The organism is Mesorhizobium shangrilense, from assembly GCF_040537815.1.
GTDB lineage: Bacteria > Pseudomonadota > Alphaproteobacteria > Rhizobiales > Rhizobiaceae > Mesorhizobium > Mesorhizobium shangrilense.
The window spans coordinates 57,672-171,554 of sequence record NZ_JBEWSZ010000004.1 but is presented as its reverse complement, the minus strand read 5'-3'; the positions used below and the strand labels follow the sequence as shown (position 1 = coordinate 171,554).

Annotated in this window: 104 protein-coding genes and 2 pseudogenes (2 of these 106 running past the window's edge); 47 read left to right on the top strand and 59 right to left on the bottom strand. The window is 63.1% G+C overall.

What is annotated here, in order from left to right; all coding sequences use genetic code 11:
• The 3 genes from ABVQ20_RS31645 to ABVQ20_RS31635 form a co-directional block, all read right to left on the bottom strand.
• On the bottom strand, positions 1-2,946 hold the 5' portion of the coding sequence (locus ABVQ20_RS31645; protein ID WP_354463621.1) for an ATP-binding protein. It extends 1,023 nt beyond the left edge of the window; only the first 2,946 of its 3,969 coding nucleotides appear in the window; its start codon is at positions 2,944-2,946; its stop codon lies beyond the left edge, outside the window.
• A gap of 261 nt (positions 2,947-3,207) precedes the next feature.
• The gene (locus tag ABVQ20_RS31640; protein ID WP_354463620.1) at positions 3,208-3,885 is read right to left on the bottom strand and encodes an outer membrane protein; all 678 of its coding nucleotides are present in this window, start codon (positions 3,883-3,885) and stop codon (positions 3,208-3,210) included.
• Between the two features lie 177 nt (positions 3,886-4,062).
• A complete protein-coding gene (locus ABVQ20_RS31635; RefSeq protein WP_494337958.1) occupies positions 4,063-4,953 on the bottom strand; it encodes a helix-turn-helix transcriptional regulator in 891 nt (296 codons plus the stop codon).
• A gap of 603 nt (positions 4,954-5,556) precedes the next feature.
• On the opposite strand from ABVQ20_RS31635, the gene ABVQ20_RS31630 reads away from it, so the two are divergent.
• Positions 5,557-6,045, top strand: a complete 489-nt coding sequence (locus ABVQ20_RS31630; protein WP_354463619.1) for an NUDIX hydrolase — start codon at positions 5,557-5,559, stop codon at positions 6,043-6,045.
• Positions 6,046-6,096: 51 nt separating this feature from the next.
• Here ABVQ20_RS31630 and cydX read toward each other — a convergent pair whose 3' ends face one another.
• From cydX to ABVQ20_RS31615, 3 genes are read right to left on the bottom strand one after another with little or no spacing between them, the layout of a single operon-like run.
• Positions 6,097-6,228 carry a cytochrome bd-I oxidase subunit CydX gene (gene cydX, locus ABVQ20_RS31625; protein WP_354463618.1) on the bottom strand — a complete coding sequence of 44 codons (132 nt, stop codon included), beginning with the start codon at positions 6,226-6,228 and terminating at the stop codon, positions 6,097-6,099.
• Between the two features lie 23 nt (positions 6,229-6,251).
• A complete protein-coding gene (gene cydB, locus ABVQ20_RS31620) occupies positions 6,252-7,406 on the bottom strand; it encodes a cytochrome d ubiquinol oxidase subunit II (protein WP_354463617.1) in 1,155 nt (384 codons plus the stop codon).
• 24 nt (positions 7,407-7,430) lie between these two features.
• Positions 7,431-8,999, bottom strand: coding sequence for a cytochrome ubiquinol oxidase subunit I (locus ABVQ20_RS31615; RefSeq protein WP_354463616.1), 1,569 nt, complete (start codon positions 8,997-8,999; stop codon positions 7,431-7,433).
• A 103-nt stretch (positions 9,000-9,102) separates the two neighbouring features.
• Here ABVQ20_RS31615 and ABVQ20_RS31610 point away from each other — a divergent pair, with 103 nt between their 5' ends.
• The 5 genes and pseudogenes from ABVQ20_RS31610 to ABVQ20_RS31590 all read left to right on the top strand — a co-directional run bounded on the left by ABVQ20_RS31610 (position 9,103) and on the right by ABVQ20_RS31590 (position 13,725).
• Positions 9,103-10,767, top strand: coding sequence for an ABC transporter transmembrane domain-containing protein (locus ABVQ20_RS31610; RefSeq protein ID WP_354463615.1), 1,665 nt, complete (start codon positions 9,103-9,105; stop codon positions 10,765-10,767).
• Complete coding sequence (locus ABVQ20_RS31605) at positions 10,764-12,401, top strand: ATP-binding cassette domain-containing protein (protein ID WP_354463614.1); 1,638 nt, start codon at positions 10,764-10,766, stop codon at positions 12,399-12,401. Before ABVQ20_RS31610 ends, ABVQ20_RS31605 begins: the two co-directional genes overlap by 4 nt.
• A gap of 118 nt (positions 12,402-12,519) precedes the next feature.
• Complete coding sequence (locus ABVQ20_RS31600; protein WP_354463613.1) at positions 12,520-13,020, top strand: peptide deformylase; 501 nt, start codon at positions 12,520-12,522, stop codon at positions 13,018-13,020.
• A pseudogene (locus ABVQ20_RS31595) lies at positions 12,945-13,169 on the top strand (helix-turn-helix domain-containing protein); the annotation flags it as partial. The gene ABVQ20_RS31600 and the pseudogene ABVQ20_RS31595, both read left to right, overlap by 76 nt.
• A gap of 10 nt (positions 13,170-13,179) precedes the next feature.
• Positions 13,180-13,725 carry a LysR family transcriptional regulator substrate-binding protein gene (locus tag ABVQ20_RS31590; protein WP_354463730.1) on the top strand — a complete coding sequence of 182 codons (546 nt, stop codon included), beginning with the start codon at positions 13,180-13,182 and terminating at the stop codon, positions 13,723-13,725.
• A 58-nt stretch (positions 13,726-13,783) separates the two neighbouring features.
• Here the strand turns inward: ABVQ20_RS31590 and ABVQ20_RS31585 are convergent, their stop codons facing one another.
• The 11 genes from ABVQ20_RS31585 to ABVQ20_RS31535 all read right to left on the bottom strand — a co-directional run bounded on the left by ABVQ20_RS31585 (position 13,784) and on the right by ABVQ20_RS31535 (position 25,157).
• A complete protein-coding gene (locus ABVQ20_RS31585) occupies positions 13,784-14,587 on the bottom strand; it encodes a 3-methyl-2-oxobutanoate hydroxymethyltransferase (protein ID WP_354463612.1) in 804 nt (267 codons plus the stop codon).
• Between the two features lie 36 nt (positions 14,588-14,623).
• Complete coding sequence (locus ABVQ20_RS31580) at positions 14,624-14,938, bottom strand: MocE family 2Fe-2S type ferredoxin (protein WP_354463611.1); 315 nt, start codon at positions 14,936-14,938, stop codon at positions 14,624-14,626.
• 48 nt (positions 14,939-14,986) lie between these two features.
• The gene (locus ABVQ20_RS31575) at positions 14,987-16,063 is read right to left on the bottom strand and encodes a fatty acid desaturase family protein (RefSeq protein ID WP_354463729.1); all 1,077 of its coding nucleotides are present in this window, start codon (positions 16,061-16,063) and stop codon (positions 14,987-14,989) included.
• A gap of 97 nt (positions 16,064-16,160) precedes the next feature.
• A complete protein-coding gene (locus tag ABVQ20_RS31570) occupies positions 16,161-17,342 on the bottom strand; it encodes an aldose 1-epimerase family protein (protein ID WP_354463610.1) in 1,182 nt (393 codons plus the stop codon).
• A gap of 86 nt (positions 17,343-17,428) precedes the next feature.
• On the bottom strand, positions 17,429-18,343 hold the full coding sequence (locus ABVQ20_RS31565; protein ID WP_354463609.1) for a sugar phosphate isomerase/epimerase family protein: 915 nt from the start codon (positions 18,341-18,343) through the stop codon (positions 17,429-17,431).
• Between the two features lie 26 nt (positions 18,344-18,369).
• Positions 18,370-19,458, bottom strand: a complete 1,089-nt coding sequence (locus ABVQ20_RS31560; protein ID WP_354463608.1) for a Gfo/Idh/MocA family protein — start codon at positions 19,456-19,458, stop codon at positions 18,370-18,372.
• Positions 19,459-19,493: 35 nt separating this feature from the next.
• Positions 19,494-20,555, bottom strand: coding sequence for an ABC transporter ATP-binding protein (locus tag ABVQ20_RS31555; protein WP_354463607.1), 1,062 nt, complete (start codon positions 20,553-20,555; stop codon positions 19,494-19,496).
• Between the two features lie 4 nt (positions 20,556-20,559).
• Positions 20,560-21,648: an ABC transporter ATP-binding protein gene (locus ABVQ20_RS31550; RefSeq protein WP_354463606.1), complete on the bottom strand. Its 1,089-nt coding sequence runs from the start codon at positions 21,646-21,648 to the stop codon at positions 20,560-20,562.
• A complete protein-coding gene (locus ABVQ20_RS31545; RefSeq protein WP_354463605.1) occupies positions 21,645-22,604 on the bottom strand; it encodes a carbohydrate ABC transporter permease in 960 nt (319 codons plus the stop codon). The genes ABVQ20_RS31550 and ABVQ20_RS31545 overlap by 4 nt, the downstream gene beginning before the upstream one ends.
• Positions 22,601-23,461 carry a carbohydrate ABC transporter permease gene (locus tag ABVQ20_RS31540; RefSeq protein WP_354463604.1) on the bottom strand — a complete coding sequence of 287 codons (861 nt, stop codon included), beginning with the start codon at positions 23,459-23,461 and terminating at the stop codon, positions 22,601-22,603. The genes ABVQ20_RS31545 and ABVQ20_RS31540 overlap by 4 nt, the downstream gene beginning before the upstream one ends.
• A gap of 82 nt (positions 23,462-23,543) precedes the next feature.
• On the bottom strand, positions 23,544-25,157 hold the full coding sequence (locus ABVQ20_RS31535) for an extracellular solute-binding protein (RefSeq protein WP_354463603.1): 1,614 nt from the start codon (positions 25,155-25,157) through the stop codon (positions 23,544-23,546).
• A gap of 148 nt (positions 25,158-25,305) precedes the next feature.
• On the opposite strand from ABVQ20_RS31535, the gene ABVQ20_RS31530 reads away from it, so the two are divergent.
• Together ABVQ20_RS31530 and ABVQ20_RS31525 are read left to right on the top strand one after the other, a co-directional pair.
• Entirely contained in the window at positions 25,306-25,524 is a 219-nt protein-coding gene (locus ABVQ20_RS31530; protein ID WP_354463602.1) for a hypothetical protein, read from the top strand.
• Positions 25,525-25,530: 6 nt separating this feature from the next.
• Complete coding sequence (locus tag ABVQ20_RS31525) at positions 25,531-26,559, top strand: LacI family DNA-binding transcriptional regulator (protein WP_354463601.1); 1,029 nt, start codon at positions 25,531-25,533, stop codon at positions 26,557-26,559.
• Between the two features lie 203 nt (positions 26,560-26,762).
• Here ABVQ20_RS31525 and ABVQ20_RS31520 read toward each other — a convergent pair whose 3' ends face one another.
• From ABVQ20_RS31520 to ABVQ20_RS31505, 4 genes are all read right to left on the bottom strand, one after another.
• On the bottom strand, positions 26,763-27,587 hold the full coding sequence (locus ABVQ20_RS31520) for a M20/M25/M40 family metallo-hydrolase (RefSeq protein ID WP_354463600.1): 825 nt from the start codon (positions 27,585-27,587) through the stop codon (positions 26,763-26,765).
• Positions 27,588-27,806: 219 nt separating this feature from the next.
• Positions 27,807-28,250 (bottom strand): Ros/MucR family transcriptional regulator, encoded by a 444-nt coding sequence (locus ABVQ20_RS31515; protein WP_354463728.1) that lies wholly within the window; start codon positions 28,248-28,250, stop codon positions 27,807-27,809.
• A gap of 295 nt (positions 28,251-28,545) precedes the next feature.
• Complete coding sequence (locus ABVQ20_RS31510; RefSeq protein WP_354463599.1) at positions 28,546-29,643, bottom strand: isocitrate/isopropylmalate dehydrogenase family protein; 1,098 nt, start codon at positions 29,641-29,643, stop codon at positions 28,546-28,548.
• A 27-nt stretch (positions 29,644-29,670) separates the two neighbouring features.
• Complete coding sequence (locus tag ABVQ20_RS31505; protein ID WP_354463598.1) at positions 29,671-30,414, bottom strand: glucose 1-dehydrogenase; 744 nt, start codon at positions 30,412-30,414, stop codon at positions 29,671-29,673.
• 141 nt (positions 30,415-30,555) lie between these two features.
• Here ABVQ20_RS31505 and ABVQ20_RS31500 point away from each other — a divergent pair, with 141 nt between their 5' ends.
• Positions 30,556-32,052 (top strand): aldehyde dehydrogenase family protein, encoded by a 1,497-nt coding sequence (locus tag ABVQ20_RS31500; RefSeq protein WP_354463597.1) that lies wholly within the window; start codon positions 30,556-30,558, stop codon positions 32,050-32,052.
• Positions 32,053-32,196: 144 nt separating this feature from the next.
• Here ABVQ20_RS31500 and ABVQ20_RS31495 read toward each other — a convergent pair whose 3' ends face one another.
• The 7 genes from ABVQ20_RS31495 to htpG all read right to left on the bottom strand — a co-directional run bounded on the left by ABVQ20_RS31495 (position 32,197) and on the right by htpG (position 42,194).
• Entirely contained in the window at positions 32,197-33,096 is a 900-nt protein-coding gene (locus tag ABVQ20_RS31495; RefSeq protein WP_354463596.1) for a LysR family transcriptional regulator, read from the bottom strand.
• Between the two features lie 122 nt (positions 33,097-33,218).
• Positions 33,219-34,718 carry a sugar ABC transporter ATP-binding protein gene (locus tag ABVQ20_RS31490; RefSeq protein WP_354463595.1) on the bottom strand — a complete coding sequence of 500 codons (1,500 nt, stop codon included), beginning with the start codon at positions 34,716-34,718 and terminating at the stop codon, positions 33,219-33,221.
• 3 nt (positions 34,719-34,721) lie between these two features.
• Positions 34,722-35,816, bottom strand: a complete 1,095-nt coding sequence (locus tag ABVQ20_RS31485; protein WP_354463594.1) for a YncE family protein — start codon at positions 35,814-35,816, stop codon at positions 34,722-34,724.
• Entirely contained in the window at positions 35,813-37,930 is a 2,118-nt protein-coding gene (locus tag ABVQ20_RS31480; protein WP_354463593.1) for an ABC transporter permease, read from the bottom strand. Before ABVQ20_RS31480 ends, ABVQ20_RS31485 begins: the two co-directional genes overlap by 4 nt.
• A gap of 12 nt (positions 37,931-37,942) precedes the next feature.
• Complete coding sequence (locus ABVQ20_RS31475; protein WP_354463592.1) at positions 37,943-38,959, bottom strand: sugar ABC transporter substrate-binding protein; 1,017 nt, start codon at positions 38,957-38,959, stop codon at positions 37,943-37,945.
• 35 nt (positions 38,960-38,994) lie between these two features.
• Positions 38,995-39,999 carry an ABC transporter permease gene (locus ABVQ20_RS31470; protein ID WP_354463591.1) on the bottom strand — a complete coding sequence of 335 codons (1,005 nt, stop codon included), beginning with the start codon at positions 39,997-39,999 and terminating at the stop codon, positions 38,995-38,997.
• 299 nt (positions 40,000-40,298) lie between these two features.
• Positions 40,299-42,194 carry a molecular chaperone HtpG gene (gene htpG / locus ABVQ20_RS31465; protein WP_354463590.1) on the bottom strand — a complete coding sequence of 632 codons (1,896 nt, stop codon included), beginning with the start codon at positions 42,192-42,194 and terminating at the stop codon, positions 40,299-40,301.
• A gap of 430 nt (positions 42,195-42,624) precedes the next feature.
• On the opposite strand from htpG, the gene repA reads away from it, so the two are divergent.
• The 3 genes from repA to repC all read left to right on the top strand — a co-directional run bounded on the left by repA (position 42,625) and on the right by repC (position 46,377).
• Positions 42,625-43,827 carry a plasmid partitioning protein RepA gene (repA, locus tag ABVQ20_RS31460; protein ID WP_354463727.1) on the top strand — a complete coding sequence of 401 codons (1,203 nt, stop codon included), beginning with the start codon at positions 42,625-42,627 and terminating at the stop codon, positions 43,825-43,827.
• 77 nt (positions 43,828-43,904) lie between these two features.
• Complete coding sequence (gene repB, locus ABVQ20_RS31455; protein WP_354463589.1) at positions 43,905-44,870, top strand: plasmid partitioning protein RepB; 966 nt, start codon at positions 43,905-43,907, stop codon at positions 44,868-44,870.
• A gap of 154 nt (positions 44,871-45,024) precedes the next feature.
• Complete coding sequence (gene repC / locus ABVQ20_RS31450; RefSeq protein WP_354463588.1) at positions 45,025-46,377, top strand: plasmid replication protein RepC; 1,353 nt, start codon at positions 45,025-45,027, stop codon at positions 46,375-46,377.
• An 87-nt stretch (positions 46,378-46,464) separates the two neighbouring features.
• Here the strand turns inward: repC and ABVQ20_RS31445 are convergent, their stop codons facing one another.
• Positions 46,465-47,610 carry a site-specific integrase gene (locus ABVQ20_RS31445; RefSeq protein ID WP_354463587.1) on the bottom strand — a complete coding sequence of 382 codons (1,146 nt, stop codon included), beginning with the start codon at positions 47,608-47,610 and terminating at the stop codon, positions 46,465-46,467.
• The gene (locus ABVQ20_RS31440; RefSeq protein WP_354463586.1) at positions 47,607-48,023 is read right to left on the bottom strand and encodes a hypothetical protein; all 417 of its coding nucleotides are present in this window, start codon (positions 48,021-48,023) and stop codon (positions 47,607-47,609) included. The genes ABVQ20_RS31445 and ABVQ20_RS31440 overlap by 4 nt, the downstream gene beginning before the upstream one ends.
• A gap of 185 nt (positions 48,024-48,208) precedes the next feature.
• Between ABVQ20_RS31440 and ABVQ20_RS31435 the strand changes: the two genes are divergently transcribed.
• Positions 48,209-49,330 carry an RHE_PE00001 family protein gene (locus ABVQ20_RS31435; protein WP_354463585.1) on the top strand — a complete coding sequence of 374 codons (1,122 nt, stop codon included), beginning with the start codon at positions 48,209-48,211 and terminating at the stop codon, positions 49,328-49,330.
• A 204-nt stretch (positions 49,331-49,534) separates the two neighbouring features.
• Here ABVQ20_RS31435 and ABVQ20_RS31430 read toward each other — a convergent pair whose 3' ends face one another.
• The gene (locus ABVQ20_RS31430) at positions 49,535-51,604 is read right to left on the bottom strand and encodes an oxidoreductase (RefSeq protein ID WP_354463584.1); all 2,070 of its coding nucleotides are present in this window, start codon (positions 51,602-51,604) and stop codon (positions 49,535-49,537) included.
• Between the two features lie 270 nt (positions 51,605-51,874).
• Between ABVQ20_RS31430 and argE the strand changes: the two genes are divergently transcribed.
• On the top strand, positions 51,875-53,050 hold the full coding sequence (argE, locus tag ABVQ20_RS31425; protein WP_354463583.1) for an acetylornithine deacetylase: 1,176 nt from the start codon (positions 51,875-51,877) through the stop codon (positions 53,048-53,050).
• Here the strand turns inward: argE and ABVQ20_RS31420 are convergent.
• The 9 genes from ABVQ20_RS31420 to ABVQ20_RS31380 form a co-directional block, all read right to left on the bottom strand.
• The gene (locus ABVQ20_RS31420; RefSeq protein WP_354463582.1) at positions 53,047-53,982 is read right to left on the bottom strand and encodes a LysR family transcriptional regulator; all 936 of its coding nucleotides are present in this window, start codon (positions 53,980-53,982) and stop codon (positions 53,047-53,049) included. The genes argE and ABVQ20_RS31420 overlap by 4 nt on opposite strands.
• A gap of 49 nt (positions 53,983-54,031) precedes the next feature.
• Positions 54,032-55,522 carry an aldehyde dehydrogenase gene (locus tag ABVQ20_RS31415; RefSeq protein WP_354463581.1) on the bottom strand — a complete coding sequence of 497 codons (1,491 nt, stop codon included), beginning with the start codon at positions 55,520-55,522 and terminating at the stop codon, positions 54,032-54,034.
• 21 nt (positions 55,523-55,543) lie between these two features.
• Positions 55,544-56,218, bottom strand: a complete 675-nt coding sequence (locus tag ABVQ20_RS31410; RefSeq protein ID WP_354463580.1) for a DUF1028 domain-containing protein — start codon at positions 56,216-56,218, stop codon at positions 55,544-55,546.
• Positions 56,219-56,223: 5 nt separating this feature from the next.
• The gene (locus ABVQ20_RS31405) at positions 56,224-56,664 is read right to left on the bottom strand and encodes a RidA family protein (RefSeq protein ID WP_354463579.1); all 441 of its coding nucleotides are present in this window, start codon (positions 56,662-56,664) and stop codon (positions 56,224-56,226) included.
• Between the two features lie 56 nt (positions 56,665-56,720).
• Entirely contained in the window at positions 56,721-57,995 is a 1,275-nt protein-coding gene (locus ABVQ20_RS31400; RefSeq protein WP_354463578.1) for a flavin-containing monooxygenase, read from the bottom strand.
• Between the two features lie 211 nt (positions 57,996-58,206).
• Positions 58,207-58,908 (bottom strand): ABC transporter ATP-binding protein, encoded by a 702-nt coding sequence (locus ABVQ20_RS31395; RefSeq protein ID WP_354463577.1) that lies wholly within the window; start codon positions 58,906-58,908, stop codon positions 58,207-58,209.
• Positions 58,901-59,686, bottom strand: coding sequence for an ABC transporter ATP-binding protein (locus ABVQ20_RS31390; protein ID WP_354463576.1), 786 nt, complete (start codon positions 59,684-59,686; stop codon positions 58,901-58,903). The genes ABVQ20_RS31395 and ABVQ20_RS31390 overlap by 8 nt, the downstream gene beginning before the upstream one ends.
• Positions 59,683-60,858: a branched-chain amino acid ABC transporter permease gene (locus ABVQ20_RS31385; protein WP_354463575.1), complete on the bottom strand. Its 1,176-nt coding sequence runs from the start codon at positions 60,856-60,858 to the stop codon at positions 59,683-59,685. Before ABVQ20_RS31385 ends, ABVQ20_RS31390 begins: the two co-directional genes overlap by 4 nt.
• A 1-nt stretch (position 60,859) precedes the next feature.
• The gene (locus tag ABVQ20_RS31380) at positions 60,860-61,777 is read right to left on the bottom strand and encodes a branched-chain amino acid ABC transporter permease (protein ID WP_354463574.1); all 918 of its coding nucleotides are present in this window, start codon (positions 61,775-61,777) and stop codon (positions 60,860-60,862) included.
• Positions 61,778-62,025: 248 nt separating this feature from the next.
• Between ABVQ20_RS31380 and ABVQ20_RS31375 the strand changes: the two genes are divergently transcribed.
• The 7 genes from ABVQ20_RS31375 to ABVQ20_RS31345 all read left to right on the top strand — a co-directional run bounded on the left by ABVQ20_RS31375 (position 62,026) and on the right by ABVQ20_RS31345 (position 69,564).
• Positions 62,026-63,099, top strand: coding sequence for a branched-chain amino acid ABC transporter substrate-binding protein (locus ABVQ20_RS31375; protein WP_354463573.1), 1,074 nt, complete (start codon positions 62,026-62,028; stop codon positions 63,097-63,099).
• 96 nt (positions 63,100-63,195) lie between these two features.
• Positions 63,196-64,290, top strand: coding sequence for an ABC transporter ATP-binding protein (locus tag ABVQ20_RS31370; protein ID WP_354463572.1), 1,095 nt, complete (start codon positions 63,196-63,198; stop codon positions 64,288-64,290).
• Positions 64,287-65,186, top strand: coding sequence for an ABC transporter permease (locus ABVQ20_RS31365; RefSeq protein ID WP_354463571.1), 900 nt, complete (start codon positions 64,287-64,289; stop codon positions 65,184-65,186). Before ABVQ20_RS31370 ends, ABVQ20_RS31365 begins: the two co-directional genes overlap by 4 nt.
• Positions 65,183-65,971 carry an ABC transporter permease gene (locus ABVQ20_RS31360; protein WP_354463570.1) on the top strand — a complete coding sequence of 263 codons (789 nt, stop codon included), beginning with the start codon at positions 65,183-65,185 and terminating at the stop codon, positions 65,969-65,971. The genes ABVQ20_RS31365 and ABVQ20_RS31360 overlap by 4 nt, the downstream gene beginning before the upstream one ends.
• Before the next feature lie 266 nt (positions 65,972-66,237).
• A complete protein-coding gene (locus ABVQ20_RS31355; RefSeq protein ID WP_354463569.1) occupies positions 66,238-67,275 on the top strand; it encodes an extracellular solute-binding protein in 1,038 nt (345 codons plus the stop codon).
• Positions 67,276-67,328: 53 nt separating this feature from the next.
• The gene (locus ABVQ20_RS31350) at positions 67,329-68,939 is read left to right on the top strand and encodes a GMC family oxidoreductase (protein ID WP_354463568.1); all 1,611 of its coding nucleotides are present in this window, start codon (positions 67,329-67,331) and stop codon (positions 68,937-68,939) included.
• Positions 68,940-69,066: 127 nt separating this feature from the next.
• Complete coding sequence (locus ABVQ20_RS31345; protein ID WP_354463567.1) at positions 69,067-69,564, top strand: hypothetical protein; 498 nt, start codon at positions 69,067-69,069, stop codon at positions 69,562-69,564.
• Positions 69,565-69,767: 203 nt separating this feature from the next.
• Here ABVQ20_RS31345 and ABVQ20_RS31340 read toward each other — a convergent pair whose 3' ends face one another.
• Entirely contained in the window at positions 69,768-69,899 is a 132-nt protein-coding gene (locus ABVQ20_RS31340) for a hypothetical protein (RefSeq protein ID WP_354463566.1), read from the bottom strand.
• A 159-nt stretch (positions 69,900-70,058) separates the two neighbouring features.
• Here ABVQ20_RS31340 and ABVQ20_RS31335 point away from each other — a divergent pair, with 159 nt between their 5' ends.
• A complete protein-coding gene (locus ABVQ20_RS31335; RefSeq protein ID WP_354463565.1) occupies positions 70,059-70,256 on the top strand; it encodes a hypothetical protein in 198 nt (65 codons plus the stop codon).
• Between the two features lie 308 nt (positions 70,257-70,564).
• Entirely contained in the window at positions 70,565-72,466 is a 1,902-nt protein-coding gene (locus tag ABVQ20_RS31330; protein WP_354463564.1) for a potassium transporter Kup, read from the top strand.
• Positions 72,467-72,510: 44 nt separating this feature from the next.
• Here the strand turns inward: ABVQ20_RS31330 and ABVQ20_RS31325 are convergent, their stop codons facing one another.
• The 8 genes from ABVQ20_RS31325 to ABVQ20_RS31290 form a co-directional block, all read right to left on the bottom strand.
• Complete coding sequence (locus tag ABVQ20_RS31325) at positions 72,511-73,914, bottom strand: c-type cytochrome (protein WP_354463563.1); 1,404 nt, start codon at positions 73,912-73,914, stop codon at positions 72,511-72,513.
• Positions 73,911-75,545: a GMC family oxidoreductase gene (locus ABVQ20_RS31320; RefSeq protein ID WP_354463562.1), complete on the bottom strand. Its 1,635-nt coding sequence runs from the start codon at positions 75,543-75,545 to the stop codon at positions 73,911-73,913. Before ABVQ20_RS31320 ends, ABVQ20_RS31325 begins: the two co-directional genes overlap by 4 nt.
• Before the next feature lie 9 nt (positions 75,546-75,554).
• Positions 75,555-76,055 carry a sugar dehydrogenase complex small subunit gene (locus ABVQ20_RS31315; protein ID WP_354463561.1) on the bottom strand — a complete coding sequence of 167 codons (501 nt, stop codon included), beginning with the start codon at positions 76,053-76,055 and terminating at the stop codon, positions 75,555-75,557.
• 114 nt (positions 76,056-76,169) lie between these two features.
• On the bottom strand, positions 76,170-76,742 hold the full coding sequence (locus ABVQ20_RS31310) for an NADPH-dependent FMN reductase (RefSeq protein ID WP_354463560.1): 573 nt from the start codon (positions 76,740-76,742) through the stop codon (positions 76,170-76,172).
• Positions 76,743-76,932: 190 nt separating this feature from the next.
• The gene (locus ABVQ20_RS31305) at positions 76,933-78,135 is read right to left on the bottom strand and encodes a DUF930 domain-containing protein (protein ID WP_354463726.1); all 1,203 of its coding nucleotides are present in this window, start codon (positions 78,133-78,135) and stop codon (positions 76,933-76,935) included.
• A 48-nt stretch (positions 78,136-78,183) separates the two neighbouring features.
• Positions 78,184-78,342 (bottom strand): hypothetical protein, encoded by a 159-nt coding sequence (locus ABVQ20_RS31300; RefSeq protein WP_354463559.1) that lies wholly within the window; start codon positions 78,340-78,342, stop codon positions 78,184-78,186.
• A 5-nt stretch (positions 78,343-78,347) separates the two neighbouring features.
• The gene (locus ABVQ20_RS31295; RefSeq protein WP_354463725.1) at positions 78,348-78,845 is read right to left on the bottom strand and encodes an RES family NAD+ phosphorylase; all 498 of its coding nucleotides are present in this window, start codon (positions 78,843-78,845) and stop codon (positions 78,348-78,350) included.
• A 4-nt stretch (positions 78,846-78,849) separates the two neighbouring features.
• Positions 78,850-79,200 carry an MbcA/ParS/Xre antitoxin family protein gene (locus tag ABVQ20_RS31290; RefSeq protein WP_354463558.1) on the bottom strand — a complete coding sequence of 117 codons (351 nt, stop codon included), beginning with the start codon at positions 79,198-79,200 and terminating at the stop codon, positions 78,850-78,852.
• Positions 79,201-79,477: 277 nt separating this feature from the next.
• On the opposite strand from ABVQ20_RS31290, the gene ABVQ20_RS31285 reads away from it, so the two are divergent.
• Positions 79,478-81,094 carry a GMC family oxidoreductase gene (locus ABVQ20_RS31285; RefSeq protein ID WP_354463557.1) on the top strand — a complete coding sequence of 539 codons (1,617 nt, stop codon included), beginning with the start codon at positions 79,478-79,480 and terminating at the stop codon, positions 81,092-81,094.
• 23 nt (positions 81,095-81,117) lie between these two features.
• Here ABVQ20_RS31285 and pdxR read toward each other — a convergent pair whose 3' ends face one another.
• The gene (pdxR, locus tag ABVQ20_RS31280; RefSeq protein ID WP_354463556.1) at positions 81,118-82,614 is read right to left on the bottom strand and encodes a MocR-like pyridoxine biosynthesis transcription factor PdxR; all 1,497 of its coding nucleotides are present in this window, start codon (positions 82,612-82,614) and stop codon (positions 81,118-81,120) included.
• 141 nt (positions 82,615-82,755) lie between these two features.
• Here pdxR and ABVQ20_RS31275 point away from each other — a divergent pair, with 141 nt between their 5' ends.
• From ABVQ20_RS31275 to ABVQ20_RS31240, 8 genes are all read left to right on the top strand, one after another.
• The gene (locus tag ABVQ20_RS31275; RefSeq protein WP_354463555.1) at positions 82,756-83,859 is read left to right on the top strand and encodes a mandelate racemase/muconate lactonizing enzyme family protein; all 1,104 of its coding nucleotides are present in this window, start codon (positions 82,756-82,758) and stop codon (positions 83,857-83,859) included.
• Positions 83,859-85,337, top strand: coding sequence for an aldehyde dehydrogenase family protein (locus tag ABVQ20_RS31270; protein ID WP_435528462.1), 1,479 nt, complete (start codon positions 83,859-83,861; stop codon positions 85,335-85,337). The genes ABVQ20_RS31275 and ABVQ20_RS31270 overlap by 1 nt, the downstream gene beginning before the upstream one ends.
• A gap of 134 nt (positions 85,338-85,471) precedes the next feature.
• The gene (locus ABVQ20_RS31265) at positions 85,472-86,551 is read left to right on the top strand and encodes an extracellular solute-binding protein (protein ID WP_354463553.1); all 1,080 of its coding nucleotides are present in this window, start codon (positions 85,472-85,474) and stop codon (positions 86,549-86,551) included.
• 72 nt (positions 86,552-86,623) lie between these two features.
• Positions 86,624-87,691, top strand: a complete 1,068-nt coding sequence (locus ABVQ20_RS31260) for an ABC transporter ATP-binding protein (protein WP_354463552.1) — start codon at positions 86,624-86,626, stop codon at positions 87,689-87,691.
• 3 nt (positions 87,692-87,694) lie between these two features.
• Positions 87,695-88,564: an ABC transporter permease gene (locus tag ABVQ20_RS31255; protein WP_354463551.1), complete on the top strand. Its 870-nt coding sequence runs from the start codon at positions 87,695-87,697 to the stop codon at positions 88,562-88,564.
• A 2-nt stretch (positions 88,565-88,566) separates the two neighbouring features.
• On the top strand, positions 88,567-89,436 hold the full coding sequence (locus ABVQ20_RS31250) for an ABC transporter permease (protein ID WP_354463550.1): 870 nt from the start codon (positions 88,567-88,569) through the stop codon (positions 89,434-89,436).
• A 112-nt stretch (positions 89,437-89,548) separates the two neighbouring features.
• On the top strand, positions 89,549-89,794 hold the full coding sequence (locus ABVQ20_RS31245; RefSeq protein WP_354463549.1) for a type II toxin-antitoxin system Phd/YefM family antitoxin: 246 nt from the start codon (positions 89,549-89,551) through the stop codon (positions 89,792-89,794).
• On the top strand, positions 89,791-90,177 hold the full coding sequence (locus ABVQ20_RS31240; protein ID WP_354463548.1) for a type II toxin-antitoxin system VapC family toxin: 387 nt from the start codon (positions 89,791-89,793) through the stop codon (positions 90,175-90,177). Before ABVQ20_RS31245 ends, ABVQ20_RS31240 begins: the two co-directional genes overlap by 4 nt.
• A 36-nt stretch (positions 90,178-90,213) precedes the next feature.
• Here the strand turns inward: ABVQ20_RS31240 and ABVQ20_RS31235 are convergent, their stop codons facing one another.
• Entirely contained in the window at positions 90,214-91,245 is a 1,032-nt protein-coding gene (locus ABVQ20_RS31235; protein ID WP_354463724.1) for a bile acid:sodium symporter family protein, read from the bottom strand.
• Between the two features lie 93 nt (positions 91,246-91,338).
• Here ABVQ20_RS31235 and ABVQ20_RS31230 point away from each other — a divergent pair, with 93 nt between their 5' ends.
• Positions 91,339-92,181, top strand: coding sequence for a LysR substrate-binding domain-containing protein (locus tag ABVQ20_RS31230; RefSeq protein WP_354463547.1), 843 nt, complete (start codon positions 91,339-91,341; stop codon positions 92,179-92,181).
• A gap of 149 nt (positions 92,182-92,330) precedes the next feature.
• Here ABVQ20_RS31230 and ABVQ20_RS31225 read toward each other — a convergent pair whose 3' ends face one another.
• The 4 genes from ABVQ20_RS31225 to ABVQ20_RS31210 all read right to left on the bottom strand — a co-directional run bounded on the left by ABVQ20_RS31225 (position 92,331) and on the right by ABVQ20_RS31210 (position 97,275).
• Positions 92,331-93,047, bottom strand: a complete 717-nt coding sequence (locus tag ABVQ20_RS31225; protein ID WP_354463546.1) for a GntR family transcriptional regulator — start codon at positions 93,045-93,047, stop codon at positions 92,331-92,333.
• A gap of 156 nt (positions 93,048-93,203) precedes the next feature.
• A complete protein-coding gene (locus tag ABVQ20_RS31220) occupies positions 93,204-94,679 on the bottom strand; it encodes an amidohydrolase family protein (protein WP_354463545.1) in 1,476 nt (491 codons plus the stop codon).
• Positions 94,669-95,865 (bottom strand): amidohydrolase, encoded by a 1,197-nt coding sequence (locus ABVQ20_RS31215; RefSeq protein WP_354463544.1) that lies wholly within the window; start codon positions 95,863-95,865, stop codon positions 94,669-94,671. Before ABVQ20_RS31215 ends, ABVQ20_RS31220 begins: the two co-directional genes overlap by 11 nt.
• Before the next feature lie 39 nt (positions 95,866-95,904).
• Entirely contained in the window at positions 95,905-97,275 is a 1,371-nt protein-coding gene (locus ABVQ20_RS31210; RefSeq protein WP_435528467.1) for an amidohydrolase family protein, read from the bottom strand.
• A 156-nt stretch (positions 97,276-97,431) separates the two neighbouring features.
• On the opposite strand from ABVQ20_RS31210, the gene ABVQ20_RS31205 reads away from it, so the two are divergent.
• The 8 genes from ABVQ20_RS31205 to ABVQ20_RS31170 all read left to right on the top strand — a co-directional run bounded on the left by ABVQ20_RS31205 (position 97,432) and on the right by ABVQ20_RS31170 (position 106,945).
• Positions 97,432-99,003: an ABC transporter substrate-binding protein gene (locus ABVQ20_RS31205; protein WP_354463542.1), complete on the top strand. Its 1,572-nt coding sequence runs from the start codon at positions 97,432-97,434 to the stop codon at positions 99,001-99,003.
• 165 nt (positions 99,004-99,168) lie between these two features.
• Positions 99,169-100,134, top strand: coding sequence for an ABC transporter permease (locus tag ABVQ20_RS31200; RefSeq protein WP_354463541.1), 966 nt, complete (start codon positions 99,169-99,171; stop codon positions 100,132-100,134).
• The gene (locus ABVQ20_RS31195) at positions 100,134-101,033 is read left to right on the top strand and encodes an ABC transporter permease (protein WP_354463540.1); all 900 of its coding nucleotides are present in this window, start codon (positions 100,134-100,136) and stop codon (positions 101,031-101,033) included. The genes ABVQ20_RS31200 and ABVQ20_RS31195 overlap by 1 nt, the downstream gene beginning before the upstream one ends.
• A complete protein-coding gene (locus ABVQ20_RS31190) occupies positions 101,033-102,757 on the top strand; it encodes a dipeptide ABC transporter ATP-binding protein (RefSeq protein ID WP_354463539.1) in 1,725 nt (574 codons plus the stop codon). The genes ABVQ20_RS31195 and ABVQ20_RS31190 overlap by 1 nt, the downstream gene beginning before the upstream one ends.
• Positions 102,757-104,199: an amidohydrolase family protein gene (locus tag ABVQ20_RS31185; protein WP_354463538.1), complete on the top strand. Its 1,443-nt coding sequence runs from the start codon at positions 102,757-102,759 to the stop codon at positions 104,197-104,199. Before ABVQ20_RS31190 ends, ABVQ20_RS31185 begins: the two co-directional genes overlap by 1 nt.
• A gap of 84 nt (positions 104,200-104,283) precedes the next feature.
• Positions 104,284-105,039, top strand: a complete 756-nt coding sequence (locus tag ABVQ20_RS31180) for an aspartate/glutamate racemase family protein (protein ID WP_435528466.1) — start codon at positions 104,284-104,286, stop codon at positions 105,037-105,039.
• Positions 105,040-105,044: 5 nt separating this feature from the next.
• Positions 105,045-105,707 (top strand): ankyrin repeat domain-containing protein, encoded by a 663-nt coding sequence (locus tag ABVQ20_RS31175; protein WP_435528461.1) that lies wholly within the window; start codon positions 105,045-105,047, stop codon positions 105,705-105,707.
• Positions 105,704-106,945: a cyanate transporter gene (locus ABVQ20_RS31170; RefSeq protein WP_354463536.1), complete on the top strand. Its 1,242-nt coding sequence runs from the start codon at positions 105,704-105,706 to the stop codon at positions 106,943-106,945. Before ABVQ20_RS31175 ends, ABVQ20_RS31170 begins: the two co-directional genes overlap by 4 nt.
• 265 nt (positions 106,946-107,210) lie before the next feature.
• Here the strand turns inward: ABVQ20_RS31170 and ABVQ20_RS31165 are convergent, their stop codons facing one another.
• Complete coding sequence (locus tag ABVQ20_RS31165; RefSeq protein WP_354463735.1) at positions 107,211-107,543, bottom strand: hypothetical protein; 333 nt, start codon at positions 107,541-107,543, stop codon at positions 107,211-107,213.
• Here ABVQ20_RS31165 and ABVQ20_RS31160 point away from each other — a divergent pair.
• Positions 107,452-107,989: pseudogene (locus ABVQ20_RS31160) on the top strand (aldehyde dehydrogenase family protein). The gene ABVQ20_RS31165 and the pseudogene ABVQ20_RS31160 overlap by 92 nt on opposite strands.
• Positions 107,990-108,058: 69 nt before the next feature.
• Here ABVQ20_RS31160 and ABVQ20_RS31155 read toward each other — a convergent pair.
• From ABVQ20_RS31155 to ABVQ20_RS31145, 3 genes are all read right to left on the bottom strand, one after another.
• Complete coding sequence (locus tag ABVQ20_RS31155) at positions 108,059-108,541, bottom strand: hypothetical protein (RefSeq protein ID WP_354463535.1); 483 nt, start codon at positions 108,539-108,541, stop codon at positions 108,059-108,061.
• Positions 108,542-108,783: 242 nt separating this feature from the next.
• A complete protein-coding gene (locus tag ABVQ20_RS31150) occupies positions 108,784-109,209 on the bottom strand; it encodes a type II toxin-antitoxin system VapC family toxin (RefSeq protein ID WP_354463534.1) in 426 nt (141 codons plus the stop codon).
• Positions 109,209-109,451, bottom strand: a complete 243-nt coding sequence (locus ABVQ20_RS31145) for a type II toxin-antitoxin system Phd/YefM family antitoxin (protein WP_354463533.1) — start codon at positions 109,449-109,451, stop codon at positions 109,209-109,211. Before ABVQ20_RS31145 ends, ABVQ20_RS31150 begins: the two co-directional genes overlap by 1 nt.
• 118 nt (positions 109,452-109,569) lie before the next feature.
• Here ABVQ20_RS31145 and ABVQ20_RS31140 point away from each other — a divergent pair, with 118 nt between their 5' ends.
• The 5 genes from ABVQ20_RS31140 to ABVQ20_RS31120 form a co-directional block, all read left to right on the top strand.
• The gene (locus tag ABVQ20_RS31140) at positions 109,570-110,271 is read left to right on the top strand and encodes a class I SAM-dependent methyltransferase (RefSeq protein ID WP_354463532.1); all 702 of its coding nucleotides are present in this window, start codon (positions 109,570-109,572) and stop codon (positions 110,269-110,271) included.
• A gap of 189 nt (positions 110,272-110,460) precedes the next feature.
• A complete protein-coding gene (locus tag ABVQ20_RS31135) occupies positions 110,461-110,748 on the top strand; it encodes a YciI family protein (RefSeq protein WP_354463531.1) in 288 nt (95 codons plus the stop codon).
• 13 nt (positions 110,749-110,761) lie between these two features.
• Positions 110,762-111,823: a maleylacetate reductase gene (locus tag ABVQ20_RS31130; protein ID WP_354463530.1), complete on the top strand. Its 1,062-nt coding sequence runs from the start codon at positions 110,762-110,764 to the stop codon at positions 111,821-111,823.
• Positions 111,824-111,850: 27 nt separating this feature from the next.
• Positions 111,851-112,768, top strand: coding sequence for an intradiol ring-cleavage dioxygenase (locus tag ABVQ20_RS31125; protein WP_354463529.1), 918 nt, complete (start codon positions 111,851-111,853; stop codon positions 112,766-112,768).
• A gap of 112 nt (positions 112,769-112,880) precedes the next feature.
• Positions 112,881-113,883, top strand: partial view of an extracellular solute-binding protein gene (locus ABVQ20_RS31120; RefSeq protein WP_354463528.1) — the 5' portion only. 695 nt of this gene lie beyond the right edge of the window; 1,003 of the gene's 1,698 nt are visible here — the first part of the coding sequence; the start codon lies at positions 112,881-112,883; the stop codon falls past the right edge of the window.

Below are 113,883 nucleotides of genomic sequence, written 5' to 3'. Positions count from 1 at the left end.
GAGCCTTGCCGGATCGTCGAGCCGTCTGGCCAGGCCTTCGGCCTCGCGAAGGTAGCTGACGATACGCTGGAATTGGCCGAGCGGGAAAAGCGATGTCTTCAGGTCGAAGCGAAGATCGATGGCCTGCTCCAACGTCTCGCGGGTTTCGGGCAACGTCTCGAGGACATGCAGCGCACGTTCGAAGAATATGGCCGCCTCGCGGTTGGCCCAGCGTGCCTGCGCAAGGCGACCTGCCTTGACCCAATAGCCGATCGCCTCGCTGGCAAGCCCCGCCTCCGTGAAATGATGGGCAACGGTTTCGGGTTGGCTTTCGATCAACGCCGGGAACAGCGAGACCAGCGTTTTGGCGATGCCAGCATGCAATTGCCGCCGCCGGCTCTTGAGCATCGTGACGTAGGCGGCTTCCTGGACGAGCGCATGCTTGAAGGCGTAGCTCGCATCCGGAGGCGTTCCGCGACGCGAGATGAGGCCAGAAGCCGTCAGCCGCGCCAGCGCCGCGTCGAGGTCGATGGCCCCCAGGGCCGACACCGCGGCGATCAGTTCGTGGGAGAACTCCCGTCCGCTCGCGGCGCCGATCATCGCCACGTCCCTGGCCGAACCGAGCAGGTCGAGGCGAGCCACCAGCGAGGCCTGCAGCGTCGTCGGGATGGCGAGTGGCGGCAGTGGTCCGTCGAGGACGTAGCCGTCTGGTGTTTCACGCAACAGCCCATTCTCGAGCAGCACGTGCGTCAGTTCCTCGATGAACAGCGGCACGCCATCCGTTCGCGACAGGATCTGCTCGACGACGTCGTGGGGGAGCGGCTTGTTGCGCGTGATGCCGCCGATGATGCCGGCGCTGTCACGCTGGCCAAGGCGGCTCAAGGGCAACATCGTCACATGGGGTTGGCCAATCCAGTTCAGCTGGACCTCGGGACGGAGCGTAACCAGCAGCAGCAGCGGCAGGTTGGTGGCGCGGGTCACTATGCGCTCGATCAGGTCCAGGGAGGTCGGATCGATCCAGTGCGCGTCCTCGAACACGATCAGGATTGGCCCCTGCGAGGCCGCGCCACCGAGCCGGTCGAGAAGAGCGTTGAGGGTCATCTCCCGTTTCTGTTGCGGGTTGATCGTCAGCGCCGGGTAGCGCCCGTCCATCGGCACGCCCAACAGCTCGGCGATGACAGTCACATCGCGTGGCAGGTTTGTCGTTGTTGGCTTGAGCAGCGCCTCCAGCCTGTCCAGCCTTGCACCGGCGCTGCTGCCGGGCTCGAAGCCGGCATCCTGCTCTATCTGGGCAATGAAGGGGTAAAGCGCGCTGTGCGCATGGTGCGGAGAACAGAAATAGCGAAGGCGAGCATGGCGCTCGCCATCGAGCCTGGCCAGCAGGGTTTCGGCGATGCGCGACTTGCCGATACCGGGCTCGCCCGAGAGGACCACGACACGCCCCTCGCCGGCCCTGGCCTGGTCCCAACGGCGCTGCAGCAATTCGATCTCTTCCTGCCGCCCCACAAACGGCGACAGCGCGGCTCCGCGCCGGGCATCAAACCGGCTCACGCCGAGCGCCTCGCCATGCACCCGCCACGCCGCCATCAGTTGTGGCAGCCCCTTCATCTCGATATCCGGAAGCGCGCTGTGGTCGAACATTGGCCCGACCAGCCGCCGCGTGCTGGCCGCGATGACAACCTCGCCCGGCGCTGCCGTGGCCTGCAGCCGTAACGCCAGATCCGGCGTCTCGCCGATCGCGACCTGCCGCGGCGCATCACCAGTCCCTGGCTTTTCACCGACGACGACAAGCCCGGTAGCGATCCCGACGCTCGCCTGGATTCTCGCGCTGGGTGCCGCTTTCAGCTTTCCGATCGAGTCGAGGAGAGCAAGACCGGCGTGCACCGCTCTCTCGGTGTCATGCTCATGGGCAGCCGGATAGCCGAAATACACAGCAACGCCATTGCCCTGGTACTGGGCGACAAATCCGCCAAATCGCTCTGCTATATCGGCCACCATCTGGTGAAAGGTGGCGATCAGATCGTAGACGTCTTCGGGATCGTGGCTTGCCGAAAGGGCCGTGGAGCCGATCAAGCCACAAGCCATGATTGTCAGTTGGCGTTGCTCAAGAGCGCTTGAACGCATCGCAACCCTGGTTGAAGCGCCATCGTCTTGCGCCGAGCCGGTCTTGACCGCGGTCTCCCGCTCGAATGCCCCGCTTAAATCGAGATGGGGGTCGCCGATCGTCCGCGACATGCCCGGCGGCTTCGCGCCACGAATCTCAGCGACCAGCGACTGTGTCGCGGCATCTGGCTCCGTGTTCAGCTCCCGCCTCAGCAGCCCAACGAGATCCTGGTAGTGCTTGAGCGCCTCGGCCTTGCGCCCCGTGGCGGCCAGCGCCTCCACCATCAGCCGGTGGGCATCCTCACGCAAACCATTCACCGCGATTGCCCGGCCGGCGGTTTCGAGAGCGGTCTGCGGGTTTCCCGAATGCAGGGCGTGTTGGCCGTGGCTGATCATGACGTCGAGCGCCAGCCTTTCCAGGCGCTCCCGCGACGAGACGCGCCAATCCGACCATGCGTCTTCTTCGATATTCAGATCGGTCAGCAGCGAACCTCGATAGAGATCGGCGGCGGCATTGAGCGCGGCGCGGCTTCCCTCGCCGATCAGCGCCTCGAAGCGAACCACATCGCAATCGATGACACCGGGCGCGAGCGAGACGTCATCGTCGCTGCTGATCAAGGCATTCTGGCCCAGGATCCGGCGCAGTCGAAAAAGGGCGTGGCGCAGGTTCTGCCGGGCCTGGGTCTCGAAATGGGAGCCCCACAGCAAGTTCGCGAGCTTCTCGCGCGGTTGTGGCCGAGGCGCTGTACACGCCAGATAGCTCAACAGTCCCGCGAGCTTCCTGCTCCGCAAGTGGACAACGCCCTCCCGCGTCGTCAACTCGAAGCGTCCGAACAGCGACAGACCAAATCTTGTGAGCTGCACGCTGTCTTTCATTCCGCTCGCGACATTCTCACCACGATGATCTCTCTAAAAAAGACATCTCGCACGGCAGGAACGCGCAGGAAACAGAATTAACGATGGTCCAGCGCCGATCCAAGGCGACGGCTGGACCGAAGGCATGCAAGCACCTGTTCCCGCCAAGTTTTGCCGAACGGGAAATCTGTGGGGGAAATATTTCTGTTGTTCCGTTCGCGGGCGCCGGCCGCAATCGGCTACTGACCGTGGACGGTAGAGGCCGACGGGTCAGAACCTGTAAGCGGCGCCTACACGAATGTCGCTGGTCTTGAGTCCGATATGCAATGGCGGCGAGTCCTGTACCTCGAATGTCCTGGTTCCAAAGTCAGCATAGCGGTACTCGGCCCGGAGGATAAAGTTGTCGGTAAAGGCGTACTCGGTGCCGACGCCGAGCGTCCAGCCGGTATAGGTCGTGTTGAAATCGTCATCGGCTCCGACGAGCCTCTGATTGACGTCAGCAAACGCAACGCCACCGGCAATATAGGGCAGCCACCGGTCCATTGCGTATCCAAGGCGCGCCCGGACCGCACCAGTCCGGTTTATCCTTTGGACTACAGGGAAGTCGGCAGGCCAAGGTTCCCCCGCCGCGTTGTATACGAGGACACGATCGTCAGCCCCACTCCAGGCGATGTCGGCATCAACACCCAGGACGATCCTGTTGTCGAATTGGTAGTTCGCGCCGACATACAGGCCGCCGATGAGACCATCCGGCTTCGGGGTAGCATGGTCGCCATCCCCGGTGAAGCTGCCATCTCCCCCGGTATATCCTGCCTGGGCGCCGACATATCCGCCTGTCCAGTTGAAATCGACGGGTTTTTCTTCCATCGGCATGCCTGGAGAGGCCGCGTGGGCGGGCGCGGACGATGCCGCCAGGACGAGACCTACCGAGATTGCAAAAATACGCATGTGAAGTACCCCTCGCCCGACTGGCGCCATTCCAGATAGCGCTGCAACATCAATCCGATGAGCAGCCATGGCTGCTCTCGCACGGTCAGGTTTTTGCTGTCGCTGGCTTGACGTCACATTGGGACGTTCAGTCATGAAGACGGGACGTGCAGGCAAGGTGCGGCATCTCGTGCCAGTCTAGACGCCAGCGCCAGCGTGCACGGACGCCCGGGTGGATTGACGTCGCCGTCCTGCCTCTTCCTGATCCGTGGCCTGAGCGGATGCGAGCCAGGCTTCCACTGTCGATCCCTCATTCTTTTCTGCCCAGTTCAGATACATCGCGGTACCTTGCGAGCGCATGGTCACTGCCCGGGCCGAGCTTGGGCTCATCCCATACCGGTTCCGGAAAGCACGGCTGAAATGTGCCTCGCTGCGAAATCCGTGCTGGTGGGCGATGGCCGATATTTTCAATTTGCCCGCCGATTTTACAATCGCCTCCAGGCTGGCCGTCAGTCGTTCTCCCAGCAACCAGCGTTGCACGCCACCCTGGGCCTCGAACGAACGAAAGAGTTTTGATCGCGACACCCCCAGCGCGAATGCCAGATCATCGGGGCCGAAGTCGGGGTCGGACATTCTCCCTCTGGCCAGCCGGTGGGCGCGATTGAGGACCGGGGCGCCATTGCGTATCTTTCTCGGTATGGCGGCGGGAAGGGAGCTTGCGGCAAACCGCAAAATGCCGTCGACGGCGGCCTGAGCCTGGTCGACGCTGAGCCCATCGATATGATCCACGAGTGATCGGATCTGGGTCCCCAGGAGCTTGCCCGCGCTGCTGTCCGCGGTCAGTGTCATGCCATGGACATCGCCTTGCAGGCCGGGAGGCGTGCCGGCTCTATCGAATGTAAGCGTTATCCCCTCATATCCGGGCGTTTGGGATTCATAGGGCAGGGAATAGTCGACGGCGACGACATCGCCGGGACCATGGGTCCGCTTATGTCCGTCATAGTCGGTCACGACGCTGCCATTTGTAAGCAGATAGAGCGACATATGGGAGATCGGCCGGTCATCGATGACGCGTTGCGGTCGAGACATCGACATGGCCGATCCGCCATTGACCTGCACGAAGGCCTGGGGGAGTTGCCACGTGCGGCCATGAAAGTCGAACAAGGCCGGGTCCGCGTCGGCCGGTATTGCACAGTCGACCAATCGGGAGAGTGCTTCCTTCCAGGCGGCGAAGCATTCCGCTCCCGGGGGGAAAGGCCACGCAACACCATGCGCCGCGCTTGTCCTGGTGTCGGCTTCAAACATCAGCACCCCTGGCGTCTCCGCGCCAGGGCGCGCAAGCGCGCCGCCGCCATGTGCCCTGTCCCGCGCCAACGTCGGTGGGATGGCCCTCGACAAGCCCGGCGCAAGCACATTGCCGCAGCGGACCAGATTGCCGCGTATCCGATTGAACAGCCATGTCTTCCCCCAGACGTCCCTATTCACCAAGAATCGCCGGTGGGAATGGGGTCGCCTCACGTGCCTTTGGTCCGGCCGCGTGTTCACAAGCGTTGATCAGGCGTTAGACGATCGTTGATTCCGTTCGCGCGTTCTTGCCTGCGAGAGGCGAAATCTTGGATGTTCGGCGATGACGGATCTGGTGTAGAGGGTGGACCATCCCTGCAGTAGGTGCGGTCTTGCGCTGGAGAAAAGATGCCTCGACGCAGTGCCGGAATACTTCCCTATCGCCGAAACGACGCCGTGATCGAAGTGCTACTCGGTCACCCCGGCGGGCCCTTCTGGCGGGCGCGGGACCTCGGCGCCTGGTCCATCTTCAAGGGCGAGTATGACGAAAGCGAGAATGCCGAGGCCGCCGCCCTGCGGGAGTTCGGCGAGGAAACCGGCTGGAGCCTCGACGTCGCACTCGAGCCGCTTGGCGAGGTCACGCAGCGCGGCGGCAAGATCGTCACCGCCTATGCCGCGCGGGCTAATTTCGATGCCGCGACGCTGGTCAGCAACACGTTCGAACTCGAATGGCCGCCGCGTGGCGGCATCATTCAAAACTTCCCCGAGATCGACCGTGCACAATGGTTCAGTCTGACGGATGCCCGCGCCAGGATCATCCCGGGCCAGGCCGCGTTTCTCGATAGGCTCGCGGCGGGACCCGCAGGAGTTCCGCTCCAGCAGCCGTCCGGCGACTGAGGCGGTTCTCGGCGAAGCTCCGGACAACAGGTGCCGGAGCCCGGCTTCATGTCAGGGCGTGTCGAGAGGCTCCGTTTTTCCGGCGGGCTGTGCGCGGATCGCGCGCAGTTCGTACCAGAGGGCATTCAGGATGCCAACCGTGGTGGCCAGTCCGAGGCCTAGGATCCAGGCGAAGTACCACATCGTCGTAATCTCCAATGTCTGTTTCAGTAGGCCGACGACCCGGACCCGCGCACGGAGGCCTCGCTGACCTTGCCCCACAGGACGCTGTAGACCCAGCTCGTGTAGGCAAGGATGAGCGGCAGGAAGATGACCGTCGCGATCAGCATGTTGCGCAGCGTCACCCGGCTGGAGGAGGCGTCGAATACGGTAAGCGAATGCCCCGGATTGCTGCTCGACGGCAGGAGGATAGGGAACATCGCCAGGCCGACCGTCGCGACGATGCAGAGCACGCCAAGCTCCGAGGCGAGGAAGGTCAGGCCCTGGCGGCGCGCGCGGAAGCCGGCGGCGGCAATCAGCGGCGCCACGATGCCGAGCGCCGGCACCAGGCAAAGGGCCGGCGTGGCGTGGAAGTTGCGCAGCCATGCGGCGGAATCGGCGATCACCGTCTTGCCCAGCGGATTGGAGGGGCCATCCCAGACGATGGCGCTCGTCACTTGGTAGCCGCCGAGCAGTCCGAGCCAGACAAGCACGCCGCCACCGGCGAACAGGATGGCGGCGGCCACGGCGACCTTGCTGCCGATAGTCCTGGCGCGTTCGGCCACCGGCCCTTCCGCCTTGAACGCCAGCCAGGCCGCGCCGTGCATGACAAGCATCGAAAGCGAGACCAGGCCGCAATAGAGGGCCACTGGATTGAGCAGGCCGAACAGGCTGCCCTCGTAGAACGGCCGCAGGTCGGTCGAGAAATGGAACGGCACGCCTCTCAGCACATTGCCCACCGCCACGCCGAAGATGAGCGCCGGCACGGCGCCGCCGATGAACAGTGCCCAGTCCCAGTTCGCGCGCCAGCGCGGGTCTTCCCGCTTGGAGCGGTATTTGAAGGCGACCGGCCGCAGGATCATCGCCAACAGCACCAGGAACATGGCGAGGTAGAAGCCGGAGAAGCTCACTGCGTAGAGCGCCGGCCAGGCTGCGAAGATCGCGCCGCCGCCCAGGACGAACCAGACCTGGTTGCCTTCCCAGACCGGCCCGATGGTGTTGATGACGACACGCCGTTCGATGTCGGTTTTCGCGACGAAGGGCAGCAGTGCTCCGACGCCCATGTCGAAGCCGTCCGTCACGGCGAAGGCCATGAGCAGCACGCCAAGCAACCCCCACCATATGATCCGCAGTGTTTCGTAGCTGAAGAGAAAGTCGATCATCGTCGTTGTTCCCTAAGGGTCCGGTTAGTGGGCGGCCGCGAACTGGGCTTGCGTGCCTTCAGGCGCCAGACGATCCGTGCTGAGCACCGGGCCTTTCGCTATGGCCTGCAGCATCAGCCGCACCTCGATCACGGCGAGCACCCCATAGACGAGGGTAAAGCCGAGGATGGTGATCACGAGGTTGTAGATGCCAAGCTCGGACGTCGCCAGGAAGGTGGGCAGGGTGCCCTCGATGATCCATGGCTGTCGGCCGAACTCGGCGACGAACCAGCCGACCTCGGCGGCAATCCACGGCAACGGCATCGCCAGCAGCGCCATGCGGAACAGCCAGCGCGGCGCCGGCGTCTCGCGCATCGTGTGCCACAGCGAGATCGCGAAGACGGCAAGCAGCACGAAGGCGCACAACACCATGATGCGGAAGGTGAAGAAGATCGCCGGCACTTCCGGCACGGTCGACCACGCCGCCTGCTTGATCTGGTCTTCATTGGCAAGGCGCGGATCCTCGATGTAGCGCTTGAGCAGCAGCGCGTAGCCGAGATCCTTGCTCGTCGCGTCGAAGCTGGCGCGCGCAGCCTGGTCGCCGCGATTGACCTTGAGCTTTTCCAGCGCGTCGTAGGCGGTCAGTCCATCGCGGATGCGCCCCTCGGCCTTTTCAACGAGTTCGAAGATGCCAGGGATTTCCCTGTCGATCGAGCGGGTGCCGATAATGCCCATCACCCAGGGAACATGCACGGCGAAATGGGTCGTGCGATCGCTCATGGAGGGAATGCCGAACAGGGTGAAAGAGGCGGGAGCCGGCTCTGTCTCCCACATCGCCTCCATCGCAGCGAGCTTCATCTTCTGGTTGTCGGTGATGGCGTAGCCGCTCTCGTCACCGAGCACGATGACCGACAGCGACGCGGCCATGCCGAAGGCGGAGGCGATGACGAAGGAGCGCTTGGCGAGATCGACGTGCCGCCCACGCAGCATGTAGAAGGCCGAAACGCCGAGCACGAAGACGGCGCCGCAGACATAGCCGGCCGAAACGGTGTGGACGAACTTCGCCTGCGCCACCGGGTTGAAGATGACGGCCATGAAATCCTTCACCTCCATGCGCATCGTATCGGGATTGAAGGCCGCGCCGACGGGATTCTGCATCCAGCCATTGGCGATCAGGATCCACAGCGCCGAGAAATTGGTGCCCAGCGCGACAAGCCAGGTGACGGCGAGATGCGCGCGGGCCGACAGCTTCTCCCAGCCGAAGAAGAACAGTCCGACGAAGGTCGCCTCCAGGAAGAAGGCCATCAGGCCTTCGATCGCCAGGGGCGCGCCGAACACGTCGCCGACATAGTGCGAATAATAAGCCCAATTCATGCCGAACTGGAATTCCATGGTGATGCCGGTGGCGACGCCCAGCGCGAAGTTGATGCCGAACAGCACGCCCCAGAATTTCACCATGTCGCGCCAGATGGTGCGGCCGGTCATGACATAGACCGTCTCCATCATCGCCAGCATGATCGACAGGCCGAGCGTGAGCGGAACGAACAGGAAGTGATACATGGCCGTCAGCGCGAATTGCAGCCGCGACAATTCCACTAGCAAGGGGCTGGTCATGGAAAGGCTCCGTTGAAACGTCGCACCTCGTTAGCGTGTTCGGCGCCCGCTGCTTTTGATGTGCGTCAAATCGTGGATGGCCGTGGCGTGAGATTGAACGCCTATGTTCAAGACCGCCTTCAACCGCCGCGCCAAACATCTCCCGGCTGCAAAGCCGAAGGATGTCGGGACTTCAATTGCTGGAGCGCCTGCCCCCAGCAGCGCACTCAATATCGCGCGCGCCCTTGCCGCGCGCGGGACGCGTCGCGCCCTCGCGCTGCAGGCGATGCGAGTGGTCTCGCGGCTTGCCTTCACCGGACTGGCGGCGATGTTCGTCGGTCGCATGATATTCGGCGATGCCAACTGGCCGCTGCTCGGCGCCGCGCTTGCCAGCCTTGTCCTCGCCAGCGTCGTTGGCCTCATGGCTGACCGCGCGGTCGCCGATACGGAACTGGCGGTAGCCGACGGACTGCTGGAAGAACTGCGTCACACCCTCGCGGCGGCTGCCCCTCGCGATATCCAGGCGATGCCGCTGGGGGCTTTGATCGCCGGGCTGCAACGTTATCCGCAGGACGTGGCGGGTCTCGCGGTCGGGCATCGCCTCGCCTCGATCATGCTGGGGCTGGGGCCTCTGCTTGCCGCGATCGCGATCGTCGCCGTCTCCTGGCAAGCGGCGCTGGCGCTCGTCGTGCTGACCCCTGTGATGATCGTCTTCTTCGTCCTGATCGGCGGGGCCATCCGCAGCGGCGCCGAGGCACAGGAGAAGGCCTTTGGCCGCCTCGCCGCCCAGTTCGCCGATCGCATCCGCACGTTGCCGACCATCCTTGGAAACCATGCGCTTGCCGGGGAAAGTCGCAAGCTCGCGATGCGGCTGGACACCTATGCGTCGGGCACGATGAACGTTCTCAGGATCGCCTTCCTCAACGCCGGCATCATCGATTTCTTCTCGTCGCTGTCGATCGCGATCCTCGCCGTGTTTCTCGGCCTTGGGCATCTGAAGCTCATCAGCATCCCCGGCTTTGCCGATCTCCAGCTCTGGCAGAGCCTGTTCATCCTGATGATCGCACCGGAGTATTTCGCCCCGTTCCGCCGCTACGCCGAGCAGTATCACGCCAAGGCCGAAGGGCTCGCCGCCGCAGCCGCGCTCGACACTCTCGTCCTGACCGCGAGTCCCCGAGCCCCAGCCTTCGAGGCCGCCATCGTGGCCCGCGGCCTAGCCGGTGCTGCTCCGCTCCTGCCCCAGGCGGGACTGGTGGCCATCACCGGACCAAGCGGATCGGGCAAGTCGACCGTCTTGCGCCACCTTGCCGGGATCGGGGCCGCGCCTTGCGACCAGGTGGGTCTCAACGGCCGGCCGGACATCGCATGGTGTTCCACCGACATCTATGTGCCGGAAGGCACGCTTGGCGCCGCCATCGCCTGGGGCAACGACCCTTGCTGCCGCACCCGGCTGCTGCTGGCGGCGGGCAGTGTCGGCCTTCTCGACGATTTGCTCCTGCCGGGTGGGCTGGACGCGCTGATCAAGGCTGGCGGTGAGAACCTTTCTGGCGGGCAACGGGTGCGCATCGGACTGGCGCGCGCGCTGATCTCGGGCCGCGCCATTTTCGCCGATGAGCCGACCGCCAAGCTTGATCCGGCCAACGCCGCGATGGTGCGCCGCGCGCTTGCCGATGCCGCGCGTGGCCGGCTCGTGCTTGTGGCCACGCATGACAGGAGCCTGGCCATGCTGGCTCGCACAACGATCGACCTTGGCGCGGGCAATCGCCAAGTACGGGAGAAAGTCGCATGAACGGCACCCCAGCGTCGATCGCCGCCGGAACCCGGCTCGGGCCATCGGAAAAGCCGATCCGAAACAACGCGCCATGGCGCCTCGCCCTTGTTCTGGCGTTTGCCGCCCTGGCGGGCTCGGTGCTGCTGACCGGTGTGTCCATGTGGTTTCTCGGCGCGGTCGCGCTGGCGGGCCTGACACCCGCCGCGCTCACGTTCAACTTCCATGTTCCCGCGGCATTCATACGCCTGTTCGCACTGACACGGACGGCGGCAAAATATGGCGAGCGCGTCGTCGGCCACCGGGCAGCACTTGCCGACCAGGTCCGGCGTCGCTCGTCGTTGTTCGCCGCCATGGCGGCGGCGCCCTCCGTGCGCAAGGCCGGCTGGCAGCTTGGCAACCAGGACCGCCTTGCCGACTATCTCGACGACGTCGAGGACGTGGATTATGCGCGTCTGCGCGTTGGCCTGCCATCGGCGACGCTTGGCGTGGCCATTGCGCTGCTTGTCGCGGCGACCCTGTGGATGACGCCGCTGGCGATCGTCCCCATCCTGCTGCTCATTGCCGCAAACCTGGCCGGAGCGCGGTTCCTGGCGAGCCGCGTCGAGGCCGATCTGGCGCGCATTCGCGAAAGCAGGCAGCAGGCCTCGCGCCTGCTTGGCGCCGCGATACAGGCCGCGGTGCCGTTGCAAGGCGAACACCTCTGGGACCGTATGCTCAATCAGCCGTTCGACGGTTATGCCAGTGCCCAGGCGCGTGCGTTGGTGCTTCGGCACAGGCAGGCCTTGTTCGACATGCTGGCCAACTGGCTGGCGCCATCAGCCATGCTGAGCGTCGTGGTGTCCGCCTGGCTATCGGGTCTGCGTGGCGAGGCGTTGCTGCCACCCGCCCTGCTGGCCTTTGCCTGGCTCGCCATTGGCGAATCCGTGCTCGGCGCATCAAGGATCGTTGTCGCCTTCGCACGGGAGAAGGCCGCGCGCGCGGCCCTGGCCAAATGGCCGACCAATGCCGACGGCGTGTCGCAAGGGCATGTCCGGGAGCGGATCTCCTCGCTGACACTGGACCGATTGCCCCGCTACGCCCCCGATGGCCGGCTGATCGGGAGGCCGATCAGCGCAGCATTCAAGGCCGGCAGGCCAACGGTCCTGCATGGCGCCAGCGGCTGCGGCAAGACCTCCCTGCTTAAGCAGATCGCCGGCTGGATCGAGGCTGGTGACGGATGCGTCCGAGGCGACAGCGTCGGGCTCGGTTTGGATGCCCGCCGCGATATGAGTTGCTTCTGTCCGCACGACGCGACGGTTCTCGCCGACACGGTGCGCGAAAACCTGTTCGCGCCAAATGCAAGCGACGAGGAGTTGTGGGGCGCGTTGAACACCGTGGAGCTCGAGGAAAGGGTCGGAGCGGCAGGCGGCCTGGACGGCTGGATCACGCAGGATGTGCTGTCGCTCGGCGAGGCGCAAAGGCTGAACCTCGCCCGTGCATGGCTATCGGATCGGCCCGTCGTGCTTCTGGACGAACCGGCGGAACATCTCGATGCCGAGCAGGGCAAGCGCATTCTCGATGCGCTGCTGCACAGGTTGCGGCAACGCGTCGTCATCCTGTCGAGCCATGACGAGCTGGCGCCGAAGGGAACGGCGACGCTGCAATTGCAATGATGCCGAGAAGGCACCGACGTTCGGAGCGTCACGCGATGGTGGCGGACCTTGACAGTTCGCAGGCGATCGCCAACGGTTTGCTCAGACGGCAGTGATCGCCGACGCCATGGAGTGATGTGTGACGGTTCGGCCGATCGTGAAGTTTCCAGATCCTCGCCTTCGCGCTGTCGCCGAGCCTGTATCGGTCTTCGATGAAGATTTGCGCCACCTCGCCATCGATCTCGCCGAGACGATGCACGCGGCGCCCGGCATCGGTATCACCGCCCCGCATATCGGCACCCTGAGGCGCGTGGTTGTGCTCCATGTGCCACCGGCGGCGCAGCCTCGGGCCTATATCAACCCGTCAATCGTCTGGGCCTCGGACGAGAAGATCCGCCACGCCGAAGGCAGTGTCTCGATGCCGGGCGTCACCGAGGACGTCGAGCGCCATGCCCGCGTGCATGTCCGCTATCAGGACCTGGATGGCGTCGAACGGATCGAGGAGGCCGATGGCCTGCTCGCTGTCTGCCATCAGCACGAGATAGACCAGCTTGATGGAATTTTCTGGATCCAGAGGCTCTCGCGTCTGAAGCGGGACCGGCTTATCAAGCGATACGAGAAGCTCCTGCGGGTCGCGTAATCCCGGAACACCTCCAGGGCCATCTTCTAGAGCCTGTTCCATCCCGATGGAATCGGGATGGGGCTCTCCGCAGCTTCCTGGAGATTGCCAACGAGGGCAACGTCACCCGTGCGGCCAGCCGGCTGAACAGCACGCAATTCACCCTCAGCCGCGAAATCCATTTCCATCGGGATCGTGAACGACTGTTTCCGGCCGTCCATCAGTACGCTCAACGCCTTCAATCATGCCTTTCCAGAGGTCACGGTCGACTTCAGGACAGGATCCTCGGCGAAGCTCGCGCGGCAGGTGCGTGACGGCGAGGTGCAGATGGCGATCGTGCGGGACCTGTCGGCTTCTCCCGACGTCGATCATGTCCTCTGGTCCGAGCAGCTTCTGTGGGCCGGTGGGCCGGCCTACAAGCATGGAGACGGCCCGGTACCCCTGGTGTTTTTTCGGGCTCCTTGCGTCTACCGCCAATTCGCCCTGGATGCGCTTGAGACACAAAACGTGCCGCACAAGATTGTCGTCGAAAGCACGTCCTGGAGCCTGTTTGAACGGTCGCTGCGGGCCGGCGCCAGCATATCGCTGGTCACGTCCGACATTGCAAGGTCCGCGGCGTGGACATCGCCGACCCCCGCCTGCCCCCGGCGCCGATCTCCCATGCGCGCCTGGTCACCAGCAGCCTCGCCAAGGGCTCAGCCGCGCATGATCTTGCGCAGCGACTGAAGACCCTCGCCGATGGCTGATGTCATCCGTTCAGCCATGCCGTGGCTTGCCTGCGCCGTCAGGTTGCGCCGTCGAGCTTTTTCATGAACTGGCTGAGTTCGTCGGGCGCCATGTGCACGACGTGCCTGTCTTCCGGATAGGCGAGGCTGTTGACGTCGGCGACATATTCGGAAAACGCCGCGATGCGCTCCGCCTGCAGGCGGTCATACTCGGCGGCGAAGTTGCGATAGACCTTGGAGTGGCGGGGCATGTGGCCACGATTCTGGCCGAGTATGTCGTCGGCGAACAGATATTGCGCGTCGCAGCCGGTGCCGGCTCCCATCGACAGCATGATCAGCGATGTGCGCTCCGAGATCGCCTTCGCCACTTCGACCGGAACCACTTCGATCTCGGCGCCGATGGCGCCGGCGGCCTCGTATTGCTTGACCGCCTCGAAGATCTGCATGGCGGTGTCGGCGGTCTTGCCGACGGCCTTGAAGCCGCCGGTCCAGGTGGCGCGCGACGGAATGAGGCCGACATGGCCGATCACCGGGATATTGTCGTCAGCCATCCGCCTCACCGTCGCATAGCCGGCGCTGCAATAGACCGCGTCGGCGCCGGCCTTGTAGAGCCGGAACGCCCAGCGCAGGAAATCATCCGCCGTGCCGATCTCGTAGAAATTGTCGCCAGGCATGGTGAACAGGCTCGGCGCCGCATCGCGATATTGCGGGTTGAGCACCAGCTCCGGTGGAACCGAAACGATGTCGATGCCCGCCCTCTCGGCGGCCTGGGCCTCGTCCAGGGTCAGCACGCGCAGCATGGTCAGCTGGCGCTTGCCCTTCATGGCGCGCAAATCCGCGACTGTCGGTCTTTTTCGGCTCATGGAAAGGGTCTCCTTTATTGCGTAGTGCTGCGGCTGTCAGCCGATGTCTATCATCACCTTGCCGGCCTCGACCTTGACCGGATAGGTCTTCAGGTTGACGCAGACCGGAGCGCCCCGGGCCGCGCCCGTCTTGTAATTGAAGCGGCCATTGTGCTTGGGGCATTCGATGATGTCGTCCATTACCAGCCCGTCGGCCAGATGCACCTTCTCATGCGTGCATAATCCGTCCGTGGCGAAGAACGCATCGTCCGGCGACCGGTAGATCGCGAAGGTGCGCCCGCCATGGTCGAAGCGGATGACATCCTCTTCGTCCACATCGTCTTTGGCGCACGCCTCAACCCAATCAGCCATCTTTTTCTCCCGAAATATCTGGTTCGCGCGTCCGGCAGGCCAGAAAACCTATTCCGCCGCCGCCGACATGTTGAATGCGTGGAACTCGCCACGGTAGGGCCGCGCCGTTGGCGGCAGTTCGCGCTTGAGGAAATAATCCTCGTATTGGAGCTGCTTGATGAGCACCGGCCAGACCTCGCGATAGGCGTGCCACATGGACGGGTTGGGCTCGGGCAGATCGTGCTTGATCATCTCGTGCAGCCTTGGCAGCGCGTGATAGGGCACCATCGGGAACATGTGGTGCTCGACGTGATAGTTCATGTTCCAGTAGATGAAGCGGCTGATCGGGTTCATGTAGACGGTGCGCGTGTTCAGCCGGTGGTCGACGACATTGTCGGCCAGGCCGATATGCTGCAGCAGGCCGGTCAGCACCATGTGCCAGCTGCCATACAGGCGCGGCAGGCCGATCAGCATCAGCGGCAGGAACGACCACATGTAAAGGGCGAGAGCGATCGTCGCGGCGTAGATGGCGACATGCCAGCGGGCGGCCGTGACGACCTTGGGCTGCTCCATCTCGGGGATGAAGCTCCGCTCGTCGGGCGAGATGCTGCCGAAGGCGTTGCGCACCAGCGCCGGCAGCGAATAGCGGAAGTCGAGGATCCCGGTGAAGGCAAGTGCCGCGCGCAGCAGGTCGGGCGGGCGCATCACCGCGATCTCGGCGTCACGGCCAACGATAATGGTGTCGGTGTGGTGGCGGGCATGGCTCCAGCGCCAGGTCACCGGATTGCGCATCAGCATGAAGCTGGCGATCTGGTAGACGACATCGTTCATCCAGCGGGTGCGGAAGGCCGTGCCATGGCCGCATTCGTGCCAGCGCGAGTCGCTGGAAGAGCCATAAAGCACGCCATAGACGAAGAAGAACGGCACGCACCACCATGTGCCCCAGAACCAGATGCCGCCGGCGGCCGAGCCCAGCAGCGCGACGATCCAGATGATGGTGTCGCGGATCGCCGGCCCGTCCGAGCGCTGCATCAATTCCTTCATCGCCTTGCGCGGCACATCGGTGTGATACCACTCGGCCGAGGCCAGTCCCGTCTCGATCGCGATCCGGGTGCTTTCGCCAACCAGGCTGTAATCGCGCTTCATCTTGCCAGTCACCGTGCTCTCCAGATTCCCAACCGGGCAGGATGATCCACATCCTGCCGCGTCTTGCCATGCCCGCCGCTGTCAGATTCCATCACCATCATGACCTGCCCTTGAGCGGGACGAATTTGCCGGATGGCGTGGGATAGTCCCGGTCAGGCTGCCGGGCGATGGCGGCGATCCGCCGTTCCGCTGCAGTGGTCTCGCTGGCGCCGTCGAGAACGCGGAAAACCGCATCGTAGGATCGGCTTTCGCCATGCTCCAGCCAGATCATCTCGTCGCGTTCGCGTGCCGCGAGATTGCCAAGCACATGATGCGTCGACGGCTCGATGCCCAGCGCGTAATTGCCTGCCTGGAAATTCTGCCATTGATAGGCGCAAGGCAGCTGGTCCTTGCGGGTGACGACTTCGAGGCCAAGGCCAAGGCGGTCATTGACCACCGCCACCGGTACCTCGCCCGCCGCATCAGAAGCCATCTCATGCTGCCAGACCTGTTCGCTGAACCCGCATTGCGGCGCCGGCATCGTGCGGTAGCCCACCTTCTGCGCCTCGTAGCGATCGCCGGCATGTCCCGCCCAGACGACGTCGCGGATCGGCGCCACGTAGCGCGAGCCTTCGTCAAGCAGCGGATGGCTGACATTGATGTGGTAGAAATACATGTGCGGCGTGCGGCTGAAGCCATGATTGACGACGCGATCCGACAGCCTGATCTCGTTGCCGCCGACGTCGGCCTCGATGCGGCGCAAGAGATGCAGGTCCTCGCCGAACACGGTCGACTGCTGGATGATGCCTTCGGCCCACAGCACGCAGTCATCGCCGTCCCAGGTCTCGCCATAGCCGGTCAGGCGCGCGGGAGTGGTGCTGACGCGGCCATGCAGGGAATGGACGACGGTTTTCCTGCCCGGGTAATTGTAGGTGTCGGCGGGCACTTCATCGCGACCCAGAATGTGGTCAAGGCCGCAAGTGAGCAGCAGGCCCGAGAAGGATCGCGCCCAGGCAAGCCCCGCCTCGCCTTCATACTCGTGCAAGCCGGGATGGCGAAAGCCGCTGGGCGAATGCCAGCCGATCGCCTGACCCTTGTAGTCGCAGTCGGCGATGTCGAGCGCGCGGTCAACCAGCGCGGTGAAGCGAAGGCCGGAGCCGGTGCGAAACTCGAGCATGCGGATGCCGCGCTCGACGCCGTCGCCGAGCGTCATCAGCCGCACGCCGGCGAATTGCGACAGCATGCCCGAGCGTTCCGAGACCTGCCTGCGCGAGAGCGTCCTGCCGTAAAGTTCTACCATGTGACGGCTGCGCCCTTCACTGTACTACACAAACTGATGGCTCGAGCTGACCGCGCCGCCGGCAAGCGGCGGCGCGGTCTGGCCCGTCAGAGACCGTTGGCGCGGAACTTGCCGTCGAGGAATGTCTTGGCCCTCGGCACGTCGTCTTCCGAGAGGTGCTCGATGATCACCGGGATGTTCGGGTGCTTTTCGGACAACCGCTTGAGATAGAGATCGTAGTTCAGCGAACCGAGGCCGGGCGCTGGCAGCTCGATCTCGCCGACGCCACGGAACGTGTGGCTCTCCAGTGCGTCATCGTCGCCGATATCGGCATGCTTTTCGGTCTTGTCGCTGCCCGAGCGCTTGACGTCCTTGGCATGCGCGATCCTGATCTTGTCGGTCAGCGTGTCGAAGACCTGGTTGAGGATCTGGTCCATCTTGTCGATGTTGTGGGTCTCGAAGTAGTTGGTCGGGTCCATCAGCAGGCCAAGGCCGGGATGATCGACCTGCGCGAACATGCGCACCGTCTCCTCGACCGAGCCGACGACATTGTTGACGTAGGTTTCGAGCAGGAAGACCGCGCCGTGGTCATAGGCGGTCTGGGCAAGGTCGGCGACGACCTTGCGGCATTCCTCGAACCCTTCCTCGGTCTTGTTCTTGGGGTGATGCACCCAGTCGGATTCGGTGTTGTAGGTGCCGGTCTCGGAGATCACGTATGGCGAGCCGAAATGGCGGGCGTTGCGGATGATCTCCTTGAGGTAGCCGACCCGCCTGTCGCGCTCGGCCTTGTCGGGATGGATGATGTTGGTGTAGCCGGAGATGCAGCAGACCGGCAGGTGATGGTCGCGGAAGGTGTCGCGGACCGTCCTGGCCTTTTCCTTGGTGATCTGCCCGGCCGACAGGTCGACATCCTTGAAATGCAGGTCGAGCTGCACCGTGTTGAAATCGAGCGCGCGGATCTTCTGCGCCGTTTCCTTGAGACTGTACGGGAAATAGCCCGTGAAAATACCTGCCTGCATCATGGTGTGAATTCCTCCCTGCAAATGTTTCAGTTGTTCGAGATTTCGGAGAGCCGGACCGTGCGGCCCGTTTCGATCGAGCGATAACCCGCTTCGATCAGCGCCATGGTCTTGACGTTGTCGGCGACGCAGAGGGCCGGCGGCGTGCCGGTCTTCAGCGCGTGCTGGAGTTGTTCCATCACGCCGATGAAGGCATGCGGGAACCACATCGTCTCCCAGCTGGGTGTGACCCACTCGCCGCCTGTGGTCTCGGTCGAGGCATAGGTCAGCGTCGAGGCGGAGCCTGTCGGCCAGCCGATCGTGCCCTTGGCGACGCCCTTGGTGCCATCGACGCGCCAGTTGATGTGCTGGTCGTCCTTGTAGCCTTCCTGGCGCGGGCCGGACCAGACGTCCTCCAGAGAGACGGCGAGCGCGCCTGACGGGAACCTGAGCGTCGACACGGTGATGCCGTCGGAATGGTCGAATGTCGTGCGCGGATCCTTGCGGGTCAGCGTGGTAATCTCCTCGGGATCGCCGAAAAGGAAGCGCAGCACGTCGAGATGGTGCACGCTCATATTGGCGAGCGTCAGCCGATCATAGTCCTCGAGGAAGCCCTGCCAGTGCGGGATCGCATGCATGTCGATCTGCGCGAACACGATATCGCCCAGCGCGCCGCTGTCGATGATCTGTTTCAGCACGCGCATCGACTGGTCGTAGCGCATGTTCTGGTTGACCGAGAGGATCTTGCCGGCCCTGGCCGCCTCGTCGCGCAATTCGATCGCATCCTCGAGCGACAGCGCCAGCGGCTTCTGCGCCAGGATCGCCTTGATGTGCTTCTGTTTCAGCGCGTGTCGGATCAACGCCGGCTGCTGGTCCGGCGGGAAGGCAAGGTCGATGATCTCGACATTGGCATCCTCAATCAATTGCTCCGGCGTGTCATGCACGGTTGGAATGCTCCAACGCTGCGCGACCTTCTCGGCGCTGGCCTTGGTGCGCGAGGCGATCGCCACCACCGGAAAGCCGGCTTGCGCATAGGCGGCCAGATGGCACTCGGCCATGATCATGCCGGCACCGACGCAGCCGATCCTGTAGTCTTTCGCGCGGACCTTCACGTCCGGCTCGAAACCCTTGCTCGACATATGATCCTCCCAAATCTTGTTCCTGGTCGCCGCCGTCATCTCGCCAGCGCTCCCCCATCTTGACCAAAGTAATGCGCCTTGCCCGGCTCGCAGGAGATCGCCACCATCGCGTCCGGCCGGATGTCCGGCTGGCCGCGCAGCAGCGCCCTGAAGCGGGTCTGCCCGGCGGCGAGCGTCACCACGGTGTAGCCGCCCAGCGGCTCGACCTCGAACACCCTGGCCGGTCGGCCCGTTCCGCCGTCCGACCACGACCGCACCTTGATGTCCTCGGGCCTCAGCCCGATTTCGACAACCTCGCTGGGAGCCGCCGCATCGGCAATGCGGATCGTTCCCTCGGCCGCCTCGACCCCGCCCTCCGCGCGCACCGACGCCAATATGTTCATCATCGGCGAGCCGAGCAGCCGCGCCACATAGGTGCTGGCCGGGCGGTCATAGATTTCGGCCGGCGCGCCGATCTGCCGGATCCTGCCATTCTCCAGCATGGCGATGCGGTCGGCCACCGACATCGCCTCTTCCTGGTCATGCGTGACGTAGATCAGCGTCTTGCCGAGCTCGCGCTGGATCCGCTTCAGTTCGACGCGCGTCTCCTCGCGCAGCCGCGCGTCGAGCGCCGAGATCGGATCGTCCATCAGATAGGCGGCGGGGTCACGCACCAGGGCGCGGGCAATCGCCACGCGCTGCCGCTCGCCGCCCGACAGCTGCGCCGGCGGCTTGTGCAGGATATGGCCGATGTGCAGTTTGGCCGCGACCTCGGTGACACGCTTCTCGATCACGGCTTCAGCAATCCGGCGCTCGACCAGGGGAAAGCGGACATTGTCGCGCGCGCTCATATGCGGGAACAGCGCCAGGTTCTGGAACACCATGGCGACATTGCGCTCGGCCGGCGACACAGTGTTGACCGGCTTGCCGCCGATCAGGATTTCGCCGGCGTCAGGGGTCTCCAGTCCCAGCACCAGCCGCAATATCGTCGACTTGCCCGACAGCGGCGGCCCGAAGAAGCAGAAGAATTCGTTGTCGTTGACGGTGAACGAGGCGTCGTCGACGGCAAGCGTGCCGCCGTAGCGCTTGGTCACATTGCGAAAGACGATATCGGCCATGATCTCAATCCGCGTTCACGGCTACGCCGGTGGCCGCATCAAAAATGCGCACCGACGGCGCGGGTGGCGCGATGGTTGCCGCCTGCTCGATAGACACCCCGACATCATTGTCGAACACCGCCTTCACGGCATTTTCGCCCTGCCCGAGATGAACGATGGTGCGCGCGCCGATGCGTTCGACGAAGGTCACCGGCATCGAAATCCCGCCATTCTCGACCAGCATCGCCTGTTCCGGACGGAAACCATAGAGCACGTCGCCGCGCACGCCACGCAGGGCCGCCGCGAGTTCGTCAGGCAAGGGTGGCGTGACGCCCAGCGGCCCGAGATCGACGACCAGGCCACGGTCGCTCTCGGCCGGCCTGCCCTTGAGCAGGTTCATGCCGGGAGCGCCGATGAAGCGGGCGACGAAGACATTGGCCGGATTGTTGTAGACTTCGAGCGGCGTGCCGACCTGCTGCAGCACGCCATGGTCCATGACCGCGATGCGGTCGGCCATCGTCATGGCTTCGAGCTGGTCATGGGTGACATAGACCATGGTCTGGCGGAATTGCCGCTGCAATTGTTTCAGCTCGGTGCGCATCACCGCCCGGAACGCCGCGTCGACATTGGACAGCGGCTCGTCGAGCAGGAAGATAGCCGGCTCCATGATCGCCGAACGGCCGATCGCCACCCGCTGCAGGATGTTGACCGACAACCGGTCGGCCTTGCGGTCAAGCAATGGCGTCAACTGCAACATCTCGGCGATGGTGCCGACGCGCCGGTCGATCTCGGCCTTGGCAGCGCCGCGCATCCTTGGCCCGTAGGCCAGGTTCTGGCGTACCGTCATATGGGTGAAGATGGCATAGTTCTGGAAGACGAAGCCGACGCCGCGCCGGCCCATCGGCACGCCTGCCATGTCGCGGTCGCCAAACAGGATCTTGCCGCTGGTCGGCTGCTCCATGCCGGCGATCATGTTCATCGTCGTCGACTTGCCGCAGCCCGAGGGGCCAAGCAGCGCCATGAACTCACCGTCGGCGATGGCCAGGTCCATGGTCTTCAGCGCGTTGAAATCGCCGAATGTCTTGACGAGGTTTTGCAGGTGGATCGCGCTCATGCCACCAGTTCCCGGGTCCGGGCCATGCGCTTCATGGCGAAGACGGCGGCGATGGACAGCACGATGAGGATGGCCAGCGCGATCGCCGCGACATAGCCCCAGATCAAATCCTGCGTGGTCAGCTTGTAGATGTAGACGGAGATCGTCTCGGTGGCGACGCCGGGACCGCCGCCGGTCATGATGTAGAGCGTGTCGAAGATCTTGAAATTCTCGATCACCCGAATGGCCAGCGCGATGATGATGATCGTCTTCATCTTCGGCAGCACGATGGTGGCGAAGCGCTGCCATGGATTGGCGCCGAGCAGCGTCGCCGCCTTGATCTGGTCCTCCGGCACGCCGACGAGGCCGGCCAGCAGGATGAGGAACATCAGCGGCGTCCACTGCCAGATGTCGGCGACCATCACGGCGATCAGTGCCAAGGTGGGATCGGACAACCATGCGATGGTGACGGGGTGCCCGGTGAGCGAGGACAATATGTCGTTCACCGGGCCGCCTGACTGGAACAGCATGAAGAACATGTAGCCGGCTACAGCTGGCACCACCATCATCGGCATCAGCAGGATCGAGTAGAAGATCCGCTTGCCCGGAAACTCGTCGGCAAACAGGGTCGCCAACGCCAGCCCGAGCAGGAACTCGGCGGGCACACAGACCACCATGACGATGGCCGTGCGCTTCAGCGCGCTCCAGAAGCGCGTGTCGGCGGCAAGATCGGTGTAGTTGGCGAAACTGTTCCACATCGACCAGGCGTTCCACCAGCCGGTGCCCGACAGCGGCGACCAGTCGGTGACGCTGATGTAGAGCTGCATCAGCAGTGGAAAGGCCGAGATGAACAGCACCAGGATCTGCGCCGGCAGTGTCAGCCGGAAGCCCAGCCGCGCGCCTTCATTTCGCAGGGCCGGCTTTGCGCGGGCCGCGTCCATCTCACCCTCCGAAATCGTCGCCGTCACCGCGCTCATTGCTTGAGCGCCCCGAAGGTCAGCCCGCGCACCAGATGGCGCTGGATGGCAATGCCCATGATGACGGGAGGCACGGCGGCGATCAGGCCAAGTGCCGCCTTTGCGCCGTAGAGCTGCCCGGTCATCGATGAAGACAGCGAGGCCATGTAGACGGGGATCGTCACCCATTCGCGCGTCGTCAGGAGCAGAGCGATCAGATAGTCCGACCAGTTAAGGATGAAGACGAAGAGCGCCGCACTTGCCAGGGGCGCGCGCATCATCGGCAATGTGATGCGGGTGAAGACGCGCAGCCGCGAGCAACCCTCGACGAGCGCTGCCTCCTCGATCTCGCGCGGCACGTCGTCGAAGAAGGTCTTCATCAGCCAGAAGGCGAACGGCAAGGTGACGATGCCATAGACCAGCGACAGGCCCCACCAGCTGTCGGTGAAGTTGAGGAAGGCCCACATGATCATCACCGGGATCATCACCGCCATCGGTGGAAACAGCCTGAGCTGGATCAGCGCCAGCGGCAGGTTCTGTCCCGAACCGAAGCGCGACAGGCCGTAGGCGGCGGCGGTGCCCGCCGACATGGCGATCGCCGTTCCGAACACCGCTGACAACAGTGACGACAGGATTGGCTTCAGCGCGTTGCGGTCGAGCGCCACGATCAAATTGTTGGTGGATTCGCCGAACACGAACTGGAAATTGCTGAGCGTCGGGTCTTTCGGCCACCAGGTCAGGTCGGCACCCGTCGCAGACCATTCCGCGATCGGCTTGAAGGCCATAGACATCATCCACAGGATCGGGATCAACGTTACCGTCATGGCCACGAGGATCATCGCGTAGCGGAAGATCTCGAAAGGAATGGAACGCTTCATCTGGCTGCTTTGCTGGTGGCGTCATGGTTGGAGGGGAAGAGCGACGAGCCCCTCCCCTCCTCTGCGCAGTCCCCGGCAGGGATCAGGCGATCGGATCGAGAACGGTCGGCCAGGCCTCCTTGTTGGTCCTGATGGCCTCCAGGAGCTTGTCCTCGCCGATGCGGCGGGAAATCTTCTTCCATTCCCTCTCGGTGTCGGCCATCGCCTGCTCCGACGTCTTGGCCTTGGTCAGCGATGCCATGAGGTTCTCGTCGAGCGCGTTGTGGAAAGCCGTGGCGCCGGGATAGTTGATGGTCGGCACGGTGCGCGCAACCGTCTCGCGCACCACGTCCATGTGATAGGCGTGGTAGGTCTGGCGCACCAGCGGATCGGAGAAATCCGAAAGCCGGAACGGATCGAGATAGCCGCCGGGATTGGCGCTCATCCAGGCGTAGATGCGGGCCGAGCCCAGCCACTGCAGCAGGAGATAGGCGACCTCCTGGTTCTTCGACTGCGACGAGACCATGCCGGTCAGCGAGAACCAGAGCACCGAGCGGCTGATCAGCTTGCCGTCTATCTCGCGGCCGGGCGGCAGCATCGAGCCGATCTTGCCGGTGACCTTCGAATCCTTGTTGCCGGCGTTGTCGAGGAATTTCGGCAGGTTGGAAAAGGCGCAAGTCATGGCAGCACCCCCCTTGGCGAAATTGCCGTACTGCTCCGGCCAGCCCCATGAAATGGCATCCGGCGAATGATGCGACAGTGACGCGACATATTCGTTGGTCGCGGTAATGCCATGCTCGGAATTGATCAGCGGCTTGCCGTCGTCTCCGAACAGGAACTGGTTGGGCGAGGCCATCGAGACATAGCGCTGGTACCAGTTGGTATAGCCCCAGCCCTGGTTGCGCAGATCGGTGGAACCGAACAGCCCCTTGTCCGGGCGCTGGAAGAACGCGGCGATGTCGCCGTGCTGCTTCCAGGTCTTGGGCGGCGCCAGATCATAACCGTACTTGTCCTTGAAGGCCTTCTTCTCGGCCTCGTCGCCAAACAGGTCGGTGCGGTAGACCCAGGTCTGGAAGTCGCCGTCCAGCGACACGCCATAGTTAGCGCCGCGATATTTGTTGAGCAGGGAAACGCCCTTGGCACCATCGACATAGCCGGTCACCGGGTCGTCCCACTCCGGCTTGTACTGCGCGACGAAATCATCGAGCTTGGCAATGCCGCCGGTTTCGGCGAGATCGCCGAGGCGGTTCCACTCGGTCGAGTAGATATCATAGGCCCCACCCTTGGTGGAGATGTCCTGCATCGTCTTGGTGAATTCCTGGCCGTTCGGCAGACCGACGATCTCGATCGGGATGCCGGTTTCCTTTTCCCACAGCTCCTTGATCGACGGCGCGCCGGTCGGGAAAGGCTGCGTCAGCTGGCCGATCGAGCCATCCGACAGGCCCAGCACGATCTTTGAGGGTGCCTTGCCGGCGCCCTTCAGCGCCTTGACCGCCTCGATGGCGCGGCCTTCCGGCGTGTCGGCGCCATACTGGTAGCGCTCGGCGCCGTCAAAGCCCGTCGGGCCGCCGATCATGCCGGGCGCCAACGCGTCCGCCGCATAGGCGCGGCTGGGACGGATGAATTTCGGTGCGATACCTGCCGCCGCCATGATCACGGCGGCCTTGCCACCGGACGTCAACAGGCGCCGCCGCGAGACGCGGGTCAAATTCGACATTGGATTTCCTCCCTCATGACGGGCCTTGGTTCCTCCCAGCCTGTCATGAGGGATATTGACGGCAGTATGGTAAGGCTGTCAACATCATAATTAATCAAAATACATCACAGCATCGCAATTGGGAGCGAAAATGCCTTGTGTAGGGATCATGAAGTCGCATGTCTTGCTTGAATTTGATGGAGAATCGGCGCTTTCAACCGATTTTCGCTGCGGGCGAGCAAGTGGTTTAGCGCAACAGCTTGTGCATCAGTCCAGGCCGGCTACATCATTTCCCATCAGAATCACCGACGATGCTGAGCTGTCGCCCGATGTGTCCAACGGAACAATGCATGATTTTGATGCGCTCGGCGCACTGGGAATGAGGTAATCGACTGTGCGGTCCACGCTGACAGACATAGCCCGGGAAGCCGGCGTTTCCGCCGCCACGGTCGACCGTGTGCTCAACAACCGGCCGGGCGTGCGGGCCCGCACGCGTGAAATCGTGCTCGAAATGGCGCAGCGGCTCGGCTACATCGCCGAGAGTTCGAATGCGGCGCCACCACGAGCCCTGCCCGGCGAAATCATCCGGCTCGACTTCGCGCTGCCCGCCGGTACCAATTCCTTCATCAAGATGCTGCACCGGCAGATCGAGGCGCAGGCGCAACTGCGCCCTGATCTCGATGTCCACATCACCACGATCGAAGGCTTCAATCCCGACCGGCTCGCGCGTCTGCTGCAGGACCTGCGCGGTCGGACGCAAGGCGTGGGTGTCATCGCGCTCGATCATCCGACAGTGCGTGAGGCGATCCGCTCGCTTTCGGCTGACGATATCAAGGTGGTGACCATCGCCTCCGATATCCTGCATGTGCCCAGGGTCGCCTATATCGGCATCGACAACCGCGCCGCCGGCCGGCTTGCAGGCTATCTCCTCAACCGCTTCATCAGCGCCGATCGCCCTGGCAAGGTGGCGCTGCTCGCCGGCTCCCTGTCCTATCGCGGGCATGAGGAGCGCGAGATGGGATTCCGCCATGTACTGACGGAGGAAGCGCCCAATCTGCAGATCGTCGAGATGCGCGAAATGCTGGATGACCGCGAGAAGGCCTACTCCGAGGCGTCTGCCCTGCTGGAACGTCATCCGGACCTCGCCGCGATCTACAATGTCGGCGCCGGCAACACCGGCATTGCCCGTGCCCTGAAGGAACGCGGCCGCGCCCAGTCCACGATCTTCCTTGGCCATGAGGTGACCGACGGCACCAAGGACCTGCTGCTCGACGGCACGCTCGACGCCGTCATCGATCAGAACCCGCGCGTCGAAGCGCGCGAGGCGCTCAACATCCTCACGCACGCCGTCAGGGGCCTGCCCTACGAGTTGCACCAGCCCAGGCTGCAGGTGATCTTCAAGGAAAACATTCCGGAGATTTGAGGCGGTGTAGGATGCGATCCAACACTGCTGGCAGGCCGTCCCGCTGACGCCGAGATTCCTTCGGCCAAGGACCGTGCCATCGCGTGATCCCTGCGAATCCGTCTGCCGCGAAGGCAAGCAAGGCGCCTATCGCGCTCCTGCTTCTCGATCTGGCGGGTCGTCATGTTCCTTGTAACGCCGATGACCTGCGGGCGATCCAATCATCAGGCGCCGGCCGCCAGCTCCGCGATTACAGCGCACAGCACCTGGGCTCCTGCGGCGGCATGTTCCGGTTCTATCCACTCGCTCTCGTCATGGCTGATGCCGTCGCGACAAGGGATGAAGATCATTGCGCTGCGGCAAAGCCTTGCCATCTGGCGCGCGTCGTGACCCGCGTATGAGAGCACCGGCATGGCCGGGAAGCCATAGTGCTCGGCAGCCGCCGCGATCATGGCCCTCAGCCGTTCATCAAAATCGTTGGAGGACGCCGAAACCAGCGTGGTCACCTTGGCGCGGCAGGGTTTCGCCAAGTCTTCGCAGATCGAACGGATCAGGCGCCCGCCCCTCTCAAGCGCATCATTGTCGGGATGGCGAAGATCGACCCGGAAGCGCACGGCGTGAGGCACGACCGACGGAGCATTGGGATAGACCTCGACACGGCCGATCGTGAATTTGACGTCGGGATCATCGCCGCCGACCTTGTCGTGAAGCATTGCGGCGATACGGGCAAAGGCAGCGACCGCATCCCGGCGATCGCTCATCGCCAGCGTGCCGGCGTGCCCCTTCTCGCCAGAGATCTCGATCTCGAAGGTCTTCTTGCCCTGAATGCCGGTCACGATTCCAATCGTCTTGCCGGCTTCCTCGAGCAGCACATGCTGTTCGATATGCGGCTCGATATAGGCATGCACCGGAAAGCCCAGTGGCCGAAGCGGGATATCCGCAAAGGCAGCGTGCAGGCGGTCGATCTCGACACCGGCGGAGATGCCGCCGCTGTCGGCGACAGCGCGAATTTCCTCGATGCGCCGCACACCCGCGAACGCCTCCGACACTCCCGGTCTTCATGCGCAGGTGGCCGACGCCAAGGGAGCCTGAGGACGAAGCTTGGCGCAGGCCTGACGGATAAGGTCCGCCGCGGCGCCAACATCGGTGATTCTGCGGCACGGGGTTATGGCGTGATCGCGGAAGGCGTTACGCCATGCCCTGTACGGACGTCCTGCGCGGGCGTCAGGCTTATGCGATCGGGCAGGCCCGATCGCATGGCGCCGATATCATGCTTTTGCCTTGCGCCTCGATGGCACAGTCACCGGCGCTCTCTTCTTGCCAAGCCCCAGGGCTTTCGCAAGGGCGGATCGCCGGGCCGCGTAGCTTGGTGCAACCATCGGATAGTCAGCCGGCAGGTTCCACTTCTGCCTGTATTCGTCGGGCGTCATGCCGAGCAGACCGAGGTGGCGTTTCATGGACTTGAACTTGCGGCCATCCTCCAGCGACACGATGTAATCCGGGAACACCGATTTCTTCGGGTTTACAGCCGGCGTCCGCGCCGGCGTCTCTACAACCTGCGGCCGGCCGAGGTTCAAAAGCGACGAATGCGTTGCCGCAATCAAATCGGGCAGACCCGTCACGGGCACCGGATTGTTCTTGACGTAGGCCGCGACAATATCCGCGGTCAGCTCTATTATTTCAGCGGCGCGATTATCAATATCTTCAACCATAAATATCCTTTCAAAATCTAAGTCGGCAATCTTTTGATAATACATCACAGCCATCTGGGCAAGTTATGGCGTTAGCGGGATTTGACAGTCCGCCGAATCCATGGCGCCGGGACCTTTTGTGGAGTATCCATCGTTAGAAGCGGATCGATCGGCGGAAAGCTCCGCCAACCAGGCTGATCTTCAACCTGGTCGTATCAGCCTCATCCGACGATGGTCCGAGAGGCTACATGATTGGCCTTGGCTAAGCCGGCGCGAAACGTGTTCGGGCAACGGCCCGTGGCTGCGGCCCGGCGCCTCACGCCGCGGCCGCGAGCCGGTCGCAGACAGAATGGGTTATCTGGCGCGTGGACGAGGTTCCTCCAAGGTCGGCGCTGAGCAGACCTTTGGCCAGGCAGGCTTGCGTCACCCGACGGATTCGTTCGGCGGCCTGGCTGAGCTTTTCGTCGCTGTGCTTGAGCCCGAGCCAGTCGAGCATCGATGCCGCCGACAGGATCGTCCCAAAGGGATTGGCGATGCCCTTGCCGGCAATGTCTGGCGCGGAGCCGTGCGCGGCCTGGAAGAAGCCGTTCGCCGCGCCGATCTCGGCCGAGGGCGCCATGCCCATTCCGCCCACGGTCGCGGCGGCCAGGTCGGACAGGATGTCGCCGAACATGTTCTCGCTGACGATGACGTTGAAATGGCCGGGCTTCAGCACGAGATGCATCGCCATGGCGTCGACCAGCGCGTGCTCGGTCGCGACGTCGGGATAGTCCTTCGCCACGTCGTCGAAGACGGAGCGGAAAAAGGCATAGCTGCGCAGCACGTTGGCCTTGTCGCAGCAGGTGACCCGGCGCACGCCGTCTCGCGGCGCGCCGTTCGACTGGCGGGCCAGTTCGAAGGCCTTGCGCACGATGCGCTCGATGCCTACGCGGGTCTGCACGAGGGTGTCGACCGCGACTTCGCCGCGCAGCAGGGCGCCCGCGCCGCGCGCCGCGTAAAGCCCCTCGCTGTTCTCGCGCAGGATGATGTAGTCGATGTCGCCCGCCTTCACTCCGCTCAAGGGGCTTTGCACCCCTTCGAACAGCCTGACAGGGCGGATGTTGGCGTAGAGGTCGAGCTCGAAGCGCAGCCTGAGTGTGAAATCCAGACCCGCTTCGGTCCCGTCTGCATAGACGACGCCCGGCAGCCCGCCCGCGCCATGCAGGATGGCATCGGCGGCCCGGCACGCCTGGAAGGTCGGCTCGGGAAAGCTCTGGCCGGTCTTCAGGAAATGCTCCGCTCCGGCCGGATGTTCGGTGAAGCGCAGAGGGCTGCCGGACCCGAGCGCTGCCTTCACCACCTCGACCGCGGCGGCGCAGACTTCCGGGCCGATGCCGTCGCCATGCACCACCGCGATCTCGTAGACATGCTTCATCGCCAGTCCCCCGGATAGATCAAACGCTCAGATGCACTTGCCGCCATCGACGTTGAGGTCGACGCCGGTGATCATGCTGGCTTCGTCGGAGCACAGGAAGGCGGCGGCATTGCCCATGTCCGAAGGTGTGGACAGCCTGCCGATGGGAATGGTGGCGACGACGCGGGCGCGGTTCTCCTCGCCGGAGCCGATGAAGGTGGACAGAAGCGGCGTGTCGCCGGCGACCGGGTTGATCGCGTTGACGCGGATGCCGAAGGGCGCGAGTTCCACCGCCATGGCGCGGGTGGCGGCGATCGCCCAGCCCTTGGAGGCGTTGTACCAGGTGAGGTTGGGGCGCGGCGAGACGCCGCCGGTGGAGGCGACATTGAGGATCGCGCCCGATTTGATGGATTTGAAATGCGGAACGACAGCGCGCGCGCCGTTGTAGATCGAGCGCATGTTGACGTTGGCGATCCGGTCGAACAGGTCTTCGTCCATCGTCTCCAGCGGCAGCGGAGGCTGGCCGATGCCGGCATTGTTGACCAGTATATCGAGGCCGCCAAAGGCTGACCGGGCCATTTCGGCGGCGGCTTCGAAGCTGTCCAGTCTCGAGACGTCGCCGGTGATCGGCCGTACATTCCCGCCGGCCTCGCGAGCGACGCGGGAAGCCGCCTCTTCGTCGCGGTCCATAAGCACGACCAATGCGCCCTCGGCGACGAATTTCCTGACGATGCCTTCGCCAAATCCCGAACCGCCACCGGTAACGATGGCGACCTTGCCAGCAAGTCTCATATCTGTTCCTCCGTTGCCGGCAACATCGGGGAAGTCTCTGTGATTGCACAGTCCGATTATCTGAACGCCCTTTTAGCTTTCCTTGTTTGAGGTGCACGGCGTCAGGGGTAATAGTCGCGGCGGAATTGCAAGGAGGAGCAGATGACGCTGAATTTCGACCCGAGGGCGAAGGCCACGACGCTCTACCATGGCGAATTCCAGCCGATGTTCATTGGCGGCAAGTGGGTCGCGGCGCAATCCGGCCAGGAGATGCGGGCGCTGAACCCGGCGACGGGCGACGTGCTGGCGACGGTGCCGCGCGGTTCTGCCGCTGACATCGATGCGGCGGTGGCCGCCGCGCGTGCCGCCTTCGAAGGTCCGTGGTCCAAGTTTTCTCCCTACGAGCGGCAATGCGTGCTTTTGCGTATTGCCGACCTGTTCGAGACGCATTGGGAAGAACTCAGCGTCTCCGACACGCTCGACATGGGCCTGCCGATCACCCGCACGCTCGCCAACCGGCGCCGCGTCATCGGCATGCTGCGCTTCTACGCCGGCATGGCGACGGCGCTGCATGGCGAGGCCATCGACAATTCGATCCCGGGCGAGATCGTCACCTTCACCCGGCGCGAGCCGGTGGGCGTCGTCGGCGCGATCATCCCGTGGAATGCGCCGACCGCCGCGTCGATCTGGAAGATCGCGCCGGCGCTCGCCACCGGCTGCACCATCGTGCTGAAACCCTCGGAGGACGCCTCGCTGACGCCGCTGCTGATCGCGCGGCTGATGCAGGAAGCGGGCGTGCCCGACGGCGTCGTCAATATCGTCACCGGCACCGGAGCCGAAGCCGGCGCGCGGCTCGCCGAACATCCCGACGTGAACAAGATCGTCTTCACCGGCTCGACGCTGACCGGCCAGGCGATCGCACGGGCGGGGGTGACCAACCTCAAGCGCGTTTCGCTCGAACTCGGCGGCAAGTCGCCGGTCATCGTCTGCCGCGACGCCGACATCGACAAGGCTGTTCCGATCGCGGCCATGGCGGTGTTCGTGCATTCGGGCCAGATCTGCATTGCCGGCTCACGGCTGTTCGTGGCGCGCGAGATCCATGACGAATTCGTGCGCAGGCTCGCCGATTTTGCCGGCAAACTGCGCGTCGGCCACGGCATCGAGGCGGAAACGGAAATCGGGCCGCTCATCAATGCCAGGCAGGCCGACAAGGTAGCCGGCTATATCAGGGCCGGCAGCGATGAGGGCGCGCAACTGGTCGCCGGCGGATCGCGGCTGAAGGGCGACCTCTATGATGGAGGGAACTTCATCGCACCCACCGTCTTCGGCGCGGTGTCGGATCAGATGACCATCGCGCGGGAAGAAATCTTTGGCCCGGTCATTTCCGCGATGCCCTTCGACACGCTCGATGAAGCGGTCGCACGCGCCAATGCGACGCCCTATGGCCTTGCTGCCGGCATCTTCACCACGCATCTCGGCACGGCGCACAAGCTCGCCCGCCGCATCAAGGCCGGTTCGGTGTGGGTCAACATGTATCATGCCATCGACCCGGCCGTGCCGTTCGGCGGCATGAAGATGTCCGGCTACGGCCGCGAGGGCGGCACCGAGCATCTGCATGAATATCTGGAGACCAAGTCGATCTGGATCCAGACCGACTGATATTCAGATGAGGCCGGCCTGCGAACCGCAGCTTTCTGCGCTTCCGGTGCTCACGTACTTTAAGTACGCTCCGCTCCGGTTCTCGAAAGCTACCGTTCTCGACTCGGCCTGACCTGAATCTCGCGCCCGCAAAGTGTGGGTAGGTCAGCTTGCCAGCTCGCGCAGATTGGTGCGGATCAGGTTCATCAGCTGTTCGGAAAAGCTGTGGTGCACGTAGCCTCGCGCCGTGATGATGCCGACGGAGCGGTGGGCGTCGCGGTGGTCGATCGGCACGATGCGCATGCGCTCGTCGTTGCGCGAGGTGATGGCGATGCCGGGGACCACGCAGACGCCCAGTCCGGAGGACGCGAGCGCCACCGCGGTCTGCGCGCTCTCGACCTCATATTGCGGCTTGAGTTCAATGGCTTCCGCCGCGGTCAACCGGTTGACAAGGCCGCGCACGGCGGTCTTGCGGTTGAGCAGGATCAGCGGATAGCGCAAGAGGTCGGAGAGCAGGAGCTTCTTTTCGCCGCCGTACATTTCCGCGGGAATGCAGGCCATCAGGGGATCGTCGAGGATCGATTCGAACTGGAAGTCTGTCAGGTTCGGCAGTTCTGGGCCGATGTAGAATTCGACCTCCTGCTGCTGCAGCAGGCCAAGGGCCGCCTGTGGCGGGATCTCGATGACCTCGACGATGCTGCGCGGGTAACGCAGCTTGAAAGTAGCCAGGATGTCGCCCAGGCGGCTGGCCGCCAGCGTGGGCGCGCAGGCGATCTGGACCTTGCCCTTGCGCCTTGCCGCGATCTCGGTCAGCCGGTCGAGGCTGGTCTGCACCTGCGACATCGCGTTGGCGATCTCTTCGAACAGGACCTGGCCTTCGGGTGTCAGGCTGGCGCGCTGGGCGGTGCGGATGAACAGGCTGATGCCGATCTGCTCCTCGAGATCGCGAATCTGCATCGAAACGGCCGATGGCGAGCGGTTGCTCTCTTCGGCAGCGCGACGGAAGCTGCCGTTTTCGGCGGCAAGCAGGAACGTCTGCAGAAGTTTGAGGTTGATGCTGGACATGTCCGCTCAGGCAACAGATGAGGTCCTGACCTATTCAGACGCGCAAGCGATTGCAAGGCTATAGGCAGGGCGGGACATTGGTCCTGACCAGATTTGGCCGCCGCCTTTCACGCCGTCAGGCTTCAGTGGACCGCAGCGAACATGATGCGTTCCTCGGTAGCCTCGGACAGCATCATCTCCTCAACCACGCGTCCGCGCTTGACCACCAGGATGCGGTCAGAAACAGCAAGGATTTCAGGCAGATAGGAAGAGATGACGACGACGGCCATGCCTTGGTCGGCGAGATCGCTGATGAGCTGATGGATCTCGACGATGGCGCCGACGTCGACGCCGCGCGTCGGCTCGTCGAAGATCACCAGCCTCGGCTTCTGGATCAGCGACTTGGCGATCACGACCTTTTGCTGATTGCCGCCGGAGAGTTCGATCACCCTGGCGCCATCGCTGATCTGCTTCAGCATGAGGCGTTCGCCCCATTCCTGGGCAAGTTGCCTGGCGCGTGCCAGGGACACCATGGAAACCGGGTTGGCTCCCTCGGTCAGTTCGCCCATCTGCAGGTTCTCGCCCGCTGTCATGGTTTCGAAGAAACCGTCGACCTTGCGGTCCTCGGTGACATAGACGATGCCATCGCGCACCGCCGGCCTCGGCACACGGTAGCGCACGGATTTGCCGAGCAAGCGGATTTCGCCGCCATGGAAGATGTTTCGCTTCAGAAGGCCGGCCACGACCTTGGCCATTTCGGTTCGCCCGGCGCCGACGAGGCCGAACATGCCGGTGACCTGGCCCGAGAAGGCCGAGAAGGACGAGTTGCGCACGAGGCCGGCGCAGGAAAGGTTCTCGACCGAAAGCACCTTGTCGCCATAGGGCCGCGCCGTGCGCTTGACCTCGCCGTGCAGCGTTTCGGTCAGCGTGCGGCCGACCATCGCCTGCACGATCGTCGTGCGGGTGAAGCCCTTGGCATCGCCGGAAGCCACGATCTCGCCGTCCCGCATGACGGTGATGCGGTCGGCGACGGCGAGCGCCTCTTCCAGCGCGTGGGTGATGAAGATGATGGCGATGCCTTCCTTGACCAGTCGCTGGAGCAGGTTGAAGAAGTGGCGCTTCTCTTCCGGGGTCAATGTGGCGGTCGGCTCGTCGAAGATGATGACGCGGGCCTTGTGATGGACTGCGCGCGCGATTTCCACCATCTGCTTGTGCGCCGCGCCCAGCGTGCTGACCTGCGCTGTCGGGTCGACCTGGAAACCCATGCCAGCCAGGAATTGCCGCGCCTGGATGTAGAGGCCGCGCAACCGGTTGAACATCTTCTCCTCGCCGAGATAGAGGTTTTGCGCCACGGTCATGGCCGGCACGAGGTTGGTTTCCTGAAACACCATTGCAATGCCGGCGCGGCGCGCCTCGGCTGGCGTGGCGAAGGACACTTCCTTGCCGTCGAAGAACAGCTTGCCCTCGGTCAGCTTGAAGATCCCCGCCATGACCTTGGTCAGGGTCGACTTGCCGGCGCCGTTTTCGCCGAGCAGCGCATGGATCTCACCCTTGCGCAGGTCGAAATTGACGTTCTTGAACGCCGGGATGCGCGAGAAGGCCTTGGTCGCAGCCTTGAGCTCGATGATATTGGTGTGCGACATCGCCTACCCCTGCTGGCCGCTGGCCACCTTGGCCAGCCGCACGATCCTCGAACCACCGCGAGAGGCGACAAGCAGATCGTCGCCTGCCTCGCAGGCACTGACCGTGCCGTGCACCGTGCCGTCGGCGCGCGAATGGAAACTCGACAGCGGCTTCATGTTCTGGTCGCAATGCACCACCAGCCCGTATGACCTGGTGACCGCATAGGGCTTCAGCACATTCATCTGCTTCAGCTGGCTGCCTTGCATCGGCTCCCGGTAATCGCGCCATGAGCTCAGCGACGGCGCCATCCAGAATGGTTCGGGAACCTCCGTCAGCATGCGCTTGCGATAGGCTTCCTCGCGCAGGATGAATTCCACAAGCTGGTTGCGGACGGAATAGAAGGTCAGCCAATACCCGGCATTGAAGGCGGGGGCTATGCGGGCGGGGTAGGCCGGCAGATGTTCCAGCACCGCTGCCGTCGCCCTTGTACCAAGGTCCATCGCCAGCACGCGGTGGCGCCAGGCTTCCGAAACGTAGATGCGGTTGGAGCCGGTGGTGGCGATGCCGGCCGGCCAGGCCAGGCCATCGCGGATCAGGTCCAGCCGGCGGCTTTTCAAATCGAGGCGCCAGACCGAACCGGAAGCGTTCTTCTCCATCAGGTCGCGGCGCCAGCCGCCTGCGGACACCGAGGCCGAGCCATTGGCCACCAGCAAGGTGTTGCTGTCGAGGAATGTGAGGGCGGTGATGCACGAGAGCCGGCGGGCCTCGTCGCCCGTCGGCCCGCGCCCGTCATGAAGGCCGCCGCGGATAACGACCCCTTTGCCCTCGATCGCCAAGGCGGTCATGCCACGGGCGTGGGCAAGTGCTGTGATCTCGCCGGGAAACTCCTGAAGCACCTCGGCATGGCCGTCGGCACCGAAACGCATCAGCGAGGCCGCGCTGCTCGCCAGTATGCCCTTCTCCGTCCGCACGAGATTGTCGGCGTCCGCGAGGTTGGCGAAGGTCTCGGCGTCCTCGAGGCCCTGGTTGGGCAACAAGGGGCCGTCGAGCGTCGGCACGGTCACAGCCCAATCGCCACGGCCGAGAAAGCGGTCGAAAAGCTGGCTCACAGCGCTCATGCCCGTTTGCCCCAGTAAGAGTCCGAGCTGAACCAGTTGGGATCGACGCCCTTCAGGGGCAGGGTTCCCATCCGGTTGTTGAAGATGCCGCAGAGATAGAGCACGCCCTTGTGCTCGCGCATCGACGTGATCATCGGATGCTTCTCGCCGGCGCGGTCCCACAAGCTTTCGAGGATCTGGCCGTTCTCGTCGAAGCGCAGCACGCAGCCGGTGTTGAGGTTGGGCATCAGCCAGGCATCTTCCGAGACGCGTCGCGCCATGCGGCGGCGGAAGCCCGGCATTTCCAGCGACAGGTCGAGCGCCGGCGTGCGCATGCCCATCAGGGCGAGCCAGTAGGTTCCGTCCGAGGCGCGGTTGATGTTGTCGGGATAGCCGGGCAATCCCTCGATGACCCGCTCAACCCTCCCCTTCTTCGGGCCGCCGAAATAATACCGGCTGATGCGGCAGGCCCAGCTTTCGGCGAACAGCACGGACTGGCCGTCAAATGCCGTGCAGATGCCATTGGGGAAGACGAGGTTCGACAGAAGCGTGCGGGTCGAACCGGATCTGGGATCATGGACGATGATGCGCCCATTGCCGCGGCTTTCCAGGGCATCGGCGTACCAGTCATGCATCTCGAAACGCACGGTCGCTTCGGAAAAGACGATGCGCCCGTCTGGAAGGATGTCGCAGTCGTCGGCGAGCTTCATGGTCGAGTCGTCGACGACCGAGGTCAGTGACCGATTGGTCTCGGCGGTGAGGAGCTTCACGTCGCCGTTCGGCGCCACCCGGTAGAGGCCCATGCCGGCGACGCAGATGACCAGATTATCGTCGCGGTCAAAGGCCATGCCGAGCGGCGAGCCGCCAATATGGGCGAACACTTCACTCTGCGTATAATGCGGCGGCATGAAGCGCAGTATGTCGCCCTGTCGGGTGCCGGTGTAGAGGCGGTCCTGACGGTCGAAGATGACATCCTCCGCACCGTCGAGGACGCCAAAGCCGATGACGCCGACATCCTTCAGCCGGTCGTTCACGGCGATCGGCGTGCCCGGCGCGGTCGAGATCGGCTCACACATCTTGGCGAAGGTCGGTGAGATATAGACGCTGTGCAGGATCTTGTGGCGGTTCTTCACCCAGCGCACGTCGAGGAGGACCGATAAAAGCAGGACGAGGCCGAGGATCAGATAGTTGACCGGACCAGGCACAGCCAGGGCGAGCAGGCTGTTCGACAGGACGAGCACGAAGATCGTGCCCATCAGCGCCTTGGCCACCGAGCCGCGACCGCCGCCAAGCGAGATGCCGCCGAGCACGGTCGCGGTCAGGACCTGCAGTTCGAGTCCGGTGCCTATATCTGAAGCCGCGCTGCCGATACGGGCCGAGAAGAAGAAGCCGGAGAGCGCGACCAGCACCGAGCAAAGCACGTAGGCGCTGAACAGGGTGAAACGCACGTTGATGCCGGCATTGTACGCGGAGCGGCGCGCGCCACCGACCGCGAACAGCCGCCAGCCATAGCGAGCGCGCGACAGGACGAGATGGATTACCAGCGCGACCGCGGCGAAGACGACGAAGGAAGTCGGTACGCCCCAGACCGTGCCGAAGCCGAGAAAATCATAGGCCGGCGAATTGGGGCTGCTGGTGACGATCGGCGTCGAGACCTGCGGGAAGATGACGTCGAAGGTCGAACGGTAGATGATCAGGGTGACGAGCGTGGTCAGGAATGCCCGCATGCGCAGGAAGCCGACCAGGAAGCCGTTGATGCCGCCGCAGACAACGCCGAGCCCAAGGCACGCCAGCAGGCCGGTGCCGAAACTCCACTGCCCGACATTCATGCCATAGAGCGTCACCAGCACCGCCAGCGCGAAGGTCGAGCCGACGGACAGGTCGATGCCACCGGAGACCATGACGATGGTCATGCCGAGCACGACCAGGCCGAGCTCGGCGGTCTGGCCGCTGAGATTGGTCAGCGTCGTCACGCTGAAGAAGCCCGGCACGATCGAGCCGAAGATCGCGCACAGAATCACCAGCGCCGCGAACGGGATGACGCTGTCGATCCATTTCTTGGTCAGGATCTCCCCGACGACATGGTCGGGGAGCAGGCGGTAACGCCAGCGCACAAGGCTTTCAGCCATGCTCATCGAGACAGTCCGTTACTTGAGGTCGTCCAGCTTCCAGCAGTTCCTGCCGACCGCATTGGTCTTGTCGACGCGGGTGATCGGACCGAAGAAGATGGTCTTCTCGCTGCCCGCCTGCCGTTCGGGATGCTGTAGCAACTCGGAAATCTGCTGCGCGGCGATCTCGGCCTGGATGGGGGCGTTGAAGTTGAAGATCACATCGAGCAGCCCGTTCTTGATGCTCTCGCAGCCCGTGGCGCTACCGGCGCCGTTGGTAACGATGGTTACCTGATCTTGCTTGCCCGCCGCCGCCACGGCCGCACCCGCGCCGACTTCGGCGTTGTCCCAGATGCCCATGATGCCGCACAGATCCGGATGTTGCTGGAGCACTGTCTCGGTGATCTGGCGGGCCTTTTCGCTCATGTAGTCGGCCGGCTGGTCGGAGACGAGTTGCAGCTCAGGATTGGCCTTCAGGACCTCATCGATGCCGGTGCGCATATAGATGTTGGCCGCGCCCGTCTGGACGCCGGCAAGCCAGACCACCTTGTGCGAAACGGCATTCGGCCCGGTGCAGTGCTTGGCCAGTTCGCCCATTTCGAGACGACCCATCTCGATCCAGTCATTGCCGACATAGCTATCCGTCTGGGTCGCCGACTGCATGTTGACCTGCAGCACCTTGATGCCGGCGCTCTGCGCTTGCTTTAGCAATCGCGCATATGTCTGCACGTCCGGGTTCTGCACGATGATCAGGTCGGGCTTCTCCGCGATAGCGCCCTGCATGGCGCGAATGCCGGCATTGGTGTCGCCGTTGGGATCGCGCACCTCGAGGCTGAAGCCGTAACGGGCGGCGTGACGCTGCCACACCACCACCCAGGACTGGTTGAGGTCCATGCCCTGCGAGATCGGCACGAAGATCACCTTCTTGCCCTTGAGCGACTCGAGATAGGGCGCCCGCCCGACCTGGTCGGTCTCCTGCGCGGTGGTGACTTTCGCGGCGCCCAGCAGCGCGAGCGCCGTCAGGCCCGCGAACAGGCAGTTCTTGAGTAACTTCATGGTTTCCTCCCTGATTGATGTCTCGGGTTCTTGTTTCAGATGTCGCCGCTCTGCGAGGTCTGCTCGTCGCGCGGATTGATGATGGCGTCGATCGCCAGGGCGCAGAGCAAGATCACGCTCTTGATCAGGTTCTGGCTGGTGTAGCTGAAGTTCAGGATCGTCATGCCGTTGGTCAGAATGCCGACCAGGATGGTGCCGACGATGATGTTGCGCACGCCGCCCTGGCCGCCGGAGAGGCCGATGCCGCCGAGAACCACGACCAGCAGCACGTCGTAGATCAGGCTGGAGTTGTAGAGGCGCGTGTCGATGCCGGTGACAAGCCCAGTCATGATGATGCCGGCGGTAAACGCGATGAGCGCGCTGATGACATATTGCGTCACGATGATCGGGCGCGTCGGCAGGCCCGTGGTGCGGGCGGCGTTCGGATTGTCACCCGTCGCGTAGACCAGCCGGCCAAAGCGCGTCTTCCTCAGGAAGAAGCCCATCAGCGCCGCCACCGCCGCGAAGATGACCACGGACATCGGGATGCCGAGGATGGTGCCGCTGCCGACGAATTTCAGCCAGGCGATGTTGGGTGGGGCATAAAGCACGTCGGAGGCAAAGACGATGCGGCCCGAGCCGTAGACCGATGAGGCGATGGCAAGCGTGGCGAAGATCGGCGGAATTTCGGCCACCGCCACCATGATGCCGGTGAACAGGCCGATGCTCGCGGCTAGGATGGCGCCGCAGATCACGGCCAGCGTGAAGTCGACGCCCCAGGTGGAAATCCAGATGCTGAAGGCGACGCCGACCACCATCACGGCCACCATGGTCAGGTCGATGCCGCGGCCAACGACGATAAAGCCCATGCCGACCGCCAGCGTGCCGAGGATGGAGACGTTCTTGAGGATGGCGATGATGTTTCCCCTGCTCAGGAAATTGTTGAGCGTCGCCGAGAAAACAACGAAGAGAATGACCGAGATCGCAACGACGACGAGCTCTTGGGACAATTTCAAGCCGATGCGCCCGCCGTCGGATTTGCCCGAACCAGCCAATTCCATTCCTCCCCCGCCGCCAGCTTCAAAGCGGCAGCTTGCCCGAGCGGCTTTGCCGCTCCGGCGTTTCCTCCACAGCCACTAAGCCGGCTGCCTCCCCGAAGACCATTGCGGCTCAGGGCGGCAGGGGCAATTTCGATTTTCTGATGCGCTGTGCAGTTCGATGGCGTGGATAGGCACCCTCGTCCGAGCGTCATCCGCGCCAGGTTGCAATCCGCGTGAGCATCGCCGGGGGCTTTCGGCCCCTGGCTCTTTGTCGTCCTGGCGTGTGCGACGACCGGCAAAAAGGCCGGGTACTGCCCTGTCTAGGCGGGCTTCAGGGACAGTTCCATGAGGCGGGAGAGCCGACCGGCAAAGGCACGCGGATCGGCCGGCTTGTCGCCATCGAGCACCCGCGCCTGGTCGAGCAGAAGCAATGTCGCGTCTTCGCGTAGCGTCGCATCCGTGGTCTCGGCGGCGATTGCCTTGACTGTCGGATGGTCCGGATTGATCTCGAGGATGGGCTTGGCGGCGGATTGCAGCCGACCGGCGCCCTGCAGGATGCGCTCCATCTGCCGGTCGTAACCCTGTTCGGAGGCGACGAGGCACGCAGCGCTTTCGGTCAATCGGTCGGAACTGCGCACGTCGGAAACCTCACCAGCGAGTTTTTCCCTGGCAAAGGCAATGAAGTCCTGCACCTCGGCCGATGCGGTGCCTGTCGCCGCAGTGTCACCTTCGGACTTGGCGAACTTTGCCAGATCGGCGGCGCCCTGAGTGATCGACTTGAACGACTTGCCTTCGAATTCCGGGGCATTGGTCACCCAGAAGCTGTCGACCGGGTCGGTGAGGAGCAGCACCTCGATGCTTCGTGCGCGAAAGCCTTCGAGCTGTGGCGATGCCTTCAACTGCTCGAGATTGCCGCCGGCCAGGAAATAGATCGTGTCCTGGCCCTCCTTGGCGTCCCTGATGTAATCGGCGAGGGAACGCTGGCCCTCGCCCGAGGCTGTGGTGCGGAAGCGCGCCAGCGCCATCAACTGCGCCCGGCGCTCGAAATCCTCATAAATGCCTTCCTTGATGACGCTGCCGAAATTGTCCCACAGTTTGAGAAAGGCATCGGCATCGTTTTCGGCGAGCTTTTCCAGGTCCTTGACGATCCTGCCGGTGACACCCTTGCGGATCGCCGCCAGGGTCGGACTGTCCTGGATCATTTCGCGTGACAGGTTGAGCGGAAGGTCGGCGGTGTCGACCAGGCCCCTCACAAACCGCAGGTAGCGCGGCAGAAGCTCGGCATCGTCGGTGATGAAGACGCGCTTCACATAAAGCTTCATGCGGCCCTTGCGATCCGGATCGAACAGGTCGAACGGCTGTGAGCCCGGCACGAAGGCAAGTGCCGTGTATTCATGCCGGCCTTCGGCGCGAAAATGCACGGTCAGCGCCGGATCGTCATACTGGCCGGAGACGCTTCGGTAGAAGTCGGTGTATTGCTCAGGCGGGATGTCGCTCTTGGGCTTTGTCCACAGCGCCGTCCCATCAGTCAGTTCGGTCGGCTCCGCGCCGGCCTTCTCGATGATGGTGATCGGCACCGGCACATGGCCGGACTGTTCCTTGACGATGCGCTCCAGGGTCCAGCGCGATGTATAGGTCTTGGCATCCTCCATCAGGTGCAGGGCGATGCGGGTGCCGCGCGCCGGTGCCTCCGCCAGATCGGCAGATGCGATGCTGTAGCTGCCCTTGCCGTCCGACGACCAGAGCCAGGCCTGCTGCGATCCGGCGCGGCGCGAGACGACATCGACACGGTCGGCAACCATGAAGCTCGAATAGAAGCCGACGCCGAACTGGCCGATCAGCTGTGCCCCCTCCCCTGCCTTGTTCGCCTCGATGCGCTCCATGAAAGCGCGCGTGCCCGAGCGCGCTATGGTGCCGAGCGCCTCGATCATTTCGTCGTGGCTCATGCCGATGCCGTTGTCCTCGACGAGGAGCCGGCGATTGTCCTCGTCGAGCGACAGGACAATGCGGCTTGAAGGATCCTGCGCCAGCAGATCTGGCGCCGCGATCGCCTCGTAGCGCAATTTCTCGCAGGCATCGGCGGCGTTGGAGATCAGCTCGCGCAGGAACACGTCCTTGTCGGAATAGACCGAGTGGACCATCATGTGCAGCAGGCGGGCAACGTCGGCCTCGAAGACATGGCTCTCGGCCGGCGTGCCTGCGGTTGTCGTCGTCATCTGGATACCTCTTGCAAAGCGAAACTCGGCGACGAAGTGGCAAGACATGGGCAAGAATTCAAGATGTTTGATCGAGACTGGCACATCTTATCCTGGGATGGGCCAGGAGCGGACGGAGGAGTGCTTGGCTGAATGTCGAACCCCCTGCCCTCTCGACCGGACATTTACTGCTGTAAAAAGATCGGATTACAGCAAGGAAAATAGTAGGTTAGGCATATTCCTGGAGCGGAGTTCGGCGTCGGCGAATGGAAGGCCAAAGCGGATCGATGTCTGGGGCGATCATGTTCGGTAGCTTCGTCTCTTAGACGACGAAAGCAGCATTAACCTTTTGTTAACCCAAAACTTCTTGCCGGGCTTTCCGAATCGGAGCTTAATGGCGCTTGTTGAGTGGATTGCTCACAAAAAGCGCCAATTCAGGTTTCGACAAGAAATGAATATTGCCATGCGGCTGCCACGCTTCGAGTTCGATGACAAGATTCTCGAGCAGGGCGCAGAGATATCCCGGCGGCTTAACCAGCTTCGCATGGAGAAGTTCCCGCCCAATGCAACCAAGACCCTTCGGTCCTTCTCGATGGCGGAGGTCGCCCATTACCTCGGTGTATCGCAAAACAATCTGAAGCGTCTTCACCTTGAAGGCAAGGGACCGATGCCCGAGCAGATCCCCTCGGGACGCCGCTCCTACAGCGCCGAGCAGATGCTTGAACTGCGCCATTTCCTGGACCGGCACGGCAGGACCGAAGTGAAAAAGTACGTCCCGCACCGCAAGCCGGGTGACAAGCTCCAGGTGGTTGCCGTCGTCAACTTCAAAGGCGGCAGCGGCAAGACGACGACCGCTGCCCACCTCGCCCAGCACCTTGCGCTGACCGGCCACCGTGTCCTTGCCATCGATCTCGACCCGCAAGCTTCGCTCTCGGCCCTGCACGGCTTCCAGCCGGAACTCGATCGCAATCTCTCGCTGTACGAAGCGATCCGATATGATGACGAGCGCCGTCCGATCGCCGATGTGATCATGCCGACGAATTTTCCCGGCCTTGATATCATTCCGGCCAATCTTGAGCTGCAGGAATATGAGTACGACACGCCGCTCGCCATGCAGGACAAATCGTCCAATGCCGGCCGTCAGTTCTTCATCAGGATAGCAAAGGCGTTGGCCGAAGTGGACGACCGCTATGACGTCGTCGTTGTCGATTGCCCTCCGCAGCTTGGCTATCTGACGTTGACCGCCATGTCGGCGGCGACATCCGTTCTCATCACCGTGCATCCTCAGATGCTCGACCTGATGTCGATGAGCCAGTTCCTGCTGATGCTCGGCGGGATCCTGAAAACCATCAAGGCCGCCGGCGCTGAAATCGAGCTGGATTGGTTTCGCTATCTGATTACGCGCTACGAGCCGACGGACATTCCGCAGGCGCAGATGGTTGGTTTCATGCAATCGATGCTGGCTGGTCAGATCCTCGAGAACCCGATGCTGAAGTCAACGGCGATTTCGGATGCTGGCCTGACGAAGCAGACGCTGTACGAGGTGGAGAAGTCGTCCTTTACCCGTTCGACCTACGATCGCGCGCTCGAATCGCTGGATGCGGTGAACTCCGAGATCACGACGCTCATCCATCGCGCCTGGGGGAGGTCATGATGGCGCGTTTTACGGCAGTAAATAGTGGGCATTTTTCTCGTGAAATCAGTCGACTAACCGAGAATGGGAGCGATTGAATGGCGCGCAAGGATATATTCGGCAGTGTGATGGGCCCGGCAGCGTCTGTCGCTGACACCAGCGATGTCTCCGGATATGCCGTTCGCGGTGCATCCCGGTCGATCATGCAGTCATTCGAGGAGCTCTCGAAGAGCTCGGTCGTCGACCTCGATCCGACATTGGTCGACACGTCCTTTGTTTCGGACCGCCTGGACGATGACGATGAGGCGTTCCAGGAGCTGCTGGCGGCAATTCGCGAGCGAGGGCAGGACTCTCCGGTTCTGGTCCGGCCTCACCCGGAGATTTCCGGTCGTTTTCAGACGGTCTTCGGCCACAGGCGCGTCAAGGTCGCGCGTGCGCTGGGCAGGCCGGTCCGTGCCGTCGTCAAGAAGATGGGCGACGAGGATCATGTCATAGCCCAGGGGCAGGAGAATGCCGCCAGGGCGAACCTGTCCTTCATCGAAAGGACGCTTTTCGCGGACCGCATTCTCAAGCGGGGCCATTCGCCGGACACGGTGAAGTCGGCCCTGGCACTCGATGATACGACCTTCTCGAAGATGCGCTCGGTCACCAGCAATATTCCCGAGCAGGTCATTCTCGCCGTCGGTGCCGCCAAGACCATTGGCCGGGACCGGTGGTGGCAGCTTGCCAAATTCATGGAGCATCCGGGACTCGTCAGCAGGGCAGGGGACTGCGTGGCAAGCGCGGATTTCTCGCAGCTTGACAGCGACGGGCGCTTTGCCCGCCTCTTCGATTTTCTGAGCGCCGCGGCAAAGCGCCCGCGGGCGCCGTCGACGCTCCAGGAGAGGGCCTGGACGCCCCGGGACAAATCGGTCCGGGCCAAAATCACCGACACTGGAAAGGTGTTTACGCTTGCCCTGAAGTCCAAGGACGCATCCCCGTTCGGAGCGTTCATTGCCGACAGGCTCGACCAGCTTTTCGAGGCTTTCCGGGAATCGGAAATGGCGAAGAAAACAGGAGACTAAACCGCAAAAGAAAAAGGCCCCCGAACGTCACCGTCGCGGAAGCCCTTCTCGTGTTCTAGCAGACTGAGAATCGCACTTCCCCGAATCACTGTCAAGAGTCGTTGGCGTCGTTTCGACGAGCAGTTTTCTTTTGCCTGATTGAAAGGCGAGGGAAATGGAGAGGCACTATACGACGACGCCCTTCGGGCGGCGGCCGATGTCGCTTGGGATGATGGCAACCCAGGTGGCCGCGAAGGCCGTGGACAAGGATGCCACCGTGCATAAGTGGCATGTGTTCCAGCATGTCCGGGAGGCACGCGACGCGATCGGTGCAACCGATCGCGCTCTGGCTATCCTCAATGCGCTTTTGTCGTTTCATCCGGATACGGCATTCAATGGCGATAGCGACCTGGTCGTCTTTCCGTCGAACGAGCAGCTCATCAGCCGTGCCAACGGCATGTCGCCGGCGACGCTGCGACGGCATCTGGCCGTCCTGGTGCAATGCGGGCTGGTCATTCGCAGGGATAGCCCCAACGGCAAGCGGTTCGCTCGCAAAGGGCCGAGCGGAGAGATCGAACAGGCCTATGGCTTTGACCTCGCACCGATCGTGGCGCGCGCCGAAGAGTTCAAGGAACTCGCGGAAATTGTCGCGGCCGAGCGGCGGGCCCTCAAACTGGCCCGAGAGCGGATCACCCTGTGCCGGCGCGATATCGTCAAGATGATCGCCACAGGATTGGATGAAGCCATCCCGGCCGATTGGAGACGCTTCCAACGTGCTTACGAAGACATCGCCGGAAGGATTCCGCGCACAGCGGTGCGTCAGGTGCTGGACGCTCTGGCGGGGGAACTCGAAGCGCTATGGTTTGAAGTACAGAACACGCTGGAAACATTCGTCAATTCACAAAATAAGAACGCCAATGAGTCTCATTTTGAGCGCCACATACAGAATTCAAAACCAGACTCTAAAAATGAAATTGAAAGCCGCTTAGGAAAAGAGAAAGAAGCGAGCGGCAACGTTGCGGAAACCGACAACGTGCGGCACTTGCCAAAACGCGAACTGCCCTTGGGGATCGTGCTGGATGCCTGCCCGGAAATCCTGGCCCTGGCGAAGGGCGGCGAAATCCGGACATGGCGGGATCTGATGGCCGCGGCGGCAACGGGCAGGGCCTGTCTTGGGATCAGCCCGTCCGCCTACCAGGAGGCATGCGAGGTCATGGGCGAGGACCATGCCGCGGTTGCGATTGCCGCGATCCAGCAAAGGGTCGAGCACATCTCCAGCCCTGGCGGGTATCTGCGAAGCCTGACAACACGCGCCCGCGATGGAAAGTTCTCGGTCTGGCCGATGATCATGGCGCTGCTGCGCGCGAAGCTCGACACATCAAGGCTTTCCGGCCGCGGTGTGTCGAGTGCCTCAGCCGGCCTGGAAACGGCCGGCAAAGTGGTCCAGACAGAAAATGGGCTCGCAATCAGCGACGCATTACAGCGGAGCCTGGGCAAGACACACCGACAGCCACCGGGAAGGGGATAAGGATACGTGTCGTGGGAAATCCAAACAGGGCTGCCAAGGGTGGCGGTTCGGCACGCGGCCCCTTGGCAGCGATCGCCGACAGGGAAGCTAGACAATCACCCGTGCCGCTCGTCCCAGCTGGCGATCGACTTCATTGTAGTAGCGGGAGGCCTGGTTGACAGAGCGATGCTGCGATTGCTGCATCGCTTCGATGAGGGGAATGCCGCGGCGGGCGGTTTCGGTCAGGTAGCCGGAGCGCAGGCCATGGGCGGAAAACAACGTCGGATCGAGGCCGGCCTCGGCAATCCGGCGCTTCACGATCAAGTTGACGGCCTGTGGGGTCATTGCTCGACGTTCGAGATTGCCCCAGCGGTCGATGCTGCGGAACACGGCACCTTCGGTGATTTTCGCTTCCTCTAGCCATTCCCGCAGCGCGGTGACCGGCCGGCCCACCAGGAGCACCATAGCGTCTTCATCAGCTTCGGTGGTCTTCGTGCGGCCGAGCTGGATTTTTGTGCAGGGCAGTTTCGGCCCGTCCGGCTCTTTCGGATCGACCGGCACCGGGTCCTCGTCAATGAGCTGCTCGAACCGCAAGGACGAAACCTCGCTGCGGCGCCGGCCGCCAGAGGCGAAGGCGGTCAGCAAAAGGGCGCGGTCGCGGACGTCAACCAGGCGATCACCGGCGCACGTCCTTAGCAGTGAGGCCAGAATGTCGGCCGTCACAGCTTTCCTGCTCTTTCGCACGCGCGGCCGGGCGCTGGCGCGCACCGCAAGTTTGACGGCGCCGCGTAGACCCGGCGCATTGAATTTTCCTGTCAGCCCACGCCACCCGGTCAGTGTCGACCAGCTTGATAGCCGCCGTCGGACGGTGTTGGGCGCATGCGGTCCGTCGATGCGCAGCAGCCCGGCCGACTTTAGTGCCGTAGCCACCTCATCCGGCATACCATGAGAAGAATCGGCTTCGCGCTTGGCGGGATCCCACAGATGATGCGCCACGAATTTGATCAAGAGAGCTTCCGGCGCAGGCCAGGGCAGGGGGGAGCCGGTCGCGGCCTGGCACCATGCCTCGAGGTAGCCGAGGTCCGAGGCCAGTGCCCTTAGCGAATTCTCGCCAATGCCTTCCTTTGCCAGGTGGCGCAGCGTCTCGACGTCACTGTCTGTCAGCAAACCGGCCAGAAACTCGCGGCGATCGAATGGCAGCACCGAATCCAGCGCATCAAGCGCCTCGGCGCGCGCAGCAACCGAACTCGTCATCGCTGATCCCTCGCAAATGCGGCGGGGAGCCTCTTCAGACCGCGCTGCCCAGGAGCAGCTCGGCGAAATTCGGCCGCGTAGAAGTCTTCGATGCCTTCGAGCGGATCCTCACCCTTGTCGGCGCGACACGCCAGCTCTCGCAACACGGCCAAATCGACCTTTGGCTCGATACGGGTGACGTCGATGAGATCGTCGTCCGACAGCATGGTGTTCATGTGCAGGTGTTCCCCGACCCAAAGGTGGAGACCGCGATAAGGTGCCTCCCCGACGTGCTGGAAGACGTCTGCGGTGGCGCCGGCGACGACATCAGCCACCTGCAATGTCGGATGGTCGTCAAGCAGTTTTGGGCCGGCAAAGCCGGCCTCGTCGCAAGAGATGAGGGCAGGGGGCGGAATTGGCGTCGGACTGGCCATTCGAAGCGGGTTCCAGGGCCTTAGCGGCTGTGATTTGCATGGATTCTAGCGATTTTGCACCGCTAATCCATCACTATCGATAAGAGGTCATTATCGATAGTGAAAAAGCTGCCGGAGAAAATCCCCTTCAAGTCCACTTAATATCGAGATAGCTTGACTATGGTAAATCAGCTATTGTGAAAACAATGGCTTACGCGATTCGAGAATTGCCGCTGGAGACCCTGCTCGGGCCGGTTGCGCGTGCGACCGAGACTTTGGCCCGCCTTGACGAGCGGCTGGCTCGTTCGCCGGTCCGCGACGGCTTTGTCGAGCGCCAGCATTTTGTCGATGCGGCGGCGGCGGTCTGGCTCGAGGGCGAACTCGTCCATCTCGAGGACCTTGTCCTGCACGACGCCCACATGGACGTCCGCACACCGACCCACGAGCTCACCCGGGCGCACGCGGTGCTGCGAACCCGCCGGCGAATTTTGTCGCAGCATCAGGACTGGGCGCTCGGCCGCGACGGTTTGTTGGCGCTGACCGGTCGCGGCGGCGCCATGGCGGTGGTGGCGGACCAAAAAAGGGGGGAAGGGGAGGGGGCTGGAGCCAGCTCTTTTGAAGCCGACGGTCGGGATGACGTTGAGGACGATCTGCTGGCAGAAGAATTTGCCGAGATCGATGCTGTCCTGGCACGCTCATCAAAGCTCCTCAGCGGCGTCGACGTGCGGGCGAAAGTGGCGCGCCCAGCCGACCGGCCGGACCTGATCTACGATCTCGACTGGAATGAAGAAGAACGGCTGGCCGAATGGCTGGCCGTGAATGCTGGGACACGCGATCTGCCGGTCGCCCTGCGCGCGGCGTTGCTGCTCGACGCCTGGCAAAACATCGAGGTGCTGCAGCATGGCGCCTGGCTCGGGTCACTGCTCGTCGCCGCGCTGTTGCGGCAGACGGGTCTGACCGCCAACCATCTCGCCTGCCTGCACGTTGGCGCCAAAAACATTCCGCGGGAGCGGCGGCGGGCGCGCAGTTGTTCCGATCGGCTGCTGGCGTTCCTTGATACCATTCACGAGGCGGCGCTGGCCGGACTGAAGGAGCACGATCGGCTGGTGCTGGCCAAAAACCAGTTGGAGCGGCGGCTGCGCGAGCGCCGTGCCAACTCGAAGCTTCCAGGTCTGGTCGAGCTGGTGCTCTCGCGGCCGCTCGTCTCCACTGGCATGATCCAGGACAGGCTAAAGGTGACAAAACAGGGAGCGCTCAACCTCGTCGGAGAGCTCGGCCTGCGCGAGATGACAGGGAGGGGAAGGTTTCGGGCATGGGGAATTGTTTAGTCCGTGGCCATTCTCCAATGACTTTACGAAACTATCGAACTTGCGCTCTGTGGCGGGGAGACGCGATCGCCAAGAACAAGATCGGCTAACGCCTGGCATTCGAGCGGTCGGGCCCTTCTGGGCCGCGACGCGCGGTGCCCCGTCGACGAGCGAACGCTGGGCAACGGAAAGCATGAATGGCTTCACTTTATTCGCGCCTTGAGCCTATTCCGCGGCCAACGCCGTGACCTCGCGACGGAAGGGCAGTGCATCGCCGATATCGGCTTCATCCAGCTCGCGGGCAAAGCGATGGCCGGCGTAAGTTGCCCAGGCAATCGGGCCCGGCGCCTCGGCGTCGCCGATGACCTTGATCGAGCGAATTCCGCTGTCGGCCCACTCGTCCCGCCGCGCCTTCAATTCGTGCCAGACACCATCGTCCTGCTGGCGCGACGTCACCAGCACGACAGCGTCCGCGGCGATGTTGTGCCGGGCGCTCGTATAGGCACAGGCAGTGGCGACACCTCCCGGCACAATGCGCGTCACGGTCCGGTTCAGCACGATCTCGACGCCGAGCCCGGCCAGCCGGCGATGGATGGCGCCCTGCTCCAGCGTGTTGCGCGTCCAGTCTGACACATAGGCGGATGGCGTCACCAAAGTCACGTTCGCGCCCTGGCGCGCCATCAGCTCGGCCAGCACCCCACCCATGTAGTAATGGTCATCGTCGAACAGCACGACATTGCCGGACGGCACATTGCCGCCCATCAAATCGTCCGGCGTGTAGACCGCCATCGCCGGGTCGACCGGCATCGGCACGACATGCGCGCGCGCCACGCCGTCGCGGCGCCACGTCGAGCCGGTGGCAAGCGCAATGTTTTGAAAGCCGTAGGCCAGTATGTCCTCGGCGGACAACCGGCTTTCGAAATAGACATCGACATTGGACATCTGGCTGAGCTGGTACTGGCGATAGTCGCGCACCCGACCCCATGCCGAAAGGCCCGGCAAGCGGCATTCGCGCGCCACGCGTCCGCCAAGTTCGGTGCCGGCCTCGGCGATGGCCACCTGATAGCCGCGCAGGCCAAGCGCACGGGCGGCCTCCAGCCCAGCCGGGCCGGCGCCGACGACCAGCACGCTCTCGCTGTCGCCCTTGGCCTGCATCCTTTCCGGATGCCAGCCCTTGCGCCACTCCTCCATGAAGGTCGGGTTCTGCGTGCAGCGCGAGATCGACATGGTCATGTCGCCGGTAATGCAGATGTTACAGCCGATGCACTCGCGAATGTCCTCGATCCGCCCCTCCTCCACCTTCTTCGGCAGGAAGGGATCGGCAATCGACGGACGCGCGCAGCCGATGAAATCAAGCGTACCGGACTTGATCATCTTCACCATCACATCTGGCGACGTGAAGCGGCCGACGCCAACGACCGGCTTCGAGGTCAGCTTCTTGATGCCGGATACGAGGCTTTCCTGCGCAGCCTCCTCCTTGAAGCGCGACGGTCCGGAACAGTCCTCCCACGCGCCATGCGCCAGATCCCAGAGGTCGGGCAGGTCGGCGTGCATCTCGATCATGTCGCGCACTTCGGAATTGGCGAAGCCAAGCTCGCCGATCATCTCGTCCAGTGATAGCCGCAGCGTCAGCCCGCACGTGTCGCCGATGGCATCCCTGCCTTCTTCGATCAGCTCACGCATCAGCCGTGAGCGATTTTCCAGCGAGCCGCCATATTCGTCGCTGCGCTGGTTGGTGGCGGTGGACAGGAAGTGCTGGATGATGCCGAAGCCATGCGCGCCGTAGAGGCACACCAGATCGAAGCCCGCCAGCCTGGCACGTTTGAAGGCGTTGCGGTGCCAGCGGCGCAGGTCGCGGATATCCTGCTTGTCCATGGCGCGCGCCTGAACCGGATCGTTGGTGAAGGTCCGGATCGGCAAGGCCGAGGGTCCGCGGGGCACTTCCTTGGTGTAGAGGTTCGGTCCGTTGATGCCTGAATAGGCCAGCTGGATGCCGGCCAGCGCGCCATGCTGGTGCATGGCCTTGGCCATCCTGGCCAGTGCCGGGACATCGGCGTCGTCCCACAGCCGGAGCTCGATGAAGGGCGTGATCTCCGAGGTATGGTGCATCTCGGTCTGCTCGGTGAAGATGACGCCCCAACCGCCTTCCGACTTGATGCGGCGCATCTCGGCCGCGGCGGATGGATCGCGGTAGCCACCGCCATTGCAATGCGGAACCTGATAGAAGCGGTTCTTGGCGGTCACCGGACCAATCTTCACGGGCTCGAACAGAATGTCGTAGCGTGGATCGCGCATGGTGCTTCCTTCCTGCCAGCGTCGCATCGCGGCATACGCGTTCATGGTGTTGAGCCATGGCGCAAGCCGGTCTGCCCAGTGGGTAGATGCCGTGAACCTACTCATAAGTTGCGGCACGCGCGGGAAAACTACAGATTTCTTCTGTGCCGATTAGGGCGCGCCTAATCGGGCTGGATTAGCATCCGGTGAATCCCGGCAGAGCCAAATGCGACTTCAAGGCCGCCACCGGGCGATGCTAGATAGCGCGCACGGGCAACGAGACATAGACGCATGGACAGCATTCGTATCCTGGAAAAGCTGATCGCCTTCCCGACGGTGAGCCGCGACTCGAACCTCGACCTTATCGGCTTTGTGGCCGATATGCTCGACGAGCATGGCATTGCTTGCCAGCTCATCCGAAGCGAGGATGGCCACAAGGCCAATCTCTTTGCCACCATCGGACCGACCGACGCTTCCGGCATCATGCTGTCCGGCCACACCGACGTCGTTCCCGTCGATGGGCAGAACTGGACGCTGCCGCCCTTCGAGATGACCGAGCGCGACGGCAAGCTTTACGGACGCGGTGCAGCCGACATGAAGGGCTTCGTCGCCTGTGCCCTCGCCGCGTGTCTCAGGGCCTCGAAAATGCCGCTGCGGACGCCATTGCACCTGGCGCTCTCCTACGACGAGGAGATCGGCTGCATCGGTGTGCGCAGCCTGGTCGACATGCTGCGGGCAGCCCCGCAGCGGCCGTTGCTGTGTATCGTCGGCGAGCCGACCGACATGCGGGTGGCGACGGGTCACAAGGGCAAGCTTGCCGCACGCGCCATCTGCAAGGGACGCGAAGGCCATTCGGCGCTGGCCCCGCTGGCCCTCAACGCCATCCATCTCGGCTGCGACTTCGTCGCCGCCTTGCGCCGGGAGCAGGATCGGCTGGCGCGTGATGGCGCCCGCGACGGCGACTACGACATTGCCTACACAACCGTCCATGTCGGCAGGATGAACGCCGGCGTGGCACTGAACATCGTGCCGAACCTCTGCCATATCGACTTCGAGATCCGCAATGTCGCGGCCGACGACCCGCACGGGATTCTCGAGCGCCTGCGCGCCGAGGCCGTGCGCGTCGCCGTCGAAGCCTCTACCATCGCGCCCGAAGCGGCGATCGACATCGACGTCACCAACACCTATCCCGGCCTGGATACCCCGGTCAGTTCGCAAGCCGTCGCTTTCGTCAAATCGCTGACCGGCGCCAACGACACCATCAAGGTTGCCTTCGGCACCGAGGGCGGCCTGTTCAGCCGCGATCTCGGCACGCCGACAGTCGTGTGCGGACCGGGTTCGATGGCGCAAGGGCACAAGCCGGACGAATTCGTCAGCGTCGAGCAGATGCGCCGCTGCGACGACATGCTGGAAAAATTGCTGAAGCGGCTTGCCGACCACCGCTTCACTGAAAAGAAATTTCTTTAGCCGACTGCCCGCTCGGCGCCGAACACGCCTTGCTCGACCACAAAATGGCGGCAATGTTCGATGAACGCCTGGACGGTTTGCGTGCGATGCTCGGAGTTGGGCAAGGCGACGCCCATGGTCAAGGGCCGCAGGTCGCCGTCCAGCGGCACAAAGACAAGCGGCTTGCCATCCGGCGCCAGCGTGTTGAGCGGCCGCATATTGGCGATGCCGTAGCCGAAGCCGTTCGCTACCATCGAGCGCATGACCGCGATGTCGCCGGTACGCTCGGCTATGTTGGGCCGGATTCCCCGCTGGTGGAACGCCGACAGGAAATATTCGCGACTGAACGGCAAGTCGAGCAACACCATCGGCTCGTCGGCCAATTCCTCCGTCGTGATCGACGCCTTTGCCGCGAAGCGATGCCCCGCCGGCAGCATGACATAGGCCGGCACAAGCATCAGCGGCTCGAAGGTCATGTCCTGCGACAGTTCGAGATCGTATGTCAGCGCAAGGTCGATTTCGCCGCGCTGCAGCATCTCGAGCAATTGCCCCTGATTGCGCTCGAACTGCCGCACGCGCACATCAGGATGAGCGCGCTCGAACCGCATGCGCAGGGCCGGCAGCACAATCTGCGCGAATGTCAGCAGGCATCCCACTGCCAGCGGGCCGCGTACTTTTTCCGCAAAGTCGCCGGCGACGTCGTGCAAGGCGTCGGCATCGTTGAGCAGCCGGGCGGCTTCCTTCAGGAAGACGCGGCCGCCAGCCGTGAGCGAGAGCCCGTGCGAATGCTTGCGGACAAAAAGCTGGACGCCGAACTCGGTTTCCAGCTGGGCGATGGAGGCCGAAATCGACGGCGGCGAGACATTGACCTGTTCGGCCGCCTTGGCGATGGAGCCGGCCTCGCCAACGGCGACGAAATATTCCAGCTGTCGGAGGGTGAAGCGTAGCGGCATGGCTGGCTATGTTGCCGGTTTGGGTGCTTCGATCAAGCCTTGGCGCCCATCAGTATTTGATCCATGTCGTTTTAAGCGCGGTGTACTTGTCGAGCGCATGCAGCGACAGGTCGCGGCCGAAGCCGGATTGCTTGAAGCCGCCGAACGGCGTCATCGGGCTCAGCGCGTCGACCGTGTTGACGGAAACGGTGCCGGCATGGAGCCGGCCGGCGATACGGTGCGCGCGCGACAGGCTGTCGGTCCACAGCGATGCTGCCAGCCCGTATGGGCTGTCATTGGCGATACGGATCGCCTCCGCCTCGTCGTCGAAGGCGATGACCGACAGTACCGGACCGAATATCTCGTCGCGGGCAATCATATCGGCAGGCGCCACATCGTCGAAGATGGTGGGCTGGACAAAGCTGCCGCGCCCGTTGACCGTGACCAGATCTCCGCCCGCAACCAGGCGCGCGGTTTTCTTGCCAGCCTCGACGAACCGCATGACATTGGCCGCGTGGCGGGCATCGACCATCGCGCCCATTTTCGAAGCCGGATCGAGCGGGTCGCCGGGTTGCATGGCCGCCGCACGTCGCACCAGCCTGTCCACGAGAGCATCCTTGATGCCGCGTTGTACGAGCAAACGTGAATTGGCCGAACAGACCTCGCCCTGGTTGAAGAAGATGCCGAAGGCCGCCATATCGGCCGCCGCATCGAGATCGCTGCAATCGGCAAAGACAAGGTTGGGGCTCTTGCCGCCGGTTTCCAGCCAGACCTGCTTCATGTTCGACTGGCCGGAATACTGCAGGAACATCTTGCCGACGGCTGTCGAACCGGTGAAGGCAAGGCAATCCACATCCATATGGCGGCCGAGCGCCTGGCCGGCGGTTTCGCCGAGGCCCGGCACCACATTGAGCACGCCAGCCGGCAGGCCCGCTTCCATCGCCAGTTCCGCCAGCCGGAGCGCCGACAAAGGCGACTGCTCGGCTGGTTTCAGCACCACCGAATTGCCCGCCGCCAGCGCGGGCGCGCACTTCCAGGTCGCCATGTCGAGCGGGAAATTCCACGGCACCACCGCGCCGACCACGCCAAGCGGCTCGCGCCGCACCAACACCAGATCGCCTTCACCGGTCGGCGCCACTTCGCCATAGATCTTGTCGATGGCCTCGCCATACCACTGGAAGATCGCGGCCGAGCCGGGAACGTCGACCGTGGCGGCATCCCCGACGAGCTTGCCCATGTCGAGCGATTCAAGCAGGGCCAGTTCATGCAGGTTTTCGCGCAGGAGCTGCGCCAGCCGCAGCAACACCTCCTTGCGGTGCGCCGGGCTGGTGCGTGACCAGACGCCGGCGTTGAAGCTGCGCCGTGCGGCGGTAACGGCGAGATCGATGTCTTCCTCGCCGCAGGACGCCACCTCGGCCAGCACTTCGCCGGTTGCCGGATTGACGCTGGCGAAGGTTCGGCCTGAACGCGCCGCAACCGTCTTGCCGTCGATGAACGCCCTGTCGCGAAAATGGATCGCGGACGCTTTGCCGATCCAGTCCTTGTGGCTGAGTTCGCTCATCGCAGGCATCCCCTGTCTTGACTATTCATCGCCCGGCACGCCGTAGCTCGGCGCATCGGACGGGTTTATGGCGCGGGTCACATAGGCATCGAGCTGTGGCTTGTAGATTTCCCACAGCTTGGCCAGTTGCTCGATCGGGCAGTCGTCGGTCCAGTCGCAGCGCAGGTCGGCGACCGGCCAAGCGACCTCGCGCACCAGCTTCATGCCGGCGGAATGGACCGGGCCGGCCTCGCCACCCGCCTTCAGCGCGGCGCGCATGGTCGCGATGAGGCGGTCGCCCAGATGGCCTTCCGACGCCAGAAAGGCCCCGACCATGGCTTGCGGCACGCCGTCATGGGCCAGCATGTTGCCGCCGCAGGCGACATTGTCCGCGCGCGCTTCGGCCCAGATGCCAAGCGCCCTGGGCCCAGAATGGATCGCGGTCGTTCCAGCGGCATCGACAGTCAGCACCTGCCGGTATTCGCTGTAGGCGCCGGTGCGTTTCAGTATGGCGATCGCCTCGGCCGCAGAAGCACCGCGCGCCAGCAGCTCAAGGCCTCGCAGCCCAAGCGTCGGATCGGTGACGTTCTGGCTGGCAATGGCGCCGACGCCCGCCTGCGCATAGGCGCAGCGCGCCGCCACCGCGGGGGACGAGGAAGATACCGCGACCCCGAACATGCCGGTGCGCTCGCACCGCGCGACAATGGAAAAGGTCATGGCCGTCAATCCGTGATGATCGAGGTGTGATCATCCGGAATGACGGCGGTGCCGTCGATCTCGACCAGCCAGTCCGGCCGCGCCAGGGCTTGCACGACAAGGCCGGTCGAGACCGGATACACGCCTTTGATATACTCGCCCATCGTGCGGTAGACCGCCTCGCGATGGCGCACGTCGGTGATGTAGACCACCACCTTGACCAAGTGCTCCATGGTGCCGCCGCACTCTTCGATCAGCTGGCGGATGTTCTGCATGACCTTGTGCGTCTGCTCGGCGGGATCGTGGCTGTCGATGTTCTTGGCCGTGTCGAGGTCCTGCGGGCACTGGCCACGCAAATAGACGGTTCTGCCGCCCCGCGTAACGACCGCCTGGCACAGATCGTTGTCGAGCTTCTGCTCGGGATAGGTGTCTTTCGTGTTGAACTTGCGAATTCTTGTATGCGCCATCTTGGTCTCCGTCAGATCAGGCTCGAGGTCAGGACATCCGTTTCAGCTGCCATTGGCTATGCCACCTTGGTCTCGCGTTTCGCGGACGCGTGATAGGCCAGGTATTTGCGCTGCGTGGAAATGTGATCCGCCACATGCTGGGCGTCGTGCCAGACGCCCCAGATAAAGCTGGAGCCCCTGCGCGATTGCCACGGCAAGCCCAGGAAATAGATCCCGGGTTCGGTCGAAACTCCGCGCTGATGCTTCGGCTTGCCTTTTTCGTCGAACACATCAACGCCGAGCCAGTTGTAGTCGACGGTGAATCCCGTAGCCCAGATGATCGAGCTTATTCCGGCTTCAGCCAGGTTCAGACCATGAATGGGATCGGTCACGCATTGCGGATCAGGCCCGATCTTGCGGGCATCGGGCTCTTCGGGAAGGTCGAGGCCGTTGCGGGCAACATAGGCGTCGGCTTCGTCCAGCACCGACATGTAGTTCGCATCGCCGCGCGCGATATTCCTGGCCAGATCGGATGCGAAGACCATGACACCGTCCTTGTACGATTCCGTCCGGCCAACCAGCGTCATCCCTTGCGCGGCAAGACGCCGGAAGTCGATTGTCTGGCCGCCACGCGCACCGCTCACCGCTATGGTGACATGTTCCGTACCAGGCGCCGGGGCCTGGGCGTCCCACTTGCCCAAAACCCCCAGCCACCAGCAGAAGTCACGCTCGCGATAGGCACGCGGCGGGCGATCGTGCGGCCCAACCGAGAGGTATACGCGCCTTCCGGCCCGCTGGAGTTCGTCCGCGATCTGCACCCCCGAAGACCCCGAGCCAACCACCAGCACGGCCCCCTCGGGCAGCTGGCCGGGATTGCGATAGGCGCTGGAATGGATCTGCATGAGCCCGGCATCTTCGGGGACGATGGCCGGGACGACGGGATGCTGGAAAGCTCCAGTGGCGGCAACCACGCTTCTGGCCTCGATCACGCTATCCGAGGTCTCGACCTGGAAACCGGGCCGGCCGACCAGCCTTTGCACTTTCCTGACCTCTACGCCGCACCGGACAGGCGCAGCGATCATGTTCGCGTAAGCGACAAAATAATCCGCAACCTTTTCCTTGGCGACAAAGGCATCTGGGCCGGCATCCGGAAACTCCATGCCAGGAAAACGGTCATGCCAGGCCGGGCCATTGGCAACCAGCGAGTCCCATCTTTCAGTGCGCCAGCGTTCGGCGATACGCTGCCGCTCGAGGACGAGATGAGGCACCCCGCACTTGCTCAGATGTTCGCTCATGGCCAACCCCGCCTGGCCGCCGCCTACAACGAGCGTGTCTACCTTTTCGACTGACATTTCAGCGGCCCTTTCTGGCTCTCCCCGAGAGTTTTCGCGCATGCGACGGAGGTCTGATCTTTGGTTTACTGGAGGGACCGGGCAGCGGAAATTACGATTTCATGTGGCAGTGGTTAGCTTGTCCCTAAATGCTGGGAGGCTATCGTCGGGGTGTGGAATGCGGGACGCAACATCCGGGATCGCGTGGTGGCGGCAGACGCATTTGCCCGGTTCAGAGGTAGAGGCTTCTGGCCGCCTTGGACGAGAGCAGCTCCTTTGCCGGTCCTTCCTGGGCGACCTTGCCCTTGACCAGGACATAGCCGCGATCGGCGATTCCCAGTCCCATTTCCGCGTTCTGTTCGATCAAAAGAATGGTCGTGCCGCGGCGATGGATCTCCCGGGTGATCTCGAAATACTCGCCGATGAGCTTGGGCGAGAGACCGAGCGACGGTTCGTCCATGATCACCAGCCTGGGTTCGCCGATCAGCGCGCGCGCCAGTGCGACCATCGCCTGTTCGCCGCCTGACAAGGTGCCGGCGACCTGGCGCAAACGTTCTCGGATACGCGGAAACAGATTGCTCATCTTGTCCAGCTGCGCCGCGAAGTTAGGCCCCCGACCAGACACCGCGTCATAGCCCAGGCGCAGGTTCTCGATCACGGTCAGGCTTGGGAACAGCCGGCGTCCTTCCGGAACGAGGCCGACACCGAGCGCCGCCAGGTTTTCCGTACCAAGCGTCGCCATGTCCCTGCCCAGCACCGCGACCTTGCCGCGCTGGGCCCGCACCACGCCGCAGACGGTCATGAAGGTGGTCGTCTTGCCGGCGCCGTTCGGCCCGAGCAGGCAGACCAGCTCGCCGGGGCGAACGTTCATCGCCACGCCGCGCAGCATCGGCACCGCATCATAGCTGGTATCGACGTCGCTGAGTTCAAGCATGGGTGACCGCCTTCCCGAGATAGGCTTCCTGGACGCGCGGGTCGGCGCGTACCGCCGCAAAGTCGCCCTCGGCGATCTTGCTGCCATAGTCGATGCAGGTGACGTGCTGCGGGAAAGCCTCGACCACCCGCATGTCGTGCTCGATCAGGACCACCGACAGTTCGGGGTTTTGCGCGCGCAGCCGCACGATATCGGCAACCAGGGCGTCGGTTTCTGTATCGTCCATGCCGACCGACGGCTCGTCGAGCAGCAGAAGCTTGGGCTGCGATGCCAGCGCGCGGGCGATTTCCAGCCGCCGCCTGTCGGCCTGTGCCAGTGTGCCCGCCGGACGGTAACGTTGCTCGAACAGGTCGCCGGATCCAAGCTTGAGCAGCGCCTCGGCCTTCTTGACGCAGGCCGCCATCTCCCGGCGCGACGCGCCCGGCCGGAACAGCGCATCCAGCACGCCGGTCTTTGTGCGGGTGTGCATGCCGATGATGACGTTGTCGAGGACGCTCAGGTCCGAGAACAGCCGCGACGACTGAAAGGTGCGGGCGATGCCGCGGTCGACGACTTCGTAGGACGGGCGGCCGGTGATCTCGGCGCCGTCGAACGTCACCCGGCCGGAGGTCGGCCGGTAGACGCCGGTCACCACATTGAACAGCGTCGACTTGCCGGCACCGTTCGGGCCGATGACGGCGAGCACCGCGCCCTTGTCGATCGACAGACTGACATCATTGAGCGCGACCAGGCCGCCGAAGCGCATCGTCAGGTTCTCGACCTTGAGAAGCGCACTCACAGGTCGCCTCCGTAGCGCCGCATGCGTTGTGGGAACAGCCCCTGCGGTCGGATCATCAGGAAGCCGATGATGACGACGCCGAAAAACAGCAGGCGATAGTCGGCGAAGGCGCGCAGTTTCTCGGGCAGGATGGTCAGCAGGAAGGCACCGACGATGACGCCGAAAATATTGTCCATGCCGCCGACGATGACCATGGTCATGATGGTGACGGAGACAAGGAAGGTGAAATTGTCGGGGGAAATGTAGGAAACGTAGAAGGCGTAGATCGTGCCGGCGAAGGCGGCGAGAAAGGCATCGACCGCGAACGCCAGCACCTTGAACCACGCCACGTTGATGCCTTGCGCCCTGGCGGCGATCTCGTCGGCGCGCAGCGCGTTCCAGGCCAGCCCGATGCGCGAGCCGTGCAAGCGATGCGCCGTGACGATGGCGACGACGACCAGCGCCGCTGACAGATAATAGAAGTTCGCCTGGCTCGGCAGTTTCCAGCCGAGGATCACCAGCGGGTCGGCAAAGGAATGGCCAAACAGGCTGGGCGCCGGAATGCCGACCAGACCGTTGGGGCCACCGGTCCAGCTGAAATTGTTCAGCAATTGCTGGACCACGACACCGAAGGCGATGGTGACGAGCGCCAGATAGGTGTCGCGCGTGCGCATCGATGGAATGCCGATGATGAAACCGAACAGCGTTGCCGCCAGCGCCGCGACCGGCAGCGTCAGCCAGAAACTGACACCGAAATTGATCGCCAGCAGCGCCGATACGTAAGCACCGATGCCGTAGGACGCGCCGGTGGCGAAGTTCGGAATGTTGGCGCTGCCGAGCTGGAAATTGAGCGCCAGCGCGAGCACGGCATAGAGCTCGGCGACGATCAGCAGATGCAGGATATAGGTATTCGAGCCGACGAAGAACGGAAAAGCCAGGACGACAACGGCCGCGGTAACCATCGCCACGAGCGGAACCCGGGCAAAGCTCGCTAACGCGTAGTCCGCGATCCACGGCAGCTTCTCCAACAGATAGAAGCCCAGTCCGAGCAAGACCAGCAGGCCGACCACCTGCCAGCCGCCGTCAACCTTCAAGATGAGGTATAGGAAAGCCGCGCCGCACAGTTGCGAGACAACGGTGAAGGCCGCGGCCGCTGCCTTGCCCGGCGCGGCGGTTGAAGCGCTTCCCTGCATGCTAGACTTTCTCCATGACGGTGCGCCCAAGCAGGCCGGCAGGGCGGAAGATGAGCACGGCGATGACGAGCAGGAAGACGAAGACCAGTCGATAGGAAGCGCCGTCCGGCACGAATGTCTGCGCAAGCACCTCTATGCCGGCGATGATCAGTCCGCCCAGGATGGCGCCTGGCATCGAGCCGAGGCCGCCGATCACCGCGGCGGAAAAGCCGAGCAAGCCGGCCATGACACCGAAGTCGAACCGGGTGACGCCGGCATAGCTTGCGAACAAAAGCCCGGCGATGGCGCCGATCGCGGAGGCGATGAAGAACGTCGCACGGAAGACGCGGGCATCGCGGATGCCCATCATCCGCGCCACGATCCGGTCTTCCGAGGCCGCCCGGATGCGCAGGCCGAGCGGGGTCATGCGCAGGAAGACGAACAGCAAGGCCACCAGCGCGACGGTCAGCGTGACCACAAGCAGGGCGAACCAGCTGATGGCGACGCCGGAGACTTCGAAAGCCATGCCCGTCACCAGGCGGGGGAAGGCATGCGGGTTCGATCCCTCAGGATAGAGATGGCGGATCAGTTCGCGGATGACGATGCCCAGCGCCACCGTCGCCACTAGCGCCATCATGGCGGGCGCGTCGCGGAAGCGCCTGATAATCACCTTGTCCAGCAGGACACCGATCAAACCGACGGCGAGCACGGCTAGCGGCACCGCAATGACCAGCCAGGCGGGGCTCGAGGCTCCAAGCGCGGTCGCCAGCGCCTGGGCCAGTCCCAGCGTGATGAAAGGCGCCGTCATCGCGACATCGCCATGAGAGAAATGAATGACGTCCAAGACACCGAAGATCAGGCTGAATCCGATCGCCAGCAAGGCATAGATGCACCCAAGGGTTATCCAGTTCACCAGTTGCTGGACAAGCAGTTCCGCCATGCGGTTCACTCTCGATTGAAGCCGACGGGTATCAACCGTCACGCCTGGCGGACAGAACGAATCTCCGAACTCACGAGTCACAATTTCCGAATTTCATCATTGGATGCACGCCCATACAGTGATGATCAGCCGACGATCACGATCGGCCGGGTCGCTACGACGGCGGCAGATAATTCTATCGAGGTGGAACCATGCAAAACAGGCGCAGTACGCTTATCCGCGTATCGTCAATTCTGGCCGGGTCTCTGTTGGCCATCGCACTGGGCGCCGCCCAGGCTCAGGCCGACCAGATCAAACTCGGCTTCATTGGACCGCTCTCCGGCGGCAACGCCCAGCAGGGGCTGGGCGCCCGCAATGGCTTCCTGCTCGCGATCGAACAGGCCAATGCCAGCGGCTACCCACACCAGGTGGAAGGCGTCATTCTCGACGACGCCTCCGATCCGGCCGTCGGCGTTTCAGCGGCCCAGAAGCTCGTCAATGATCCGTCGGTGATCGCGGCAACCGGGCATTGGAACAGTTCGGTCGCACTGGCGACGATCCCGGTCTTCAACCGCTCGCAGATGCCGTTCATCGTCTGGGGCGCGGTCAGCCCGAAGATCACCGAGCAGAATTTCCCGAACGTGACCCGCGTGACGCCCACGCTGGTCAACGAGAACAAGCCGCTGGCCGAAGCCATCGCCAAGCAAGGCAAGATCAAGAAGATCGCGATCATCTCCGACACCACCGACTACGGCGCGGCCAACACCAAGTGGTTCGGGGATTTCTTCAAGGCCGCCGGCGGCGAGATCGTTTCCTCGGATGCCGCGGCAGTCGGCACGACCGATTTCCGCGCCATGCTGACCACGGCGAAGGCGGCAGCGCCTGATGCGGTCTACTTCGGTGGCGTCGTCACCGAAGCCGCGCTGGTGCGCAGCCAGATGGCCGACCTTGGAATGGGCAATCTGCCCATGTACGGAATTTCGGGCATCTACGATCCGAAGTTCATCGAGATCGCGGGGGCGGCCGCCGAGGGAACCATTGCGGGAACTCCCTCCGTACAGTCGAACCCGAAGCTCGAGGAATTCAACAAGGCCTATGAAACCAAGGCCTATCCCGATCCTGCCGGTTCCTACGCCAAATATGCCTACGAGGCCACGCAGATCCTGCTCGAGGTCATCAAGGAAAAGGGCATCGACGACAAGGAAGCGCTGAGCAAGGCCATTCGTGACATCCATCACGACGGCATTCTGGGCGACGTCTCGTTCGATGCGAACGGACAGACCAACATGGCCATCGACATCGACATGTTCGTCGTGCGCAACGGCAAATGGGAGAAGATGTAACCGCCTGATCGACGCCGCGCCCGCTCTTGGTGCGCGGCGTCGAAATCATGTCTTCATCGCCGAGCTCGCAAAAGTCCCGACCGGAGCGCCCACACCATGATTGATGAGGGCGGCCACCGCGCATCTCGAAAGGCCGTAGAGATCAAGGGCGTCTCCAAGGTGTTCGGCACCTATCAGGCGTTGAAGCCTGTTTCTTTCGACATTTACGACAACGAGTTCTTTACGCTGCTCGGGCCGAGCGGCTGCGGCAAGACCACGCTGTTGCGCATGATCGCCGGCTTCGAACAGCCAACGGCGGGTCAAATTTTCCTGCACGGCTCGGACATACAGGGGCTGCCGCCGCACAAGCGGCGGGTCAACACCGTCTTCCAGAGCTACGCCCTGTTTCCGCATATGAGCGTCGAGCAGAATATCGGCTTCGGGCTCGAAAACCTGGGCTGGTCAAAGGCCCGCCGCGATGCGCGCGTCGCCGATATGCTTCGTCTCGTTCATATGGAGGCATTTGCCAGGCGCAAGCCGCAGCAATTGTCCGGCGGCCAGCGTCAGCGCGTTGCGCTCGCCCGTGCGCTGGCACCCGAACCGGAAGTCCTGCTGCTCGACGAACCACTCTCGGCACTCGACCTGAAGCTCCGCCAGGCCATGCGTGACGAATTGCGCACCCTGCAGCGCAAGACCGGCATCACCTTCGTCTTCGTCACCCATGACCAGGAAGAAGCACTCGACATGTCGGATCGCATCTGCGTTCTCGGCGATGGCGAGATCCAACAGCTCGGCACACCTGCCGCCATCTACGAGGAACCGGCAAACCGCTTCGTCGCCGACTTCATCGGCGAGACCAACTTCCTCGACGCGGACGTGATTGCCGTGGACGGCGAGCAGGCGACCGTGAAGACGCCGCTGGGCATGACCTTGACGGCTTCCCACAAGAAAGCGGTCGCGGGACAGAAGGCCTTCATGTCGATACGCCCGGAGAAAATCAGCCTGCCCGCCCAGGACAACCCGATCGCTGTCGATGGGACGATCATGGGCACCAATTATCTTGGCGGCTACACATACTACCTGGTCGAGACGGGCGGCACCAAGCTACGCGTCTCCAAGCGCAACAGCGTCAGCAGTGGCCAGATGTTCGAGATCGGACAGCCGGTGAAAGTTGGCTTCGCCGCCGAATCCGTGCGGATCCTCGGCGCATGAAGCCGTCCATCAAGAATCCGAACTGGAATGTCCTTGGCCTGCTGCCGGCCCATGTCATCATGTTGCTGACGCTGATCATCCCGATCGGAATCATCGTTGTCGTGTCGTTCTCCACGCGCGGCCCTTACGGCGGCTTCGAGTACGTGTTCACCTCCGCTCCCTACAAGCAGCTCCTGTTCAACCAAGGCTGGACCGGCGAGCTGGAGTTCAATCCGCAATATCTCATCGTGGTCGCAAGGACGCTGGTCCTGTCGGCGGTGACAACCTCGATCTGCCTGCTTCTAAGCTTCCCGGTCGCCTATTTCATCGCGCTCCAGCGACCGACGGTCAAAGTCTTGCTGATCTATCTTGTCACACTGCCATTCTGGGTTTCGATGATCGTGCGCGTCTATTCCTGGATCATCATCCTTGGCAAGGACGGGGTCATCGAGAAGACCCTTCGTGGTCTGGGCCTCGTCGACCAGATGGACTCCCTGCTGTTCGGCAACACAGCCATGCTGGTCGGTCTTGTCTACAGCTACATTCCACTCATGATCCTGCCGATCTTCGCCTCGATCGAGAAGCTCGATCACGCGCTCATCGAGGCCTCGCACGACCTCTATGGCAACCGGCTCACCACGTTGCGCCGTGTTATCCTGCCGCTCATCCGGCCAGGCATGATCGCCGGCGCGATACTGGTGTTCGTTCCCAGCCTCGGCGCGGTGCTGGAGCCGACCCTGCTCGGCGGCGGCAAGACCATGATGATGGGCAATCTCATCCAATTGCAGTTCGGTGGCGCGCGCAACTGGCCGCTCGGCGCCGCTATCGCCATCGTGCTGATGGCCGCGGTCATGGTCTTCCTGGTCTTCCAGGGCCTGCGCTCGATACGGACCGAAGGGTTGGAGCGTGCTTCATGAGCACTCGAGATGACGTCAGACGCTATCCGGGATTCGGCCCCTTCAGCGTGATCTTTTTCGCCTATCTCTATCTGCCGATCGCCGTCGTGGTGTTCTATTCGTTCAACGCGAACCGGATCGTCTCCAATTGGGGCGGCTTCTCGTTGCACTGGTACACCACCGCCCTGTCCAACGCGAACCTGCTGACGGCGGTGAAGACCTCCCTGCTGGTCGCCGCGGTCGCCACCGTTGCCTCGACACTCGTCGCACTGATGGCGGCATTGGTCCTGGTGCGGGGGCGCAATGTCAGATTCCGTCGCATCTCTGAAACGGTGGTTAACCTCCCGCTCCTCTTGCCCGAAATCGTTGTAGCCGTCGCCGTGCTGATCCTCTTCTCCGAGGTCGGGCTCGCCAACGGAATGGCCAAGCTGATGATCGCGCACACGACCTTCTGCATCCCGTTCGCCTTCTTGCCGATACGCGCGCGACTGCAAGGAATGGACCTCGATCTGGAGGAAGCGGCCCGCGATCTCTATGCGACCGGTTGGGTTGCCTTTCGTCGTGTCACGCTGCCGCTCATCCTGCCGGGGGTCTTCGCCGGTGCCATGCTGGCCTTCGTCATCTCGATGGACGATTTCATCACCAGCAACCTGTTGAATTCCGGCGGCGCCACCACACTGCCGGTCTATATTTTCTCCCTGATCAAGCAGGGCGTGTCGCCACAGCTCAACGCAATCTCGACATTGATCATGGTTGTTTCGGTGGTGCTGGCGACCGCGGCCTTCCTTCTCCAACGACGGCAGTAGAAATCTGGGTTCGTCGACCCTGCGCCACGCAGCCACTTCGCATGGGAGATACACCCCCGGCCTCATGCCGGCGCACGGACGCACAGTCCCCAAACCCTGACAGGACCAACTTTTCAGGCTGGTCCACGGCAGCACGCACCTGCTTTAGGAACCGACCGGGCAGAGGCCGAAGTTTTTCCTAATCAACACGTCAGGCAATTCGAATTTATCGAGCCAAGCGGTTTGTTATCGTCGCCCCTGAGAAATAACAAAACAGGGGAACTGAGATGTCGACAAGAATTCGTATTGCAGCGTTTGCCATGGCAGCGGCCGTGAGCCTTGCCGTCAGCGCGCCGACTCTGGCGGAGGGCAACCTGGCCATCTACGCCTGGGCCGATTCCATCTCGCCCGAGATGGTCGCGAAATTCGAGAAGGAAACCGGCATAAAGGTCACGGTCGACGCCTTCTCCTCCAACGAGGACCTGCTGACGAAGCTGCAGGCCGGCTCCTCCGGCTATGACATCGTCACGCCTTCGCAGCACTTCGTGAAAATCATGATCGACAGCGGGCTGCTCGAGGATTTCGGCGCCAGCTCGATGGCTGCCTACCAACAAGTCCTGCCGGAGTGGCAGAAGCCGTGGTGGGATCCGAGCGGCAATCATTCAATCCCGCTCGCTTTCGGCAACGCCGGCTACACCGTCAACCGCGACCTCTACAAGGGGCCGGTCGACAGCTGGAAGACCTATTTCGAGCCGCCGGCCGAACTGAAAGGCAAGATTGCCAGCCTTGCGCAGCCCGACGAAGTCATTCCGGCCGCGGAGAACTACCTCGGGATCAAATACTGCAGCGAAGACCCGCAGGAGATGAAGCGCGTGCTCGATCTCCTGCTGGCGCAGAAGCCTTTCGTCGCGGCCTATTCCAGCGACAACATTGAAAATCGCATCGGCAGCGGCGAGGTTGCCGCGCATTTCTGGTGGGACGGCAATACGATGCGCCTTCGCCGGAATGACAAGGCCAATGTCGAATATGCGATGCCGAAGGAAGGCCTGGTTGGCTGGCTGGATTCCTATGTCGTGCCGAAGGGCGCATCCAATGTCGAAAACGCCAAGAAGTTCATCAGCTTCATGACCCAGCTCGACAACGCGACGGCGCAGTACAACTATTACGGCCACTCCTCGCCTGTGAAGATCGACGAGAGCAAGGCGCTCTACAACAAGCAAACCGCCCCAGAGCTGTTCCCGACCGTTCCGGTCAAGATGGGCCAGGCTTGCTCGCCGGCGGCACAGGAACTCGTCACCAAGGTCTGGACGCAGCTTCTGCAGTGAGCCACTCAGCCGGGGCCTCGAGCCCCCGGCATCTATCTTAAATGGGGCTGGGCATGCAGACCGGAAGTTATGACTACATTGTCGTGGGCGCCGGCTCGGCCGGTTGCGTGGTGGCCAATCGGCTGAGCGCAAATCCATCGACCAGGGTGTGCCTGATCGAGACCGGGGGTAGCGACAACAGCCCGCGGGTCAAGGTGCCCGCCGGCATCCTCTCGCTCTACGGCAATCCGAACTATGACTACTGCTATGTCGGCGTGCCTCAGCCTCACCTCAACGACCGCAGGATTCCGGTCAATCGCGGCAAGGCGCTGGGCGGTTCGAGCTCGATCAACTCGATGGTCTACATTCGCGGTGCCGCGCAAGACTATGACGAGTGGTCGCGTCTCGGCTGCATTGGCTGGGCGTTCAGCGATGTGCTTCCCGTCTTCAAGAAGCTCGAGCGCAATCTGATTGGCCAGGACCCGCTGTATCACGGCACAAGCGGAGAGTTGCTGGTCGACAACCCACGCGATCCGAACGTGCTTTCGAACATGTTCGTCAAGGCCGGGAGCAATGCAGGCCTCCCGGTCAACACCGATTTCAATGCCGAAAGCCAGTTCGGCCTCGGCATCTACAATGTCACGCAGGATCGCGGTCAGCGTTTCAGCAGTTTTACCGCTTTCATGCGTCCCGTGCTCGATCGCAAGAATCTCACGGTTCTAAGCGAATGCGAGGTGCTCGACCTCACCATAAACGAGGGACGCGCGACGGGCGTCAGGATGCGGCACAAGGGCGAACAGAAGACGCTTTGCGCTCGCCGCGAAATCGTGCTCTCGGCCGGCGCGATCAATTCGCCGAAGATCCTGCTGGCTTCCGGGATCGGCCCGGCGGCCGAGCTTCAGGAGATCGGCATAAAGCCGGCTGTCGACCTGCCGGGCGTGGGCAAGAACCTGCAGGACCATGTCGACGGCATGATCACGGTCCGCTCCTCGAGCACCAAGACGCTCGGCCTGTCGTTGCCGAACCTGCCCCGGATGCTGGCGGCGCCTTTCTGGTATCTTGGCGGCCGAAAAGGCATGCTCACCACGAACTATGTCGAGGCCGGTGGCTTTGCCAGGACAAGGTACGCCAACGGCATTCCCGACATCCAGTTCCACTTCGTGCCGGGCTATCGCAGCCATCGCGGCAGGCTGGTGGAGTATGGCCATGGCTACGCAATCCACACCTGCGTGCTCAGGCCCAAAAGCGTTGGCGAACTCAAATTGTCAGGTGCATCGAGCCGGGACGTGCTGATCGATCATCGGTTCTTCTCCGACGAGGAGGACGCCAGGGTGCTGGTCGAAGGCATCAAGATCGCGCGCCGGATCTTTGCAGCCGCCGAGTTCGACGAGATCAGAGGCATGGAGATGCTGCCGGGCAAGGATGTCCGCACCGATGACGAGATCCTCGCCTATCTGCGCTCCGAGGCGCTGACCGTCTATCATCCGGTGGGGACCTGCAAGATGGGCATGGACGCGACGGCCGTCGTCGATCCGGCAACGCTGAAGGTGATCGGCATCGCTGGCCTGCGGGTCGCGGATGCGTCCGTCATGCCGAAGCTGATCGGCGGCAACACCAATGCACCCAGCATGATGATCGGGCAGAGGGCTGCGGACATGATGCTGGGCCAGGAAACGCCGCTGTAGAGTGGGTATCGCTAGAACGCGCCAGGGGCTCCTTGTCTGCTGTCATATCCGATAGCAAAAGAATGCCTCTTCAACAGGGGACCCTACGATGTAGCTGTCTCCCGCTACCACAGTTCTCCACACTTCTTTGACCGGCGTGGCCTGGCCAAGCAGCGTCGGTGTCGGCGCGCGCTCGGTCGATGTTCACATCAGCCAGTTGCGAAGGCCGCTCAAGCAGTGCCCGCAGGGCGCTGCCATCCGCACCGTCGGGCTTGCCGGATACGCGCCGGCGCGGCCCGCGTCGGATCGAAAACAGCGAAATGTCGGTGCGACCGCGGAGTGTATCGTTTTACACAATTTCCAATTGCTGGACTCGCGCGCTGCGTTGGTAGTTAAATTTTGGCATCGAGCCAAGGAGTGGAAAGGTCTGGGAGGGCGTGGAATGGATTACGAATTTAACATCCGCCATCAATCTGACGATCAGCCCTACGAAGTTACCTCTTTCGCCAAAAAGTATGGCCTGACGATCCCTGCCGCGGATGCCGTTCTTTTCGCCAAAGGCCCGTCGCGGACGGCATGCGATGCCGCCGCATTGGCTTTCCTCTGCGCAATTGCCGCACAAGCCAAGAAACAGTCGACGCGATAGGCCAAGTGGCGGGTTCATCCCATATGTGCGGTCGGGCTGTTCGATCTCTCGGCCAATTGGAAATTCGCACCTGCCAAAGGGCCTGCGCGATCGGGCCATACGTCCACCGCAACGACGCGGCCATTGCTCGCCACGGCGGACTGTCCAGCCGCCCTTCCGTGGAGCCTTCAGGCAATTGCTTTCATCGGCAACTGCGCTGGCCGCTAGCGATCTGGCGTCGGCGTGACCGTCTGGACCCTGACCTTGTCACCAATCTCCTTGGCCAGATCGAGAGCCTTCGCCTTGTCCTTGGTCGTCAGCACTGTTCGCCAATGTGGCTTCTCGAACACGCTCACGATGTAGGTTGTTACCGTCGTGTCTGTCACAAAGCTAATATAGAGAGTTCTTATAGAAGTGCCAACTACCCATCCGACCGCAGGCTGCGCGCAAAAGCCGTGTTTTATTAGCGTTTCCTTCTGGATAGTATTATAATCGGTGCTGGGAGGGTGGTATCGATGACAAACTTTAAGGTCGAAGAGATGGAAGGCGATAGTGCCGTGCGTGAAATCTCAGTCGTTGCCTTGAGCCGAGTTCATGCGGTGATGAAGACCGTGAATAGGCCGATCAAGGCGGGCCGAGAGCAAGGCAAAAGGTGGATTCGCGTCACGCAAAACACCAGCGGGTTGACGGGAGTTTTTCACGTCACGGATTAAGCCGCTAGGCAAGGGCAGAATCCCGCCGATCGCGGTTTGTGTCGCCAGAGTTTGGACGTTCTGGTTGAATCAGGGGATTGCGAGCGTCGGATTTGTGATTGAAGGGCATTCAACACATCCTCGCCGAGCCCTTGGCGCGGACCGGAATTGTCTGTCGACCTGGGTACCGCAAGAACCTGTGCGCCGACGCCAAGGGCGTATCGCCCATTCACCAGGGCTTGTTGCCTAAGTTCGCCGCGGCCTTGCGGTGAAGGCGGTTTGTCGAGACAATTGCGAAAGACAATCAAGAAAGAAAAGGGGAGCGCGACATGACGGCCGCCGTCCAGGATCATGGGCACAGCCGCGTTCGGGCGGCGACGGCCCTTGCCTGCATGGGGATCGTTTTCGGCGATATCGGTACGAGTCCTCTTTACGCGCTGCAGGTCGCAATCAATTCGGCGACGCCGGCGGGGAGCAGTCCCGCCCCGCAGGCGATCATCGGCATTGTTTCGCTGATCTTCTGGTCGCTCATCGTCGTCATTTCGATCAAATATGCGATCCTGATCATGCGAGCCGACAATCACGGCGAGGGCGGCATTCTCGCGCTGCTCGCACTGGTAAGCCCGCAGCGCGCCAGGCAAAGCCGCGCGCGTGCGCTGATGGTGATGGTCGGCCTCTTCGGCGCGACGCTGCTCTACGGCGACGGCGCAATCACGCCCGCCATGTCCGTGCTCAGCGCCATCGAAGGCCTCAAGGTCTATGCGCCACAGTTGGGACATGTCGTCGTCCCGCTGACCGTCGTGATCCTTGTCCTCCTGTTCCTTGTCCAGAAGAAGGGCACGGGCTGGATCGGCGGTATCTTCGGGCCGGTCATGCTGGTCTGGTTCGCGGTTATCGGTGTTTTGGGCATCAGCGGCATTGTGAAGGGGCCGGCGATCCTCGCCGCCCTCAGCCCCTGGCCCGCCATCGACTACCTCTGGCACGCCGGGCCGCTCGCCTTCACGGTAATCGGAAGCGCCTTCCTCGCGGTTACCGGCGGCGAGGCGCTCTATGCGGATATGGGCCATTTCGGGCCGTTCCCCATCCGTGTCGCTTGGTTCGGCGTAGCGCTGCCGTCGCTGACGCTGAATTATTTCGGGCAAGGCGGGCTGCTGCTGGCTGATCCGTTGGCCATTGAAAATCCTTTTTACCGCCTGGCTCCCGAATGGTCGCACTACGGACTGATCGTGCTGGCGACGGCGGCGACGGTCATTGCCTCGCAGGCGATCATCACGGGCGCCTATTCGCTGACACAGCAGGCGATCCAGCTTGGCTTCCTGCCGCGCATGAACATCATCCACACGGCAGGGCACGAACGCGGGCAGATCTATATTCCGCTGGTCAACTGGACGCTGGCCGTTGCCACGCTCACCGCCGTGCTTGGCTTCCGCTCGTCGGATGCGCTAGCTGGCGCTTATGGTATTGCAGTGTCGCTGCTGATGGTGATCACTACGGTTCTCGCTGCTTTCGTCGCGCTGCATTGGAAGCACAATCCGTTGATTGTTCTTGTCGTTAACGGCGGCCTCTTCCTGCTGGAACTCCTGTATTTCGCATCGGCCTCGACGAAACTGCTGGACGGCGGCTGGTTCCCGCTGACGATTTCCCTCATCATCGCCTTTCTCATGGTGACCTGGCGCCGCGGCCAGGAGATTCTGGACAAGGCACGCCTGGCTGTTCGCCAGACGGTCGCCGACTTCAATGCCGGCATCAAAGCCAATCCGCCCTTCCGCATCCCCGGCACCGCTGTCGTGCTCGGCCGCTTGACGAAAGGCGTTCCGCTCGCTCTTTCGCACAACCTCAAGCTCAACCATGTGCTGCACGAGAAGGTGCTGCTGGTCGCGATCGAAATCGCGGAGACGCCACGCGTGCCCGATGAGGAGCGGGCCGTCATCAAGAAGATTTCAGACGACATATCCCGCGTCGAGCTACGCTACGGCTTCATGGAGAATCCAGATGTGCCGGACGGTCTGAAGACGGCGCTCGCACGCGAGCAGATCGACAAATGCGAATTGTCGAGGATCACCTACTACACCGGACACGAGACGATCATTGCCGGCGGGCTGTCGCACGGGATGGCGCGTTGGCGCGAGCGTCTCTTCGCGCTCATGCACCACAACGCGCAGCGGCCCGGCGCCTATTTCAGCATCCCTGCCGAGCAGGTCATGGAAATCGGGGTCGAATTCAAGATCTGACCGGGATCTGTCGAGCCGCGTCGGTGCCGCATTGCCGACGTCGCTCAAGCCTGCGTCGCGGTTCCTCTTTTCCTCCACCAACGCAACCAGAGGACGATGAGCCCGATTAGCGCCAACGCCCCTACCGCCAAGGCTGCTTGAGCGATTGTCGCCAGCATGGACTTTGCCGGCCCCGCCCGCAATTCGGCGACCTGAGCCGCTGTAATCGTGCCTGCAGGGTTGCCAAAATGCTGGACAAGATACGAACCCAGGGTGGCGACCTGGACGTCGGACAGTTGCTTTTCGAAGCCCGGCATCAGCACGTCCGGTTGGCGATGAACCCCCTCTAGCATCACCATCACCAGATTGTTGGTATTGGCCCGGCCCAGCGCGGTGTTGTGCATCAGCGAAGGTAGGCCGCCCTCGAAACTGCCTTGCCCCTCGGCCTGATGGCAGGTCGCGCAGTAGGCGTCGTAGAGTTGCGGTCCGGTCATGCCGTCGCGATCCTGCGGCAACGCAACGCCACGGATGCTCGCCAGATCGTCGGACGGGCTGCCCCATGCAAAGACGGGCTTCGTGTCGGACGGATCGTGAACCGGCGGGATTGTCTTCAGGTAAACCGCGATTGCCTGCAAATCGTCCCCGGTGAGAAGATGGAGGCTGTTGTCGACGGCTTCGGCCATTGGGCCGGCCGCCTGGCTCTTGCCGATGGCGTGGCCGTCCCGCATGTAGGCCACGAGTTCCTGGACGCTCCAGCCGCCCACACCGCTGTTGGGGTCGGACGTCACGTTGGGCGCATGCCAGAAGCCGACGTCGCCGCCGGCCATTGCCTGCGATGTCGATTCCGCCATGAACAGGTTGCGCGGCGTGTGGCAGGTTCCGCAATGGGCCGGGCCGCGCACCAGATAGGCGCCACGGTTCCATTCGGCGCTCTGCGCGGGATCCGGCTTGAACGGGCCGCCGTCGAGGAACAGCAGATTCCAGGCCGCCATCGATAGGCGGATGTTGAAGGGGAATGGCAGGCTGGTCTCGGCCGGACGGGTTTCGACCGGCGTCACGCCATTCATGAAATAGGCATAGAGCGCGGCGACATCGTCGTCCGACAGCAGCGCATAGGACGTATAGGGCATCGCCGGGTAAAGCCGCTTGCCGTCCGCCCGCACGCCCTTGCGCACCGCCGCGTCGAATTGTTCAAGCGTATAGTTGCCGATGCCGTTTTGTTTCGATGGCGTGATGTTGGTCGACACGATCGAGCCGATGGGCGTCGGGATGGCCAGGCCACCGGCCATCGGCTCGCCACCGGGCGCGCTGTGGCAGGCGACGCAGTCGGATGCCGTGGCGATATATTTGCCGCGAGCGATCAAATCCGCGTCTGCGGCAAGGGCAGGGCCGACGACAACCGAGGCGGCTGCCGACAGCGCGAGCGCCACCGTTACGCGCCTGGACAGGCGTGACATCAAGCGGCTCATGTCTTGGCCTCGCCTGCAGCGGTACCGGTCGAAGCCCCTTGCTGCTCCAGCATGCGCGCGACAGCGCGCAGGGCCACCGCCAGGGCGTTCTCCGTCGAGTTGCAGGTCGCAGATGTCGGCAGCACGCCGGTGCCGGCGAGGAACAGGTTGTCGTGGTCGTGCGCGCGTCCCCATTGATCGCAGACCGAGGTCTTGGGGTCGCTGCCCATGCTCACCGTGCCGCAGATATGCTGGTTGTTGGCGAAGTCGCCATCCTTGCTGAAGCGCAGATTGGTGCCGCCCATCATTTCGGCAATGCGCCGGAAATCCTGCTGGGACCGCTCGTGGCCGCGCTTGGTGTAATCGGCGATCGAATAATGCGTCACGGGCTTCGGGATGCCCATCGCGTCTTTCTCGGAACTCAGGGTAATGCGATGTTCCGGGTCCGGCAGCACTTCGAGCACGTTCTTGACGTTCATCTCATGGGCCGCGCTGAAGCGCAGCCGCTTTTCCAACTCGCTGCCGTAGACGCCGGCCGCGATCAGGCTCTTCGTCGAACCGTCGACGCGCGAGATGTTGGTGAAATCGAGCCGGTAGGGCGCATGCTCGGACCGGAACGCGCCGTCGCGCATGGTGTTGATGGAACTCGGGCTCTGCGGTCCGCGCCCTAGCCACACTTCCTCGTCCGCATCGAAGGTCAGCGAGGTGCTCGGGTGATCCATGAGATTGCGGCCGACCATGTCGGAGCTGTTGGCTAGACCCTTTGGAAACTTGTCGCTCGCCGAAAGCAGCAGCAAGCGCGGGCTTTCTATGCCATTCGCGGCGACGATGAAGGTCTTGCCGGTAACGCGATGCGTTGTTTTGTCGGGGTCATAATAGAGCGCCGCCGCGACACGGCCCGTCTCGTCGTGTTCGAGCGTGTAGACATTCGCGTTTGGAATGAGCTTTGCACCGGCCGCTTCCGCGGCGTCCGCGGCAAGCCCGCCATGAAACTGCGCGTCGATGGGGCAGATCGGCTGGCAACTGTTGTTGCCGCAGCAGGCCGGTCGTCCGTCATAGGGGCGGCTGTTGCGCGCCGTGGTGTTGGCAACCACGCTGTAGTCGGGCACCAGCCGCTCGCGTAGACGGCGCATCGCATAGGATTCGGTGACGGGCTCCATGGGAAAAGGCTTGTTGCGCGGCGAACCGGTGTTGGGGGCGCCCGATACGCCCATGATCTCCTCGGCCTCCTGGTAGAAGGGTTCGAGGTCTTCATAGGTCATGGGCCAGTCCACGCCGACGCCGTATTGGCTTTTGATCCGGAAATCATTGGGCAGGTTGCGCCAGGCCTGGGCCGCCCAGTGCCACGTCGTGCCGCCGACCTGCCTGATGTACTCGGCCGCGTAAGGATAGGGACCGGCCTGCATGAGATAATTGTTCGACACCGGCTGGTAGACCGGATGCGGTGCCCAGGCCGCGGGCGGATAGGGCGACATCCAGTCGCTGCGGCGCGGCGAGTTGCGAAAGCGCGCCACCAGCTCTCCGCGCGTAACGCGCGGGCCGGCCTCGAGAATGATCACCGACGCCCCCGAGAGCACAAGCTTGCGCGCGACCAGCGAACCGATGATCCCGGACCCGACGACGACAAAATCCGCTGATGATGCGTCGGCCATGATGCTTCCTCAGGTTGGTTTTCGAGCCCAGCTTCCGTAGCTGCCATAGGCATAGGTCGGCGGCTTCAGCACATCCGCGACCGCTTGTGCATTGAGCGCGGTCTCGAATGCGAGGCAGCGCGCATTGGCTCCGTCGCCGACGATACCCAGGTACCAGGCCGTCACGATTCGTCCCGGCAAGGTGCTGAGCGGAGACTTTTCGGTGTCCAGCGTCGTCTGCAACTGCATCGGATCGATCTTGCGCTGCTCGATCATGTCGAGCAGCGACTTCACCGCCGCCGGGAACCCCTGGTCATCGGCGACAAGCGCCTTGTAGAGCCGCAGCGCCTGGGCCGAATCCAGCGATTGGCGACCTGCAAGGATGGCCGACAGTGCCAGGAATGGCGCGGTGTCGGCGTCTGTCACTTCCTGGGCCAGCGCCCACGGGATCAAGGATGCGGTGTAGGCCGAAACCAGCCCGAAAAGCAGCAGCCGCCGGGTCGGGTTTGGCGGGTCGGCAAACGGTTCCATGGGCCTGTCCTCAGCGGCGCGATTTGAGCGCCAGGCGGATCACGAATATCCTCCCACCGACGTTGACTTGGGTCGTGGGATGACCCGCCGCGTTCAGTCGGCCCGGAGCTTGCATCACGCGTCCTTGGGAAGCACCTGAAGGACCCGTGCAATGAACATATGGAACTCCGACATGTAGTTGCGCAGGAACTCCTCTGTGGCCTCGACCGTGACTTCGCCGCTGTCGGTGATCAGGCCCGGCGTGAACTGGATATAGGCTTCCGGGGCGTTCATCTGCGGCGAGTTGCAGAAGCTGAGCACGCTGCGCAGGCTCTGCTGGGCGACTGCCGTTCCGATCGCGCCGGGTGTTGTGCCGATGACGGCCGAAGGCTTGCGGGCGAAGGAATTCTTGCCATAGGGGCGGCTGGCCCAGTCGATGGCATTCTTCAGCCCACCCGGGATCGAGCGATTGTATTCCGGCGTGATGAAAAGGACGGCCTCGACGGCGGCGATGGCAGCCTTGAAGGCCCGCGCCACGGGCGGGAAGTCGGCGTCGTAGTCGTAGCTGTAGAGCGGCAGATCCTTGAAGGATATCTCCGCCATTTCAAGTTCCGGGGGAGCAAGCAGGACCAACGCCTTTGCGAGCTTGCGGTTGATCGAAGCCTTGGCAAGACTGCCGATGAGGTAGCCAACTTTATGCACCGTCATAAGACCCTCCATAATGAGCCGATCGGGTGAGGCGCCGCAACTGGGAGAGTATGGGCGCTTTCGCCAGGTTTGTCATGGACGTTCAGGACAATCGACAAGCCCGAACCAGAAATATCAGGTCCTGACCACGCCCGCCTCCGGTGGCGCATAAATGGTCATGCATGCTTCAGATCTTGTCGAATCCTCCACCCTAGTGAGCAGATAGTCCGTAGCTTGCCCATTCGTCGGGCGGGATCGGAGTTCCGACACTGAAAGCCAAGGACAAGACCTTCGTCGCATTGGCGTCGACCTCGCATCGGTAGCTCAGCCTGTACACTGTTGTTGCTGTGGGCAAGGCGGTGTCCGGGACGTCAAGGACATTGCCCGACTTCAGCGAGAACTTTGGGATCAGGACGGGGAAATAAGAAGCGTCCAGCAGTTGCCGCTCCAAAGCGCTGGAGCAAAGTTGGGCTGCCCGCTCACCGCGAGGCACGCCGGCCATCGAGGTCGTGGCCAGCGCATCGCCGGTAGCGCCTTGCGAGTAGAGCTTGCGGACACCCGGAAGGCCCGAATAGCCCTGCGATGCGGCGATGGGCGCGTCCGTGGGGCTTGGCTTCCCAGCGCTCCCGCTTGCCGACTTGAAGGCCTTTGCAGGGCTGGGCTTCGGCGCATCCGCGGGTCTGGGCAGCGGCGCTTCAGCCGACGTGGGAAGCTCGATCTCGCCATCGCCGCCGGTTGCGGCCAACGCTGCTGGCGCCGCGGCTGCCTGCTTGTCTGCGTCCGGGGTTGCCTGCTTCTCCTGTGTGGGCTCGGTTTCCTTCGCGGCGGTTACGGGCTTCTCCGCGGCCTTGGTTGGATCCGCCCGCTGCTCGGAGTCCGCGGAAGCGGCAGTTTTGTTCTCCGCATCCTTCACCGCGGCAGACGGTTTCGAATCGTCTTTCTTTGCCGGCGGCGGCGAGTTGTCCTGCGCGCTAGCCCCATCCAGGGCTTTCCTCGGGCCTGTATCCTTGTCGCCGAACTGGAAAACAGGCTTCAGGACCTCGATTGGCGAGGGCGTGGATGGTTGCTTTTCCGGCGGAGGCGGCTTTTCAACCTTCGGCTCGGGTGGCTTTTCAACTTTGGGCTCGGGTGGTTTTTCAACCTTCGGTTTTGGCGGCTTGTCGACCTTGGTTTCCTTTGGGGGCGGCGCAGGAGCAGGTTTCGGCTTGGGCTGCTCGGGCGGCGGCACCAGCGCGACATTCACCGCTTGCTCCTCCTGCGGCTGCTGGGGAGGCGTCGGCAGGCCGTAGACCAGGAGCGCCATGATGAGCGCGTGCAGGATCAGCGCCGCGGACAAGCCCCACAGCAAATCTCGACGCTCTTGTCGTGCCTCATCCTTCATCTTGCCTGATGTGGAGCGAAATAGCGGCGGCATCAAGCATAAGCCCCGGAGTGGCGCAATTTGGCCCTGACAGGTTCGTGATCAAGGTGGCCACTCAAGGCGGAACATAGCCGCCACTATCGTGACCTCAGGCGGGATATCCTTGCATGCGGGCAATTGGCCTGGATCGAGGCTGATCTCACAAATTGCGTCGCTGATGCCGGCAAATTCAAGGGTCGCCATCTGATCGGCAAGCGTCATGTCAGCTACCTCGACAGACGCTTCTCGTCGTCGATCAGCAGCAGGCGGGTGGGGGCCGCATCGCCCCACTTCCAAAGCACGAGGTTCAGATCGTCAGCGGTCGTGGCGGGAGCGAAGCTCCTGACCAGCAAGCCATGATAGCCGCGCGCGATCAGCTTGCGCGCGAAAGTCTGTGTCCGCGCTTCCCCGCTCGCCTTCATCTGGTCGCGCCAGGTGCTGTCGGCGAGAGCAGCGGAATCCATGCCTTGCGCCTTAAGCCCGCCTTCGTCCCGGCAATCGAACAGGCGGTCAATTTCCGCGTCGTAGGAGACAAGCGTGGTCGGCTGGAGATTGCCGACCTGGTTGGCTTCGCGTAGCGCCGTCATCACCGATAGCGACGCATAGAGAGCCGGCATGCCCTTGGGGTTGAACCGTCCGCCGTAGAGTTCGGCCCCACGGCCCGAAAGCGGCTCGCGTGCAAAAATGGGGTTCAGCGCTCGATAGAGCTTTCCGCGATACTGCACCGTGTCAGGCGTGCACGCCGGCGTCGATCGCGTCGACATAGTCCAGCACGTCGTCCGCACGGCCGCTGCGCACGAGCTGCATGGCCGTCTGGCCCGAAAAGCCCGGCAGCGGCTCCGAGCGATACCAGGCATAGGCCATCAGTTGCGAACCGAAACGCGGCTCGACCTTGTTGATCACCTCGACCATCTCGCGCAGCCGGCGCTGGGTCTTGTCCGACCGGATACGGTCCTTGCGCTGAACCGCGTCCCTGCCAAGCCCCGCCGTGCGGGCGACCTCCTCGCTGGTCGTGCGGAACGCTTCCGCGATCTTGCGTGGCGCGAAGAGTCCATTGTCGGAATACTGGACGAGACCCATAACCATTTCCTGTCGTCATTTTCGCCACTTGATATGACGCAATATGGCGTCATTTAACGCGGCATTCAAGAGGATTCGTGAGATGAGGGCGGAGGGAGCGACCGTGATGTGCATCACCGTCATGTTCATGGAAATCCGGAAGTTCCATCCTCATCGAGCCAAAGCTGGACGCGGAGGCTGGCGTCCAGGCCCAAATTGGCTGTGAACTCTTCCTGAAATGGCTCCTTTGCCGTGCGCGTCCCTGCTGTAGAAGCGAGCTGATTGCAGAGGGCAGACATTGGCCGAGTTCGATTTCATTGTTGTTGGCGCCGGCTCGGCGGGCTGCGTGCTTGCCAATCGTTTGACCAGATCGGGGAGGCATCGCGTCCTGTTGCTGGAGGCCGGCGGCAGCGACCGTCGCTTCATGATCCGCATGCCGATCGGCTATGGCCACAGCTTCTACAATCCCAAGGTGAACTGGAAGTTCGAGACCGGGCCGCAGGAAGCGCTTGCCGGGCGCAGCAGCTATTGGCCGCGCGGCAAGGTGCTGGGCGGGTCGTCCTCCATCAACGCCATGGTCTATGTGCGTGGTCAGCGGCACGACTTCGACGATTGGAAACAGGCCGGCAATCCCGGCTGGGGCTGGGATGATGTTCTGCCCTTCTTCAAGTCGATCGAAACCTTCGAGCGGGGTGGTGACGCCATGCGGGGCGACAATGGCGAGTTGCACGTCACCGACATGGCCCCATCGGTGCATCCGCTGTGCAAGGACTGGCTGCTGGCCGCCGAGCAGGCCGGTTTCCACAGAACGCCTGACTACAATGGCGAACAGCAGGAAGGCATTTCGGTCTATCAGATCAGCGCGAAAAAGGGGTTTCGCGCCTCGTCGGCGACAGCCTTTCTGCACCCTGTCACCGGCCGTTCGAACCTGAAGGTCATCACCGGCGCATACGCCACACGCATCCTTTTCGAAGGCTCGCGCGCGGTCGGCGTCGAGTATGAGGTCAGCGGGATCAGGCAGACCGCGAACGCCAGGCGGGAAATCGTCCTGTCCGCGGGCGCGGTGCATTCGCCGGCGCTGCTGCAGCATTCGGGCGTTGGTCCCGGCACTGTGTTGCAGAGGTTCGGCAAGCCGGTCGTGAAGGACATGCCGGGGGTTGGGCAAAACCTTCAGGACCACCTTGGCATCGACTATCTCTATCGCTCGCGCGTGCGCACGCTCAACTCGCAACTGCGTCCCTGGTGGGGCCGGCTGCTGCTTGGCGCGCGCTACATTCTGTTTCGGGATGGGCCGCTGTCGCTCAGCGTCAACCAGGCGGGCGGCTTCGTCAAATCCAGTGACGGTCTCGATCGGGTCGATACCCAGCTCTACTTCTCGCCGGTCAGCTACAGCAAGCCGACGCCCGGTGTGCGGCGGCTCACGCTGCCTGATCCGTTTCCCGGCTTCTTCATCGGCATTCAGCCCTGCCGGCCGACGAGCCGCGGCTCCATCGCCATCGGATCACCGGATGCCAAGGCGGCCCCGGTCATCGAACCGAATTATCTTTCGGCGCCGGGGGACATGGAGCAGATGCTTGCCGGCGTCCGGCTGATACGCCGCATAGCCGCAGCGCCAGCCATGCGCGACGTCATCATCGATGAGATGAAGCCTGGCCCGGCGACGCAGGGCGAGGATGCGCTGATCGCGGATATCCGCGCCCGTTCCGGCAGCGTGTTCCATGCGTCCTGCACTTGCCGCATGGGACCGGATGACGGGCGCAATGTGGTCGATGCGCGGCTGCGCGTGCACGGTCTGCAAGGGCTGCGCGTTGTCGATGCTTCGGTGTTCCCGAACGTGACATCCGGCAACATCAACGCGCCGACCATCATGGTGGCGGAAAAGGGCGCGGCGATGATCCTGGAGGATGCGCGCTAAGTCCGTCGATCGGTTACGGGGCGCTAGCGCCGGTTCTTCTCCAGGACGCCGGCGAGCGTCTCCACGCCCTTGCGAATGGTGCGCTGATCGATCGCGGCAACGCCAAGCACCACCCCACGGTCGGCGTCGGATCGTTCAATGCAGAACCGCCCGATCGGCGAAACGGACAGGCCGGCGGCGTCCGCGTCCGCGCAGACCTTGTCTTCGTTCATAGCGGGCGTACCGAAAGTGCCGACTAGGTGAAAGCCGGCGACCGAGTTGTGAACGTTCAGCAGGCCCTTGAGCTGCTTGCTCGCCGCGTCATGGAAAGCGGCATGGCGCCCGGCATAGATTTCGCGCATGCGGCGTAGATGCGTGGCGAAATGACCATCCTCGATGAAGGCGGCGAGAACGGCCTGGATGCTCGAAGGGACCCCCTGCAGGAAGGCGCCTGAAATGCGCTGGAAGGTGGAGACCAGCGGTTTTGGCGCGATGTAGAATCCCAGGCGCAGCGCTGGAAACATGGTTTTGGAAAATGTGCCGACATAGATGACGCGATCGGCCGTATCGGCGCTCTTCAGGGTTGGCAACGGCCGTCCATCATAACGAAACTCGCCGTCGTAATCATCCTCGATGATCCAGGCGCCTTGCTGGTTGGCGGCGCTCAGCAATTCGCTACGCCGCCGAAGGCTCATCTCGACGCCCATTGGATGCTGGTGCGACGGCGTCACGAAGGCGAGGCGGAAATCCGGTGCCAGGCGCAGCCCGGCTTCGACGGATATGCCTTCCCGGTCGACCGGCACCGGCACCATGCGTGCGCCGCAAGCGATCAGGCTATTGCGCGCGCCGATGGCGCCGGGATTCTCGAACCATACCGGATCGCCCGGATTGAGGAGTACGCGGCCAATGAGGTCGAAGGCCTGCTGGGCGCCATTGACGATGAAGATCTGTTCGGTGTCGCAGGACACGCCGCGATTGGCCCGCAGATGCTCGGCGATTGCCGCGCGCAGCCGCGGATGGCCGTGGGCGTCGGAATACCCCATGATCAGGTCGCGCGGCTCGCGCCAGTGCTTGGCGGTCAGGCGCGCCCAGATCGCCAGTGGAAAGGCGTCATAGTCGGGCAGGCCGGTGATGAAGGCGCGCGGCCTGTGCGGATGAGCCAGCCGCTGGAAAAAGCGCGGCGAGGCGTCGGCGATGATATCGGCCAGCCTTGTCGACGACGGCGCCGATGGCGGCGTTATCGCCAGGGGCTGCGTCGGCTTGCTGGTCTCGGCCAGGTCGGACACGTAGGAACCGGAGCCGGTTCGCGAGACGATAAGGCCTTCGGCTGCCAGGCGTTCGAACACGGACAATGCCGTGGTGCGCGAAATATCGAGCTCCTTCGCCAGGGTGCGGCTCGAAGGCAGCCGCTTGCCGCTCGGCAAGGCGCCGGAGGTGATCAACTGTCGTACGGCGGCATAGACCTGGGTGGTGATCGATTTGTCCAGCGAACGGTCGACGGCGATCGCGAACAGCAATTCACCGGCAGACCGTTTCACCATCTGACCATCGCCTCGGTTTGAGCGTTATTTGCATTTCATCGGGATAACCGGCTTTCGGATTTTTCGAAAGTGGACCTTACCGGGCATGTGGTTGCGATTTCATAGTCCCAGCCGATACCCCCACGTTTTCCGAGGTCCGACTTGAAGATCAAACGCATCGAGACGTTCACCACGCAATATGTCGGCTTCGTCCGTATAACGGATGAGGAGGGCAGGCAGGGCATCGGTCAGGTGTCGACCTACAATTCCGACATCACGTCGGCCGTCTTGCACAGGCAGGTCGCGCCCTATGTGCTTGGCGTGGCCTTCGACGACATCGACGCGTTGACCGATCGGGTGATCGAGCGCGAGCACAAATTTCCCGGCTCCTACATGAAGCGGGCGCTTGGGGGCCTGGACACGGCCATCTGGGATTTGCGCGGCAAGCTGGCTGGCCTGCCGGTCGTCTCGCTGCTCGGCGGCACGCCCGGCAAATTGCGCGCCTATGCCTCCTCCATGAAGCGCGACATCACGCCGGCCGCCGAGGCCGAGCGTTTCAAGCGGCTGCAAGGCGAGTTCGGCTTCGATGCTTTCAAGTTTCGCGTGGCTGCCGAATACGGCCATGACGTCGACGAGTGGCCGGGGCGGACCGAGGAGATCGTTCCAACCATCCGCAAGGCTCTGGGTGACAAGGCAGCCCTCCTCGTCGATGCCAATAGCGGCTTCTCGCCCAGGCGCGCTATCGAGGTCGGCGCCATGCTCAAGGACAACGGCGTCGAGCATTTCGAGGAGCCGTGCCTGTATTGGGAGTTCGAGCAGACCAAAGAGGTTGCGGATGCCCTCGACATCGCCGTGACCGGCGGCGAACAGGATTGCGAGATCCCGACCTGGCGCCACATGATCGAGATGCGCGCCGTCGACATCGTGCAGCCGGACATACTCTATCTCGGCGGCATCAGCCGTACCTTGCGCGTGTGCGCCATGGCCAGGGCGGCGGGCCTGCCAGTGACGCCGCACAGCGCCAATCTTGGCTTGGTGACGCTGTTCACCATGCATCTGCTGCGCGCCATCGAGGGCGCCGGCAAATATCTCGAATTCTCCATCGAGGGCCCGGATTACTATCCCTGGCAGGACGGTCTGTTCGTCAAATCGCCTTATACGGTCGAAAACGGCATGGTTGCCGTGTCGGACGAGCCGGGGTGGGGTATCGAGATCGATCCTGAATGGCTTGCCAAATCCAGCTACCAGATGAGCGAGGTCGCGTGATGGCCCCCATGCCCGCCGCGAACAATCCTGATTTTGGTCCTCTGCCGTCGCGTCATTTCATCGACGGCGAATGGCGGGCGTCGTATTCGGGGGCGACGATGCCAACATTCGATCCCGGCAGCGCCGAGATCCATGCGGAATTCGCAGCCGGCGGCGCCGACGATATCGCGGATGCCGTTGCCAGTGCCCGACGGGCAGGGCAGGGCGAATGGCGCAAGCTCTCACCCGCCGAGCGGGGGCGCATCCTGGCGAAGGCCGCAATCCTGATCCGTGAAAATGCCGAGCGCCTGGCCGTGGCGGAAGTGCTCGACAGCGGCAAGACGCTTGCCGAGGCGCGGGGCGATGTCCGGGGCTCCGCCCGTGCCTTCGAATATTATGCCGGGGCGGCCGACAAGCATGAGGGCAAGACCTATCCGCTTGGCCCCGACTACACCTCCTATTCGATCGAGGAGCCGGTCGGCGTCACCGCGCATATCGTGCCGTGGAACTATCCGCTGTCGACCGCCTGCCGCTCGATCGCACCGGCGCTCGCGGCCGGTTGCACGGCCGTGGTCAAGCCGGCCGAGCAGACGCCGATGACGGCACTGCTTCTGGCGGAGATCCTGGTCCAGGCCGGCCTGCCGCGTGGCGTCTGCAATGTCGTGACCGGGACGGGCACCGGCGCCGGCGCGCCGCTGGTGTCCCACCCCGATGTCCGCCATGTCACCTTCACGGGGTCGACGGCGACGGGCATCCATGTGATGAAGGCGGCGGCGCAGAACATCGCCTCGGTCACGCTCGAACTGGGCGGAAAATCGCCCAACATCGTGTTGGCCGACGCCGATATCGATCTGGCGCTCGACAATGTCGTCGGTGCTATCTTCGAGAATGCCGGCCAGATCTGTTCCGCCGGTTCGCGGCTGGTGATCGAGCGCTCGATCCATGCCGAGTTCATCGAAAAGCTGGCCGCCCGTGCACGCGCCCTGCGCATCGGCCATGGCCTGTCGGAGGGCATCAATTTCGGTGCGATCAATTCGGCCGAACATCTGCGCAAGGTATCCGCCTATGTGGCAGGCGCCAGGGCGCGCGGCGTCGAAGTTGCCGTTGGCGGCAACGCCACAACCGACCCCGCTACCGGGAAAGGCTGGTTTTTCGAGCCGACCATCCTCGATCGCGTCACATGGGATGACCCGGTCGTGCAGGAAGAGATTTTCGGGCCGGTGCTTGCCGTGCAGGTCGTCGACAGCGCCGAGGAGGCGATCACTGCCGCGAACTGCACCGACTTTGCGCTGGTCGCCGGCCTTTTCACGCGCGATCTCTCGAAGGCACATCGTATCGCCAGGGATGTCGATGCCGGCCAGGTCTATGTGAACGAGTATTTTGCCGGCGGTATCGAGACGCCGTTCGGGGGCAACCGCCGTTCCGGCATCGGCCGGGAAAAGGGACTGATCGCGGTCGCCAGCTATTGCAAGACCAAGGCGGTGACGATCCGTCTGTAAGCGGAGGCGCTTGGTCAAGCGGTATGATCTTTCAGCGAAAGTGGACCTTTTTGACCAGCAGCGTCCCTCGCATGGTGATCTGGGAAAAATGAGCCTTGTCGAAATTCGAAGCAGGCCAACAACGGGAGAACTCGATGATTTTGAAGAAACTTGCGGCAGGTTTGATCGGCGCCGTGGCGCTGATGACGATGTCGGGCATCGCCCATGCGGAAAAGCTGCGGCTTCTGACCTGGGGCGGCTATGCGCCGGACAACGTCGTGCAGCTGTTCGAGAAGGAAAATCCGGACATCGAGGTCGAGGTGACCCTCTCCAACAATGAAGAGATGATCGCCAAGCTGCGCGCCACGGGCGGCGCCGGCTTCGACCTGGCGCAGCCGAGCCATGACCGTATCTTCGCCGCGCAGAAGGAATACGAGATCTACAAGCCGATGAACCTGTCGAAGATCGACACGGCGGTGATGCAGGACAATCTCCTGGAGGCTGTCAAGGCCAATGCCACCATCGACGGCAAGGTCTACGCCGTGCCGCATCAGTGGGGCACGTCCGGCCTGATTGCCGACATCAGCAAGGCGCCGAACGTCAAGGGCTGGGGCGACCTGTGCGATCCGCAATACAAGGGCCGCACCTCGATGCGCCTGAAGCGCACCATCCTGCTGGGCACCGCCTTCTCGCTTGGCAAGGATCCGTTCGCGCTCTATGCCGACAAGGCGGGGTACCAGAAGATGCTTGACGAGGTGACCGAGAAGCTGATCGCCTGCAAGAGCAATGTGAAGACCTATTGGAACGGTGGCGACGACCTTGCCACCCTGCTGCTCTCCGGCGAAGTGGTCGCTTCGGAAACCTGGGATTCGACGGCCTTCAAGCTCTATGGCCAGAACAAGAACCTGGTCTACATCCCACCAGCCACCGGTGCATTGGCCTGGATCGATACCTTTGCCATTCCGCGCAAGGGCAAGGCCGACGATGCCGCCTACAAATGGATCAACTTCGTGCTGCGTCCCGACATCGTGAAGCTGATGTCGGACTCGACCGGCGCCATCTCGGCGGTCAAGGGTGGCGTCGACCTGCTGCCGGACGACAAGAAGGCCGCTGTGAAAGTCGCTTTCGACGACAAGGCCATGGCCAATCTGAAATTCTTCGCCAATATCCCGCCCGGCATCGAAGATATGGAAGGCAAGGCGCTGGAACGTATCAAGGCCGCGACTTCGAACTGATCCAATCAGCTGCCGGTCCGCGAGGCGCATATCGCCCGCGGGCCGGCGGCACCGGCTTTTGGCGACCCCCTTATGCATGATCTTCAGTGCCAGGACCTTATCAAGCGATTTGGTCCCTTTGTCGCGGTCAACGGCGTTTCCTTCGACGTGCCGCGCGGTTCATTCTTCTCGATCCTCGGTCCTTCGGGCTGTGGCAAGACGACCTTGATGCGCATGATAGCTGGCTTCGAGTCACCCAGCAGCGGTGACATCCGCATCAAGGGTGCCTCGGTCGTTTCAACGCCGCCCAACAAGCGCAGCGTCAAGATGGTGTTCCAGCACCTGGCCCTGTTCCCGATGATGAATGTCGGCGAGAACATCGCCTATGGTTTGCGTTGCCGGGGCGAGAACAAGGCCGATATCGGCCGCAAGGTCGCAGCGGTGCTCGATCGCGTCGGTTTGCCGGGGGTTGCCGAAAAACAGATCTCGCAATTGTCCGGCGGCCAGAAGCAACGCATCGCCATCGCTCGCTGCATGGTGCTCGAACCCGACGTCCTCCTGCTCGACGAACCGCTGGGCGCTCTTGACCTGAAGCTTCGCGAACGCATGAAGATCGAGCTGAAACTCCTGCAGCATCAGTTCGGCACCACCTTCCTCTACATCACGCACGATCAGTCCGAAGCCCTGGTCATGTCCGACAATGTCGCCGTCATGAATGCCGGCCGCTTCGAGCAGATCGGTTCGCCGCAGGAACTCTACAACAATCCCCGCACGGGCTTCGTCGCGGGCTTCGTCGGCGACAGCAACCGCTGGCCGGGTCGTGTGACCGTCGTGGATCGAGGCGAGGCGCGCGTGGAACTTCAGGGCGGCGGGGAGGTGATCGCCGCGGCCGGAGATGGCAATGTGAAAGCAGGAGCCAATGTCGAGGTCTTCGTGCGGCCGGAGGTCATTTCGCTCGGCGCGGCCAAGGACGCCAACGTCATGACCGGCACCGTCGACAGCTTACTGTTCAATGGCGCCAGCAGCCGCATCCTTGTGCGGACCGGCGGCGGCAACCTGGTCGAGGTCGGCCACGCCGGGACATCCGCCATCAAGTCCGGCGACACGACCGAGATCTCCTGGGCGCGCAAGCATGCCCTGTGCTTCACCATGGCGGGATAGGCCATGGTCCGTTCCGATGCCGGCAAGCTGTCGCTGATCCTTCTGTTCATGCCCTTTGCCCTGTGGCTCGTTCTGTTGATCCTGCTGCCGCAGGTCGGTATCGGCTACCTGTCGCTGCGCGAGAAACTAGGCCCCGGCGAGTACACGTTCGGCGTTTCCAACTATGTCGACTTCATCCGCGAGCCGATCTACTGGAACACGCTGTTGCGCACGGCCTGGATGTCGATCCTGGTGACGATCCTGGCGCTCATCGTGGGCTTTCCGGTCGCTTACTACATTGCCAAGATCGCCCGCCAGCGTTCGCGCGCGGCTCTGTTCCTGATGTGCCTTATCCCGCTCTGGGTCAGCGATCTTGTCCGTGCCTTTGGCTGGATCGTGCTGCTGCGGGAAACCGGTCTGATTTCCGGCCTCCTGCAGAAGGTGGGGTTGATCAATGGCCCTGTCGAGCTGCTGTACAACGACGTAACGGTGGTGATCGGTCTCGTCTACACCGTCGTGCTGTTCATGATCGTGCCGCTGGTGTCGACGCTCGACGGCATGGACGATGCCATGATCGAAGCCGGCTACAATCTGGGCGGCAGCCGGTTCACCGTGTTCCGGCGCATCGTCGTCCCCTATGCCATGCCTGGCATCGTTGCCGGCTGCATCATCGTCTTCATGCTCACCGCCGGCAGTTACCTGACGCCGATCCTGCTCGGCGGCAAGAACAGCATGTGGTTTACCGAACAGATCTATGAGCAGTTCGTCACCCGCTACAATTGGGAGTCGGGTGCGACCTTCGGCGTGCTGTTGCTGGCCTTTACCTCGCTTGTCGTCTGGCTTGGTCTGCGTCTCACCGGCCAGAGCCTGGCCTCCACCGTGGCGAAGGACTAGCCATGAACGTCGCCGCGCCGCAGTCGACTGCCCTCCGCCTGATCTATGGCGGCTATATGCTCGTCTTCTTCCTCTACCTCGCTGCGCCACTGGTGGCGGCGGGGGTGTTTGCCTTCAATGATTCCCTGTTTCCGGCACTGCCCTGGAAAGGCTTCACCCTCGACTGGTTCTTCGGCACCAGCGAACCCAAGCTTGGCATGTTCCATGACCGGCGCCTGATGGAAGGGCTGTGGAACTCCCTCTATATCGGTGCGATCGTCTCGGTGCTTTCCGTGGCGGCCGGCACCTGCAATGCCTTCCTGTTCGAGCGCAAGCAGTTCCCCGGCAAGAGCCTGCTCTATGTGCTGATGATCGTGCCGTTGGTCATCCCCGGCGTTATTCTTGGTATTTCGATCCTGGTCTTTGCCAGCATGATTGCAAACGGCGTGGAGGATTCCTTCGGCTGGGACATGGATTTCCTGCGGCCCGGCACTTTCCTGGTCGTTCTCGGCCAGTTCTCCTTCCTGGTGACCATCACCTCGCTGGTGATCGCCGCGCGCTTGCGCAAGTTCGACGTGGCGCTGGAGGAGGCGGCCTTGAACCTTGGCGCATCGCGCGTACGGGTGCTGGCGACGGTGACGTTGCCCTATCTGGCGCCGGCACTGTTTTCGGCCTTCGTGGTGGCGTTCCTGGTATCGTTCGAGAACTTCAATACCACGCTCATGCTCGTGGGCTCCGACTCGCCGCTGACGATCACCATGTATGATCGCATGGCGAAGGCCGGCTCGACGCCGGTGCTGAATGCCGTGTCGCTTTTCCTGATGGTTGCGTCCGGCCTGCTGGCTTTGCTCAGTGTCATCGCCCAGAGGGGCAAGGAACCGGCCAGTAGCTGACGGAGATCGAGAGCCGGTGCGTCATCGTGCGGCCCCCGCGAGGCCAGCCGCTTGCCTTGAAAATCAGGAGAAAATAGACTAAGTCCTATGAACTAAGTCAGGGAATCCGGCAATGCGCACCGTCAATATCCATGAGGCCAAGACGCATCTCTCGCGCCTTGTCGATCGGGCGGCCAAGGGTGAATCCTTCGTCATTGCCAAGTCGGGCAAGCCGATGGTGAAAGTTGTGGCGATGGACACACCTCCCACCTCTGAAACGCGCCGTGTTGGGTTCATGGCCGGGCAATTTTCCGTCCCGGAGGATTTCGACCGCATGGCCGGCGAGGAAATCGAGAAGATGTTTGGCGGCGACGCGTGAAGCTGCTGCTCGACACGCATCTTCTGCTGTGGGCGGCGGCCGAGCCCTACAAGCTTCCGCTCACCGCCGTGGCGGAAATCGAGAATCCCGACAACGACCTCATGTTCAGCGCCGCCAGTCTCTGGGAAGTCGCGATCAAGCGTGGCTTGGGTCGCGCCGACTTCAGCGTCGACCCACGTCTTCTGCGCCGAGGCCTGCTCGACAACGGCTATCATGAGCTGCCTGTCACCAGTGAGCATGCCGTGGCCGTGGATGGGCTTCCCCCCATCCACAAGGACCCGTTCGATCGTCTCCTGATAGCCCAATCGATCGTGGAAGGCGTCACATTGCTGACCGTTGACGACCTTGTTGCGCGGTATCCGGCACCCGTCCGTCGACTTTGACCAAGTTGCCCTCGATTTCAATGGGAGATCAGGCGTTCAAGCCGGAATCCTGACAGTCGATTGGCCCTGGGCCGCCGAGGTTGTGGGCTCGGACTGTCGGACGGCTGAGCGCAGCGCTGCCCTGGCATATTTCTGCGCGATCATGGCGCAGACCATGAGCTGGATCTGGTGGAAGAGCATCAGCGGCAGGACGATCGCGCCGACGCCCTGGCCGGCAAAGATGACGTTGGCCATCGGGACGCCGCTGGCCAGACTTTTTTTCGAGCCGCAGAATGTGATTGTGATTTGGTCGGCCTTGTCGAAGCCGAGAAGCCGGCTGCCATAGGTCGTGAACAGAAGCACCAGGCCGAGCAACACCATGTCGGCGACAACGACCACGGCGATGTCGCGCAGCGAGAACATGTGCCACAGCCCCTCGGCGACCGCCGTGCTGAACGCCAGATAGACGACCATCAGGATCGAGCCGCGATCGACCGGCATCAGCAGTTTCTTTTGAGAGCGTATCCAGTTGCCGATCCGCGGTTCCAGGATCTGTCCGAGTGCAAAGGGCAGGAGCAGTTGCACCAGGATCTGGCTCACCGCGTCCCATGAGAACGCGCCATGCCCGCCGATCGAGAAGAGCAGTCCGACGAGCAAGGGTGTCAGGAACATGCCGAAGATGTTGGAGGCGGATGCCGAGCAGATGGCCGCGGGAACATTTCCGCCGGCCATCGAGGTGAACGCGATCGAGGATTGCACCGTCGATGGCAGGACGCAGAGAAACAGGATGCCGAGGTAGAGCGGCTTGGGCAGGATCGAAGCTGGCAGATAGCCGAGTCCAAGACCCAGCAGCGGGAACAGGCCAAAGGTCGTCAGAAGGATGACAAGGTGCAGGCGCCAATGCATCAGGCCGGCAACAACCACATCCCGCGAGAGCCTGGCGCCGTGCAGGAAGAACAGAAGCGCCACGGCGAGATTGGTCGCGGTCGCGAACCATTTCGCGAACACCCCGGTTGCCGGTGCAATCGACGCAAGCGCGACGGTGCACAAGAGGAGGATCAGAAAGGAGTCCGGCAGAAAGCGGCGCATGGCATGTTCGTTCCAGAGTGTGGTCAACGCCGCCTTTTCCTACATTGCGAAATGAGATACAAGAAATAACAGTTATTGCAATTTGGGATATCAATGCTCGACCTGGTCCAGCTCCGCAGCTTCGTCACCGTCCAGGAAATGGGAAGCTTCACCTTCGCCGCCGAAAGGCTGGGGCTCGGTCAGTCCACCGTCAGCCAGCACATCCGCAAGCTGGAGGTGGCGATTGGCAGGCAGTTGCTGGCGCGGGACACGCACAAGGTGGTGCTGACGCCCGATGGCGAAGCCTTGCTTGGTCATGCCCGGACCATGCTGTCGATAGAAGGGCAGGTGCAGGCGCTTTTCACCGCGCAGAAGCTGCGCGGCACCTTGAGGCTCGGCGTGTCCGAGGACTTGGTCACCAGCCGTCTGCCGGCGGTGCTGGAGGATTTCGTCCGATCCCATCCATCCGTTGATCTTGAACTGACCGTTGCGCTCAGCGGCACGCTCTACGAGATGCAGGACAATGGCGAACTCGATCTTGTCCTGGCAAAGCGCCGGCTTGGCGACAGCCGTGGTCGGCTCGTCTATCGCGAGCCACTTGTCTGGCTCGCCCGCGATCCGGAACACGTTCTGTCGTTGGCGGCCTTGCCGTTGATCGCCTTCCCGCCGCCAAGCGTCACCCGCAGCATCGCGCTGGAAGCGCTCGAGCGGCACGGCATGCCGTGGCGCATCGTCTGCACCTGCGGCAGCTTGAGCGGCCTGACGGCCGCCGCCCGCGCCGGCATGGGGGTTTTGGTGCAACCGCAAAGCATGTCTCCTCCAGGCCTGAAGGAGATCGGCCATCTGCCGCAGCTGGAGGATGTGGAATTCGTCCTCATCCCGAGCAAGGGCGCCGATCGGGCGCTCGTCTCGGCACTTTCCGAGGATATCCTGACCAAGGTGAGGGGTCTGCGCTGAAACCATTCGCATGACGATGGCGGCCGCCTTGCCGGATAAGCGGCGGGCGGCTCGCGCGATCCGCTGTGCATGGGGTCGCGGCGGACGAGAATCCAGTCCCGTTGACCGACGGGCCGGTCGAGCGTCGTCGCTTCGACCGATTCAGGAGATCACAGGCCCTCTTCCCGCGCATAGGCGGCGAGGAGATCGGGGAAATCATTCCCTGGATTGGCTTTCAACAAGGCGCGCGTGGTGATGGCGTCAATGTGATGTTCCATCAGGGCGGCTGCCTTGTTCCGGTCGGAAACGGCCAGGGCGGCAATGATTTCGCGGTGCTCCGACACGGCGCAATCCGACGAATGCGGCCGTCCGTAGAGCGACAGGATGAGCGACGAGCGCGAAACCAGTTCCGTGACATAGCGCAGCAACAGGTCGTTTCCCGTCAGCGACGCAAGCAGCACATGAAATTCGCCGGCCAGTTGGATCGACGACGCCGTATTGTTGGCCTTGGCCATGTCCTCGGCGTCGACATGGGCTTCGAGCTGTTTGATCTTCTGCGGCGTCAGCTTGCCGATCAGCGTATCGACCACCAGCGCTTCGAGTGCCCGGCGCACCTCGAATATGTTGTGGCCTTCCTCAAGGCTCGGCTGGGCGACACAGGCGCCCTTGTGCGGGCGCAATTCGACCAGGCCTTCGCCGTTCAGCCTTGCCAGGGCCTGCCTGACGATGGTGCGGCTGACGCCCAGCCGCTCGCCGATCGAATCCTCCGGCAGTTTCGTGCCCGCCGTCAGCGCCTGGTCGAGTATGACGCGCTTCAAGGTGCGATAGACCGCATCGGACTTGGAGACCGCGGATTTCGGGTTTTTATTGCGAATGTTGATTGTCATCATCGATCCTGAATTCTTATCCAAGCGCACAAGAAGAAGAGCATTCGCAAAGCTGGAGTTTAGAGAAGTTAACGGTCCGGCGTCGAGGGCATAAATCTGTCGGCCCGCGTGCCAACAAGATTATTCCCGATGGCTGTTCGATGGTTTGGAAAGCCCTCATGCCACGAATGTCCGATAGCTGGGAGGGAAAATCTCGGCGACGTTCGGATGCCGCCAGGTGCGTTGCGGGTAGCGCTCGACAAGCCGTTCGAACTGGGCCTGTGCGCGCCGGTGGGCCGCATCGAAGTCGAAGTCCGGAATGGTTCGGCCGCTCATCACCGTGCGCCCGTCGATGATGACCGTGTGCACGTCGCGCCCGCTCGCGGACGTCATCAGGCAGGCGATCGGATCGATAACCTGGCCAAGATGATTGCCGGACAGGTCGAACACGACGATATCCGCGGCTGCTCCCGCTTGCAGACGTCCGAGATCAGGCCGCCCGAGCGCATCGGCGCCGCCAATCGTCGCCGCGTCATAGAGGTCGGCGGATGTCGGCGTTTCCATAGTGCCCGCCATGATCCGGCCGAGCATCAGGCCGAGCTGCATGTTCTGCACCATGTCCGGCGGCCAGGTGTCCGTGCCCATTCCGATGCGCAGGCCCTTGCTGCGAAGGCGGGAGAAATTGTCGAGCGCCACGCCATGCCTGGCCATGACCAGCGGGCAATGGACCAATGTCGCGCCGGAACCGGCGATGATTTCTAGGTCGTGGTCGTCGGCATGGGTGCCATGCGGCAGCAACGCCCGTTCGCTGAGAAAGCCGATGTCCCGGAGCCAGCGGGCGGACGTCGTGCCGAACCGGCGGTGAACCGTCTCGACCTCGAACGAAGACTGGCAGCAATGCAGCCGGACCGGCACGCCGAGATCGCGCGCGGCATCGGCGGTCCTGCGCATCAAGTCGGCGGTCCAGAACTCCACCCGGTCCGGCGCAAGCATCGTACGCACCAACCCGCCAGAGCGTCCTTCGTGCTGCTTGCAAAAGGCGATGGCATCCTCCAGGCCTGCCGCGCCGCGCTCTTCGTCCACCTCGACGACGATGCTGCCGTCCGCTTCGATAACGGAATGTCCGGCGCGAAAGGCAGGCCCCAGATAGGTGCGAAGCCCCAATTCCGCGGCGCTTTCGGCGGCGGAAGCGAACTCGTCGGATGTTTCGTTCCACGCACGGTAAAACAGCGATGCGATCGGCAATGCGGTGGTGATGCCGTTGCGGATTATCTGCGCGAAAGCATAGTGTTTCTGGAACGCCAGTTCGTCGCGGTCCAGCATTTCGGCTGGCCCGGCTTCCACATAATCGCGCGGCCAGACGCGGCCTTTTTTCCAGCCCGGTTGATGATCGAGGCCGAGCACGCCGGTATCCAGGTCCGAAAGCGCGTCCAGGTCGATGAAACCCGGGCCTATAAGGGCCATGCCATGGTCGATCCGCTGTTTTACCGGCCCGGCATAGTGATGGCCGACGAAGACGATCCTGCCGTTTTCGTAGACGACCTCACCATTCTCAAGCAGGACGTGGCGTCCGTTCCGATGGCCGACAACCCATCGGGCGGTAAGCAGGAAGGCTCCGTCGTCGCGCCGGTTCGCCTGATGGCTATGCGGCATCGGGCAGATCTCCGCTCAGCACACCATCGCGCACCAATATGCGCCCACCACGGATGACCGTGCGCTTTTGCGGGGTAAGGGCGACGGCTTCCGCCAGGGTCCGCGCGCCAACCAGCACGACATCGCCATGGCAACCCGGCGAAAGCCCATAGTCGGTCAGGCCAATACCCTGCGCGCCACCAAAGGTGCAAATACGCGCCGTCTCTTCCAGATCGGCATCGTTGGTCATGCCGTTGCGCTGCGCCAGATATTTGGCCCGTTCCAGCATGTCGCCATTGCCCCATGGCTCCCAGGTGCCCTGGATGCCGTCGGAACCGGATGCCACGACGAGACCGGACTGGCGCATCATGCGCAGCGGAACCGCCGGTGCGGACGGGCTGCCGACCGTCATGACGGCGATGTTTTCGGCGACCAGCGCATCGATCAGCGCATGCTGCCTTTGCGTATCCAGCATGCCGAGGCAATAGGCATGGCTCGCCATGACGCGACCCTGGAGGGAAAGCGCGCGCGTCCGTTCGACGATAAGTTCGAGGCAGAAGGCGCCCAATTCTCCCGGCTCGTGCAGATGAATGTCGATCGGCTTGCCGTATCGATCCGCGAGCGCGAAAATTGCGTCCAGATGCTCAACCGGGTCCCGCTCGATCGTTGCCGGGTCGATGCCGCCAACAATATCGGCTCCAGCCTTCAGCGCCTCCTCCATCAGCGTCAGCGTGCCTTCGCGCCTCAGCATGCCGCTTTGCGGGAAGGCGACGATCTGCACGTCGACCAGTCCCTTGAAGGCTTCCCGCGTTGCAATGACGCCCTCGATGTTGGCGATGCCGATTTCCGTATCCACGTCGACGTGGCTGCGGATATGCGTCACGCCGAAAGCCAGCGTCTGCACGACCTGGCGCGCCGATTGCCTGCGCGCATCAATGCCCAGCTCCCGCTTGGCGTTCCGGTCGGCCAGGATTCTGTCGCTTCGTGTCGGGCCGACACGATTGTGAAACCAGTCCATGCCGACAAGCGTCTTGTCGAGATGCGTGTGCGCCTCGACAAGGCCGGGCAGGGCGACCTGTCCGCGCCCATCGATCTCCTCAGCCGCTTCCCCGCCGATTGCTTCCGCGAACCGACCGTCGCGAATATAGAGATCGGTCGCGGTGCCGCCCAATGGCCTGACATTACGGATGAGAAGGTCTTCGGTCATTTGGGTTCCCACTGTTCGCGTAACGGTCTCGATGCCGGCCTATGCCAGGCCCGCGCGGTTCATCATCAGGTGGAAGGCGCTTTCGGCGCGATCCAGAATGGCGTCTTCATCATGGCCGACAAGCTTGCGTCCACGCATAAGAATACGCCCGTCGACAATTGTCGTGTCCACATCGGCGCCGTTGGCGAAGCGTGCCAGCCGTTGCACGGGATGCGCGGGCGGCCACAGATGCGGCTGGCGCATGTTGACCAGGATGATATCCGCGCGCTTGCCCGGCTCCAGCGAGCCGATGTCGTTTTCCATCGACAGAGCGCGCGCGCCTTCGATGGTCGCCATCTCCAGCAGTTGCAGCGGCGGCAGGACCGCATCATTCCTGAAATGCCGGGCGTGATAGCGGTGCGCCTGGAACATGTTGCGGAACATGTCGAAGGAACGGTCGGGCGCTGACGCGTCGGTGCCGAGCGATACGGTGACGCCGCCCTCCATCAGTTCCGTCGCCGGGCAACGGCCCGAGACCGACATCAGCGCGCTTGGATTGTGCGCCACTTTCGCGCCGGAGCGTTTCAGCGCGGCGATGTCTCCTTCGGTCAATTCGATGCAGTGCGCCAGCAGCGAATGTTCGTCGAACAGCTCGAGCCGCTCCGCATTGGCGGCGATGGAACCTTCGCGGTGTCCGTCCTGAATGAAGAGCACACGCTTTTCACGAGAAAGATCGCGCGCTTTGCAAGAGAGATTGTATACCGATTGATCGTCAAGTTCCCCTGCGGTGAACACTGGAAGGGAAACCGCGACCCGCAGCCGGCTATCGCGATCCGCCCAATCGTCGATGATCTCGGCGCACACGGCCAGCTGGGCATCCGGCGAAACGGTGATTTCCGCATAAGGGGTTTGTGCGTGGTCACGATAGATGTGGGAGGAGGTAGGCCGGTTCGGCCCGACGGCGAGTATTTCGCGTACGCCCATATCGGCGATTGCGGCCAGATGCGCCTGCGCAGCCTCCGGCGCCTCGGTACGCATGATATCCGGCCCGCCGCCGAACAGCAGGGCGGCGGTGGTCGTGCCGCATTTAATGCGCTCAAGCGCCGATAATGCGGCTTCCGCGGCCCAGAATTCCGTGTCGGATGCCTGCGCATAGATACGGCCGGCGATATTCATCCACGCCTCGGAATCGTCTCCCAGGCCTTTCGTCAGCATGTGCCCCGCATGCGCGTGCGTGTCGACGAGACCCGGCATGACAACCATTCCCGAGGCGTCAATGCGAGTCACGTTCGGATCTGTCACGGAGTGCGAACCGTCGCCGACGGCGGTGATCCGGCCATCCTCCACCAGGACATGCCCTTTCGAGAAGATCTGGCGACCTGCGTCCATGGTGACGATCACACCGTTTTCTATCAGCAACGCCCTAGTCATCGGCAATCCCTTCGCAACGGTCATTTGAGCGGTTTTGCACATAGCAAACGAAATCGAATATGCGCGCCTTGATATTGTGCACAATATGTGTACGCTATAAATGGGGATAACGGTATCCAATAATCTGAAAACTTCGTATACAAATGGGAGAAGAGAATGAGGAAATGCGCTAGGGCCCTGTTGGCGGGGCTTGCCATGGTGGTGTCGGTGACGGCGCCGTCACTTGCACAGACGCTGCGCTGGTCGTCCGCCGGCGACGTCATTTCGTACGATCCGAATGCCCAGGTCGACAGCTTCACCCAGAGCGTGCAGAACATGGTGTTCGACGGTCTGGTGCGTCGCAACAAGGACATGGCTATCGAGCCGGCCCTTGCGACCTCCTGGGAGATCGTCTCGCCGACCCGCTGGCGCTTCCATCTGCGGCAGGGCGTCAAGTTCCATGAAGGCCAGCCCTTCAATGCCGACGACGTGGTCGCCACCATCCAGCGCCAGATCGATCCCGGCGCACGCAACAAGGAAAACCTCTCCGCCGTCACCGGCGTCGAGAAAGTCGATGATTACACGGTCGACCTGACCCTGCGAGGACCCTATCCGCTACTGCTGAACGATCTTGTCGCCATCTACATGATGAGCAAGCCGTGGATGGCGGAGCACAACGCGCTCAAGCCAGGCAATGCCTCGACGGGCGTCGTCACCTACGCCAGCAATCATGCCAATGGCACGGGCGCGTTCAAGCTGGTCAGCTACGAGCCGGACTCGCGCTCTGTCTTCGCCGTCAACAAGGATTGGTGGGACAAGCCGCAGCACAATCTGACGGGCGTGGAATTCCGCCCCATCGCCTCGAACGCCACCCGCGTCGCGGCACTGCTGTCCGGCGAACTGGACATGATCGCGCCGGTTCCGCTGCAGGATATCGACCGGGTCGGCAACACCCCGGGCTTGAAGGTGGTCGAGAACCCGTCCTTGCGCGAAATCTTCCTCGGCTTCAGCTTCCGGCCGGAACTCCATGCCGCACCCGGCAAGCCCAATCCGCTGCTGAATGTGAAAGTACGCCAGGCGCTCTGGCATGCGGTTGACCTGACCACGATCCAGAAGCGGCTGATGCGCGGAAAGTCGCGCACCTCCGGCATGCTGGTCGCGCCACAGGTCACCGGCTATGACAAGTCGATCGACGTGCCCCTGGACTATGATGTCGCGAAGGCGAAGTCCCTGCTGGCGGAAGCCGGTTACCCCGACGGCTTCAAGGTCGGGCTGGCCTGTTCCAACGACCGCTACATAGCCGACGAACAGATCTGCCTGGCGATCGCATCGATGTGGGCCAAGATCGGCGTCCTGGCCGACGTGAATGTCGAGAGCAAGACCACCTACTTCCCCCGCATGGATAAGGGCGATCTCGACATCTACATGCTGGGCTGGGCGTCACTGCCGCCGATGGACGGCTACAGCGTGCTGCAGGCCTTGCTGGCGACCAATGACGGCAATTATGGCGGCAGCAATCCCAACGGGCTTTCCGATGCCAAGATCGACGAACTGGCCCGTTCGGCATCGACCGAACTCGACGAGGCCAAACGCGTCGACATGCTGAAGGCGGCCTTCAAGGTCACGCATGACGAAGCCCTCTATTTACCGCTGCACCAGCAGCCGGTCGCCTGGGCGATGAGCGACAAGGTCGACATGCCCCAGTTCCCCGACGAGTATGTGCGTCCCTGGTTCGCGCATATGAACTAGGTCCCAGGAAAGCGGCACCAAAGCGTGCCCGCGAAAGCGAAGGAGCTTTCGCGGGCAGACCCAAATCGGTTGGACCACCTGCCACCTTCAGTGGATCGCGAGGTGCTCCAACGGCGGCGCAAGTCCCGCCTGTCTCGATCCGCGCTTCCAAGAAGGTTCTTCCTGATGATCCGGATTCTATCGGTGAGGCTGCTGCAGGCGATCTTTGTGATGGTCGCCGTAACCGCCATCGCCTTCCTCATGTTCCGCTTCGTCGGCGATCCCGTCGCCACGATGGTGCGCGAAGGCGCAAGCCAGGCCGAGAAGGACGCCCTGCGCGTCGCTCTCGGCCTCGACAGGCCGCTTTTGATCCAATACCTCGAATTTGTCGGGCGCGCGCTTCATGGCAACCTGGGCACCAGCTTTCGCTACCAGGAGCCCGTTGCCAGCCTTCTGCTGACCAGGCTTCCCGCGACGCTGGAACTGGTCATGGTTGCGACCTTCTTGTCGCTGTTCATCGGCATTCCGATGGGGATCGTCTGCGCATTGAAGCCGAACGGCTTCCTGTCGCGGCTGATCCAGTCGCTGACCCTGGTGGGCATCTCCATGCCGACATTCGTCACCGGCTTGCTGCTGATCCTGGTCTTCGCCGTCACCCTGCGCTGGCTGCCTTCCTCCGGGCGCGGCGAACTCGTTGATCTCGGCTTCTGGAAAACCGGGTTCCTGACAGCCTCCGGCCTCAAGTCGCTGATCCTGCCGTCGATCACGCTGGCCCTGTTCCAGCTGACATTGATCATGCGCCTGGTGCGCTCGGAGATGATCGATGTGCTGTCCTCGGACTATGTCCGTTTCGCCTTCGCGCGCGGTTTGCCTCGCCGCTACATCTACGGCCGTCTGGCGCTGCGCAACGCACTGATGCCGGTCGTGACCGTCACCGGGCTGCAGATCGGCCAGTTGATCGCCTTCGCCATCGTCACCGAAACCGTCTTTCAGTGGCCGGGCATGGGGCTGCTCTTCACCAACGCCGTCGGCTATCCGGACATCCCGGTTCTGGCGGCATACCTGCTGTTCGTCGGCTTCCTGTTCGTCTTGATCAACATGATCGTCGACATGCTCTACGCATTCATTGATCCCCGGCTGAGGACAAAATGATGGCAACGCAAAGTTCTCTGTTGCGCAGGCTTCCTCCCGTTTCGGTCATGATCGCCGGTCTGATCCTTGTGGTCATGCTGGTGCTGGTGATCTTTGCGCCGCTGATCGCGCCGATCGATCCGCGCGACGTCTCCTCCTATTCGCTCATCGACATGGAAATTCCGCCGTCCTTCATGGATGGCGGCGATCCACGCTTCCTGCTGGGCACCGACAATCAGGGACGCGACCTCGTCTCCGTCATCCTGTTCGGCCTGCGCATTTCCATCCTCATCGGCGCCGGGGCGGTGCTGCTGGCCGCCGCCATAGGCGTCGCGCTGGGATCGATGGCCGGCTATTTCGGCGGCATCATCGACAGCGTGGTGATGCGGATCGCCGATGTCCTGGTCAGCTTTCCGACGATCCTCGTTGCGCTCCTGATCAGCGGCATAGCCCGCGCGCAATTGAGCGCCGATACGGTTTCGAGCTGGGCGCCGATCATCCTGATCTTCGCGATCGCCGTCAATGAATGGGTGCAATATGCCCGCACGGTGCGGGCATCCAGCATGGTCGAGATCTCCCGCGACTATGTGCGCGCCGCCAAGGTCATCGGCCTGCCGTCCAGCCGCATCATGATGCGCCATATCCTGCCCAATGTGATGAGCTCGGTGATGGTGATCGCCACCATCAATCTGGCGGGCGCGATCCTGACCGAAGCGACACTGTCGTTCCTGGGCGCCGGCATGCCGGCCACCTATCCTTCGCTCGGCACGCTGATCCGCATCGGCAACGAGTTCCTGTTCTCGGGCCTGTGGTGGATCGCCGTGATGCCCGCCGCCGTGCTGGTCGTCCTGGTCCTGGCCGTCAATGTGGTCGGCGATTACCTGCGCGACCGCTTCAACCCCAAGCTGATGGCGAACTGATGGAAAACGCAACGCCACCCGTACTCGACATCAGGAACCTGCGGGTCGAGTATCCGCTTGCCAATGGCGAACTCCTCGCGGCCGTCAACGACATCGACCTGACGATCCAGCCCGGCGAGATCCACGCTTTGGTCGGAGAATCAGGCGCGGGCAAAACCACTGTCGGCAATGCGCTGATGGGCCTGTTGCAGGCGCCGGGCAGAATTGCCTCCGGCTCCATCACCATCGCGGGCAAGCCGATCAACATCCGCACCGGCCGCACCGAAGGCATCATTCCCGGCCGCGACGTCGGCGCGATCTTCCAGGACCCGATGACCAGCCTCAACCCGCTCTTCACCGTGGAAAGCCAGCTGTGCGAGGGCATGCTGGCGCATCTCAAGATCGGGCGCCGCGAGGCCCGCGCCCGCGCCCTCGACTTGATGAAGGCCGTCGGCATTCCCGAACCGGAGCGCCGGCTGGGCAACTATCCGCACCAATTGTCGGGCGGCCAGCGCCAGCGTGTCGTCATCGCCACGGCCCTTGCCTGCGGCCCCAGGCTGATCGTCGCGGACGAACCGACCACGGCGCTCGACGTCTCGGTGCAGGCGCAGATCCTCAAGCTGATCCGCGACCTTGCCGATGAGCGCCGCGTCGGCGTCCTGCTGGTGACCCACAATATGGGCGTGGTGGCCGAGATCGCCGATCGCGTGACGATCATGCAGAACGGCTGCGTGGTGGAGAGCGGCTTGACGCGCGATGTGCTGACAGCGCCGAAGGCGCCCTATGCGCGCACGCTGATCGCCGCCGTTCCGCCGATCGACATTCGCCTCGATCGCCTGCCAGTCCCAAGCGAGGAAACCAAGGCAACACTGGACGCGCGCGAATCCGTGCGTGCCAAGAACACCGGCACCGCCGCAAGCAGGAACGGCGAGGCCGCGCTGACCGTGCGCAATCTGTGCGTGGAGTACGGCCAGCGCTCGTTCATCCCGGGCCGCAAGGCCTCGGTTTTCAAGGCGGTGAAGGACGTCTCCTTCGAGGTACGCCGCGGCGAAATCTTCGGACTTGTCGGAGAATCCGGCTGCGGCAAGACCACCGTCGCCAACACGATCGCGGGTCTCGTGGCGCAGAGTTCGGGAACGATAGACTTCCAGGGCACCGCACTGACAGCCCGCCGCGACAAATCCGTTCGCCAGTCGCTGCAGATGGTGTTTCAGGACCCGTATTCGGCTCTCAATCCAAGACTGCGGATCAACGCTGCGATCGCGGAGCCGATCCTGTTCTACAGGCTCGCCTCCAACGCGGCCGAAGCGCGGCTGGACGCCGAGACATTGCTTGAGGCGGTGGGTTTGCCGGCGCAGGCCGGCACGCGGTTCGCGCATGCCTTTTCGGGCGGTCAGCGTCAGCGCATCGCGATTGCAAGGGCGCTCGGCCCCCGGCCATCCCTGCTGATTTGCGACGAGCCGACCTCCGCGCTCGACGTGTCGGTGCAGGCGCAGATCCTGAACCTCCTGAAAGACCTGCGCGACCTCGCCGGCTTGTCGATGCTGTTCATCAGCCACGACCTCGCGGTGATACGGCAGATGTGCGACCGCGTCGCCGTGATGAAGGGCGGCGAGATCGTCGAGCTCGCGGACACCGAAACATTGTTCTCCGCTCCCGCTCACGAATACACGCGCGAGCTCCTGCGTCTCGCGCCTTCGCTCGACCGCATCCTCTCCAGACAAACCAAAGAAGTGAGCCTGTGATGGCGGACATTCTGATCAGAAACGGCACCGTCATCGCCATCGATCCAGATCGGCGGATCATTCCCGATGGCGCCGTCGCCATCGAGGGCGATCGCATCGTGGCCGTCGGCACCTCGGAAGACGTGGCACGGGACCATCCGGCGCGCGAGACGATCGACGCCAGCGGCATGGCCATCATGCCCGGCTTCGTCGACAGCCACGCCCATGCCGGGCATGGCCTCATCAAGACGATGGGCGGTGGCCGCAGCGACCTTTGGTACAGGGCATGTCAGGGTGCCTATACGGTGGGTTCGACACCGGAATTCTGGCATGCGGAGGCGCAGCTTGCCGCACTGGAACGCCTGCGTTTCGGTGTGACGACCGGCGTATCCTTGCTGGGCGGCGGCGATTCCGTCATGCGCACCGACGATCCGGCCTATGGCGACGCGCATATGGAAGGCGTGCTTGGCATCGGTACGCGCTCCGTGGTCGCCGTCGGCACCACGCGCCCGCCGCATCCCCTGACCTATGCGCGCTGGGAGGGCTCCACCCGCACCGACTATCCGGTGTCATTCGACCAGCAGCTTGCCACCTCGCAAAAGCTGGTCGACCGCTGGCATCGTACTCATGAAGATCGTCTGCATGTCGCCTTGCTGACGCCGACCGTGCATCAGGAACATCTTGATGGCGCCGGCGCCGAAGCCGCCGTCGCGCAATCGCGCAAGGTCAGGCAGATTGCCGAAGAGCGCGGCCTGATCTTCACCCAGGACGGCCATACCAAGGGCAGCGTGAAGATCGCCAGGGAGATCGGTATTCTCGGGCCACACACGCTGCTTTCGCATGCGACAGGCCTCACCGACGAGGAAATCGCGATCTGCGCCGAGACCGGCACAAGCATCGTGCACAACCCGAGCGCCGTGGCCGCCATTCTCGCGCGCTGCCCGGTCACCGAACTTCTCGACGCCGGCGTCGTGGTGGCCATCGGCTCGGATGCGACCGCGCCCGACCGTTCGGCGGACATGTTCCGTCACATGCAGCAATGCATGCACTATCATCGCACGCATTTCCACGACCCGAGCTGGCTTCCGCCGGGCAAGGCGCTGGAGATGTGCACCATCGATGGTGCGCATGTCCTGGGCCTAGACCATGAAGTCGGATCGCTGGAACCGGGCAAGAAGGCCGATGTCATTCTGGTCGACTTGCGGCGCCCGCATCTCTACCCGGCCAACATGCCGGAATTCCGTGTCACCTATTTCGCCAACGGCAACGATGTCCACACCGTGCTGGTCGGCGGACGCGTGCTGCTGAGGGACCGCAAGCCGGTTCATGTCGACCAGGATGCCGTGCTCGACGCGGCGCAGCGTGAGACGGAACTGATGATCGAGCGGTTGGGCCTGCGGGACCTGCTCAGGACCCCCGACCGGTTCTGGCGGCACAGCCGCGACACGGATCTGATCGAATAGGCTTCAATATCGAGACAGGTCACCGGCGATGCCGAACGGCAGCGATGCACGTTCGATCGGGCGGCCTTCAGGAATTTTCGCATGATACGCATCGGCATCATCAATCCCAATTCGACCGTGTCGATGACGACGTCCATCGGTGCCGCGGCGTGGCGAGCAGCGCAGACGGGCACCGAAATCGTCGCCATGCAGAACGACAACGGACCCGCCTCCATCGAAGGCGCGATCGATGGCGCGAAGGCGGTTCCGGGTCTTCTCGACCGCATCGAACGGGCCGAGCGGGGCGATGCGGTCGACGCCTACATCATCGCCTGCTTCGACGACACCGGGCTAGACGCCGCGCGCATGCTGACGCGCAAGCCTGTCCTTGGCATTGGCGAGGCCGCCGCCCGCGTTGCCAACATCATGGCGAAGCGCTTTACGGTCATAACCACCTTGCCGGTTTCCGTTCCCATTCTCGAGGACAATCTGGTTCGCTACGGCCTTTCGCCATTCGCCACCGTGCGTGCGAGCGGCATTCCGGTGCTTGCGCTGGAAGAGGACGGCGAGGCGGCGTTGTCGATCATCGGTGAGGAAATTCGCGAAGCGCTCCGGGTCGATCGCGCCGACGCCATCGTGCTCGGCTGCGCCGGGATGGCGGATATGGCGAAGCGACTGTCGGGCCTTCATTCCATCCCGGTCGTCGAAGGGGTTTCCTCGGCCGTCAGGCTAGCGGAATTGCTTGTCGGTCTGGAGCTCCATCCCAGGCAGGATGTTTTCGCCGGCTCGCGGATGAACAAGACGGCGCCGCTCATTGCGGCGGGGCACCTGGGTTCCGCCTGCAGCGCGTCGGGAGCTTAGTGGCGATGGTGAAGCGCAGAGTTTTGCTGGGCGTCATCGTCGCCTGCATCCCATTGATGGCGTTGGGGCAGACCATGAAAGAAACAAGGCTGCATTCGGCGGCAAAGAATGACGACGTCGCGGCGATCAAGATGCTGGTTTCCGAAGGAGCCGAGATCGACGCGCGTGATGAAAAGGGCCGCACGGCCCTTCTTGCCGCGACCCAGGACAACAAGATGAACGCGGCCAGGGCCTTGATCGAGGCTGGAGCAAACGTCAACGCCAAGGACAATATCAACGACAGCCCCTATCTCTATGCGGGCGCGGGTGGGCACCTCGAAATCCTGAAGATGACGCTCGCGCATGGCGCCGATCTCAAGAGCACCAACCGCTATGGCGGCACCGCGCTCATTCCGGCTGCCGAGCGCGGACATGTCGAGACCGTCGCCACACTGATCGAGGCCGGCGTCGACGTCGATCACGTCAACAAGCTCGGCTGGACCGCCTTGCTGGAGGCCATCATCCTGGCCGATGGCGGGCCGCGTCATGTCGAGATCGTCAGGCGCCTGATCGACGCGGGCGCCAACGTCAATCTCGCCGACAAGGACGGGGTGACGCCGCCGCGGCACGCGCGCCGGAGCGGCTATGCGCAAATGGCGAGCCTGCTGGAAAAGGCGGGCGCCAGATGAACGGTGCAAGAATGTCGATGACCGCGCAGCCCGCAGCCTCCAGGCAATGGACGCTGCTCGTCCTGGTCGTGTTGATCGGGATCAATCTTCGCCCCTTCCTGACGGCGCCGGGGCCGATATTGGCTGATATCGTGGCCGACACCGGCATGGGCTATGGCAGCCTGGCGATGCTGACGCTGCTGCCGATGCTGCTGATGGGCGTTGGCGCCTTTGTTGCACCAGGCATCCAGGCGGCGATCGGAACACGCCGCGGCCTGCTCGCGGCTCTCGCAGTGCTGACGGCTGGCTCGATGCTCAGGCTTGTCGCGCTTGACGGCCTGTCGCTGATCCTGACCGCGGCACTTTGCGGGGCGGGCGTGGCCTTCATCCAGGCGGCCTTTCCCGGGATCATCAAGGCAAAGTTCCCGAACAACACTCCGGCGGTCACCGGCCTCTATTCCTGCATGATCATGGGTGGCGGCGCGCTCGGCGCGCGTCTGACGCCGCTGCTCGTCAGCAGCGGATATGACTGGCGGTCAGCACTAGCCTGGCTCGCGGCTCCCGCCGCCATCGCGCTGTGCGCGGCATTCCGCGTCCTGTCTGATGCAAAGGCGGCAAGACCCGATCGCGCCTTGACCGGTTTGCTGCTCCGGCGCCCGCGAACATGGGTGCTGATGGCGGCGTTCGGCCTGGTCAATTCCGGCTATTCGTCCATGGTCGCGTGGCTGGCGCCCTACTACCAGGCACAAGGGTGGAGCAGCGCCGCGAGCGGCAATCTCGTGGCTGTCATGGCCATCTGCCAGGCGGTCTCTGCCCTGGCGTCGCCGATACTGGCGCGCCGAAGCATCGACCGCCGTCCCTGGCTTTGGCTGACGCTGCTGTTGCAGGCGGCAGGATTTGCCGGACTGGCGTTCTTTCCGGCATCGTCGCCCATTCTATGGGTAGGGATATGCGGGGCCGGCCTTGGCGGAAGCTTCTCGCTCGCGATCGTCACGGCGCTTGATCATCTGCCTCGGCCGGAACAGGCCGGCGCGCTTGCCGCGTTGATGCAGGGCGGCGGTTTCCTCATCGCGGCACTCGGTCCCTTCGCCACAGCCCTGTTGCATGGCTGGAGCGGGAGTTTCGCCAGCGGGTGGATCATGCATCTCGCCTGCGTAACCGTCACAGCCTTCCTTTACCTGCGCTTCAACCCAAAACGCTACGGCGAGGTCATGCAGCCCTCTGTGGGGGCTGTGGCCCATTCGTCCGCGAACCTCTGAGTCCAGGCAGTTGTTCGACAGTCGCCATTGACGGCAAGCGGCAGTGTCATCGCTGCCGCAATACTCCTTGGCCTGCCAACGTCGCTGGCGCGGAAGAGATTCCGTCATGGCAAGGGAAGAGGGCCGGCGCCGAAGGAGGGCGGGGGGGCGTTGGGTTACCTGTGGCGCCGGCCAAGCGGGTATCAGGTCCGCTATGGAGCAGACTGTAGCAAAGCCTCCGCGATTGGTAATTCCGTGATCGCGGAAGCTTTGTAATCTCGACTGGTCAATCCTTGGGCATCTTGCAGTCGGCGGCGTAGCTGTCGCTGTACGCCGTCAGCACCTTGCCGTCGGTCTTGAGCGCCATCTTGCCGTCGGCGCCATTCTCGGCGTTCAACGCATACCAGTCCTGCACCGGATGCTGGTTGGGGCCGAACTTGAACGCGCCGCGCACCGAAGGGATTTCCGAGGTCAGCAGTGCCTTGCGGAAGGCGGGCAGGTCGTCGACACCAGCTTTCTGCAGGCCGGTGCCGATCACCAAGGCATTCGCCGAAAAGGCTCGGGCGATTGCGGTCGGCAACGGGCTGGACGAGGCGACCCAGATGGGGCCGCTGGCCAATCATCGCAGGATCGAGGCGATGGAGATGCTGGTGGCCGACGCCCGGGCCAAGGTCGCCCGCGTGCTGGCCGGCGGCGAGCGGCTCGGCAATCGCGGTCACCGTGATCGCCGACCTGCCGGACGATGCGCGCGCCATGCGCGAGGAGCCGTTCGGCCCAATGGCGCTGATCAATCGGGTCGCTTCGCTGGAGGAGGCGATCGAGAAGGCCAACGCGCTGCCCTTCGGCCTCGCCGCTTACGCCTTCACGCATTCGGCGCGCAACGTCGATCAGCTTGCCGATGGCATCGAGGCTGGCAATGTCTCGATCAACACGCTGGAGGCGTCCATTCCCGAAACGCCGTTCGGCGGCGTCAAGGAAAGTGGCTACGGTCGCGAAGGCGGTCTGGAAGGGCTGGCGCACTACACCGTCATCAAGAACGTGTCGCACCGCATGATGATCGCCTGACAAGGCGACGTTCGGGGCGCGGGTATGAGGCCCGCGAGGTGGGCTGCCTGCGTATCGCGGACGATAGGTCTATAGTGCGTCTCGCAGGCGTTGAATAAAGCCGCGCGGCCCTGAGAAAGGGCGATACCACGGAGAGCTCTTGGCATCCGGAACGACATCCGGCAGCTCGGCACCCGGGCACCCGTCCTGCACCTTGGTCCAGGAGGGATTGTTGAGGACGGCATCGCAGCGCGATAGCTGCTTGCTGCCGCCCAGGACGATGCAGGCGAAACCGCCGGCCGGGAAGACCTGGTCATTGGCCCGGCAGACGAATGGCGTGGCAAGTGTGGGCCTGGGTGGCGGGCCACCCGGGCAGTGGTCCAGCACCTTGTTCCAGGACAGGATGTTGAGGTTGACCTCGCAACGAGCCAGTTGATTCGACCCGCCCGCCGTCAAGCAGGCGTACTGCCCACGCTCAAACCGTTCCGCGTTGGCCATGCAGGCGGAATCCGCCAATGCCGGCACGGTCATACTGACGAGCACCGCGGCGGTGGAAACAACAATACCGTTCAATTCATCTGATCCATTGCCAATGCTACCTATCGCATTGCGCGATTGTGGCAGGATGAGGTCCAGCCATCGCCGACGGTCCTAAAGCTGGGGAAGGACGCTTCGGATGTGATAGGCGAATGCCTCGACCGCGGGCGATCGTTCGGAGCCGGCAAAAGCGATCAGGACGCCGGGGCTGAAACCGGGTATGCGAAAGCCGATCTGATGGAGCCGTATATCGGAATGTCTGGCCTGCCGGGCCATGATCATGCCAGCAACCGCGTCGGCACACCGAGCGCCGGACCGGCCTCGGCAAGCCGCCGGTCGAGGGTGTGCACCGTCGCGCCATGCTCCGACGCAGTCGCGAGATGCAGCGCGTCGCCGGCGCGAAGGCCAAGCGTGTGCTGGTCGACGAACCTCGCTGCCGCCCGGAAATGCCCGCCCGTGACCGGAAGCACGGTGAAGCTCTCGGCGACCAGCCTGTTGAACATGGCGAGGGTCGCGGCGCGCTGCTCCAGGTCGATCTGCCCTGTCCGCAGCTTGATCGCCATGGCAGAGGACAATTCGGTGAGGGTCCACTCGCTGATCAGGAGCTGGGCGGGATCCTGATCAGAGAGCCAGGCCTGGGCGCGCGGGGTCATTGCCTCATTGGAGAGCGCCGCGACGATCAGCGACGTGTCGAGATACACCATCAGTAACGATCGCCATCTCGCATCGACCGCACCAGGTCGGCCGCACTTTCAGCTTGCGGTGGCATGGTTGCCGTCAGGGATTGGAGCAGGGCCGCATCGATCCGCACGCGCGGCCTGGCCACCGCCGTGAGGCGCGCGACCGGCTTGCCGCGCCGGGTGATGTCGATCGAATCCCCGGCCTCGACCCGATCGACGAGTTCGCTCAGATGTGCCTTGGCGTCCGCCAGATTGACCACGTCCATGTCTTGCTCCTGACCATGTAGATAGTCATATAGCGCATTAAGCCTGAAAAATCCACTGAGAGGCTTTCATGCGGGTCAATGCTTGACACCGAGTCAATCATGTAACAATAAAAGTTACATGAAAAAAGATGACCATTCGGCGGGCGATCCTGGCAGCAGTTCGGCTGCGTTCAACGCGGCCCATGCGCGTTCCTACGCCGAGGGACCGCCGAGGCAAGTTCCCGGCTTTGCCGGCCTTCAACGCATGACCTCGATGCTCCTGGCGGAGCGTGTCTCCTCGCATGGGCGGGTTCTGGTTCTGGGAGCCGGCGGCGGCCTGGAGCTGAAGGCTCTGGCCGATGACCATCCCGGCTGGACGTTTACCGGCGTTGACCCATCGGCCGACATGCTCCGGGTGGCGGAACAGATCGTTGGACCGCACGCGGGGCGGATACGCCTTCATGAAGGCTATATCGACGCCGCGCCGGCAGGGCCGTTCGAAGGCGCCACTTGCCTGCTGACGCTCCATTTCGTTCCCCGCGACCAACGTCTCGAGACGCTTCGTCAAATCCATCGTCGTCTTGTGCCGGGCGCGCCGTTTGTTGTCGCTCACCTCAGTTTTGCGCAGACCGAGCCCGAGCGGACGATGTGGATTGCCCGTCACGTCGCATTCGGCGGGTCCGACCCCGCCAACGCGGAGAGCGCCAGGCGGGCCATCGCGACCAGGTTGTCAGTCCTGTCGCCCGAGGAAGACGAGGCGATGCTGCGCCAGGCAGGGTTCTCCAATGTCAGCCTGTTCTATGCGGGCCTGGGTTTCAGGGGCTGGGTGGCATACGCATAGCCCTTTCGGCCACCGGCGCTTCCGTACTTTGGTCCAAATTGGACAAAACTTGGAAGCATGCCCGCACTTTTCGCGCTACCTTCACTGTGTCGTCTTTTGCCACGCCCTGAACGTCACCAGCCGCATTGATCCTGCGGATGGACCGGGTCGGCTGGCAACCGCTTGCTGGACGCCTGGGAGGGCTTCGTGATGTTGTTTGCTGTCCACTGCCTGGACCATGCCGATGCGCTGCCGAGGCGCCTGGCCAATTACGACGCGCACAAGGCGCATCTCGCCCAAGGCAGTGTGAAGACCGTCATCTCCGGTCCGCTCCTGGCCGGGGACGGCGAAACAATGATCGGCTCGCTCTTTGTGTTTTCCGCCGAGACGATCGATGATATCCGGGCATTCAATGCCGCCGATCCCTTCAACGCTGCCAATGTCTGGCAGTCCGTCAGCATCAACCCGTTCCTGATGCGGGTCGACAACCGGAACTAGGTCAGGCGAATTCATGGAACCCTTCGTTTACAACGGCCAGCCGGCCCGTGTCATTTTCGGATCCGGCACCATCCAGCAGTTGCCGGCGGAACTGGATCGGCTGGGCTTGAAGCGCGTCGTAGTGCTCGCAACGCCACCGCAGGAGCCCGAAGCGCGGCGTCTTGTCGAGAAGCTCGATGGCCGCGCCGCCGGCATTTACGCGCGGGCGACGATGCACACGCCCGTCGAGATCACCGAGGACGCGCTGCGCGTCGTCCTGGACCTCAAGGCGGACGGGCTCGTTGCCGTGGGCGGTGGGTCGACCACGGGTCTCGCCAAGGCCATCGCGCTGCGCACCGATCTGCCGCAAATCGTGGTCCCGACGACCTATGCGGGCTCGGAGATGACGCCGATCCTTGGCGAGACGAGGGACGGGGTGAAAGTCACCCAATCGAGCCCCAAGGTGCTGCCCGAGGTGGTGATCTATGACATCGACCTCACACTGTCGCTGCCGGCGGCCATGTCCGGCACCAGCGGCTTGAATGCCATCGCGCACGCGGTCGAAGCGCTTTATGCGAGGGAACGCAACCCGGTGATCAGCCTGATGGCGACAGAGGCGATAGGATCGCTTGCCGCCGCCTTGCCGACAATCGCCGTCGAGCCCGGCAACCGGGAAGCGCGGGGAAAGGCGCTGTATGGCGCCTGGCTTTGCGGCATCTGTCTGGGATCGGTGGGCATGGCGCTGCACCACAAGCTCTGCCACACGCTCGGCGGCAGCTTCGACCTGCCGCATGCCGAAACGCATGCGATCGTGCTTCCGCATGCGCTTGCCTACAACGCACCGGCAATACCCGATGTGATGGGCGGGCTGCGGAACGTGCTTGGAACAGACGACCCGGCCATGGCGCTCTACGATCTTGCGGGAAAGGTCGGCGCACGGCGCGCGCTCGCTGACATCGGCATGCCCGAAAGCGGCATCGAGCTTGCGACGGACAGGGCGCTGTCCAATCCTTACTGGAACCCGCGCCCCTTGGAGCGCGATGCCATACGGGGACTCATCGCCCGGGCCTATGCCGGTGAGCCGCCGCGCTCCTGACGCGGCGAAATCTTGAGGAGGATCATCTTGGGCAAAGCAGAAGCGCAAGGCGCGCAACCACCGAAATATCCATATTTCGAGGAAGAAACCTCGGTCGAGGTCGTCAACGCGCGCATGGGACCTGACGTCGATCCGCGCCTGCGTGAAGTCATGACCGTCCTCGTCAAGCATCTGCACGCGGCCATCAAGGAAATCGAGCCCACGCATGAGGAATGGCTGCAGGGCATCACCTTCCTGACTGAGGTCGGCCGGATGTGCTCGGAGTGGAGGCAGGAATTCATCCTTTTGTCGGACACGCTCGGCGTATCGATGCTGGTCGATGCCATCAATCACCGGCGGCCGAATGGTGCGACGGAGAACACCATCCTGGGACCGTTCTACGTGCCGGAGGCGCCACGCTACGCGCACGGCACGAACATCTGCCTGGACGGCAAGGGCGAGCCGCTGGTGGTGCGCGGGCGGGTGCTGGATACCGAGGGCAGGCCGGTTGCCGGAGCGCTGATCGACGTCTGGCAGACCAATAACGACGGTTTCTATGACGTTCAGCAGAAGGGATTGCAGCCTGACTGGAACCTGCGCGGCGTGTTCACCACCAACGAGAATGGCGAATACTGGTATCGGGCCGTCAAGCCACGCTACTACCCGATTCCAGACGATGGGCCCGTGGGCAAGATGCTTGCCGCTCTGGGACGCCATCCCAACCGGGCAGCGCACATCCATTTCGTTGTGAGCGCGCCGGGCTATGACCCGGTCATCACTCATATATTCACGCCCGATTGCCAGTACCTCGCTGAAGACGCGGTCTTTGGCGTCAAGGATTCGCTGGTCGCGGATTTCAAGGAGATCACGGACCCCGCCAGTGCGGCGGAGCTTGATTTCACGTCGCCATATTGGGCGGTGAACTGGGATTTCGTGCTTGCCCGCAAACCGGCCGACGTCGCCTGAAACGAAACAGCCCTCACACAATTGCTGCAATTCAGTCCATTTTGGACGAAACTGCGGTATCCGTTCCGCTTTCGCGCTAGTTTGCCGTGGCTCAATGGAGTGAGGAGGCCTCATGAACGACCACGAGTTCCTGCGCGTCTACGATTTCGTCGATCGGCTGAGGACGCCGTTCCTCGGCGTCGCCGATGTCGAGGACGAGGCCTCGTGGCGCATGATCCATTACATCATGCGTTCGGAACTCGAAGGCTATCCGGTGACGATGAGCAAGCTCGCGCTTGTCTCAGGCCTGAGCCACGGCACGGCGATCCGGCGCATCCAGGACATGATCAGCAAGGGGCTTGTCGAGCGCCGGCCTGCGCCAGACAAGCCCAGGAGTTTCACGCTGCATCCCACCGAGGAGCTGACAATGCTCGCGGTCAACTATGCGGCGGAGACCAAGGCGCTGATCGCGGAGATCTTGGGCGGGCGCGGCACGGAAGAGCACGAAACCAACTATTATTTTGGTGCGCCCCGGCGCGGCAACCCGGTCATTCCCCCGATCAATCTGCTGAAGAGCCGGATCACCGAGGGTGTCGAACTCCAGTTCCTGCTCAATGACGACAATTATTTCGCGGCCATGCGCAACATGTGGTCCGACTTCCGCAACAACCTCGCCAGCGCCAGGAGCTTCAAGCTCGTCCACCAGAACGACCTCTATCGCGAGGGGCTGGCCAATGGCCAGCGTGCGGTGTCGGCCTATGACATCATTGCCATAGACATGCCCTGGCTGGGCGAGTTCGCGGGCAAGGGCCTGGTCATGCCGATCGGCGAGATGATCCGCGAATCCGGCATCAATGCGATGGATTTTCATCCGTCGATCTGGTCGACAACGACCTGGCAGCGGGTGGAATACGGTGTGCCGATCTACTGCACCATCGAGGTTCTCGCTTGCCGCAGCGACCTGTTCGAGGGTGCCGGCCTCACCCTTCCGCGAACCTTCGATGAGGTGATCTCAGCCGGGCGCGCATTCCACAATCCGCCCGCGGATCGCTACGGCATCGCGTGGAACGCGGCGCGCATGCCGCTTGCTTCCAGCTTCATGTTCTTCCTCGGCTGCTGCGGCCAGACGGTTCTCT

Bases quoted from the DNA above. Each gene is read 5' to 3' on its own strand.
- ABVQ20_RS31640 (WP_354463620.1), bottom strand. From the start codon at position 3,885: ATGCGTATTTTTGCAATCTCGGTAGGTCTCGTCCTGGCGGCATCGTCC.
- ABVQ20_RS31635 (WP_494337958.1), bottom strand. From the start codon at position 4,953: ATGTCTCGACCGCAACGCGTCATCGATGACCGGCCGATCTCCCATATG.
- ABVQ20_RS31630 (WP_354463619.1), top strand. From the start codon at position 5,557: ATGCCTCGACGCAGTGCCGGAATACTTCCCTATCGCCGAAACGACGCC.
- cydX (WP_354463618.1), bottom strand. From the start codon at position 6,228: ATGTGGTACTTCGCCTGGATCCTAGGCCTCGGACTGGCCACCACGGTT.
- cydB (WP_354463617.1), bottom strand. From the start codon at position 7,406: ATGATCGACTTTCTCTTCAGCTACGAAACACTGCGGATCATATGGTGG.
- ABVQ20_RS31615 (WP_354463616.1), bottom strand. From the start codon at position 8,999: ATGACCAGCCCCTTGCTAGTGGAATTGTCGCGGCTGCAATTCGCGCTG.
- ABVQ20_RS31610 (WP_354463615.1), top strand. From the start codon at position 9,103: ATGTTCAAGACCGCCTTCAACCGCCGCGCCAAACATCTCCCGGCTGCA.
- ABVQ20_RS31605 (WP_354463614.1), top strand. From the start codon at position 10,764: ATGAACGGCACCCCAGCGTCGATCGCCGCCGGAACCCGGCTCGGGCCA.
- ABVQ20_RS31585 (WP_354463612.1), bottom strand. From the start codon at position 14,587: ATGAGCCGAAAAAGACCGACAGTCGCGGATTTGCGCGCCATGAAGGGC.
- ABVQ20_RS31580 (WP_354463611.1), bottom strand. From the start codon at position 14,938: ATGGCTGATTGGGTTGAGGCGTGCGCCAAAGACGATGTGGACGAAGAG.
- ABVQ20_RS31575 (WP_354463729.1), bottom strand. From the start codon at position 16,063: ATGAAGCGCGATTACAGCCTGGTTGGCGAAAGCACCCGGATCGCGATC.
- ABVQ20_RS31570 (WP_354463610.1), bottom strand. From the start codon at position 17,342: ATGGTAGAACTTTACGGCAGGACGCTCTCGCGCAGGCAGGTCTCGGAA.
- ABVQ20_RS31565 (WP_354463609.1), bottom strand. From the start codon at position 18,343: ATGATGCAGGCAGGTATTTTCACGGGCTATTTCCCGTACAGTCTCAAG.
- ABVQ20_RS31560 (WP_354463608.1), bottom strand. From the start codon at position 19,458: ATGTCGAGCAAGGGTTTCGAGCCGGACGTGAAGGTCCGCGCGAAAGAC.
- ABVQ20_RS31555 (WP_354463607.1), bottom strand. From the start codon at position 20,555: ATGGCCGATATCGTCTTTCGCAATGTGACCAAGCGCTACGGCGGCACG.
- ABVQ20_RS31550 (WP_354463606.1), bottom strand. From the start codon at position 21,648: ATGAGCGCGATCCACCTGCAAAACCTCGTCAAGACATTCGGCGATTTC.
- ABVQ20_RS31545 (WP_354463605.1), bottom strand. From the start codon at position 22,604: ATGAGCGCGGTGACGGCGACGATTTCGGAGGGTGAGATGGACGCGGCC.
- ABVQ20_RS31540 (WP_354463604.1), bottom strand. From the start codon at position 23,461: ATGAAGCGTTCCATTCCTTTCGAGATCTTCCGCTACGCGATGATCCTC.
- ABVQ20_RS31535 (WP_354463603.1), bottom strand. From the start codon at position 25,157: ATGTCGAATTTGACCCGCGTCTCGCGGCGGCGCCTGTTGACGTCCGGT.
- ABVQ20_RS31530 (WP_354463602.1), top strand. From the start codon at position 25,306: ATGAAGTCGCATGTCTTGCTTGAATTTGATGGAGAATCGGCGCTTTCA.
- ABVQ20_RS31515 (WP_354463728.1), bottom strand. From the start codon at position 28,250: ATGGTTGAAGATATTGATAATCGCGCCGCTGAAATAATAGAGCTGACC.
- ABVQ20_RS31510 (WP_354463599.1), bottom strand. From the start codon at position 29,643: ATGAAGCATGTCTACGAGATCGCGGTGGTGCATGGCGACGGCATCGGC.
- ABVQ20_RS31505 (WP_354463598.1), bottom strand. From the start codon at position 30,414: ATGAGACTTGCTGGCAAGGTCGCCATCGTTACCGGTGGCGGTTCGGGA.
- ABVQ20_RS31500 (WP_354463597.1), top strand. From the start codon at position 30,556: ATGACGCTGAATTTCGACCCGAGGGCGAAGGCCACGACGCTCTACCAT.
- ABVQ20_RS31495 (WP_354463596.1), bottom strand. From the start codon at position 33,096: ATGTCCAGCATCAACCTCAAACTTCTGCAGACGTTCCTGCTTGCCGCC.
- ABVQ20_RS31490 (WP_354463595.1), bottom strand. From the start codon at position 34,718: ATGTCGCACACCAATATCATCGAGCTCAAGGCTGCGACCAAGGCCTTC.
- ABVQ20_RS31485 (WP_354463594.1), bottom strand. From the start codon at position 35,816: ATGAGCGCTGTGAGCCAGCTTTTCGACCGCTTTCTCGGCCGTGGCGAT.
- ABVQ20_RS31480 (WP_354463593.1), bottom strand. From the start codon at position 37,930: ATGAGCATGGCTGAAAGCCTTGTGCGCTGGCGTTACCGCCTGCTCCCC.
- ABVQ20_RS31475 (WP_354463592.1), bottom strand. From the start codon at position 38,959: ATGAAGTTACTCAAGAACTGCCTGTTCGCGGGCCTGACGGCGCTCGCG.
- ABVQ20_RS31470 (WP_354463591.1), bottom strand. From the start codon at position 39,999: ATGGAATTGGCTGGTTCGGGCAAATCCGACGGCGGGCGCATCGGCTTG.
- htpG (WP_354463590.1), bottom strand. From the start codon at position 42,194: ATGACGACGACAACCGCAGGCACGCCGGCCGAGAGCCATGTCTTCGAG.
- repA (WP_354463727.1), top strand. From the start codon at position 42,625: ATGAATATTGCCATGCGGCTGCCACGCTTCGAGTTCGATGACAAGATT.
- repB (WP_354463589.1), top strand. From the start codon at position 43,905: ATGGCGCGCAAGGATATATTCGGCAGTGTGATGGGCCCGGCAGCGTCT.
- repC (WP_354463588.1), top strand. From the start codon at position 45,025: ATGGAGAGGCACTATACGACGACGCCCTTCGGGCGGCGGCCGATGTCG.
- ABVQ20_RS31445 (WP_354463587.1), bottom strand. From the start codon at position 47,610: ATGACGAGTTCGGTTGCTGCGCGCGCCGAGGCGCTTGATGCGCTGGAT.
- ABVQ20_RS31440 (WP_354463586.1), bottom strand. From the start codon at position 48,023: ATGGCCAGTCCGACGCCAATTCCGCCCCCTGCCCTCATCTCTTGCGAC.
- ABVQ20_RS31435 (WP_354463585.1), top strand. From the start codon at position 48,209: ATGGCTTACGCGATTCGAGAATTGCCGCTGGAGACCCTGCTCGGGCCG.
- ABVQ20_RS31430 (WP_354463584.1), bottom strand. From the start codon at position 51,604: ATGCGCGATCCACGCTACGACATTCTGTTCGAGCCCGTGAAGATTGGT.
- argE (WP_354463583.1), top strand. From the start codon at position 51,875: ATGGACAGCATTCGTATCCTGGAAAAGCTGATCGCCTTCCCGACGGTG.
- ABVQ20_RS31420 (WP_354463582.1), bottom strand. From the start codon at position 53,982: ATGCCGCTACGCTTCACCCTCCGACAGCTGGAATATTTCGTCGCCGTT.
- ABVQ20_RS31415 (WP_354463581.1), bottom strand. From the start codon at position 55,522: ATGAGCGAACTCAGCCACAAGGACTGGATCGGCAAAGCGTCCGCGATC.
- ABVQ20_RS31410 (WP_354463580.1), bottom strand. From the start codon at position 56,218: ATGACCTTTTCCATTGTCGCGCGGTGCGAGCGCACCGGCATGTTCGGG.
- ABVQ20_RS31405 (WP_354463579.1), bottom strand. From the start codon at position 56,664: ATGGCGCATACAAGAATTCGCAAGTTCAACACGAAAGACACCTATCCC.
- ABVQ20_RS31400 (WP_354463578.1), bottom strand. From the start codon at position 57,995: ATGTCAGTCGAAAAGGTAGACACGCTCGTTGTAGGCGGCGGCCAGGCG.
- ABVQ20_RS31395 (WP_354463577.1), bottom strand. From the start codon at position 58,908: ATGCTTGAACTCAGCGACGTCGATACCAGCTATGATGCGGTGCCGATG.
- ABVQ20_RS31385 (WP_354463575.1), bottom strand. From the start codon at position 60,858: ATGCAGGGAAGCGCTTCAACCGCCGCGCCGGGCAAGGCAGCGGCCGCG.
- ABVQ20_RS31380 (WP_354463574.1), bottom strand. From the start codon at position 61,777: ATGGCGGAACTGCTTGTCCAGCAACTGGTGAACTGGATAACCCTTGGG.
- ABVQ20_RS31370 (WP_354463572.1), top strand. From the start codon at position 63,196: ATGATTGATGAGGGCGGCCACCGCGCATCTCGAAAGGCCGTAGAGATC.
- ABVQ20_RS31365 (WP_354463571.1), top strand. From the start codon at position 64,287: ATGAAGCCGTCCATCAAGAATCCGAACTGGAATGTCCTTGGCCTGCTG.
- ABVQ20_RS31360 (WP_354463570.1), top strand. From the start codon at position 65,183: ATGAGCACTCGAGATGACGTCAGACGCTATCCGGGATTCGGCCCCTTC.
- ABVQ20_RS31355 (WP_354463569.1), top strand. From the start codon at position 66,238: ATGTCGACAAGAATTCGTATTGCAGCGTTTGCCATGGCAGCGGCCGTG.
- ABVQ20_RS31350 (WP_354463568.1), top strand. From the start codon at position 67,329: ATGCAGACCGGAAGTTATGACTACATTGTCGTGGGCGCCGGCTCGGCC.
- ABVQ20_RS31335 (WP_354463565.1), top strand. From the start codon at position 70,059: ATGACAAACTTTAAGGTCGAAGAGATGGAAGGCGATAGTGCCGTGCGT.
- ABVQ20_RS31330 (WP_354463564.1), top strand. From the start codon at position 70,565: ATGACGGCCGCCGTCCAGGATCATGGGCACAGCCGCGTTCGGGCGGCG.
- ABVQ20_RS31325 (WP_354463563.1), bottom strand. From the start codon at position 73,914: ATGAGCCGCTTGATGTCACGCCTGTCCAGGCGCGTAACGGTGGCGCTC.
- ABVQ20_RS31320 (WP_354463562.1), bottom strand. From the start codon at position 75,545: ATGGCCGACGCATCATCAGCGGATTTTGTCGTCGTCGGGTCCGGGATC.
- ABVQ20_RS31315 (WP_354463561.1), bottom strand. From the start codon at position 76,055: ATGGAACCGTTTGCCGACCCGCCAAACCCGACCCGGCGGCTGCTGCTT.
- ABVQ20_RS31310 (WP_354463560.1), bottom strand. From the start codon at position 76,742: ATGACGGTGCATAAAGTTGGCTACCTCATCGGCAGTCTTGCCAAGGCT.
- ABVQ20_RS31305 (WP_354463726.1), bottom strand. From the start codon at position 78,135: ATGCCGCCGCTATTTCGCTCCACATCAGGCAAGATGAAGGATGAGGCA.
- ABVQ20_RS31300 (WP_354463559.1), bottom strand. From the start codon at position 78,342: ATGACGCTTGCCGATCAGATGGCGACCCTTGAATTTGCCGGCATCAGC.
- ABVQ20_RS31290 (WP_354463558.1), bottom strand. From the start codon at position 79,200: ATGGGTCTCGTCCAGTATTCCGACAATGGACTCTTCGCGCCACGCAAG.
- pdxR (WP_354463556.1), bottom strand. From the start codon at position 82,614: ATGGTGAAACGGTCTGCCGGTGAATTGCTGTTCGCGATCGCCGTCGAC.
- ABVQ20_RS31270 (WP_435528462.1), top strand. From the start codon at position 83,859: ATGGCCCCCATGCCCGCCGCGAACAATCCTGATTTTGGTCCTCTGCCG.
- ABVQ20_RS31265 (WP_354463553.1), top strand. From the start codon at position 85,472: ATGATTTTGAAGAAACTTGCGGCAGGTTTGATCGGCGCCGTGGCGCTG.
- ABVQ20_RS31260 (WP_354463552.1), top strand. From the start codon at position 86,624: ATGCATGATCTTCAGTGCCAGGACCTTATCAAGCGATTTGGTCCCTTT.
- ABVQ20_RS31255 (WP_354463551.1), top strand. From the start codon at position 87,695: ATGGTCCGTTCCGATGCCGGCAAGCTGTCGCTGATCCTTCTGTTCATG.
- ABVQ20_RS31250 (WP_354463550.1), top strand. From the start codon at position 88,567: ATGAACGTCGCCGCGCCGCAGTCGACTGCCCTCCGCCTGATCTATGGC.
- ABVQ20_RS31245 (WP_354463549.1), top strand. From the start codon at position 89,549: ATGCGCACCGTCAATATCCATGAGGCCAAGACGCATCTCTCGCGCCTT.
- ABVQ20_RS31235 (WP_354463724.1), bottom strand. From the start codon at position 91,245: ATGCGCCGCTTTCTGCCGGACTCCTTTCTGATCCTCCTCTTGTGCACC.
- ABVQ20_RS31230 (WP_354463547.1), top strand. From the start codon at position 91,339: ATGCTCGACCTGGTCCAGCTCCGCAGCTTCGTCACCGTCCAGGAAATG.
- ABVQ20_RS31225 (WP_354463546.1), bottom strand. From the start codon at position 93,047: ATGACAATCAACATTCGCAATAAAAACCCGAAATCCGCGGTCTCCAAG.
- ABVQ20_RS31220 (WP_354463545.1), bottom strand. From the start codon at position 94,679: ATGCCGCATAGCCATCAGGCGAACCGGCGCGACGACGGAGCCTTCCTG.
- ABVQ20_RS31215 (WP_354463544.1), bottom strand. From the start codon at position 95,865: ATGACCGAAGACCTTCTCATCCGTAATGTCAGGCCATTGGGCGGCACC.
- ABVQ20_RS31210 (WP_435528467.1), bottom strand. From the start codon at position 97,275: ATGACTAGGGCGTTGCTGATAGAAAACGGTGTGATCGTCACCATGGAC.
- ABVQ20_RS31205 (WP_354463542.1), top strand. From the start codon at position 97,432: ATGAGGAAATGCGCTAGGGCCCTGTTGGCGGGGCTTGCCATGGTGGTG.
- ABVQ20_RS31200 (WP_354463541.1), top strand. From the start codon at position 99,169: ATGATCCGGATTCTATCGGTGAGGCTGCTGCAGGCGATCTTTGTGATG.
- ABVQ20_RS31195 (WP_354463540.1), top strand. From the start codon at position 100,134: ATGGCAACGCAAAGTTCTCTGTTGCGCAGGCTTCCTCCCGTTTCGGTC.
- ABVQ20_RS31190 (WP_354463539.1), top strand. From the start codon at position 101,033: ATGGAAAACGCAACGCCACCCGTACTCGACATCAGGAACCTGCGGGTC.
- ABVQ20_RS31185 (WP_354463538.1), top strand. From the start codon at position 102,757: ATGGCGGACATTCTGATCAGAAACGGCACCGTCATCGCCATCGATCCA.
- ABVQ20_RS31175 (WP_435528461.1), top strand. From the start codon at position 105,045: ATGGTGAAGCGCAGAGTTTTGCTGGGCGTCATCGTCGCCTGCATCCCA.
- ABVQ20_RS31170 (WP_354463536.1), top strand. From the start codon at position 105,704: ATGAACGGTGCAAGAATGTCGATGACCGCGCAGCCCGCAGCCTCCAGG.
- ABVQ20_RS31150 (WP_354463534.1), bottom strand. From the start codon at position 109,209: ATGGTGTATCTCGACACGTCGCTGATCGTCGCGGCGCTCTCCAATGAG.
- ABVQ20_RS31145 (WP_354463533.1), bottom strand. From the start codon at position 109,451: ATGGACGTGGTCAATCTGGCGGACGCCAAGGCACATCTGAGCGAACTC.
- ABVQ20_RS31140 (WP_354463532.1), top strand. From the start codon at position 109,570: ATGAAAAAAGATGACCATTCGGCGGGCGATCCTGGCAGCAGTTCGGCT.
- ABVQ20_RS31135 (WP_354463531.1), top strand. From the start codon at position 110,461: ATGTTGTTTGCTGTCCACTGCCTGGACCATGCCGATGCGCTGCCGAGG.
- ABVQ20_RS31130 (WP_354463530.1), top strand. From the start codon at position 110,762: ATGGAACCCTTCGTTTACAACGGCCAGCCGGCCCGTGTCATTTTCGGA.